The 115,343-nt window shown below is 46.4% G+C and carries 88 protein-coding genes (2 of these 88 only partly in view); 37 read left to right on the forward strand and 51 right to left on the reverse strand.

Going from position 1 to position 115,343, the window contains the following annotated elements; genetic code table 11:
* From nuoL to UNH61_RS01015, 6 genes are all read left to right on the forward strand, one after another.
* Nucleotides 1-1,369: the 3' portion of an NADH-quinone oxidoreductase subunit L gene (gene nuoL / locus UNH61_RS00990; protein ID WP_326990238.1), read on the forward strand. It extends 530 nt beyond the left edge of the window; 1,369 of the gene's 1,899 nt are visible here — the last part of the coding sequence; its start codon lies beyond the left edge, outside the window; the stop codon is at nucleotides 1,367-1,369.
* Between the two features lie 33 nt (nucleotides 1,370-1,402).
* A complete protein-coding gene (locus UNH61_RS00995) occupies nucleotides 1,403-2,839 on the forward strand; it encodes an NADH-quinone oxidoreductase subunit M (RefSeq protein WP_326990239.1) in 1,437 nt (478 codons plus the stop codon).
* A gap of 68 nt (nucleotides 2,840-2,907) precedes the next feature.
* A complete protein-coding gene (locus UNH61_RS01000) occupies nucleotides 2,908-4,281 on the forward strand; it encodes an NADH-quinone oxidoreductase subunit N (protein WP_326990240.1) in 1,374 nt (457 codons plus the stop codon).
* Nucleotides 4,282-4,465: 184 nt separating this feature from the next.
* Nucleotides 4,466-5,743 carry an ABC transporter permease gene (locus tag UNH61_RS01005; protein ID WP_326990241.1) on the forward strand — a complete coding sequence of 426 codons (1,278 nt, stop codon included), beginning with the start codon at nucleotides 4,466-4,468 and terminating at the stop codon, nucleotides 5,741-5,743.
* A gap of 48 nt (nucleotides 5,744-5,791) precedes the next feature.
* On the forward strand, nucleotides 5,792-7,105 hold the full coding sequence (locus tag UNH61_RS01010; RefSeq protein ID WP_326990242.1) for a gluconate:H+ symporter: 1,314 nt from the start codon (nucleotides 5,792-5,794) through the stop codon (nucleotides 7,103-7,105).
* Nucleotides 7,106-7,149: 44 nt separating this feature from the next.
* Nucleotides 7,150-8,253, forward strand: a complete 1,104-nt coding sequence (locus UNH61_RS01015; RefSeq protein WP_326990243.1) for a D-TA family PLP-dependent enzyme — start codon at nucleotides 7,150-7,152, stop codon at nucleotides 8,251-8,253.
* Between the two features lie 18 nt (nucleotides 8,254-8,271).
* On the opposite strand, the gene UNH61_RS01020 is transcribed toward UNH61_RS01015, so the two are convergent.
* The 8 genes from UNH61_RS01020 to UNH61_RS01055 all read right to left on the reverse strand — a co-directional run bounded on the left by UNH61_RS01020 (nucleotide 8,272) and on the right by UNH61_RS01055 (nucleotide 15,711).
* Entirely contained in the window at nucleotides 8,272-8,670 is a 399-nt protein-coding gene (locus tag UNH61_RS01020; RefSeq protein WP_326990244.1) for a hypothetical protein, read from the reverse strand.
* 59 nt (nucleotides 8,671-8,729) lie between these two features.
* Nucleotides 8,730-9,455 carry a hypothetical protein gene (locus UNH61_RS01025; protein WP_326990245.1) on the reverse strand — a complete coding sequence of 242 codons (726 nt, stop codon included), beginning with the start codon at nucleotides 9,453-9,455 and terminating at the stop codon, nucleotides 8,730-8,732.
* A gap of 55 nt (nucleotides 9,456-9,510) precedes the next feature.
* Entirely contained in the window at nucleotides 9,511-10,134 is a 624-nt protein-coding gene (locus tag UNH61_RS01030) for a rhomboid family intramembrane serine protease (protein ID WP_326990246.1), read from the reverse strand.
* Nucleotides 10,135-10,170: 36 nt separating this feature from the next.
* Nucleotides 10,171-11,046, reverse strand: coding sequence for a hypothetical protein (locus UNH61_RS01035; protein ID WP_326990247.1), 876 nt, complete (start codon nucleotides 11,044-11,046; stop codon nucleotides 10,171-10,173).
* Between the two features lie 95 nt (nucleotides 11,047-11,141).
* Complete coding sequence (gene rplI, locus UNH61_RS01040) at nucleotides 11,142-11,588, reverse strand: 50S ribosomal protein L9 (protein WP_291922726.1); 447 nt, start codon at nucleotides 11,586-11,588, stop codon at nucleotides 11,142-11,144.
* Nucleotides 11,589-11,594: 6 nt separating this feature from the next.
* A complete protein-coding gene (rpsR, locus tag UNH61_RS01045) occupies nucleotides 11,595-11,867 on the reverse strand; it encodes a 30S ribosomal protein S18 (RefSeq protein ID WP_106527276.1) in 273 nt (90 codons plus the stop codon).
* Between the two features lie 4 nt (nucleotides 11,868-11,871).
* Entirely contained in the window at nucleotides 11,872-12,222 is a 351-nt protein-coding gene (gene rpsF, locus UNH61_RS01050; protein WP_326990248.1) for a 30S ribosomal protein S6, read from the reverse strand.
* A gap of 204 nt (nucleotides 12,223-12,426) precedes the next feature.
* A complete protein-coding gene (locus UNH61_RS01055) occupies nucleotides 12,427-15,711 on the reverse strand; it encodes an Ig-like domain-containing protein (protein WP_326990249.1) in 3,285 nt (1,094 codons plus the stop codon).
* 270 nt (nucleotides 15,712-15,981) lie between these two features.
* Here UNH61_RS01055 and htpG point away from each other — a divergent pair, with 270 nt between their 5' ends.
* Nucleotides 15,982-17,811: a molecular chaperone HtpG gene (gene htpG, locus UNH61_RS01060; RefSeq protein WP_326990250.1), complete on the forward strand. Its 1,830-nt coding sequence runs from the start codon at nucleotides 15,982-15,984 to the stop codon at nucleotides 17,809-17,811.
* A gap of 57 nt (nucleotides 17,812-17,868) precedes the next feature.
* On the opposite strand, the gene recJ is transcribed toward htpG, so the two are convergent.
* Together recJ and UNH61_RS01070 are read right to left on the reverse strand one after the other, a co-directional pair.
* The gene (gene recJ, locus UNH61_RS01065) at nucleotides 17,869-19,578 is read right to left on the reverse strand and encodes a single-stranded-DNA-specific exonuclease RecJ (protein ID WP_326990251.1); all 1,710 of its coding nucleotides are present in this window, start codon (nucleotides 19,576-19,578) and stop codon (nucleotides 17,869-17,871) included.
* A gap of 54 nt (nucleotides 19,579-19,632) precedes the next feature.
* A complete protein-coding gene (locus tag UNH61_RS01070; RefSeq protein WP_326990252.1) occupies nucleotides 19,633-20,598 on the reverse strand; it encodes a polyprenyl synthetase family protein in 966 nt (321 codons plus the stop codon).
* A gap of 312 nt (nucleotides 20,599-20,910) precedes the next feature.
* Here UNH61_RS01070 and UNH61_RS01075 point away from each other — a divergent pair, with 312 nt between their 5' ends.
* The 3 genes from UNH61_RS01075 to UNH61_RS01085 all read left to right on the forward strand — a co-directional run bounded on the left by UNH61_RS01075 (nucleotide 20,911) and on the right by UNH61_RS01085 (nucleotide 26,585).
* Nucleotides 20,911-22,461, forward strand: a complete 1,551-nt coding sequence (locus tag UNH61_RS01075) for an OmpA family protein (RefSeq protein ID WP_339070621.1) — start codon at nucleotides 20,911-20,913, stop codon at nucleotides 22,459-22,461.
* Nucleotides 22,462-22,615: 154 nt separating this feature from the next.
* Complete coding sequence (locus tag UNH61_RS01080; protein WP_326990254.1) at nucleotides 22,616-24,568, forward strand: KUP/HAK/KT family potassium transporter; 1,953 nt, start codon at nucleotides 22,616-22,618, stop codon at nucleotides 24,566-24,568.
* A gap of 259 nt (nucleotides 24,569-24,827) precedes the next feature.
* Nucleotides 24,828-26,585, forward strand: a complete 1,758-nt coding sequence (locus UNH61_RS01085; protein WP_326990255.1) for a glycoside hydrolase domain-containing protein — start codon at nucleotides 24,828-24,830, stop codon at nucleotides 26,583-26,585.
* Nucleotides 26,586-26,671: 86 nt separating this feature from the next.
* Here UNH61_RS01085 and ftsZ read toward each other — a convergent pair whose 3' ends face one another.
* The 13 genes from ftsZ to mraZ all read right to left on the reverse strand — a co-directional run bounded on the left by ftsZ (nucleotide 26,672) and on the right by mraZ (nucleotide 43,325).
* Nucleotides 26,672-28,495 (reverse strand): cell division protein FtsZ, encoded by a 1,824-nt coding sequence (ftsZ, locus tag UNH61_RS01090; RefSeq protein ID WP_326990256.1) that lies wholly within the window; start codon nucleotides 28,493-28,495, stop codon nucleotides 26,672-26,674.
* 173 nt (nucleotides 28,496-28,668) lie between these two features.
* Nucleotides 28,669-30,078, reverse strand: a complete 1,410-nt coding sequence (gene ftsA, locus UNH61_RS01095) for a cell division protein FtsA (protein ID WP_326990257.1) — start codon at nucleotides 30,076-30,078, stop codon at nucleotides 28,669-28,671.
* Nucleotides 30,075-31,148: a hypothetical protein gene (locus tag UNH61_RS01100; protein WP_326990258.1), complete on the reverse strand. Its 1,074-nt coding sequence runs from the start codon at nucleotides 31,146-31,148 to the stop codon at nucleotides 30,075-30,077. Before UNH61_RS01100 ends, ftsA begins: the two co-directional genes overlap by 4 nt.
* 9 nt (nucleotides 31,149-31,157) lie before the next feature.
* On the reverse strand, nucleotides 31,158-32,510 hold the full coding sequence (gene murC, locus UNH61_RS01105) for a UDP-N-acetylmuramate--L-alanine ligase (protein ID WP_326990259.1): 1,353 nt from the start codon (nucleotides 32,508-32,510) through the stop codon (nucleotides 31,158-31,160).
* A gap of 15 nt (nucleotides 32,511-32,525) precedes the next feature.
* A complete protein-coding gene (gene murG / locus UNH61_RS01110; RefSeq protein WP_326990260.1) occupies nucleotides 32,526-33,617 on the reverse strand; it encodes an undecaprenyldiphospho-muramoylpentapeptide beta-N-acetylglucosaminyltransferase in 1,092 nt (363 codons plus the stop codon).
* Between the two features lie 38 nt (nucleotides 33,618-33,655).
* Nucleotides 33,656-34,843, reverse strand: a complete 1,188-nt coding sequence (locus UNH61_RS01115) for an FtsW/RodA/SpoVE family cell cycle protein (RefSeq protein ID WP_326990261.1) — start codon at nucleotides 34,841-34,843, stop codon at nucleotides 33,656-33,658.
* A 102-nt stretch (nucleotides 34,844-34,945) separates the two neighbouring features.
* Nucleotides 34,946-36,286, reverse strand: coding sequence for a UDP-N-acetylmuramoyl-L-alanine--D-glutamate ligase (gene murD, locus UNH61_RS01120; RefSeq protein ID WP_326990262.1), 1,341 nt, complete (start codon nucleotides 36,284-36,286; stop codon nucleotides 34,946-34,948).
* A gap of 29 nt (nucleotides 36,287-36,315) precedes the next feature.
* On the reverse strand, nucleotides 36,316-37,575 hold the full coding sequence (gene mraY / locus UNH61_RS01125) for a phospho-N-acetylmuramoyl-pentapeptide-transferase (protein WP_326990263.1): 1,260 nt from the start codon (nucleotides 37,573-37,575) through the stop codon (nucleotides 36,316-36,318).
* Between the two features lie 83 nt (nucleotides 37,576-37,658).
* Nucleotides 37,659-39,125 carry a UDP-N-acetylmuramoyl-L-alanyl-D-glutamate--2,6-diaminopimelate ligase gene (locus tag UNH61_RS01130; protein WP_326990264.1) on the reverse strand — a complete coding sequence of 489 codons (1,467 nt, stop codon included), beginning with the start codon at nucleotides 39,123-39,125 and terminating at the stop codon, nucleotides 37,659-37,661.
* A complete protein-coding gene (locus tag UNH61_RS01135; RefSeq protein ID WP_326990265.1) occupies nucleotides 39,126-41,231 on the reverse strand; it encodes a penicillin-binding protein in 2,106 nt (701 codons plus the stop codon).
* A gap of 232 nt (nucleotides 41,232-41,463) precedes the next feature.
* A complete protein-coding gene (locus UNH61_RS01140; RefSeq protein WP_326990266.1) occupies nucleotides 41,464-41,841 on the reverse strand; it encodes an FtsL-like putative cell division protein in 378 nt (125 codons plus the stop codon).
* An 88-nt stretch (nucleotides 41,842-41,929) separates the two neighbouring features.
* Nucleotides 41,930-42,850: a 16S rRNA (cytosine(1402)-N(4))-methyltransferase RsmH gene (rsmH, locus tag UNH61_RS01145; protein WP_326990267.1), complete on the reverse strand. Its 921-nt coding sequence runs from the start codon at nucleotides 42,848-42,850 to the stop codon at nucleotides 41,930-41,932.
* A 10-nt stretch (nucleotides 42,851-42,860) separates the two neighbouring features.
* Nucleotides 42,861-43,325 (reverse strand): division/cell wall cluster transcriptional repressor MraZ, encoded by a 465-nt coding sequence (mraZ, locus tag UNH61_RS01150; protein WP_326990268.1) that lies wholly within the window; start codon nucleotides 43,323-43,325, stop codon nucleotides 42,861-42,863.
* Nucleotides 43,326-43,834: 509 nt separating this feature from the next.
* Between mraZ and bamD the strand changes: the two genes are divergently transcribed.
* The 8 genes from bamD (at nucleotide 43,835) to UNH61_RS01190 (ending at nucleotide 50,276) form a co-directional block, all read left to right on the forward strand.
* Entirely contained in the window at nucleotides 43,835-44,668 is an 834-nt protein-coding gene (gene bamD / locus UNH61_RS01155) for an outer membrane protein assembly factor BamD (protein WP_326990269.1), read from the forward strand.
* The gene (locus UNH61_RS01160) at nucleotides 44,637-44,978 is read left to right on the forward strand and encodes a DNA-directed RNA polymerase subunit omega (RefSeq protein ID WP_089762923.1); all 342 of its coding nucleotides are present in this window, start codon (nucleotides 44,637-44,639) and stop codon (nucleotides 44,976-44,978) included. The genes bamD and UNH61_RS01160 overlap by 32 nt, the downstream gene beginning before the upstream one ends.
* Before the next feature lie 101 nt (nucleotides 44,979-45,079).
* On the forward strand, nucleotides 45,080-46,306 hold the full coding sequence (gene coaBC, locus UNH61_RS01165) for a bifunctional phosphopantothenoylcysteine decarboxylase/phosphopantothenate--cysteine ligase CoaBC (protein WP_326990270.1): 1,227 nt from the start codon (nucleotides 45,080-45,082) through the stop codon (nucleotides 46,304-46,306).
* Nucleotides 46,299-47,234, forward strand: a complete 936-nt coding sequence (locus UNH61_RS01170; protein WP_326990271.1) for a DUF4835 family protein — start codon at nucleotides 46,299-46,301, stop codon at nucleotides 47,232-47,234. Before coaBC ends, UNH61_RS01170 begins: the two co-directional genes overlap by 8 nt.
* 42 nt (nucleotides 47,235-47,276) lie before the next feature.
* Complete coding sequence (locus UNH61_RS01175; RefSeq protein WP_326990272.1) at nucleotides 47,277-47,765, forward strand: DUF4296 domain-containing protein; 489 nt, start codon at nucleotides 47,277-47,279, stop codon at nucleotides 47,763-47,765.
* Nucleotides 47,766-47,786: 21 nt separating this feature from the next.
* A complete protein-coding gene (locus tag UNH61_RS01180) occupies nucleotides 47,787-48,479 on the forward strand; it encodes a CoA transferase subunit A (protein WP_326990273.1) in 693 nt (230 codons plus the stop codon).
* Nucleotides 48,480-48,505: 26 nt separating this feature from the next.
* Nucleotides 48,506-49,162, forward strand: a complete 657-nt coding sequence (locus UNH61_RS01185; RefSeq protein ID WP_326990274.1) for a CoA transferase subunit B — start codon at nucleotides 48,506-48,508, stop codon at nucleotides 49,160-49,162.
* Between the two features lie 274 nt (nucleotides 49,163-49,436).
* Nucleotides 49,437-50,276 carry an aminotransferase class IV gene (locus tag UNH61_RS01190; protein WP_326990275.1) on the forward strand — a complete coding sequence of 280 codons (840 nt, stop codon included), beginning with the start codon at nucleotides 49,437-49,439 and terminating at the stop codon, nucleotides 50,274-50,276.
* Between the two features lie 123 nt (nucleotides 50,277-50,399).
* Here the strand turns inward: UNH61_RS01190 and UNH61_RS01195 are convergent, their stop codons facing one another.
* The 7 genes from UNH61_RS01195 to mqnB form a co-directional block, all read right to left on the reverse strand.
* On the reverse strand, nucleotides 50,400-51,560 hold the full coding sequence (locus UNH61_RS01195) for a TlpA disulfide reductase family protein (RefSeq protein WP_326990276.1): 1,161 nt from the start codon (nucleotides 51,558-51,560) through the stop codon (nucleotides 50,400-50,402).
* Between the two features lie 3 nt (nucleotides 51,561-51,563).
* Complete coding sequence (locus UNH61_RS01200) at nucleotides 51,564-53,024, reverse strand: RagB/SusD family nutrient uptake outer membrane protein (RefSeq protein WP_326990277.1); 1,461 nt, start codon at nucleotides 53,022-53,024, stop codon at nucleotides 51,564-51,566.
* Nucleotides 53,025-53,036: 12 nt separating this feature from the next.
* Entirely contained in the window at nucleotides 53,037-56,483 is a 3,447-nt protein-coding gene (locus UNH61_RS01205) for a SusC/RagA family TonB-linked outer membrane protein (RefSeq protein ID WP_326990278.1), read from the reverse strand.
* Nucleotides 56,484-56,578: 95 nt separating this feature from the next.
* Nucleotides 56,579-57,592 (reverse strand): FecR domain-containing protein, encoded by a 1,014-nt coding sequence (locus UNH61_RS01210; protein ID WP_326990279.1) that lies wholly within the window; start codon nucleotides 57,590-57,592, stop codon nucleotides 56,579-56,581.
* A gap of 127 nt (nucleotides 57,593-57,719) precedes the next feature.
* Entirely contained in the window at nucleotides 57,720-58,328 is a 609-nt protein-coding gene (locus UNH61_RS01215) for a sigma-70 family RNA polymerase sigma factor (RefSeq protein WP_326990280.1), read from the reverse strand.
* A gap of 33 nt (nucleotides 58,329-58,361) precedes the next feature.
* Nucleotides 58,362-59,159, reverse strand: coding sequence for a 1,4-dihydroxy-6-naphthoate synthase (locus UNH61_RS01220; RefSeq protein WP_326990281.1), 798 nt, complete (start codon nucleotides 59,157-59,159; stop codon nucleotides 58,362-58,364).
* Nucleotides 59,160-59,165: 6 nt separating this feature from the next.
* Nucleotides 59,166-59,855, reverse strand: a complete 690-nt coding sequence (gene mqnB / locus UNH61_RS01225) for a futalosine hydrolase (RefSeq protein ID WP_326990282.1) — start codon at nucleotides 59,853-59,855, stop codon at nucleotides 59,166-59,168.
* Nucleotides 59,856-59,969: 114 nt separating this feature from the next.
* Between mqnB and UNH61_RS01230 the strand changes: the two genes are divergently transcribed.
* The 3 genes from UNH61_RS01230 (at nucleotide 59,970) to fabD (ending at nucleotide 62,039) form a co-directional block, all read left to right on the forward strand.
* A complete protein-coding gene (locus UNH61_RS01230; protein WP_326990283.1) occupies nucleotides 59,970-60,383 on the forward strand; it encodes a 6-carboxytetrahydropterin synthase in 414 nt (137 codons plus the stop codon).
* A 53-nt stretch (nucleotides 60,384-60,436) separates the two neighbouring features.
* Nucleotides 60,437-61,024, forward strand: coding sequence for a GTP cyclohydrolase I FolE (gene folE, locus UNH61_RS01235; protein ID WP_326990284.1), 588 nt, complete (start codon nucleotides 60,437-60,439; stop codon nucleotides 61,022-61,024).
* A gap of 124 nt (nucleotides 61,025-61,148) precedes the next feature.
* Complete coding sequence (fabD, locus tag UNH61_RS01240; protein WP_326990285.1) at nucleotides 61,149-62,039, forward strand: ACP S-malonyltransferase; 891 nt, start codon at nucleotides 61,149-61,151, stop codon at nucleotides 62,037-62,039.
* 118 nt (nucleotides 62,040-62,157) lie between these two features.
* Here the strand turns inward: fabD and UNH61_RS01245 are convergent, their stop codons facing one another.
* Both UNH61_RS01245 and UNH61_RS01250 read right to left on the reverse strand, forming a co-directional pair.
* Entirely contained in the window at nucleotides 62,158-63,015 is an 858-nt protein-coding gene (locus UNH61_RS01245; protein ID WP_326990286.1) for a GNAT family N-acetyltransferase, read from the reverse strand.
* Between the two features lie 71 nt (nucleotides 63,016-63,086).
* Complete coding sequence (locus UNH61_RS01250; RefSeq protein WP_326990287.1) at nucleotides 63,087-63,554, reverse strand: GNAT family N-acetyltransferase; 468 nt, start codon at nucleotides 63,552-63,554, stop codon at nucleotides 63,087-63,089.
* Nucleotides 63,555-63,763: 209 nt separating this feature from the next.
* Between UNH61_RS01250 and UNH61_RS01255 the strand changes: the two genes are divergently transcribed.
* The 4 genes from UNH61_RS01255 to UNH61_RS01270 all read left to right on the forward strand — a co-directional run bounded on the left by UNH61_RS01255 (nucleotide 63,764) and on the right by UNH61_RS01270 (nucleotide 68,942).
* The gene (locus tag UNH61_RS01255) at nucleotides 63,764-64,255 is read left to right on the forward strand and encodes a DinB family protein (RefSeq protein WP_326990288.1); all 492 of its coding nucleotides are present in this window, start codon (nucleotides 63,764-63,766) and stop codon (nucleotides 64,253-64,255) included.
* A 46-nt stretch (nucleotides 64,256-64,301) separates the two neighbouring features.
* Entirely contained in the window at nucleotides 64,302-64,997 is a 696-nt protein-coding gene (locus UNH61_RS01260) for an NUDIX domain-containing protein (RefSeq protein ID WP_326990289.1), read from the forward strand.
* Nucleotides 64,998-65,110: 113 nt separating this feature from the next.
* Entirely contained in the window at nucleotides 65,111-66,997 is a 1,887-nt protein-coding gene (locus tag UNH61_RS01265) for a HAMP domain-containing sensor histidine kinase (RefSeq protein ID WP_326990290.1), read from the forward strand.
* Nucleotide 66,998: 1 nt separating this feature from the next.
* Nucleotides 66,999-68,942, forward strand: a complete 1,944-nt coding sequence (locus UNH61_RS01270; RefSeq protein WP_326990291.1) for a HAMP domain-containing sensor histidine kinase — start codon at nucleotides 66,999-67,001, stop codon at nucleotides 68,940-68,942.
* A 72-nt stretch (nucleotides 68,943-69,014) separates the two neighbouring features.
* Here the strand turns inward: UNH61_RS01270 and UNH61_RS01275 are convergent, their stop codons facing one another.
* Complete coding sequence (locus UNH61_RS01275; protein ID WP_326990292.1) at nucleotides 69,015-70,025, reverse strand: beta-ketoacyl-ACP synthase III; 1,011 nt, start codon at nucleotides 70,023-70,025, stop codon at nucleotides 69,015-69,017.
* 189 nt (nucleotides 70,026-70,214) lie between these two features.
* Between UNH61_RS01275 and ruvA the strand changes: the two genes are divergently transcribed.
* Nucleotides 70,215-70,805, forward strand: coding sequence for a Holliday junction branch migration protein RuvA (gene ruvA, locus UNH61_RS01280; RefSeq protein WP_326990293.1), 591 nt, complete (start codon nucleotides 70,215-70,217; stop codon nucleotides 70,803-70,805).
* 37 nt (nucleotides 70,806-70,842) lie between these two features.
* A complete protein-coding gene (gene sprA / locus UNH61_RS01285; RefSeq protein ID WP_326990294.1) occupies nucleotides 70,843-78,108 on the forward strand; it encodes a cell surface protein SprA in 7,266 nt (2,421 codons plus the stop codon).
* Between the two features lie 84 nt (nucleotides 78,109-78,192).
* Here sprA and UNH61_RS01290 read toward each other — a convergent pair whose 3' ends face one another.
* The 4 genes from UNH61_RS01290 to UNH61_RS01305 all read right to left on the reverse strand — a co-directional run bounded on the left by UNH61_RS01290 (nucleotide 78,193) and on the right by UNH61_RS01305 (nucleotide 84,938).
* Nucleotides 78,193-79,827 (reverse strand): RagB/SusD family nutrient uptake outer membrane protein, encoded by a 1,635-nt coding sequence (locus UNH61_RS01290; RefSeq protein WP_326990295.1) that lies wholly within the window; start codon nucleotides 79,825-79,827, stop codon nucleotides 78,193-78,195.
* An 18-nt stretch (nucleotides 79,828-79,845) separates the two neighbouring features.
* Complete coding sequence (locus UNH61_RS01295; RefSeq protein ID WP_326990296.1) at nucleotides 79,846-83,151, reverse strand: SusC/RagA family TonB-linked outer membrane protein; 3,306 nt, start codon at nucleotides 83,149-83,151, stop codon at nucleotides 79,846-79,848.
* Nucleotides 83,152-83,333: 182 nt separating this feature from the next.
* Entirely contained in the window at nucleotides 83,334-84,263 is a 930-nt protein-coding gene (locus UNH61_RS01300) for a FecR domain-containing protein (protein WP_326990297.1), read from the reverse strand.
* Between the two features lie 120 nt (nucleotides 84,264-84,383).
* The gene (locus UNH61_RS01305) at nucleotides 84,384-84,938 is read right to left on the reverse strand and encodes an RNA polymerase sigma-70 factor (RefSeq protein ID WP_326990298.1); all 555 of its coding nucleotides are present in this window, start codon (nucleotides 84,936-84,938) and stop codon (nucleotides 84,384-84,386) included.
* A 268-nt stretch (nucleotides 84,939-85,206) separates the two neighbouring features.
* On the opposite strand from UNH61_RS01305, the gene UNH61_RS01310 reads away from it, so the two are divergent.
* The 3 genes from UNH61_RS01310 to UNH61_RS01320 all read left to right on the forward strand — a co-directional run bounded on the left by UNH61_RS01310 (nucleotide 85,207) and on the right by UNH61_RS01320 (nucleotide 89,143).
* Nucleotides 85,207-85,578 (forward strand): hypothetical protein, encoded by a 372-nt coding sequence (locus UNH61_RS01310; protein WP_326990299.1) that lies wholly within the window; start codon nucleotides 85,207-85,209, stop codon nucleotides 85,576-85,578.
* Between the two features lie 66 nt (nucleotides 85,579-85,644).
* Nucleotides 85,645-87,927, forward strand: coding sequence for a TonB-dependent receptor (locus UNH61_RS01315; RefSeq protein ID WP_326990300.1), 2,283 nt, complete (start codon nucleotides 85,645-85,647; stop codon nucleotides 87,925-87,927).
* Between the two features lie 4 nt (nucleotides 87,928-87,931).
* Nucleotides 87,932-89,143: a sialidase family protein gene (locus UNH61_RS01320; protein ID WP_326990301.1), complete on the forward strand. Its 1,212-nt coding sequence runs from the start codon at nucleotides 87,932-87,934 to the stop codon at nucleotides 89,141-89,143.
* Between the two features lie 113 nt (nucleotides 89,144-89,256).
* Here UNH61_RS01320 and UNH61_RS01325 read toward each other — a convergent pair whose 3' ends face one another.
* From UNH61_RS01325 to dprA, 8 genes are all read right to left on the reverse strand, one after another.
* A complete protein-coding gene (locus UNH61_RS01325) occupies nucleotides 89,257-89,400 on the reverse strand; it encodes a hypothetical protein (RefSeq protein ID WP_326990302.1) in 144 nt (47 codons plus the stop codon).
* Between the two features lie 138 nt (nucleotides 89,401-89,538).
* On the reverse strand, nucleotides 89,539-90,294 hold the full coding sequence (locus UNH61_RS01330) for an SDR family NAD(P)-dependent oxidoreductase (RefSeq protein WP_326990303.1): 756 nt from the start codon (nucleotides 90,292-90,294) through the stop codon (nucleotides 89,539-89,541).
* 34 nt (nucleotides 90,295-90,328) lie between these two features.
* Nucleotides 90,329-92,257: a gliding motility-associated C-terminal domain-containing protein gene (locus UNH61_RS01335; RefSeq protein ID WP_326990304.1), complete on the reverse strand. Its 1,929-nt coding sequence runs from the start codon at nucleotides 92,255-92,257 to the stop codon at nucleotides 90,329-90,331.
* A gap of 64 nt (nucleotides 92,258-92,321) precedes the next feature.
* Entirely contained in the window at nucleotides 92,322-94,934 is a 2,613-nt protein-coding gene (locus UNH61_RS01340; RefSeq protein WP_326990305.1) for a PKD domain-containing protein, read from the reverse strand.
* A gap of 18 nt (nucleotides 94,935-94,952) precedes the next feature.
* The gene (locus UNH61_RS01345; protein WP_326990306.1) at nucleotides 94,953-95,744 is read right to left on the reverse strand and encodes an alpha/beta hydrolase; all 792 of its coding nucleotides are present in this window, start codon (nucleotides 95,742-95,744) and stop codon (nucleotides 94,953-94,955) included.
* Nucleotides 95,725-97,335 carry an apolipoprotein N-acyltransferase gene (lnt, locus tag UNH61_RS01350; protein ID WP_326990307.1) on the reverse strand — a complete coding sequence of 537 codons (1,611 nt, stop codon included), beginning with the start codon at nucleotides 97,333-97,335 and terminating at the stop codon, nucleotides 95,725-95,727. Before lnt ends, UNH61_RS01345 begins: the two co-directional genes overlap by 20 nt.
* A 211-nt stretch (nucleotides 97,336-97,546) precedes the next feature.
* A complete protein-coding gene (gene guaB / locus UNH61_RS01355) occupies nucleotides 97,547-99,019 on the reverse strand; it encodes an IMP dehydrogenase (protein ID WP_326990308.1) in 1,473 nt (490 codons plus the stop codon).
* Nucleotides 99,020-99,238: 219 nt separating this feature from the next.
* Nucleotides 99,239-100,357, reverse strand: coding sequence for a DNA-processing protein DprA (gene dprA, locus UNH61_RS01360; protein WP_326990309.1), 1,119 nt, complete (start codon nucleotides 100,355-100,357; stop codon nucleotides 99,239-99,241).
* Nucleotides 100,358-100,447: 90 nt separating this feature from the next.
* On the opposite strand from dprA, the gene UNH61_RS01365 reads away from it, so the two are divergent.
* Nucleotides 100,448-101,263: a 5'-nucleotidase, lipoprotein e(P4) family gene (locus UNH61_RS01365; protein ID WP_326990310.1), complete on the forward strand. Its 816-nt coding sequence runs from the start codon at nucleotides 100,448-100,450 to the stop codon at nucleotides 101,261-101,263.
* 88 nt (nucleotides 101,264-101,351) lie between these two features.
* Here UNH61_RS01365 and UNH61_RS01370 read toward each other — a convergent pair whose 3' ends face one another.
* The 4 genes from UNH61_RS01370 to pckA all read right to left on the reverse strand — a co-directional run bounded on the left by UNH61_RS01370 (nucleotide 101,352) and on the right by pckA (nucleotide 106,757).
* Nucleotides 101,352-103,244, reverse strand: a complete 1,893-nt coding sequence (locus UNH61_RS01370; RefSeq protein WP_326990311.1) for an OmpA family protein — start codon at nucleotides 103,242-103,244, stop codon at nucleotides 101,352-101,354.
* Nucleotides 103,245-103,388: 144 nt separating this feature from the next.
* Nucleotides 103,389-104,015 (reverse strand): 7-carboxy-7-deazaguanine synthase QueE, encoded by a 627-nt coding sequence (locus UNH61_RS01375; protein ID WP_326990312.1) that lies wholly within the window; start codon nucleotides 104,013-104,015, stop codon nucleotides 103,389-103,391.
* A gap of 43 nt (nucleotides 104,016-104,058) precedes the next feature.
* Nucleotides 104,059-104,946, reverse strand: a complete 888-nt coding sequence (gene folD, locus UNH61_RS01380; protein ID WP_326990313.1) for a bifunctional methylenetetrahydrofolate dehydrogenase/methenyltetrahydrofolate cyclohydrolase FolD — start codon at nucleotides 104,944-104,946, stop codon at nucleotides 104,059-104,061.
* 209 nt (nucleotides 104,947-105,155) lie between these two features.
* Complete coding sequence (gene pckA / locus UNH61_RS01385) at nucleotides 105,156-106,757, reverse strand: phosphoenolpyruvate carboxykinase (ATP) (RefSeq protein ID WP_326990314.1); 1,602 nt, start codon at nucleotides 106,755-106,757, stop codon at nucleotides 105,156-105,158.
* A gap of 323 nt (nucleotides 106,758-107,080) precedes the next feature.
* Between pckA and UNH61_RS01390 the strand changes: the two genes are divergently transcribed.
* The 5 genes from UNH61_RS01390 (at nucleotide 107,081) to UNH61_RS01410 (ending at nucleotide 111,590) form a co-directional block, all read left to right on the forward strand.
* Entirely contained in the window at nucleotides 107,081-108,373 is a 1,293-nt protein-coding gene (locus tag UNH61_RS01390) for an aminopeptidase P N-terminal domain-containing protein (RefSeq protein ID WP_326990315.1), read from the forward strand.
* A 130-nt stretch (nucleotides 108,374-108,503) separates the two neighbouring features.
* A complete protein-coding gene (locus tag UNH61_RS01395; protein ID WP_326990316.1) occupies nucleotides 108,504-109,271 on the forward strand; it encodes a CDP-alcohol phosphatidyltransferase family protein in 768 nt (255 codons plus the stop codon).
* A 135-nt stretch (nucleotides 109,272-109,406) separates the two neighbouring features.
* Entirely contained in the window at nucleotides 109,407-109,652 is a 246-nt protein-coding gene (purS, locus tag UNH61_RS01400; protein ID WP_326990317.1) for a phosphoribosylformylglycinamidine synthase subunit PurS, read from the forward strand.
* Nucleotides 109,653-109,784: 132 nt separating this feature from the next.
* Nucleotides 109,785-110,453 (forward strand): 16S rRNA (cytidine(1402)-2'-O)-methyltransferase, encoded by a 669-nt coding sequence (gene rsmI / locus UNH61_RS01405; RefSeq protein ID WP_326990318.1) that lies wholly within the window; start codon nucleotides 109,785-109,787, stop codon nucleotides 110,451-110,453.
* A 66-nt stretch (nucleotides 110,454-110,519) separates the two neighbouring features.
* A complete protein-coding gene (locus UNH61_RS01410) occupies nucleotides 110,520-111,590 on the forward strand; it encodes a winged helix DNA-binding domain-containing protein (RefSeq protein ID WP_326990319.1) in 1,071 nt (356 codons plus the stop codon).
* Nucleotides 111,591-111,597: 7 nt separating this feature from the next.
* Here the strand turns inward: UNH61_RS01410 and UNH61_RS01415 are convergent, their stop codons facing one another.
* The gene (locus UNH61_RS01415) at nucleotides 111,598-112,287 is read right to left on the reverse strand and encodes a Crp/Fnr family transcriptional regulator (RefSeq protein WP_326990320.1); all 690 of its coding nucleotides are present in this window, start codon (nucleotides 112,285-112,287) and stop codon (nucleotides 111,598-111,600) included.
* Nucleotides 112,274-113,050 carry a uroporphyrinogen-III C-methyltransferase gene (cobA, locus tag UNH61_RS01420; protein ID WP_326990321.1) on the reverse strand — a complete coding sequence of 259 codons (777 nt, stop codon included), beginning with the start codon at nucleotides 113,048-113,050 and terminating at the stop codon, nucleotides 112,274-112,276. The genes UNH61_RS01415 and cobA overlap by 14 nt, the downstream gene beginning before the upstream one ends.
* Nucleotides 113,051-113,232: 182 nt before the next feature.
* On the opposite strand from cobA, the gene nirB reads away from it, so the two are divergent.
* Nucleotides 113,233-115,343: the 5' portion of a nitrite reductase large subunit NirB gene (gene nirB / locus UNH61_RS01425; protein WP_326990322.1), read on the forward strand. It continues 388 nt past the right edge of the window; only the first 2,111 of its 2,499 coding nucleotides appear in the window; it begins with the start codon at nucleotides 113,233-113,235; its stop codon lies off the right edge, out of view.

A 115,343-nucleotide genomic window follows, 5' to 3' on the forward strand; every position in this document is an offset into this window, starting at 1 on the left:
CCGTATTGGTGATCTGGGTTTCCTGATTGCCATCTTCTTCATGATCACGCAGTTTGGCACAGTTACTTTCCCTGAAGTATTTGCAAAGGCAGCGCCGATGGGGATGAACAACGGCATCATCACTGCGATAGCGATGTTGTTGTTTGTAGGTGCCATGGGTAAATCGGCTCAGATCCCGTTGTATACCTGGTTGCCTGATGCGATGGCGGGTCCAACACCGGTGTCGGCCCTGATCCACGCTGCTACGATGGTAACAGCCGGTATTTATATGATTGCACGCAGCAACGTACTTTATACGCTGGCGCCTCATATCCAGACTGTAGTAGCTATTGTGGGCCTGGCTACAGCGCTGTTTGCTGCTTCTATCGCACTCAAACAAAATGATATCAAAAAAGTACTGGCTTATTCTACAGTGAGCCAGCTGGGTTATATGTTCCTGGCCCTGGGCGTAGGTGCTTATGGAGCGGCGGTCTTCCACGTAATGACACATGCCTTCTTCAAAGCCTTGCTGTTCCTCGGTTCCGGTTCTGTTATTCATGCCATGGGAGGCGAACAGGATATCCGCAAAATGGGTGGTTTGAAGAAATTCATGCCTACTACCAGCTGGACATTCCTCGTGGGCTGCCTGGCTATTGCCGGTATCCCAGGTTTCTCCGGATTCTTCTCCAAAGATGAGATTCTCGCACAGGCATATGCCAACAACCCCGTATTGTATGTACTGGGCCTGGCAGGCGCACTGATGACGGCTTTCTATATGTTCCGCCTGTACTACATTACATTCAGCGGATCCTTCAGGGGTACGCATGAACAGGAACACCATCTGCATGAAAGTCCTTCAGCTATTACTATTCCTTTGATCATACTGGCTGTTCTTTCCATTTTCGGCGGTTATGTTGGCCTGCCGGAAGTATTTGGAACAAAGAACCTGCTGGAAGAGTACCTGGCTCCGGTATTTGCACCTTCTGCACCATTTGCAGTAGAACATCACCTGTCGCACGGTACCGAATGGCTGCTGATGGGACTGAGCAGTGTGCTGGTCATCATATTTATTCTGCTGGCGCGTAAGAAGTTTGCGAATTATGAAGATGCAGGTACAGAAAACACCGGTCTTGCGAAAATGCTGGAAAACAAATGGTATGTGGATGAATTATATGATACAATCATTGTAAAACCGCTTTACGAATTAGCCCGTTTCTTCCGTGATACAGTGGAAAAATCCGGAATTGACCGGTTAGTGAATGGAGTAGGCCGTGGTGTTCAATGGGGAAGCCAGCAGATCCGCCTCGTTCAGAGTGGTCAGGTTGGTTTCTACATCTTTGCCATGGTGATCGGTATGATTGTATTATTTGTGATCGGATTCTTATTATAAACCAATAGCAGAAGTTACAAGCGCAGATAAATTATGTTGACAGTTTTATTAATATTGATTCCTCTCATAGCCGGCCTTATTGCATTTGGCCTGAAGGGATCCGGACCGAAGGTGCTGAGTATGATCTCATCACTGGCAACAGTGGTGCTGGCAATCGGAACATGGTGCCGTTTTCGTACTGCTCCGGATAGTCTGAACTTTGTTGCAGAATGGATCCCGCAACTTGGAAGCGAGTTCCGGGTGGGCCTGGATGGAATGGGAGTAATGCTTTGCTTACTTACAGCAGTAGCTTTTCTGTTGGTTTTCATTACCATTTACAGTCGTAACTATGAAAAGCCTGGTTCCTTTTATGGCCTGATGTTATTGGCACAGGCGGGCCTGATGGGAGTGTTTACCGCTTATGATGCCTTGCTGTTCTACGTATTCTGGGAGCTGGCATTGATACCAGTATATTTTCTGTGCTCACTGTGGGGAGGAGAGAAACGTATCGCTGTTACCTTCAAATTCTTTGTATATACCTTCGTGGGTTCTCTGTTGATGATGGTAGGTATTATCTACCTTTATTTCCAGACACCAGACCATTCCTTCAGCTGGACAGCCTTCAGCAGCCTGGCGCTGGCTCCGGAAAAGCAGAAATGGTTGTTCTGGCTGTTTTTTGTAGCATTTGCCATCAAGATGCCGGTATTTCCTTTTCATACATGGCAGCCGGATACTTATGAACAATCTCCTACCCCGGTAACCATGATCCTGTCTGGTTTGATGGTGAAAATGGGATTGTTCGGCCTGCTCCGCTGGTGCCTCCTGCTGGTTCCTCAGGGAGTTGGCATGTGGGCGGATGTTGTGATCGTGTTATGTATTATTGGTATCATTTACGCATCTGCTATTGCGATGGTGCAGAATGATCTCAAACGTTTGATTGCTTATTCTTCTATTGCGCATATTGGTTTAATGTGCGCAGCTATATTCGCAAATAATGAGCAGAGCCTGCAGGGTATGCTTATACAGATGTTCAACCACGGCATCAATATCATCGGCCTGTGGATAATCGTAGATGTGATTCAGCAGCGTCTTGGGGTAAAGAATATGGATCAGCTGGGCGGCATGGCCCGGAAAGCACCACGTATGGCTATCTTCCTCGTCATTATCAGTCTTGCTAACATCGGTTTGCCACTTACCAACGGTTTCATCGGTGAGTTCCTGATGTTCAGCGGATTGTTCCAGTATAATCATTGGTTCATGGCATTTGCCGGATTGGGAATCATTCTTTCTGCAGTATATACCCTGGGTATGATCCAGAAAGTGATATTCGGCCAGAGTAATACCTTAACTGAAACTACTACAGACCTGCAACCAGGAGAAGCGCTGGCGCTGAGCCTGATCGTGATAATAATCCTTGTGATGGGTGTATATCCCAAGCCAATGCTGGACCTGGTGAGCAGCACCACTGAAGTAGTCAATAAAGTATTTTGAAATTCGGTGGTATGAAAACGGAATTTCAGAATGGAAAAATTTGTAACGGGGTTTTGTAACGCAAAAATATGAATGCACTAATTTCTACTGCTTTATCGGGCGTTGTACTGATGTTTGTTGGTTTATTTGTACGCAATAAGCAGCATATTAAATTCTTTGCCATCGCGGCTATCATTGTAGCATTTATTGCTAACCTGGCGCAGTATCCCTCCGTTGAACTGGGCGGATACACGATGTTTGGCATGATTGAAGTAACCAAATTCGGGGTGTTATTCAATGCTGTAGCATTGGGGGCCACGTTGTTATACTTCCTGTTGTCGGGCAGTGAGTTCGAGAAAGTAGGCGAACATGTGGCTGATTATTTTGCGCTGATATTCTTTATTCTGGCTGGTATCTCCCTGGCAGCCACTTTCAGCAACCTGCTGATGTTGTTCCTGTCAATAGAAATTATGTCTATTCCTCAGTATATCCTGGCAGGGGCAGATAAGAAAAGCCTGAAAAGTAATGAAGCATCCCTGAAGTATTTCCTGATGGGATCTTTTTCCACAGGTATACTGCTGATGGGTATCACCCTGATCTACGGATCTGCTGGTACGTTTGATATTGCAGGACTGAACCTGGGCGCTGAAACAATGCACCCGCTGGCACTTTGTGGTATCATCCTGATGGTATTTGCATTGGCTTTCAAAGTATCGGCAGTACCATTCCACTTCTGGACACCGGACGTATATGATGGTTCTCCTACCGTATTCACTTCTTTTATGTCTACTGTAGTGAAAGCCGGTGCTTTCGTAGCATTTGTCAGGATGTTTCATTCCGGTTTTGCCGGAGGTACTATTAGTGGCCACTGGACGCTCATTCTGTCTATCATCACAGCAGTAACGCTTATACTCGGTAACTTCAGCGCAGTATTCCAACAGAGCGTGAAACGTATGCTGGCATACTCCAGTATTGCGCAGGCAGGGTTCATGCTCTTTGCAGTAGTAGCACTAAACAAGATGGGAGCACAGGGTATCATCCTGTATGCTGCAGCCTATAGCATTGCTACCATTGGCGTGTTTGCCGTGCTCATGAAGCTGAAAGACTATACTTTCGAAGGGTTTAACGGATTGGCCCGTAAGCAGCCTTTATTGGCGCTTGCCACCGCCATCTTCCTGTTTTCACTGGCGGGAATACCTATAACAGCAGGATTTTTCGCTAAATACTTTGTGCTTTCTGCCGCCATTCTGAATGGTCATCTGTTGTGGCTGGTGGTGCTGGCGGTTTTGTGTGCTGCTATCAGTGTTTACTATTACTTCCGGGTGATCATTGCTATGTACTTCAAACAGGGCGATCCGGAAGTAGAAAATGTGACTGGAGGCTTTAAAGCAGCTCTGGCGCTGGCGATTGTGCTGGTACTTGTATTGGGCGTGTTTCCCAATCTGCTGCTTAACTGGTTCTAAGAAAGAATTAGGAATATAGCATTAAGAAATAAAGCGAAGACCTTAGCAAATCTGCTAAGGTCTTCGCTTTATTTCTTCCGTTCATCCCAAAATGAATAGTTTTAATACCTATATTCCACTAACTTTATAAGCAAGCTGGTTCACCTGCTATTAAAAAGTGAAATGCTAAAAGCCAGCCTCTATTATGCAATCATCCGATATTTTTTCCCTGGCTTATCGTTCTGTAACCGGCAATAAACTCCGTACGGGTCTTACTGTGGCTATCATCGCACTGGGGATTACTGTACTGGTAGGGATTCTTACTGCTATCGACAGTATGAGAAACAGTATATACAGCAGTTTTGCCAGTATGGGTACCAATAGTTTTTCTATCAGGAACAGGGGAATGCAGATACATATTGGAGAAGATAATGACAAGGCCTCCAAGGGAAACAAGAATATTAAAAAAGTAAAGAAATCCAATAGTAATAAAGTAATCCGTTACCAGGAAGCAATGGCCTTTAAAGAGCGCTATCAGTTTCCGGCTATTGTGGGTATTTCTTTTCAGGCATCGGGTATTGCAACCGTGTATAAAGATGATAAGAAAACAAATCCCAATGTGCAGGTGATAGGGGGAGATGAAAATTACCTGGAGATTTCCAACTATGAGGTCGCACAAGGCAGGAATTTCAATCAGCTGGATGTGGAATCGGGGCGGAATGTGGCTATACTTGGACAAGATGTGGCGCACAAAGTATTCGGGAAACAGCTGAAGAATGTCGTTAATAATACTATCAGGGTTGGGGATATCCGTTACCGGGTAATTGGCGTGCTGGCGTCCAAGGGCAGTAGCAAGATGATGAGCGCAGATAACGTAGTGATCACTACCGTAAATAATACGAGAAGAATATTTAACAGGCCCAGTGCCAGTTATCAGATCTCGGTGGCAGTAAAGGATATCAAACAAATGGATGCCGCTAAAGGGGAGGCAACGGGGCTTTTCCGGGTCATTCGCGGACTGGCACTGAATGAGGAAGACAACTTCCAGATAACCGGCAGCGATAGCATTGCAGAAATGTTGTTCGCCAGTTTAAGTAAAGTGAATTTATTTGCTATTGCCATTGCAGCCATTACGCTGGTAGGATCGGCGATAGGCCTTATGAATATCATGCTGGTGGCGGTGGCCGAACGTACCCGCGAAATTGGTGTTACCAAGGCGCTTGGTGCCACACGGAAAGTAATACGCACACAGTTCCTGTATGAAGCCATTATTATCAGCCTGATGGGTGGATTTATCGGCGTAGTGGCAGGAATGCTGCTGGGGAATATTGTTTCCATATTACTGAAAACCCCTTTCATTGTACCCTGGCTCTGGATAACTATAGGCGTAAGCCTCTGTGCGATGGTGGGGCTTATTTCAGGGCTTTATCCTGCGTACAAGGCGTCGAAATTAGATCCTATTATTGCCTTGAGATACGAATAATATTTTATTATCTTGTTGTTTTCCATGTTCATGTAAAACAACTCCTGCATGCCCTTATTAATTGTTATTGCCGCTATTATCCTATTGGTGGTACTGGTAACCTGGTGGCGGCTGAATACGTTCCTGTCTTTCCTGATTGTATCGTTACTGATGGGATTGGCCTTGCACATGAAGGTCACCGATATTACCCAATCTATCCAGACAGGGATTGGCAAAACCCTGGGATCACTGATTGTGATTATCGTATTTGGAAGTATGCTGGGAAAGCTGGTAGCGGAAAGCGGCGCCGGTCAGAAGATAGCTGGCGGACTGATGAACCTGTTCGGACCAAAATATGTGCAATGGTCGCTGATGCTCACCGGTTTTATTGTCGGAATTCCCCTCTTTTATAATATCGGGTTTGTATTGATGGTGCCGTTGATATTCACCGTAGCAGCAAGAACGAAGTTACCGGTGGTATACCTGGGAATTCCAATGCTGGCTTCTTTATCAGTCACACATGGATATTTGCCGCCGCATCCGTCACCCACCGCGTTGATACAGCAGTTTCATGCAAATATGGGCATGACCCTCCTATACGGCATTATGGTGGCTGTTCCGGCCATTATCCTTGCAGGACCTGTGTTCTCCCGCTTCCTGAAACATTACACCAGTTCTCCGGGAAAAATGTTTGTAGCCGCTCCTTTACCGGAAGAAGAACTGCCCGGAATGTTTGTCAGTTTGTTTGCGGCATTGTTACCGGTTTTCCTGCTGGCAGTTACAGCAGTGGTAAGGATGTGCACAAAACCGGGCGACCTTTTATATGAAGTGGCCACCTGGCTGGGAGAGCCATTGATAGTGATGTTGCTCGCTGTATTGAACGGCATGATATTGCTCGGACTCAGGAGAGGAATGCCAGCGAAGAAAGTAATGGGCATCATGGATGATGCAGTAAGAGATGTAGCGGTGATTATCCTGATCATAGGCGGCTCCGGTGCATTAACGCAATTGCTGCACGACAGCAAGGTAAGTGATTACATTGCCGTAACCCTGCAGAATATGCATTTGCATCCGCTGCTACTGGCATGGGGCATAGCTGCCATTATCCGCGTATGCATAGGGTCAGCAACGGTAGCAGGCCTCACCACCGCAGGCATCGTGGCGCCCATGATAGCTTCTTCCGGAGTAGATCCCAACCTCATGGTACTGGCTACCGGTGCCGGCAGCCTGATGTTCTCTCATGTGAATGATGGAGGTTTCTGGATGTTCAAGGAATATTTTAACTTGTCGGTAAAAGACACCATCAAAACCTGGTCGGTAATGGAAACCATTGTTTCAATAACAGGTCTGGTGGGATGTCTGATCCTGAATTTGTTGTTATAACGTTAACGGATATACGTATTTTATAGAAAGAAAAATTATTTGCAATGGAATGGTATCAGCTCATAAATACCGATCAGGTAGATTCTCCGGCAATTGTTGTTTACAAAGAGCGGATCAGGGAGAACATTGATCTGCTGAAAACAATGATTGATGATATACAACGGTTACGCCCACACGTTAAAACAAACAAAATTGCCGAAGTGGTGCAATTAATGCAGGAGAGCGGCATACAGCGATTTAAATTTGCTACTATTGCGGAAGGAGAGATGCTGGGAATGGTGAATGCAGCAGATGCGATGATGGCATACCAACCAGTAGGGCCAAAGATCAAAAGATTGCTGGAATTGGTTCGTAAATATCCTCAAACGCATTATTCCTGCATTACTGATAACAAAGCTGCGGCACAGGCTATCAGCGATGTATTTGCGGACGCCGGCCTTCGTGTTCCCGTATACCTCGATCTGAACATCGGGATGAATCGTACAGGTATCAAACCCGGCAAAGAAGCACTGGAGCTATATCATTTTCTGCATTCTTTACCCGGGCTCACACCCGTTGGACTGCACGCTTACGACGGGCATCTTCACGACACGGACATGGATATACGAAAAAAAAGCTGCGATGCTGCTTATGCACCAGTAGAGACACTCGCTGCTGAAATCGTAAAAGACGGGTTAGCTGCACCAGTGATCGTTGCAGGAGGCTCACCCACCTTCCCTATCCATGCATCCCGCAAAAACATTCAATGCAGCCCTGGTACTTTTGTTTTCTGGGACTGGGGATACGCAGGCAACTTGCCCGAGCAAAAATTTCTCTGGGCAGCACTCGTAGTCAGCAGGGTAATATCTGTTATCGATGAGCACCATATATGCCTCGATCTTGGACATAAATCCGTGGCGGCTGAAAACCCTCAACCCAGGGTTTTCTTCCTGAACGCACCCGATGCCACACCTGTATCGCAAAGCGAAGAACACCTGGTATTAAGAGTGTCCGGCAGTGCTGATTTTCCGGTGGGCACTGTGTTTTATGGTGTTCCCCGTCATATCTGCCCCACTGTTGCCCTTTACGAAAGCGCCTATGTGGCAGAGAACAATACGGTTACCGGAACCTGGAAGATTGTGGCAAGAAACAGAAGGATTAATGCGTAATGCCGTAGCGTCGCCGTTTTAATAGAACAAGTGTGTCATCACATTCGTATCATCAATCGATTTGGGTTTTAGCTCTTGAAATGCTTTGTATTGATCTGCAGTGAGCAATGCTTTTAAACGTGTATGCAAACCATTCTGCATACTGTTTAATTTGGAGTTGTAGGCCTTTTCGTTGTTTTGCTTCACCGGTTGCAAGTCTGCTTTTTGCCTGAGAAAGGTGGTAACGATATTCAACAGCTTTGGCTTCTGAACATCAGTTAGCTGTAATGCTTTGTCTACTTTACTTACAATGGAATTAGCCGTGCCTTCAATATTCATGGCAGGTGCCTGAAACGTTATATGATCAGGCAAATGAGTGGCTGCTACACGAAAACAAATGAATAGCAGCCATAGTCCCAGTGCGAATATTTTTTTCATAGACAAAGATTAAGAATTAAAGATTTACCTCCCTTGTAAATTACTTCAGGGCCAGTGCTTTATTGCATCACCATCTTTACGTACTGGATCTGTGTATTACCTTCTTCGCTAATAGTGATATATTCAGACAATACAGTTTTGTTGTTTATCCAATGTATCATTCCCGGGCCCCAATCATCGAGGTTGGCTTCTCCAACAGGTTTTATTTCATTGTTGTTGCCAATGGCAAACAGTTGAAATCCGTTGGGATCAAATGCTGCCACCATATCCATAGAGGCAGTGAGTATATATTTTTTATCGGGAGATACAAACGGCGCGGACCATGTCATCATTGAATCTCCATTCAGGGTATTTACCAGTTCATATCCGGTACCTTCATAATAGGTAACAAAGAAGCCTTTCCTGTTGATGGCAGGATAATTTGCAGCGTAGGTATAGTCGATGTAATTATCTCCATCACCACTATTATTTGCCATGATTCTTTGTTTTCCATTCTTGAGCTGTATCACCAGTTTAGTACCTGTTCGTTTTACGCTGGTATCTTTTGCAAGTACCTGCGCTTCGCTGGAATCAGTTGGAGGAAGCGGAAATTTATCGAAGTCTTTTTTCTCAATAAAGTAAACGAAAAAGGTTTTGTCTCCAAGTTGTACCGTATCATCAGGGGTATTGTGGATGGCAGGAGGAGTGGAATCATTGCCTGCGGCAGTATTTCCTGATGGCTTGTTCTTGCAACTCAATATCAACATTACGCAGGCGCCAAGCAGGAACCATAATTTATTCATCATCTTTTGTCGCATTTAAGTGTACAAATGTAAGTATTTCGTGGTTTGGGAGTTAGTATTAACGGTATAGTCTCTCTCCATCGGTTTTGGTCAGTGTAAAGAAGTATATGTAACCCATTGTAGCGCCGCTCAAAAAACCGGCCAGGTGTGCGGCGTTATCAACTCCTTCGCCGGCCAGTGCAGCGATCACATTTAAAGCGATAAATAAGCCTATATACGCCAGAAATGCTTTGCGGACATTAGCAGGGAAAAGATTGGTGGTAAGCAGTGCCAGAAATACCCCATAAATCCCGAAGATGGCGCCGGAGGCTCCCACACCTACTGTGCTCCGGTGCAGCCATATGCTCGCCATGTCTGAAATCAGTCCTGTTACGATATAAGCCAATCCATATCTGATACTTCGTAAAACCGGTTCCAGGAAAATACCGCCTATGAATAATCCCAGCATATTGGTGAAGAGGTGCCAGAGCCCGGCATGAAGGAACATGCTGCTGAGCAGGCGCCAGTACTGATGTTGTTCTACCGTGGCTGGCCAGTAGTTGGCGCCGCAGTGTATCAGTATATCTCCATCTCCCCACCAGGGATTCATTCCCTTCGTTAATGTATACAGGAATGCCAGTGCATTGAGCCCGATGATTACCAGAGTAACCGGTATAGCCTTAAGACGCTCTGTGATTTTCATCCTACCATAAGGTAATGAAAATTCACGAATTACACATTATTCATAGCGGTACTCCAGTGCAAATTGTGTATCTGCGCCCAGTCCCGTATACCCTTCGCAGTGCAGATGTACCCAGGCTCCGGTGGGGTATTTCCGGTTCGATGGATCGTAGGAATAGTCGTACTGCAGGGTGGTATACCGTTCGTAATCCTGCAGCCGTCTGCGGCACATGAGCCGTTCTTTTTCCGTGATTTTGATCAGGTAAGGATTGTTATTGCTGACATGCAAAAATGCACCTGCCAGATCACCAAGGGGAGAGAGTTGTGTTGTTCCTGAAACAGCATGACTCAGCAACAGCTGATTCAATAGCGGCCGCAGCGGATTGATAGAATCATCCCATTCGTAGCGGGCCGTTCTTAGTGTAACAAGCGTATCGCCCGGAGCGGCAGGATCGATGCAGATATCTTTACGATTGGGATATCCTGTTTCATAGTTCCAGCTAATGGCTTGCGTGGAATCTGAAAACTTCATGGTAGCCGGCAATCCATTTTTCCAGTGGATGCGGGCAGAGCGTAAGGGGCGCCGGGCAGCATCAAAATATTGTACGGTGGTAATATTGCCGTTTTCATCCCAACCTGTCACGCGGGCCGACTCTTTTATATGGTTGGTATCCTCATTGCGGGCAGTCACTACCATGCCGGTAATCCGCTGTGAACTGTCATAGGTAAACGAACTGACATTGGTATCATTGGCCTTATCATGACGGACCAGCTCTACCAGGTTCCCTTTAAGATCATACTGAAAGCTGTATTGAGGGATATCCTCACCACGTATAGTGATGGTTGTTAAACGGAGAGTATCCGCGTGTGACCTGTTGGATCTGCAGGAAGCAATGGCAGTTACAATCAGCAGAAAATAAAGAATATGTTTCATTACCATGGAATATACTAATAAGATTTGACCAGCAGGCATAAAAAATCCCGGGTTGTTCAACCCGGGACTTTCTCTTTATCCTGTAAAACAGAATACTACTCAGCTACTACTTCAAACTCCAGTTCGGTTTCGTTGCCTTTACCGAAATCGAGGCGTGCTTTATAAGTACCCAGTTCTTTAACATCATCGAGGATGTGGATGCGGCGACGGTCGATTTCGTAGCCTTTCTGTTCTTTAATTGCACGTGCAATCTGAACACCGGTTACGCTACCGAAGATCTTACCGGAAGTACCGGTTTTAGCGCCAATTTTAATCGGAGAAGCTTTCAATACTTCCACCACTTTCGCGATCTCAGCCAGCAGTTTCTCTTCTTTCACTTTCTGCACTTTCAGACGCTCCTGCAGTTGCTTCATGTTAGAAGGGCTAGCTTCTACCGCAAATTTCTGGGGAATCAGGAAGTTTCTGGCGTAACCATTTTTTACGTTAACCAGTTCATTCTTCTGACCCAGGTTATCTACGTCTTGTATTAAGATAATTTGCATAACTTCTTACTTTAAAAGGTCAGTAACATAAGGCAATAAAGCCATTTGACGAGCTTTCTTAATAGCCTGGGCTACTTTACGCTGAAATTTCAGGGAGTTACCCGTAATACGGCGAGGCAACATCTTGCCCTGGTCGTTCAAAAATTTCTTCAAAAATTCCGCGTCTTTGTAATCTACGTACCTGATGCCCATTTTCTTGAAACGGCAGTATTTCTTCTGGCGTTTCTCGGTTTTTACGGCTGTTAAGTACTTGATTTCTTGTTTAGGTTTAACTGCCATAATTTTAAGCTTCAGTGGTTTTAGACTCTGCATTCACACCATGTCTTTTGCGACCGTTGTAAGCAACTGCGTGCTTGTCCAGTGCAGTAATCATGTGGCGTAATACATTTTCATCGCGATTCAGCTGGATTTTCAGCTTCTCATTGAGGTCGGATGGCGCATTGTATTCCAGAACCACATACATTCCTGTAGTCTTTTTCCGGATAGGATACGCCAGTGATCTTAATCCCCAGGGATTTTCGTGCTCGATTTCTCCGCCGTTTTCTTTAATCAGATCAGCGAATTTTTTCTGGGCTGCTTTGTATTCATCCTCAGAAAGCACAGGGGTAAAGATCACCATCAATTCGTAGTTCATGTTTCCCTGTTTTAAACGTTTAATTAAAAAAATTAGGACCGCAAAGATACAGAACTATTCGGTATTTCCACGTATCCGAAGGCTATTTCCTGAAATATCTTGCCTTTTATACATAATAATGTATAGAGATTTGATAATCAGTGGATATGAAAGGCCGCCCCGGGGAGGGACGGCCTTGGGAAAATGTAGCTTTTTCAAAAAAGATTAGTGGCTTACAGCAATTTTACTAACCTGTACCTGGTTACCCATTTGTATCCGCAGGAAATAAATGCCCGAAGGCAATTCACTGATATCCAGTGTTCTGTAATTCTTTCCTTTGATAAGCATAGTCTGACCATAGTAGCGGGCACGACCATTTATATCTATCAGCTGCACATTTGCCTGCCCCGCGTAAGGCCAATCCAGCCAGTACTGTAGCTGATGACCAAATATACACCATAATAACTTCTTCCAGAAGTCTTTATCTACCATAAATACCAGCCTGGGTTGTGTATAACGGACAGTGCCATCCAGACTGTTTATTTTCAACCGGTACTCTGAAAATCCCTGCCAGGGTTTTTCGTCATAGCTGATGTAAGAGTAGGGCAGACTGGAAGTGCCCAGCGCCACTACGGTATCCACCGGTTCGAAGGTCCGTAAATTCCTGGACCGCTCAATAACAAAGGACTGGCTGTTTATTTCGTAAGGTGTCCGCCAGCTCACCAGTATTTTGGCTCCATCCGGTTTGGCGTCGAAACCTTCTGCCGGAACCGGGTTTGCCAGTACATGCAGGTTGTACCTGCTCACTACCGGGTAGTGATCTGTGGTGGTGGTGCCATAATTGGACACCAGTTTTGCTACCTGGGTTTGTATCCGGGCGGAGGCAGGCACATAGGCGACCCCTGTTTCATTGGAAGCCATCACGTTATCGATCACTGACGGGTAACTCACCGTTGACCGCTGACCGGCAACGCTTAGCGCCCGCGTAAGCGGAACATAATTTATACTGTCGCTCAGGAAGTCGACATACGAACTGGTGGTATCTGGCAGCAGTTCCGTAGTAATAGTTCTGTACAGATCATCATTAAAATCTCCCAACATAACAATATTATTGTAAGGATACTGCAGGTCCAGCGTATCTTTCAGCTCTTTCAACCCATCTTTACGCCGGTGCCACGACGTGATCTTTTCTGCTTTGGTACCGGTGTTGGCTTTTGCATGGATCAGGATAAAATGCATCCGCGCGGAGTCGTTATTGATCTTTGCAGTTGCTTCCATGAGGTAAGGGAAACGGCCCGATGACCAGTTGTAGTACGCCGTACTGCTGCCGCCCCGCCTTAATACGCCATAGGTGCGAATCTGACGGATTACAGACGTTTTGTAAAGGAATGCCAGTTTCTGCGCTCCCACGTAATCAGGGTCGGCAATGCTATCGGCATAGGAACCGAAATCAGACAATACGTAATCATATCCCGGCATCTGGCTTACCACCGCCCTGAAACGTGCGGTATCCACTACTTCTGCCAAAGCAAAAACATCGGCATCCAGCTTTTTCAGGATCGTGGTAACATTGGCCTGCTGCAGGCTGTCGTTGTCCGGTTTCTGCACCGGACTGCCAAACCATTCTATATTCCAGTTCACTACTTTCAGAGAACGTAACGAGGTACCACTCAGCAAAGTGTGCTGGTCAGTGAAACCGGTAGCATTGAAACGTACATTCCCGGTATATGCCTGGTCTGCAATGCCCGGCGCAAATGTCACCCACACATCCAGCGGGCCCTCGTTGGTTTCTGCGGCCGTAAAGGTGGTTTCATTGCTGTAAGTGATACTGTCGCGCGATACCCTGAAACCCGTAGGAACACTGATGACCAGCTTATCTCTTACATCATTCGCCCAGAAATGCAGCTGCTGGGGCGTGGATGTTTGTCCGGCTTTTACGTAATCGAAATCCATCGCAGCGGGGTTGCTGTCAAGACTCGTAGCCGGTGCGGCACTGGTGTCGGCGATGATGAAATCGTCGATCGTCCATCGTGCCGCCTGAACAGCAGGGCCGGATGTATATACGAATGCCACGTAAACTTTAGCCTGTTTGAACCTGGCGAGATTGATACCGGAAGATGTTTTCCAGGTATCGCTGCCTGCATCAGGGAAGCGGCCGTTGATGGTAGTCCAGCCGGCAAGGCGGGGATCTCCGCTGCCGCTGTAGTTGGTGGATACGCGCAGGCTGAGCGAAGGACCGTTGAAGGCAGTGCGACTTGCAAACTGCAGCAACGGAAAGTGCATATCTGTCAGGTCGAATGATGGTGAAATCAGCCAGTCTTCGTTCTCCACCGGACCTCCGCTGTAGCCGTTGATCTGTATGCCATTGCTGTTTTGCTGGCCATAGGTAGTGCATTCCCATACCTGCGGACCACTTACGCTATACTGTGTGAAGCCACTGCTCAGACGGCCACCGGAACCAGGAATGCAATCATCAAAGTGGAAGCTGAGTTCCTGGCTCCCGGTAGTGAAGCTCCATTGTGTGCTGTCGGCTATACCACTGAACGCATTGCCGGAAAGGTCTGTAACCACGCCACTGTCGGCAGTGATGTAATATTCACTATGCGGCGCCAGCATTTTATAAATAGTCAGCGTTTGCGCGTTGATGACAATATCAGCACCATGGATGGAAAGACTGTCCGTATGATGGTTGCGGAGATTGTGCAATAAAATGAATCCGTTACCGGCCTGTATCTGTTCACTGAAAGTAATCTTAGGCGATATTACGGGAGACGCATCTGTAGCGGCATTGACAGGTGTCAGGGTGCTGATAACAGGAGGTACGGTATCTCTGCCAGTGCCGTTGACAGCGATGTTGTCGATCGCAAAGCCAGGTCTGGAGCCGCCTCCGGAAATCTGCCTGTTCACCCATCTTAATTGCACCAGTGGCTGATTATTGCAGGTGGGTGGCAGCAGTACCATTCTGTTTTGCAGATGTTGTGGCAAGGTGATGCCGGCCCCGGTTTGTTGCAGGGTATCGTTCTGGTAAGCAGTTTCGGTAATACTGGTGAAGCTACCGGTATCGCCTATACGATATTGAACAGCCATTTCATTGATCCGGGTGTTGGTTGTTACATCGTAAGGATTCCTGATTGTCATGGCGTCGTAGCTGAGTGTAATATTCTGCTGACCTCTTGTGTCAATCGCCAACGTGAGGCTGTTATCAGCGCTCCCGCTGTTGAGAAATCCAAGTTTTCCGGCATAATTGTAAACGCCGTTTGCGGTAGACGAGGCAGTACCATTGGCCAATAATGCTTTATCGGATGCCGGTGTGCCAGTGTTGTAATTGCCGGAGGGAGCACCGCTGAGCAGCCATCCCTGCCATCCGGGCGGGTAAACCGTGGATGCCATCGGCATATCATCGAAATCCTGCATATAAGGCAGCAGCCGGGGTGCCGGTTGGGTCTGCGATCTGGAAATGCAGGGAAAAATGAGAATAGTAAACAGTAACGAGAATAGAGGTTTTACCATAGACAGATTTTAAGGTTTTGGGGAATCAGATGATGGTTATTTAAATCTACTGAAATACCGGCTATCTGCATATGATTTTTTTGTTAATTGGCAGGAAAAAATCATAATACATATTTTTATATGAATGGATGTCAGCATAGTTACATCTTGCTATATCATCTACAATTTCAATGTATATTATTTTAATAAATAATATGATTTTTGACATCTTGTCAGCTGACTAGCTGATGGCATACACTTTGAAAATCGATCTTCAAAACAAATAAACCAATGCAAAAAGGAGCAATACGTGTCCAAACAGAGAATATTTTCCCCATTATCAAGAAATTCCTGTATTCGGATCATGAAATTTTCATCCGTGAGCTGGTGAGTAATGCGGTGGATGCTACCCAAAAATTGAAGACACTGGCCAGTGTAGGCGAATTTAAAGGAGAGCTGGGAGACCTGGCTATCAATGTAAAAGTAGATAAGGAAAATAAAACCATTACGATTGCGGATCATGGTATAGGTATGACTGCAGAAGAAGTGGATAAATATATCAACCAGGTAGCTTTTTCGGGAGCAGAAGAGTTCCTGAAAAAATACAAAGGGCAGGAGAATGGTACCAATATCATCGGGCATTTTGGTCTCGGGTTCTACTCTTCTTTTATGGTGAGCAGCAAGGTGGAAATTTTCACTAAATCCTGGAAGCAGGATGCAGCAGCCGTACGTTGGGAGTGCGATGGCAGCCCTGAATTTGAGCTGGAAGAAATTACAAAAGAAGACCGTGGTACTGAAATAGTGATGCACATTAACGAGGAAAGCGAAGAATTTCTGGAAGATGGCCGGATCCGTTCCATCCTCGAGAAATTTTGTAAGTTCCTGCCGGTGCCTGTTACATTTGAAGGCACACAGATCAATAATACCACACCCGCATGGACGAAGAAGCCGAGTGAGCTGACAGATGAGGACTATCAGAATTTCTATAAAGAGCTGTATCCGTTTGCTGAGCCGCCTTTATTCTGGATTCATCTCAATGTGGATTACCCTTTCAACCTCACTGGTATCCTCTATTTCCCGAAGATCAACAAGAGCTACGAGTTACAGAAAGACAAGATCAACCTGTACTCCAATCAGGTATATGTTACAGATGAAGTAAAGGATATTGTACCTGAGTTCCTGATGCTGTTGCATGGGGTGATCGATAGCCCGGATATTCCGCTGAACGTAAGCCGCAGCTATCTGCAGGGAGATCCGAATGTAAAGAAGATCAATGCGCATATCACCAAAAAGGTAGCAGATAAGCTGGATGAAATTTTCCGTCACGACCGTAAATCTTTTGAAGAGAAATGGGATTCCATCGGTTTGTTTGCGAAGTATGGTATGATGACCGACGACAAATTCCTGGAAAAGGCGAATAAATTTCTGATCCTGGAAGATGTTGAGGGTGGTAAATTCTACACACAGGAAGAGTACCGCAACGAGGCAGCAGCGTTGCAGACCAATAAGGATAACAAGCTGGTGGTGCTTTATGCTACCAATCCCGTGCAGCAGGATAGTTATGTACAGGCTGCCAGAAGCAAGGGATACAAGGTAGTAAAGATGGAAACACTGGTGGATGCAGCATTCATCAATAACATGGAGATGAAATGGGAGAATATTTCCTTCACCCGTGTGGATGCCGATATCGCCGAAAACCTGATTAATAAGGAAGAAAATACCACTACCGTTTTATCCCAGGAACAGGAAGGTAAACTGAAGGATTTGTTTGGAGCACAGGTGACGCAATCTAATATCAAAGTAGAACTGAAAGGGTTGAGTGCGGAAGCACAGCCTGTAATAGTTACCCGGCCTGAGTTTATGCGTCGTATGAAAGATATGGCGGCTATGGGCGGAGGCGGAATGAGCTGGTATGCAAATATGCCTGATGAGATCAATATGACTGTAAATGCCAATCACCCGGTATATTCACAGATCCTGAAAGAATCCAATAATACTTTACAGGAGAAGCAGATCAGGAATCTGGCAGATCTGGCGTTGTTATCACAGAATCTATTGACAGGGGCGGATCTTACAGCATTTGTAAACAGAAGTGTGGAACTGATGGGAGAGAAGAAATAGGTAGATGTGATGAAGATATAGCGCCCTGGCTTCCGTCGGAAGCCAGGGCTTTTTTATTTAAGATACTTTGCTTCTGATATCAATAACTTTCAGTTGGATGGAAGTTTGCCCATTCCATTCATTTTCATCGAGCGTAAACACCATATCAAATGGTTTTTTGTCGGCCATCAGTGGAAATTTATCTGCCATATAAAAACCGATGCCCTGTATGGTAGTGCCATGCCTGCCTTGTTTCACGGAAAACCGGATATGCTCGTCTTTTACAATCTTTGAGTAACCGTTGTCGGTAACGTTCCTGGCGAGGAACACCGGGCGCAGGTTATCGGGGCCGAGTGGTTCAAACTGTTTAAGAATATTGTAGAAAGCAGGTGTAATATCCTGGAAACTGATTTCAGTATCAATGATAGTCTCCGGGATAAGCTGATCCGGTTGTATCGTACTGGCCACCACTTCTTCGAACCGTTCCTGGAATGCTTTTACATTTTCCGCTTTCAACGTCATACCGGCAGCATAAAAGTGCCCTCCGTAGTTTTCCAGCAGATCCTTGCATTGGTGAATAGCCTCATAAACGTTGAAACCATTTACAGAGCGGGCGGACCCGGCTACCTTGTCATTCGACTGGGTCAGTATAACAGTAGGGCGGTAATAGTATTTATCGATCAGCCTGGATGCCACAATACCCACTACTCCCTTGTGCCAGTGAGCCTGGTAAAGGACGGTGGATTTGCGATGGGCGATGTTGGCATCGTTCTGCAATAATACAATGGCCTCCTGGGTGATGGTATTGTCAATTTCTTTTCTGTCGAAATTATCGGCATGCAGTGCAGTGGCAATAGCAGCGGCCTTTTCTTCATCATTCTCAATAAAAAGATTCACTGCTTTCCGGGCATCGTCCATTCTGCCTGCGGCGTTCACACGTGGCGCAATGACGAATACGAGGTTGGCGATGGTGAGTTTTTCTTTCAGTGCGCTGAGATTGATGAGCGCTTTAATGCCAGGCAGCGGATGTTCGTTCACTTTAATAAGACCGTGGAAGGCGAGAATCCTGTTTTCGCCGGTCATCGGTACAATATCAGCGGCAATGCTGGTCGCCACCAGGTCGAGGTACCTGTTGGCTGCCTCCGTGGGGAGTCCGCGTTTTTGAGCAAAAGCACTGATTAGCTTATAGCCTATGCCACAACCGCTCAGTTCTTTGTAAGGGTAGGGGCAGTCGGCCTGTTTAGGATTCAGAATGGCTACAGCCGGTGGCAGTATTGCATCAGGAAGATGGTGGTCACAGATAATAAAATCGATGCCCCATTCTTTGGCGGTAGTAATGTGTTCAATGGATTTAATACCGCAGTCGAGTGCTATAATAAGACTGAAATCGTTATCTCTGGCGTATTCAATACCCTGCAGGGAAATGCCGTATCCTTCGCGGTACCGGTGTGGGATATAGAATTCGATGTTATTGTAGAGTTTCTGTAGAAAAGCGTACACGGTTGCGACCGCAGTGGTGCCATCTACATCATAATCCCCGTAAATCAGTATTTTCTCGTGTTGGAAGAAAGCCAGTTCAATTCTTGAGATGGCTTTATCCATATCTTTCATGGTCCAGGGATCATGGAGATCGTCCAGGGAAGGACGGAAAAACTGCCGGGCAGCCTCAAAGTTCGTTACCTGGCGTTGTACCAGCAGCCGGCATAACAGCGGGTGTATGCGTAACGACGACTGAAGTAATTGTTCCTGATTTGGTTGATATGCTTTTACTGTCCAGCGTTTTTGCATTATTATATTTTGTGAAGCAGCGCTATCTGCATATTACATTAATTTTTGTTCATCCTAAAATGTTCTGTCTGTAGTAAATCTAACGAGGGATTCGAGTCCCTTTCTTACCTCATTTTCAGGAAATTGGTTAAGGATGGTCAGTGCTTCATCGCGGTATTCGAACATTTTTTGCCGGGTATAGTCGATACCTCCTGACGATTTCACGATTCGGATGACTTCATCCACCCTTTCTTTCTCGGTATTATGGTTTTTTACAATATTGATAATTTTTCTCCGGGTATCCTTGTCGGCATGTTCCAGTGTATAAATCAGCGGGAGTGTCATTTTCTTTTCACGGATATCGATGCCGGTAGGTTTGCCTATTTTAGCAGAGCCATAGTCGAACAGATCATCCTTAATCTGGAATGCGATCCCTACTTTTTCGCCGAAGAGCCGCATTTGTTCAGTGGTGTGTTCGTTGCCGGTAACGCTCCATGCGCCGGCAGCGCAGGCGGAGGCCAGCAATGAAGCAGTTTTGCGGCGGATTATTTCAAAGTAGATATCTTCCTTAATATTTAGCTTACGGGTTTTTTCGATTTGCAGTAATTCGCCTTCACTCATTTCCCTCACTGCGTCGGAGAGGATCTGCAGGGTCCGGAAGTCGTTGTTATTAAGAGACAGCAGTAAACCCTTTGACAGGAGGTAGTCGCCCACCAGTACAGCAATTTTGTTTTTCCAGAGGGCGTTGATGGAAAACAGCCCGCGGCGTTCGTTGGCATCGTCTACCACATCATCGTGCACCAGAGTGGCAGTATGCAGTAATTCTACCAATGCTGCCGCGCGATAGGTGCTTTCCCCGATATTGGCTTCAAAGAGTTTGGCAGATAGTAAAACGAACATGGGTCTGATCTGCTTCCCTTTACGCTTTACAATATAATGCATGATCCTGTCCAGCAGCGGTACATGGCTTTTTACCGAGTCGGCAAACTTGCTTTCAAAATCCTGTAATTCTTTACCTATCAGGTGTTTAATCTCGTCCATCTATTAATAAAAAGGATTGCTAAGCTAGGTTTTATAAGTCACATTTTAACATTTTGGCCTTTTATTTGTATAAGGAGTATAACATTCTTTTAACAAGAACTAAGGTTTCCTTTAACAAGAGCTAAGCATATCCTTAACTTAACTAGATTTAAGGTATATAAATACTTTCATTTAACCTCTAGTATTGAAGGACTTATCAATGAAAATAATATTGCAAGAAAAATTTGTATATTCATTTATGATATTTACCTTTGCTAGGTAAAAAACGGGTTATTAGTAAATTTTTAACAGTTTTTAATAAAAAAAACAATTATGGCAAGCAAAAAGTACTTATTACTGGCAGGCGCTGTGGGTCTACTTTCAGCATCTACTAGTTTTGCACAGGTTCAACCAACCGGCTATGATGCTTTGGACTCTACCAAGGTGTCTAGCAAGAGGATGGTACAGCAAAATAACTTCACGAACCACCAATCGAATTTCCCTGCTAAACCAAGAGACATGTGGGAACTTGGTCTGAGCGGTGGTCTGCACCTGATTGACGGAACAGTTCCTCCTCAACCCGGTTTCGGTGGCGGTATCTCCCTGAGAAAAGCACTGGGTCATACTTTCTCTTTAAGAGCTGAGTATATTGGATCTATCGATAAAGGCCAGGACTACAAATTACGTCCTAACATGCCTGCTGGTGGAATCGATCCTTGGGCTAAAACTGCTGCCAAAAATGGTGGTATGATCGTTCCGAACTACAAGTCTCAAAACCATCAGCTGTCCCTGGACGTTCTGGCTTCTCTGAGCAACATCCTGTTCTACAGAGCAGAACCTAAAGTTAACTGGTACTTACTGGCTGGTTACTCTCTCGTAGTTGCTGACGTTGACGTAGATGCGCTGGATGCTAATGGTAATGGTTACGACTATTCCGGTATCAATTTCGGTGCTAAACGCAGCGATATCAGAAAACAACTGAATAACCTGAGAGATAAGAAATACGAGCAGAACGCTCCTTCTCAGGGTAACAGAATCGCAATTGGTCGTCACGATGGCAACCAACTGTTACGTCATGCTCTGGACCTCGGTACTGGCGTTGCATTCAAAATCACCAAACGTTTCAACCTGGGTGTTGAAGAAAAACTCACCATGCCATTTGATGCATACCTGGATGGTTATCCTGGTCCCGGTGGTTCTACCAAAGATTTCTATTCTTACACCAGTGTACGTCTGAACTTCAACCTGGGTAACTCTTCCAAAAGAGTTCAGCCTCTGTGGTGGATCAACCCGCTGGAATACGCTTACAGCGAGCTGAGCAATCCTCGTCACATGAAGATCCCAGCACCGATTCTGCCTGATGCTGACGGTGATGGCGTAACTGATCAGTTCGATCGCGAACCTAACACTCCAGCTGGCGCACCTGTTGATTCTCACGGTGTTGCTAAAGATACTGATGGTGATGGTGTTCCTGACTACAAAGACAAACAGCTGATCACTCCAACTTACTGCCAGCCAGTTGATGCTGATGGTGTTGGTAAATGCCCAGATCCTGAGTGCTGCAAAAACAGACCAGCTAACACTTGCTCTTCTCTGGTTCTGCCTAGCGTTTCCTTCAAAGGTAGCTCTACCAAAGTTGGTAAAGATCAGGAAGCTATCCTGGCATCTGTTGCCTCTTCTCTGAAAGCTAATCCTTCCTGCAACGTACTGGTTACCGGTCACGCAGGTGCTAAAGGTAAAAAAGGTGGTGTTGATCTGAGCAGCCGTCGTGTTGATTCAGTTATCGACTACCTGGCTGACAAACAAGGCATCGATCGCGGTCGCTTCATCAAACAAAACACTCCTGGTGAATCTGGTACTGTTGACTTAGCTCCTGCTAACTAATCAGCATCACTCACTAAGATGAGATAACTTAAAGGGTCCTCTTCCGTTCAGTCGGAAGAGGATCTTTTTTATGCCCCGCTTCTCTGGAAATTATTATATAGTGTCAATATTTACCCCTAATTTTGAGGGCTTTTTTAATTAATTTATTATTGACGTGGGAATAAACATTAACAGGGTTACCCTGGCTGGTCTGGTAGTAGCACTTGGTATTATCTACGGCGACATTGGAACCTCTCCACTTTATGTTTTTAAAGCCATAGTAGGAGATAACCCCATCAGCGATTTGCTGGTGATTGGTGGGATCTCCTGTATAATATGGACGTTAACCCTTCAAACCACTGTTAAATACGTTATTCTGACCCTCCGGGCCGATAATAAAGGGGAAGGCGGTATCTTCTCGCTCTACGCCCTGGTACGGCGGCACGCCAGGTGGACGGTTATCTTCGGTATGATCGGAGGTGCTGCCCTGCTTGCCGATGGTATTATTACCCCACCTATCACTGTTACGTCTGCCATTGAAGGTTTAAGAACCCTGGAAGTATTTAAAGACCTGGGCCAGATAACTATCGTAAAAATAGTACTGACCATTATTACAGGTCTGTTTGTAATGCAGCAGTTTGGTACTGTGTCTATCGGGCGGATGTTTGGGCCCATCATGGTGCTTTGGTTTTCCATGCTGGGTATCCTGGGAATCTCGCATGTTGCGGACGATCTGAGCATCCTGAAGGCTTTCAGCCCTCACTATGCTATCGAATTACTCACCACCTACCCAAAAGGATTTCTGATATTGGGTGCAGTATTCCTGTGTACCACAGGGGCCGAAGCCCTGTATTCCGACCTCGGGCACTGTGGCAGGGGGAATATCCGTGTATCCTGGATCTTTGTTAAATCGTGCCTGATCCTCAACTACCTTGGGCAGGGCGCCTGGTTGCTGACACAAAAAGGTCTGATCCTGCCAAAGGATCAGAACCCATTCTTTACCATTATGCCAGAATGGTTTGTGATTTTCGGTGTACTGATAGCCACAATGGCCTCTGTAATTGCCAGTCAGGCCTTGATATCAGGGTCATTTACGCTGATCGCGGAGGCAATGAGATTGAACCTCTGGCCTAAGATGAAAGTGAATTACCCCACTGAAATGAGGGGGCAGTTATATATTCCGGGGATCAATACCATGTTGTTCGTAGGCTGTACAGCCATTGTACTGTTTTTCCGGGAATCCTCCAATATGGAAGCAGCTTACGGGTTGTCTATCACCATATGTATGCTCATGACCTCCTGTCTTTTTGCATTTTACCTGTATACAAGGCGGGTATGGGTCGGGTGGATATTGTTATACCTGGTGGTATATTTCACCATTGAATTCTCTTTCCTGTTCGCCAATATCGTGAAGTTCGCACATGGTGGTTATGTCACTGTAATTGTTGCGGGTGCCCTCTTCCTTGTAATGATTGTCTGGTTTAAATCCCGCAAGATCAAGAACCGTTATGTGGAATTTGTTCGATTGGAAGATTACCTGCCAATTATTCAGGAACTGAGTAATGATACCTCCATTCCCAAATATGCGACTCACCTGGTATATATGAGCAGCGCCGATAACCCTAAGGAAATAGAACATAAGATTATCTATTCTATCCTTAATAAAAAACCGAAACGGGCTGATATATACTGGTTTGTGCATGTGGATGTGGTGGATGAACCTTACCTGAGTGAATATTCCGTGCAAACAATCATTCCGAATGAAGTCATCCGCGTGGAATTCCGTCTTGGATTTAAGGTAGAGCAGCGTATCAACCTGATGTTCAGAATGGTAGTAGAAGATATGGTGAGAAATAAGGAAGTGAACATCACCAGTCGCTATGAGTCGCTGAGTAAGAACAATGTAGTAGGCGATTTCCAGTTCATTGTGATGGAGAAATTCCTGTCGCATGATAATGATTTGCCGTTGTATGAAAGGATGGTTATGAAGATGTACTTCTTCCTGAAGAAGATCAGCTTGTCGGAAGAACGAGGATTTGGCCTGGATTCCAGCTATGTGACCATCGAGAAATACCCGTTGGTGGTAGCGCCGGTGACCAACCTGCAGCTGAAGCGGGTTTCCCATTAAGAAAGAATTATTACATAAAAATGCCTGCTTTTTCCGGAAAAGCAGGCATTTTGTTTTTTGCTATAGTATTATCAGGGAGATATAGTCTGGGAAAAGCTGTCGCGGGGAGCAATCCCGGAGGATATTTTCCCGGTGATCATCTTTCCTTTCCTTCTCTCCGGCAGGTAAAGAAAATCCCGTTTTTTTTCCGGATATTTATCATTTCAGGGATGACGGAGACCAGTTTCGTACATCCATATACGAAAATCTAAAACATAGTATGGTGAACAAATTTTTTGGCGTGCTGGTGATCCTGGCGCTGCAACAAAACGTATGGGCACAATCGTCTCCCTCAGGCGATTACCGGGAAATGCCCGATCCTAAGCCGGTTAACAGCGCTTCCTGGGATGTGGTGAATGATACCAGATTACATGCAGCATTTGGCAACGCAGATACCCGTTATGATAAAAGAAATGCGCCTGCAATAAATGGCCTGACACCCGATTGGAGTGCGAAGGCGTGGAAAGGAGAGCGGGTTCACACCCAGCTTGTTATTTGGAGCACTGCTGCGCAACCGGCAATGACCATTGAAGCGTCTTCCCTGGAAGGTGGCAATGGCCGTAAAATTTCTGCCTCGGCGATTACTACCGGTTTTGTAAGATATGTGATGACAGATGAGCTGAATAAAGATGGTACAGGTTGTGGTTACCGCAAATCAGTAGATTTCGATTCCTCTCTGGTGGCAGACGGGATTGATATAATCAATAAAAGAGACCTGGTAGCGCGTACTACCCAGCCTGTTTGGCTGAGTGTACAGGTGCCTGCCGGAACGGCAGCCGGCACCTATAAAGGCAGTGTTAGCGTGAAATCCGGTAGTACCACGGTGAGCCTGCCATATGAGATAACAGTGCTTAACCATACGTTGCCGGCTCCGAAAGACTGGCAGTTTCACCTGGATCTCTGGCAGAGCCCCAATGCAGTTGCCCGTGTATATGGTGTGAAACCCTGGAGTAGTGCACATTTCAAGGCAATGAAACCTTATATGCAGATGTTGGCAGATGCAGGTCAGAAAGTGATCACCACATCTATTATCTATGATCCCTGGAGTGGGCAAACGGAAGACATTTATGGCAGCATGGTGAAATGGACCAAAAAGAAAAATGGCGGCTGGGAATATGATTATTCCGTTTTCGATAAGTGGGTGCAGTTTATGATGGATCTGGGTATCAGGAAGGAAATAAACTGCTATAGCATGATTCCCTGGAACCTGAAGTTCTATTATTATGATGAAGCAGCGGGTAAGGATACTTTTATTGTTGCCAAACCAGGATCTCCCGAATATACTGCGCACTGGCAGCCTATGTTGAACGATTTTGTAAAGCATCTGAAAGCTAAAGGCTGGTTCAATATTACTGCTATTGCCATGGATGAGCGTACAATGGAAGATATGCAACAGGCGCTTGCTATTATCCGCAAGGCCGACAAGGATTTCAAAGTATCGTTGGCGGGTAGCTATCATGCGCCGTTGAAAGACGAGATCTATGATTATTGTGTCGCATCCAAAGAGGTGTTTCCTGCAGAAGTGATGAAAGAACGTATCCGCAGGGGATTGCCGACTACTTTTTATACTTATTGTGCAGAAGGATATCCTAATACATTTACTTTTTCACCACCGGCTGAAGCTACTTTTATGGGATGGTATGCCGCTAATAAAGGCTACAGTGGCTATTTACGCTGGGCTTACAACAGTTGGGTAGCAGCCCCGTTGCTCGATTCACGTTTCCGGTCCTGGGCGGCAGGAGACACTTATTTCGTATATCCGGGACCGAGATCCTCTATTCGTTTCGAGCGGCTGCTGGAAGGTGTACAGGATTTTGAGAAGATAAGGATATTGAAAGAAGAATTTACGCGAACCAATAACACAGTGGCCTTACAGCAGCTGGAAGCGCTGCTTCGCCCTTTTGAAGTGAGCCAGCTGAAAATAACTCCGGCCGCTACTATTCTGCAGGCCGCCAAGCAGGGATTGAACGAACTTTGATCAGTGATGTAGACAGATCAAAAAAAATCCTCCGGGGAACCGGAGGATTTTTTTTAACACAACTAAAAAACAATCAAATGTGTTCATCAATCGGGCTTTTTCCCATCTAAAAAGGTATTGATCGTATTGATTTCAGTATGATTATTCTGTCCCTGATCATTACTTACTGTGTAGTTGGAGTAAAAGTGTTCAGCGGAGCCGGCTCCATTGTCCAGGTTTACATTTCTGCGCAGATAAGCAGGTACATTTTCCAGCTCAGCGTTGTTATCCATGTTCTTCACATTAAAGCTGATGCTGCGTAATTTAGCCACTCTTTCAGCCTGTTTGCGCTTTTGCTCTTCAAGGTCTTCGTAAGACTGTTGCATGGGCACTTCAGGTGGAGCAGGTGGTGTATTGAGAGGCGCTTCGTCTTCTTCCTTGTACACCATTTTCATTTCCGGTGCAGGTGCGTTTCCAGGCTCAACATATATATGAGCGGGTCTGTTCAGATATCCGCCGGCTGCATTGCCCTGCTGTGGCTGAATGACATTTACATTCGGCTGCTGGGAAGGAACAGATGGAGCTTGTTGCTGCACTGGTTGATGCTGCACATATTGCTGTGGTTGCGGCTGATGATACTGTTGTTGTACCGGCTGCTGATAGTCGGGCTGCTGTGGCTGTGGCGCAGGAGATACCTGTTGAACATTCAGCACATAGTTCTGACGTGCAGGAGCAATAGGCGCCTGCTGTTGCGGTGGTGTATAGGCGGTTACCGGTTCAGGATGTGTAACCACCGGTTCCATCAGGCGTGGCGCCATCAGGTCTTGCGGTTCCTGGAACAGCGTACCCTGTGATTGTGCCTGATTCATTTTTTTCTCATCGCCATCTTTGCCCAGCTGCATCACAATTTTAGGCTCTGCCCGTTGTTCCTCTACAGGAGCTGCCATTTTTTGCTGTGTAATAGGTTTCTGTTCAAAACCAGTAGCGATAATGGTTACGCCCAGTTGCCTGTCGAGCGACTGATCGTAGCCCACACCGAGGATCACATCGCAATCCTCACCAGCCTGGCTTTGTACATAAGCCTGGATAATATCCATTTCATCGAGGGTGTGTTCGAATTCACCTTCAGAAGAAGAGATATTGATAAGGATCCATTTAGCGCCGTGGATGTCGTTGTCGTTCAGCAGCGGAGAAGTCAGTGCTTCTTCGATAGCTCTCTGGGCACGGTTTTCACCTTCTGCTAACGCAGCACCGAGTATGGCTACACCACCGTTACGCATAACGGTGCAAACATCGGCAAAGTCGACGTTGATCTGACCGGTAGAATTGATCACGTCAGTGATACATTTTGCAGCGGTAGCCAGTACGTTATCAGCTTTTTCGAAAGCGGCCTTGAATTTCAGGTCACCGAATTTCTGACGCAATTTATCGTTAGAGATGATCAGCAGGGTATCTACATAGTCTTTCAGCCTTTGTATACCTTCATCTGCCTGCAGCATTCTCTTTTTACCTTCATATGAGAACGGAGTGGTAACAATACCAACGGTCAGAATGCCGAGTTCCTTACATATGCGTGCAATGATAGGAGCGCCACCGGTACCGGTACCACCACCCATGCCTGCAGTAATGAAGGCCATTTTGGTATTTACCTCCAGTATTTTTTTGATTTCCTCAAAGGATTCTTCTGTCGCCTGTTTCCCGATTTCAGGATTTGCACCGGCTCCGAGCCCTTGAGTAAGGTGAGGTCCCAACTGGATTTTATTTGGAACTGGGCTATTAGCAATAGCTTGAGCATCGGTATTGCAAATAATGAAATTTACCCCGTCAATGCGCTGGCTATACATATGATTCACCGCATTACTTCCACCGCCACCAATACCGATGACTTTGATGATAGAAGATTTTTCCTTAGGAAGATCAAAATGTATCATGACTCTATACTTTTATTGGGTTAGTACGAATAATTAATAATGAACTATTAAGAATTAAGTGCGTGTATTCATTAGTGTTACTATGGTTCATTTGTCCTGTTATTATTAATTATCGTGCTTAATTCTTATCTATTTAAAACGTTTCTTTTTCGCAACAATTGCGCCATTAACTGTTAAAGTTTTGCATCCTCTTCTTCAGTGAACATATCGATGATCTTTGTCTTCATTTTATCGAGGAAGTTCTTCAGCGATGCGTTCCTTTCTTTTGCCTTACGGTCCTGTATTTCCTGGCTGCTGGGAGTATCCTCCATCCAATCTTCATCGGGTGTTGCGGCCGCAGCAGCTTGTGCAGCCTGTTCCTTCGCCAGATAGCTGGTATTTATTTTTACATAGTTTTCCTCCAGTGATTTACGATCATTCTCATAATCGTTATATCCTTTCAGGATAAGGCCCACGCAGGTAGCATACATAGGTTTGGTCAATTCATCTATGTGGCCGCTTGCGAGGTGTTCGTTGGGGAAGCCGATGCGGGCGCTTGCGCCTGTTGTGTATTCAGTCAGCTGAATCAGGTGTTTCAGCTGTGAACCACCACCAGTAAGGATGATACCACCATTTAGCATTTTATTATCCATGCCGATCTGTTTGAGATGATATACTACAAAATCGAGTATCTCACTCATGCGCGCCTGGATGATATGTGCCAGATTTTTTACGGATATTTCTTTCGGGCTCTGACCTCTCAGACCAGGTATAGTAATGTAGGCGTTGCTCTTGGCTTCATCGGCCAGTGCATAACCAAACTGTACCTTCATCTGTTCGGCCTGTGTTTTCAATACACCGAGTCCGTTTTTGATATCGTTGGTGATATTTTCACCACCGTAAGGAATTACTGCAGTATGTTTCAGAATACCTTCGTAAAATACGGCCAGGTCAGTGGTACCACCACCGATATCCACGATGGCAACACCAGCTTCAAAGTCCATGTCGCACATGACAGCAGCAGCAGAAGCCAGTGGCTGCAGTACGAGGTCGCGGATCTTCAGGCCGGATTTTTCCACACTACGGTTAATATTCCGGATTGCGTTTTTATCGCCGGTGATGATATGGAAATTGGCACCCACCTTCACACCTGACATCCCGATAGGATAGGTGATGTTCTGGAGGCTGTCAACAATATATTGCTGGGGAATCACATCAATGATCTGGTCGCTCGCGGGAATAACTGTTTTGTACTGATCGTTGATCAGCTGATCAATGTCTTTCTGGGATATTTCCGCATCAGTGTCGTTGCGTACAATATCGCCGCGGGTTTGCAAACTTTTAATATGATGACCTGCTATGCCAACATATACCTCGTTAATTTCCAGGTTAGGGTTGGATGCGTAACAGTTTTCGAGTGCTTGCCTGATAGCTTTGATAGTCTGATCTATGTTCAGCACCATTCCGTGCTGTACACCAAACGATGTAGCTTTTCCGAATCCCAGGATTTCCAGTTTCCCGTATTCATTCTTCCGTCCTGCTATGGCAGCAATCTTCGTAGTACCGATGTCAAGTCCTACAATGATGGGAGCTTCCTGATTCATGGCGTTTTGTGTTTTTTTGATGTGTTAACAGATTTATTCCCTGGCTTATACACTGCTTTGGGTTGTCGTGCCGGCGCAGCTGCATGTTCTTTCTTCACTGGTTTCGGTTTCTGCGCTTTAGGCTTTTCTCTTGTGACCGGTTTACTGGCTGCTGGTTTAGCAGGTGCTACTGGTTTGACTGGTTTTACTGTTTCCGCTGTGGCAACATCTTCTTCTGATATTGGTTGTTCATCTGGTCCGCCCAATTTCAGACTATCTGATTTGATCACCGGTTGCAAAGGTAATACACCGTCTTTACGTGTACACACCACTTCGTTGTCAAATGCAATGTTGATGCGTGTATAGTTGTTCCAGCCAACTTTATTCAATCCTTCTTTGTAAAAAGCCAGCAGTTTGTTGAATTTTTTCTCTATGTCAGTTCCATCTCCGAAGGCGATCACCTGATCTCCCAGTTTGGGGATGAATTCAAATTTGTGATCGCTGGTAATCATCAGCTGTTCTACCTGGGCCATCCAGAAAGAGTTGTCACCAATGTAAGTACCCATATCCACGATCTGCATGGTTAGCAGGCTGTCCGCTTTCTGCAGCTTTTCTGCATCTGTAGGAAAGCCTGTGAATACCGGCACTCTGGCTGCATAACGGTTCGATACCGGGATATGTTCACCTGCAGAATCGAGGTAAAAACTATTACCTGAAAATGTGAACACCCTTGCTACCGGCTCGCGCTGTGCTACTTTGATGTTCAGCTGGTGGCGGTTATCGATGTAGATCTCCGCATTTTTTACCCAGGGGTCCTGGTTTACCAGCGCTTCCAGTGCTGCTATGTCGATGTCACTGATCTTTTTACCTACAGGATTCAGGTTTTTATCTTTTGTAAGCAGGGACTTGATATCTTTTGATTCAATAAAAAAGTTATCATCCTTTCCTTCAAACTTTACCTGAATTCCTTTGCATTTAACAGCATCCTTATCCTGAATGGCAGCTACCAGCAATACCACAAAGCCTGTCAGTGCCAGTCCCCAGAGAACTACGGCACCCAGTCGTTTTAATATGGTAGTAGATTTAGCCAATGCTGTTTTTTATTTTTTTAGAAGCTGAGCAATCGGTTCTTTTAACTGATCTATATCTCCTGCTCCGGCGGTAATCAGCAATGGTGTTGTTGTTTTGCTGAGGTAAGCCGTTACTTCATCTTTCGGAATTATTTTTACTGGTACTGTTATTTTTTTTGCGATCATTTCGCTGCTGACTCCTTCTATAGGCAATTCTCTTGCCGGGTATATGGGGAGCAGCAGTACTTCATCTGCGAGCGACAGGCTTTCGGCGAATCCATCTGCGAGGTCCCTGGTGCGGGAAAACAAATGGGGCTGAAAGATCACGGTACATTTTTTACCCGGGAACAATGCTTTGGCACTGCTGATCAATGCACGCAATTCTTCCGGATGATGTGCGTAATCATCGATATATACCTGATCATCTGTCTTTACCACATATTCAAACCTCCGGCGGATTCCTTTAAAACCTGCCATGGCACTGCGGATCTTCCCTGCATCTATTCCCAGCTGATGTGCCACGCTAATGGCCGCCACAGCGTTTTCCACATTATGCATACCACCTATGTTCAGTGATATGTTATCGATCATCCAGTTCTGTTGCATCACATCAAACTCATATCCACCGTTCACCATGCGGATGTTGGCGGCATGTGCATAAGCTGCGTTGTTCTGCAGGCTATACAACAATTTATTGGTGGCATTCAGTTCTGCATTCCGGTGCAGCCCGAACTTAGCAATCAGCGTGCCACCGGGCTTGATGTTATGCGTATATTGAATAAAAGCATCTTCCATTACTTCCGGTGTGCCGTAAATATCCAGGTGATCTGCATCCATGGCAGTGAGCACGGCTATATCCGGACTTAATTTCAGAAAAGAGCGGTCGTACTCATCTGCTTCGATCACGGCTACCTGCCTGTTGCTGCTCCAGAAATTTTTATCATAGTTCACGCTGATACCGCCGAGGAAGGCATTGCAGCCATAGCCACTGTCGGTAAGCAGGTGGGCGATCATGGTAGAAACCGTGGTTTTTCCATGCGTGCCAGCCACTGTAATAGCAAACAGTGAACGGGTAATTTCCTGTAATACATCGCTGCGTTTCACCACTTCAAATCCGTGTTCACGGAACCATTGCAGTTCTGTATGTGTTGCCGGTATTGCCGGCGTATATACGACGAGGTTAGCCTGCTGATCGGCGAGGTTGACATCGTCGGTATAATGGATCTGCATACCTTCGGCCTCCAGCTGCCTGGTGAGCGCTGTTGCGGTACGGTCATAACCGCTTACCTGCACGTTTTTTTCATTGAAGAAACGTGCGATAGCACTCATGCCGATGCCACCGATACCGATGAAATAAACCCGTTGTATATTATTCAGATCCATATAATTTTTTCGTCGCTATATTAATTCCAATACTTGTTTTGCTATGACCATATCTGCATTCGGATTGCCGAGCTTTCCGATATTGCCTTCCAGCTGTTCCATCAGCGCTTTGTTTTGTAACAGGCTGAACATCGTATTACCTAATTGTGCCTGCACTTCATCATCTTTAATGATCAGCCCCGCTTTCTTATTTACGAGGTTCATGGCATTGGAAGTTTGGTGATCTTCCGCTGCAAAAGGATAAGGCACAAATATTACCGGTTTTTTCACCACACACAATTCTGCGATAGCCAATGCGCCGGCTCTTGATAATACTACGTCGGCAGCTTTATAGGCAAAGTCCATCACGTTGATGAAATCGAATACTTTGATATGCGATTCATATGGTGCGGCGGCTGCCCTGGCTGTTTCGTAGTAAGGCTTACCCGTTTGCCATATCAGCTGTATGTCTTTGTCTGCTATAGATTTCAACAGAGGCTGTAATCCTTCATTGATGGATTTGGCGCCCAGGCTGCCACCTACGGCAAAAATGGTTTGTTTAAGTTTACTCAGACCGAAATACTGCAGGGCATCTTCCCTGGTTACGGCTGATTGTGAAATATTACTCCTCACCGGGTTGCCCGTCATTACCAGTTTATCGGCGGGAAAAAACTTCTCCATACCATCGTAGGCCACACATATTTTCCGGGCTTTTTTGCCCAGCATCTTATTCGCTTTCCCTGCAAAGGAGTTCTGTTCCTGGATCAGGGTAGGCGTGCCATTTTTCTGGGCTCTGTTCAGAATGGGGTAGCTGGCAAAACCGCCCACACCCACTACCGCATCCGGCTGGAATTCCTGCAGGATGGCTTTGGCCCTGCGCAGGCTTTTCCACATTTTGAACGGCAGCAGGATATTTTTGAAAATATTGCTCCGGTTAAAACCTGCTATTTCCAGTCCTTCTATCGGATAGCCTGCCTGAGGAACCTTTTCCATTTCCATCTTACCAACAGCCCCTACAAACAGGATGTTGGTATCAGGTTCCAGTTTCTTCAACGCATTTGCAATCGCGATCGCGGGGAATATATGTCCCCCGGTACCACCACCTGCTATGATCACTTTGCGTTGCATATATCTTTCAATTACATTTAATGTTCAATAAATACGTATTAAGCGACTGCAGCGTTTTCTGAATTCGCCATTACTCTTTCTAACCGTTCTTTTTCCGCCTGCTTACCTTCCAAATCTTCCACATTCCGGGAAACACTGAGGATAATTCCGATGGCCATACTGGTGAACAATACAGATGATCCTCCCATGCTGACCATTGGCAGCGTAACACCGGTAACCGGGAACAGCTGCACGTTTACGGCCATATTAGTCAATGCCTGTATGACCAGCGTGACACTGAGGCCTACGGCAAGGAAAGCTCCAAAGGCATACGGACAGCGTTTATAGATCCTGATGCTTCTCAGCAGTAATATCATATAAGCCGCCAGTATCAGGAATGCGCCCATCATACCATATTCCTCAATGATCGTTGCGTAGATATAATCGGAATACGCATGTGGTAAAAAGTTCCGCTGGGTGCTGTTACCAGGGCCTTTTCCCAGGATGCCGCCACCTGCAATGGCAATATTGGCCTGCTGTACCTGGTAGGGTGTTTCCGTATGATCGCCATGCATGAAGTTATCAATACGTTTTTCCCATGTTTTGGTACGCATCTCCATAGGTGTCAGCTTGGCCACCATAAATAACATCACTACCAGGAATGCGCCGGCTGCCACCATCGATGCAAGGTATCTTACCGGTACCCTGCCGATAAAACAGAGCAGCATACAACTGGCGCCCAGCAATAGAGCAGTACTCATATTGGCGGGCATAATCAGTATACAGATAATGCCTACCGGAATAATGATAGGCAGAAATCCTTTTTTGAAATCGCCGATCATATTCTGCCGCCTCGATAACTGCCGGCTCACATACATGAAGATGGCCAGTTTCGCAACATCGGATGTCTGAAAGGTCAGGTTGATGATCGGTAAACTGATCCACCGGCTGGCATCGTTCAAATGCCGGCCAAATGCCAGTGTATATATTAACAACGGGATGGAGATCAGAAAACCTATCTGTGCCACACGCGAATAAATAGTATAATTCACACGATGGGCAAAATAGATGATGGCCAATCCCATTCCCAACACAATCAGCTGTTTCAGCAGGTAATACTCCGTATGGCCACCTCTTTCCCTGTAAGCCAGGGAACCGGTGGCGCTATATACCGCCATCAGACTCACCAGCGACAGAAAAAGCACTATCGCCCAGATCACTTTATCACCTTTCGTTCTGTACAGCATCTTTTAGGTTTTAGCTATTAGCCTGCTTATGTTTTGTTAGTAAATAGTTTTATCCTTTTTCCCATTTATTCCTGAAAGCATCATTACCAGTTACCCGGTGCTTTACAGATTCTTTACCTCTTCCTTGAATTTCTTTCCCCTGTCTTCGTAATTCTTAAACAGATCAAAGCTGGCGCAGGCTGGCGAAAGCAGCACAATATCCCCTTTGACAGCCTGTTTGAATGCTTCCTGTACGGCGTCGTGCATACTGGTGGTATTGATCATCACCGGAGTATCGTTCGACAAAGCCGCGAAGATGGGGGTATTATCCACACCCAGGCAGATGATTGCTTTTACCTTTTCCTTTACCAGATCGCGGATGGCATCGTAGTCGTTGCCTTTATCCACACCACCCATGATCAGTACGATAGGCTTATCAAAGCTTTCCAGGGCAAACCATACGGAGTTGACGTTGGTAGCCTTGCTATCGTTAATAAAATCTATGCCTCTCACAGAGGTAACGTATTCCATTCTGTGCTCGAGGCTTTCAAATGACGTGAGGCTTTCACGGATTTTTTCGTTACGTATATCCATGGTTCTGCCTGCAATTGCCGCTGCCATTGAATTATATAGATTGTGTTTTCCCTTTAATGACAGGTCATACATTGACATGATAACCGGCTCTCCGTTGACATCAACGTTCAACTGGTCGTTGGCAATAAAGCCTCCTTCTTTCAGTGGTTTCATGATGGTAAAAGGTATTAATGCTGAATAAATGGGTTGCTGCGCTAAATGCCGCATGATCTCCGGATCGTCCATACAGTAGATGAAGTAGTCTTCTGCTGTCTGATTCATGGCGATCCTGAACTTCGACGCTACATAATTTTCCATTTTGTAGTCGTAACGGTCCAGGTGATCAGGCGTAATGTTCAGCAGGATAGCTACATCAGGCTTGAATTCCCTGATGTCATCCAACTGGAAGCTGCTGACTTCAATCACATAATACTCCGCTGGTGCGGTTGCCACCTGCCTGGCATAGCTGATACCAATATTGCCTACCATGGCTACATCCAAACCTGCGGTTTTGAAGATGTGGTAGGTGAGGGCAGTAGTGGTACTTTTGCCGTTGCTGCCGGTGATGGCAATAATCTTTTTACCTTTTGAGAAACGGTAGGCCAGTTCAATCTCTGAAATAACGGGTACGCCTCTTTCGCGCACCTTTTTCATCAGTTCTGATTTTTCCGGGATACCAGGACTTTTGACGATTTCGTTAGCTCCCAGTATGATGTCCCAGGAATGATGACCTTCTTCGAATGGAATCTGGTTTACCGCGAGTTCCTGTTTATAATTGTCTTTGATTGTGCTGCCATCGGATACAAATACATCATACCCCTGCCGCTTACCCAGCAAGGCTGCACCTATTCCGCTTTCTCCGGCTCCTAATATGACGAGTTTGTGCTCCATTTCGTATATTCTTCTTAGTTACTTTTTAATTATCTCATCTTCAGGGTGGCTATGGCTACTACCACACACATGATGGTAACAATCCAGAAGCGCACTGATATTTTACTTTCGTGATAACCGATTTTCTGATAATGGTGATGCAGGGGCGCCATTTTCAGCAGACGCCGGCCTTCTCCATATTTCTTTTTGGTGTATTTGAAGTAGGATACCTGTATCATTACAGACAGGGATTCTACCAGGAATACACCGCAGAAGATGGGTATCAGTAGTTCTTTTCTCACAATAATTGCCAGGGATGCTATAATACCGCCCAGGGCAAGGCTTCCCGTATCTCCCATGAATACCTGCGCCGGGTAAGCATTATACCAGAGGAAACCAACACAGGCTCCTACAAAGGCAGCAATAAATATGGACAGTTCTCCCAGGTTGGGGATGTACATAATATTGAGGTATTCCGCGAATTGTATGTTACCGGATACATAGGCAAAGATCCCGAGACCCACGCCAATGATACCTGAAACGCCGGTAGCCAGCCCATCCAGCCCATCGGTCAGGTTGGCACCATTAGATACTGCTGTGATAATAAAGATCACAATCAGTATATAGATGACGAATGTATATTTCTCTGCGCCGGGGATCCAGGAGATCAGTCGCGCATAGTTGAATTCGTGATTTTTCACAAAAGGAATAGTAGTGATGGGCGTTTTCACATCCACAAAACGCTGGCCTTCGCGGGTAACCCTTTCCGGATGGGAAGTGATCTGCCTTTCATAAGGCGCCAGTTTCCTGGAGCCTATCAATTCCCTGGATACCACTACATCTGTATTGAAGTAAAGAGTGCATCCCACTATCAGTCCGAGGCCCACCTGGCCCATTACCTTGAAACGGCCTGCCAGTCCTTCTTTATTCTTTTTAAATACTTTGATATAGTCGTCCAGGAAGCCAATTAATCCGAGCCATACAGTGGATAATAATATCAGCCAGATGTATACATTCGCTACCTGTGCAAATAATAAAGTAGGAATGACGATGGCAGACAGGATAATGAGGCCGCCCATGGTAGGAGTACCCTTTTTGGAGTTTTCGCCCTGGAGGCCCAGCTCACGGATGGTTTCGCCGATCTGCTGACGTTGCAGGAATTTAATAATCCTTTTCCCGAAAAGCAAAGATATCACCAGCGATAGCAACAAAGCCATCGTAACACGGAAAGTGATGTACTGGAACATACCACCGCCGATGACGCTGATTTTAAATTCTGTTTTCAGGTAATTTAAAAAATAATATAACATATGTTTTAGTCATCACCTGTCCCGGCCATCGGCCGCGACAAGCGTAAGTCATTGGATTATTAAATATTCTCTACTCAGTTCAGTTATTTCTCCAGTACTTTCATCAGTTCCAGCAGCACTTCTTTATCATCGAAGTGATGTTTCACTCCCTGGATCTCCTGGTATTTTTCATGTCCTTTACCTGCTACCAGTACAATGTCTTCCCGGTTTGCGAGAGAAAGAGCTGTTTTAATAGCTTCTTTCCTGTCGGTAATGGAGATGGTTTTTTTCTTCAGATGTACGGGGATACCCGCTTCCATTTCCCGGATGATCGCAGCAGGATCTTCCGAGCGGGGATTATCTGAAGTAAGGATTACCCGATCGCTGTTTTCTACTGCCACATCCCCCATGATAGGGCGTTTGGTAGTGTCTCTGTCGCCGCCGCAACCCACTACGGTGATCACCTGTTCGTGACCTTTGCGGAGGTTTTTGATGGTAGCGAGTACATTTTTCAGTGCATCGGGCGTATGCGCATAGTCAACGATAGCAATGATCTGTTCCTTTTCGGAAACGATATAATCGAAGCGACCTTCCGCACCCTGTACATCGCTGAGCGCCTGTAAAGCTTTGGCTTTATCCTCACCCAGTAGTACGGCAGCACCAAAAACAGCCAGCAGGTTATAGGCATTGAATTCACCGATCAGGCGAAAATGTACTTCCGTTTCACCTACCAGCATGATCAGGCCGGTGAGGTTGTTTTCGAGTATTTTTCCTTTGAAGTCCGCCATCGTACGCAGGCTATAGGTGGCCTTGCGGGCTTTGGTGTTTTGCAGCATCACAGCCCCTCTTTTATCATCGAGGTTGGTCAGTGCGAATGCAGTAGCAGGCAGATTGTCAAAGAATGATTTTTTTACACGGATGTATTCATCAAAGGTTTTATGATAGTCGAGGTGATCGTGGGTGATATTGCTGAATATCCCGCCCGCGAATTTCAATCCGGCTATACGTTGCTGATGAATAGCATGTGAGCTCACTTCCATGAACACATACAGGCAGCCTTCATCTACCATCCGGGCCAGCAGTGCATTCAGACTGATAGGGTCCGGGGTAGTATGAGTAGCAGGAACAACGGTATCGCCTATTTGATTTTGAACAGTAGACAAAAGGCCACAGTGATATCCCAGTTTGGTGAACAGGCGAAACAGGAGGGTAGCGATGGTTGTTTTACCATTGGTACCGGTAACGCCCACCAATTGTAACTTATGGGATGGATTATCATAGAAGTTACCCGCCATGATACCACTGGCAGTGGCGCTGTTGCTTACCTGTATGTAACAAACCTGGCTGTTGAGTTCAGCAGGCAGTGTTTCACAGATAATGGCGGCAGCTCCCTGTGAAATAGCTTTATCGATATATCCGTGTCCATCGGTATGTACTCCCTTTACTGCAATGAAAGCATCTCCGGATCCTATGGACCGGGAGTCAGTATCCAGTTTACGGACAGTAATATCGGTATTACCGTGTACCGCCTGGATGCTTACATTATACAGTATGTCGCGCAGCGTCTTCATCTAGCTCAGTTCTATTACTATAGTTTGTTCGTTTCCGATTTTAGTACCGCCGGGGAGTGATTGTGTTTTCACTTTACCAGCGCCTTTCACCACTACTCTCAATCCTGCGTTTTCGAGCAGGTATAGTGCATCTTTCAGGCCCATGCCGGTAACGTCCGGCACAGCGCCTTTAGGCTGTTCCATTTGCTCAAAGGCGATCTTATGATCCGTTACCCTGGCACTTACCCAGCTGTTACTGGCCGGGGTAGTGTTAAAGGGTAGTTGCAGCGTACCGAGGATCTGTTTCCATTCGCTGCTTTTCCCATTTTTAAGAGCGAGCAGTGTATCGAGTTGCATGGTGGCCTGCATGGGCTGCTGTTTTTCAACAGCGATGGCATACAGCTTATCAGCCACCTCTCTAAACACTGGCCCCGCAACGTTTGCGCCATAGAAGTGCAAAGCATGCGGTTTGTTTTTTATTACTACCACGCAGGTATACTGTGGATCTTTTGCAGGAAAGTATCCGGCAAAAGACGACTGGTAAATCTTATCGGCGTATCCGCGGCTGCCATTGGCAACAAGGGCAGTACCTGTTTTACCGGCGAAGGTGTAATAAGGGGTACGTAGTTTCTTAGCAGTACCATCAATAGGAACACCTTCCAGCATGGCCTGAACCTGTTTTAAAGTGCTGTGGGAACAAATGCTATCCAACAGTACAGTCGGTTCAAACTGTTTAGCTACCTGGCCATACTCCTGTATAGAGTTGACGAGGTAGGGCTTCATCATTTTACCATTATTAGCCACTGCATTGTACAGCATGCACGTTTGCAGGGGGCTTATCAGTACTTCGTACCCGAATGCCATCCAGGGTAGTGTGGTGGCGCTCCAGGTTTTGGAAGCAGTGGTTTTGATCACCGGTCTTCCTTCACCCATAAGATCTATACCGGTAGACTGATCGAGCCGCAGTTTTTTCAGATGGGCTACGAAGTTGTTCGGTTGCCGGTTATAGTATTGATAAGCCAGCTTGGCCATACCTACATTGGAGCTCAGCTCAAATGCGTGTTTGACAGTTACCAGTTGCGGACCTGGGTGGGGTTCGGAGTCGAAAACCGTTCTGCGCCCAACCTGCCAGCGACCGCCGTCCATGTTGACCATGGAGTTCATGGTAACGTATTTATCTTCCAGCACAGAGATAACAGTTGCCAGTTTAAAAGTGGAACCTGGTTCAGCTACCTGCAGTGCATAGTTCATATCTTCCCAGTAATTGCCATCGGGCTGCCTGCCAAGGTTTGCGATGGCTTTTATTTTGCCGGTTTTTACTTCCATCAGTATACAGGTACCGTGTTCCGCTTCGTTGCCTGTCATCATATTCATGAGAGCAGTTTCCACGATATCCTGCATATTCACATCGATGGTAGTAACCACATCGTGGCCGTTTTCAGGTTCAATATCGTAACCATCCACGGGAACGTAGGTACCACCGGCAATACGGCGCATCAGTCTTTTACCAGTGACGCCTTTGAGGTAATCGTCGTAGGTTCTTTCGAGGCCCACGCTTTGAGAGTTTTCGCGGGCGAGGCCGATAGTCCGGTTAGCCAGCAGTTTAAAGGGGTTGATACGCTTGCTTTTGGATTCAGCAATCATACCGCCCTTGTTTTTGCCGAGGCGGAACATCGGGAACGTACGCAGCTCCTGATATTGATTGAAAGGAACGTCTCTTTTCAGCAAAAAGTAACGGTCCTTTGATTTATAGCCTTCCCGCAGCATCTGTTTCCAGGAAACTTTGGTACGGTCGTTAAACATAACAGAAAGGCGATAAGAAAGGGAGTCGAGGTTCTCTTCGAATATTTTCCCGTTTTTATCGCGTATGCCGTCGGCGGCGAAGTCGATCCTGATATCGAAATAAGGGATCGAAGTAGAGAGCATGCGACCTTCTTCAGAGTAGATGGTGCCTCTTTCGGCATCCAGTGCCACATAGCTTGTGTGAAGGCTATCGGCCATGCTTCTCCAGTACTCACCTTTTACATTCTGGATATAGAACACTTTTGCCAGTATGGCTATGCCAAACAGCGCCATGCCTATCAGGCACAGATACACTCTCCACAATATGTCCCTTTTTACATCCACGAAGCAAAGTATTAAAACAGCTTTTAGCTTTTAGCAGTTAGCTTTTAGTGAGCTTAGCGAGATGAAATATTCGCTTTGGTCGCTAAAAGCTAAAGACTAATGGCCAGTACCTAAAATGACGCCTGACACTGGCTGCATTTATAATTGAGATGCTTGCCATTTGAATTGATTTACCAGCATCCCCGACCTGATTTCTGGGTCAGGCGGGCAGCGTCAGGCATCAGTATTAAAATCATTTTTGTGTATCCTTAGCCAGCTCAATCTTTTGCGGAGGTGAGCTGAGTTGTTTAAGTCCCAGCGGCTCTACAGATTTGCTGACTTCACTCATTTTGCTTCGGAACATGAGCTCACTCTTCACATTGATATACTCCCATTTAAGCTCTTTAATTTCTTTACCGAGTTTGTTTATGCGTCTGATTTTTTTTTCGGCGAGATGGCTGTTGGCGATGTAGATGAGGCCCAGGAGGGAAAGGAAACCAATGAAGGGCATGTTTTGCACCAATGCTTTGTAGTTGATGCGTAAACGCCATTCTTTTTTAGGTTCCGGGGGAGTATTGACAGCTGCCGCCGGATTTTCCTGGATTGTTTCTATGTTCTCTTCCTGCAACACGCTCTATGCCTTTTTAAAAATGGACAATATAAACCTGATCGCAAATAAAACGGATGTGTATAGGATAGGGTAGGAAAGGACTGGCGGATTAGGCTTCGTCCTGTTTTTTTTCAGCTACCCGCAGTTTTGCACTTCTGGATCTTCCATTGCGCTTCAGCTCTGCATCACTGGCGGTAACCGGTTTTTTTGTGATTAATCTGAACAATTTAGGGGGTGTTTCCTTCGCAAACGGATCATCCGGTGCTTCTTCAAAACTTCCTGTCTTCATAAAATTTTTCACCATCCTGTCTTCCAGCGAGTGGAATGTAATGACGGCGAGCCTTCCTCCCGGTTTAAGCATCTTTGCGGCCTGCTCCAGCAGATCTTTAAGCGCCCCCAGTTCATCGTTGACGGCTATACGCAATGCCTGAAAGACCTGTGCAAAGTATTTCTGCGGATTACCTTTTACGATGGGTTGAATCACGGATTTAAATTCAGTGATGGTATGCAGGGGGTGGGTTTTGCGCAGCTTTACAATCGTCTGTGCAAGGGTTTTTGCATTGGTCACTTCTCCGTATTCCTGGAAGATTAGTTGTAACCGGGCTTCACCCCAAGTGTTGAGCAATTGTGCGGCGGTAAAATCAGTTCTTGTATCCATCCGCATATCCAGATCTCCCTCAAACCGGGTACTGAATCCCCGTTCGGCTGTATCAAACTGGTGCGATGAAACGCCCAGATCTGCCAGAATCCCGTCTACCTGTTCCGCCTTATGTAGCTTCAGAAAGCGTTGCAGGTGCCGGAAATTTTGTTGTACAAAAGTTACGCGTTCGTCTATGATCCTGTTACGATAAGCATCTTCATCCTGATCAAATACTATCAACCGTCCTTTTTCACCCAGTTTCTCCAGAATGGCCCGTGAATGTCCACCACCACCAAACGTAGCATCTACGTATATCCCATCGGGATTAATATCCAAGAGCTCCGTTGTTTCCTGCAGGAGAACGGGTAAATGGTATTGTTGTTCGCCCATATGCTCTCCTTTAAATTGAAATATTGTTATCACCTCCCATTACCTGCTGTGCCAGATCACTGAACGCTGCTGGTGAGAAATTTTCAAAGAACTCCTGGTATTTAGCTTTATCCCAGATCTCGATTTTATTTGTAGCTGCTGCCAGCACAATATCTTTTTCCAGATTGGCGTAAGACATCAGGTTTTTGGGTACAAGTAACCGACCTGCACTGTCTAACTCCAGAATAGTAGCCCCGTTCAGAAAGTACCGCCTGAATTCCCTTACTTTTGGATCAAAGTCATTCAACTTGCTGATACGTTCGAAAATGGGCTGCCATTCGTTCATGGGATACAGGGACAAGCATTTTTCAAACCCTCGGTTAATCACAAACTGGGCTCCGGCCCCGTCCGTTAACTGCTTTTTAAATCCGGCAGGTAACAGAAAGCGTCCTTTTGCGTCCAGCGTCGATTCATATTCACCGAGAAATCCTGTCATACCATGGGGCAAAGTCCTTGAAAATCCATTTTCTAACACAAAATAACACTTTTTCCCACTTTTTAACGAAAAAATACTTTATAAATTTTTTCCACAGGTGGGAGAGCTATGACAGCAGGCACTTAGCGGGTTATTTTCAGGGTATATCCATGAAAAAATAATAATGCATGTGGAAAATGTGTTCATAACATGTTAATTCATGTGAATTGTATGTGAATTGCTTGTCTGTATTGCAATTCCTGACACCGGTATATACCAGGAAAAACTGTCTGAAAATCACCTGTCGAAATTTTTACACCTGTCCTTTTTTCCTAATCTGATTATCACTGTTTATTTTTTTCGCAGGAAAATATTATTTTCCCCATCCGGCAAAAAGGAATCAGCAATCTCAACCAAGGTCAAATAAGCACTGTTTCAGCGATTTAATTCCCCCTTTTGCAAAATTTTAACAGCAATGAAAATCTGTCTGCCTTACATTTACATTTAATTCTTAATTTTGCCACTCTTTTATGCGGAAATTTTTATTGTACATCAGTGTTCTTGCCATTGCTATCGTGTCTGTTTCCTGTAACAACCAGTTACGGAGAATAGAAAAGAGCAACAACTTTGAGAAGAAGTTGGATTACGCGAACATGTTGTTTAAGAAGAAGAAATACAACACGGCAATTACGCTTTATACCGATCTGGTACAGGTGTATAAGGGTACGGACAAGTTCGAGCCCATGTATTATAATTTCGCATACTGCTCTTATTACGTTAAGGACTATGTACAGGCTGCGTTCCAGTTCAAAAACTATCTGGACCTGTTCCCCAATAGCCCGAGAGCTGTAGAGATAGATTATATGCAGGCATATTGCTATTATAAGCAGTCGCCCAAGGTATCCCTGGATCAGACCAATACCATGAAGGCCATTGCTGCTATGCAAACTTTCATTAATAACTACCCTACTGCTGAAAAAGTGGCAGAAGCCAACCTTGTTATTGAGCTTTGCCGCCGTAAGCTGGAGAAGAAAGAATTTAACAGCGCAGAGCTGTATTACAACCTGGGCTTTTACAGGGCTGCAGGGATCGCATTCAAAAACCTGATGCGTTCCTACCCGGATTCCGATAAAAGTGATGGTTACAAAGTAATGGCAATCAGATCTTATTATAATTATGCTAAGAACAGTGTTCCCGAGAAACAAAAGGAGCGGTATGCTACTGTACTCGACGAATACCTGGACTTTGCGGATCACTATCCGAACAGCAAATTGAAGGCTGATGCCGAAAAATTGTATACCTTAGCGCAAAACAATATAAAATCTCTGGAAAATGAGCAAATTAAAGCGAAGTCTGACCAGTAGTCTTAATCCCTGGGTAGAAACCAAAAATACTACCGACATTAAGAACAGGACTGGCAATTTATATGAGTCTATTGCCGTGATAGCCAAACGCGCCAATCAGATCAATATTTCCGTGAAAGAGGAGCTCCATTCCAAACTGGAAGAGTTTGCCAGCCATACTGACAATCTCGAAGAAGTGCATGAAAACAAGGAGCAGATTGAGATTTCACGGTTTTATGAAAGAATGGCTAACCCGGCTATTCAGGCTACCCAGGAATTCCTGGACAACAAGATTTATTTCCGTAAGAACGACGATGATCTGTTTAGCTGATCTGGCGCACAATATTTTGTGAGGGGCGTGATTGCGAAAAATAAAAATATTAATTTCATGGCGGCAGAAGGATTTCTGCCGCTTTTGTTTTTTATATGTCCATGGACAACACTAACAAGATGCTTCAGGGAAAAAAGATCCTGCTGGGTGTTTCCGGCAGTATCGCTGCATACAAAGCTGCCACGCTGACCCGCCTGCTGGTAAAAGCCGGTGCGGAGGTAAAAGTGATCATGACCCAGGCAGCTGCCGGCTTCATTACTCCCCTGACCCTGGCTACCCTTTCCAAAAATGAGGTGCCCCTGGAGATCAGTGATCATAGCAGCTGGAATAACCATGTGATGCTGGGCCGATGGGCCGACGTGATGCTGATTGCCCCGGCTTCGGCCAACACTCTCGCTAAAATGGCCCTGGGTCTTTGCGATAATCTCCTGCTGGCAGTGTACCTTTCTGCCACCTGTCCGGTTGTATTTGCCGCTGCGATGGATGAAGACATGTGGCATCATCCTGCCACCCGCAGTAATGTGGAAAAGCTTCTTTCCTATGGTCACCGGCAGATACCCGTTGCTTCCGGGGAACTGGCCAGCGGCCTGTTCGGAGAAGGCCGGATGGCAGAACCTGAACAGATCGTGGAATGGCTGGAACACTTCCTCCTGGAAAAAGCGCCGCAATCCCGCCCGCTTCAGGGACAGCGCGCTATCGTTACCGCCGGGCCAACCATCGAGCATATTGATCCTGTTCGTTATATCAGCAATCATTCCAGCGGAAAAATGGGAATCGCTATTGCTGAAGCCCTCGCCAATGCCGGCGCCGCCGTGGAGCTGATGCTGGGCCCTACTTCGCAGCAGACCACTCACCCGGGAATTACGACTACCCGTATACAAACCGCCCAGGAAATGTTTGAGCAGGTAACTGCCCGCTATCCACATGCGGATATTGTGGTGGCCGCCGCTGCTGTGGCGGATTACCGCCCGGCGAATATTGCCGACAGGAAAATAAAGAAGGGCGAAGCCCAGCTGCATATCGATCTGGAGAAGACGCCGGATATCCTGCGCTCACTGGGTGAGAACAAAGCAGAGGGGCAGTTTCTTGTTGGATTCTCCCTGGAGACTAATAACGAAAGGGAATATGCGCTGAAAAAACTGCACGATAAGCACCTGGACCTGATTGTAATGAACTCCCTGGCGGATGCCGGCGCGGGATTCAACTATGATACCAATAAAGTAACCCTGTTTGATAAAAGCGGGAATGAACGCAGCCTGCCGCTGAAATCCAAACAGGCGGTCGCTCAGGATATTGTTTCCGCCATAATTGAATTGAAACATGCATAATCGCTTCCCGTTTATCCTGCTGCTGTGTGCAGCCCTTCTGTTAAGTTGCAGTGGCATTGTCCGCGCCCAGGAAATCAGAGCCAATGTGTCGGTAGTTGCTGCACAGGTACAGGGTGTTGACAAGAAAATATTCACCACACTGCAGAACTCTGTCCGCGAATTCCTGAACAACCGCCACTGGTCGGCCGACGCCTTTACCCCTGCTGAAAGGATCGAATGTAATTTCCTGCTGAATGTAACAGGTTTGGCCGGAGCCGATGCTTACAGGGCTACGCTCACCATACAGGCCACCAGACCGGTATATAACAGTAGTTATGTTACCAGCCTGCTCAATCTCCAGGATAACAATATCATATTCCGTTATGTGGAATTTCAGCAATTGGAGTTCGCCGACAGCCGGGTGGTGGGAAACGATCCCATGGTCTCCAATCTGACAGCTATCCTGGCGTATTATGTGAACATCATACTTGGCCTGGATTATGATTCATTTTCTCCCCGCGGAGGTGATCTGTATTTCAAAAAGGCGATGAACATCGTGAATAATGCGCCCGACGGAAAGGATATCACCGGCTGGAAAGCGTTTGAAGGAAACCGTAACCGCTACTGGCTGCAGGATAACCTGCTGAATGCCAAATTCCTGCAGTTCCATGATGTCATGTATCAATACCACCGCCAGGGGCTAGATGCAATGTATGATGATGCGAACAAAGGCCGGGCTGCCATATTGAACTGCCTGAACATGCTGTATTCCATACACCAGGATATTCCCAACTCCATGCTTCTGCAGGCTTTTTTCAGCGCAAAGCATGAAGAGTTATTGAAATTGTTCTCCCGGGCTACACCTCCCGAGAAAAGCAGGGCCGCGGAGCTGTTGTCGCAGATGGATGTTCCGAATGCCCAGAAATACCAACAGATGAAGAGTCTTTAGCTGACGGAAGCTGAAGTCCAATGATTTTAAAGCAAAAAAAGAATGTTATTTATCAGAAAATATATCCCCGTGGTTTTGTTATCGATGATGTTGTTTGCCTGTGGCGACGGGGACAAGATACCGGGTCAGTATTTATCGCGGGAGGAAATGAAGGACCTTCTGAGAGATATGGCTATTGCCGATTCCTATGGCAATGAGCAGCAGATGCAGACCGGTTTTCTGCCTAATTCAGATTCGCTGAGGCAGCAGCGGATAAAAGTTTATTATAAGCAGATATTGGACCTCCATAAGGTCGGCGTGAAACAGTTTATGGACAGCTACCGGTATTACGAAGGGCATCCTTCCCGCCTGAAAGAAGTGCTGCAGATGGTGCAGAGCGACCTGGCTGTCAGGAAGCAAAAACTGGGAGAGCCTGTTGATGTAAGTTTGCCGGTACGTTATCGTGTCAAAACAATTTTTCCGTATGCAGACAGTGTATTACTGCTGCCCAAGGTCGATACAACCCGGCCTTTCGTGAAGCGCAGCCACTAATCAATAATAAAACACCAAAACATGAAGAAAGTAGTAGCTAATGCCGATGAAGCCATACAGGATATCCGCGATGGCTCGGTGCTGATGCTGGGAGGCTTTGGATTGTGTGGTATTCCGGAGAATTGTATCAGTGCCCTTGTGAAGAAAGGCGTGAAAGAACTAACCTGTATTTCCAACAATGCCGGGGTAGACGACTTCGGACTGGGCCTGCTGCTGAAAACCAGGCAAATCAGGAAGATGATGTCGTCGTATGTAGGAGAAAACGCGGAGTTTGAAAGGCAGTTGCTGGCAGGAGAACTGGAAGTAGACCTGATTCCGCAAGGCACCCTGGCCACCCGCATCCAGATGGCCGGTATGGGGATCCCCGCTTTTTTTACCCCGGCAGGTTATGGTACGGAGATCGCTGAAGGCAAGGAAGTACGTGAATTCAACGGGAAGCCCCACCTGATGGAATTGGCCCTGCATGCCGATTTTGCCATTGTGAAAGCCTGGAAGGGAGATACGATGGGGAACCTCGTATTCAGAAAAACCACGCGTAATTTCAGCACTTCCATGGCCCGTGCAGGTAACATTACCATCGCAGAGGTAGAACACCTTGTGCAGCCCGGAGAACTGGACCCCGACCAGATACATGTGCCCGGTATCTATGTACACCGCATTTTCCAGGGCAGTCAATATGAAAAAAGGATCGAACGCAGAACCGTTAAGATCTGATCTCTCCACCATTCAATCTGACATTTATGCCTCTCGATAAATATGGCATTGCCAAAAGAATTGCACAGGAACTGCGCGACGGAATGTATGTCAATCTTGGAATTGGCATCCCTACGCTTGTTTCCAACTATATCCCGGAAGGGGTTTCCATTATGTTACAATCAGAGAACGGCATATTGGGTATGGGCCCTTATCCCGTAGCGGAAGAGATTGATGCAGATCTGATCAATGCAGGGAAAGAAACAGTAACACTGCTGCCAGGTGGTAGCTTTTTTGATTCAGCTGAAAGCTTTGGGATGATCCGGGCGGGCAAAGTAGATCTTACGGTGTTGGGCGCTATGGAAGTATCCGACAGCGGTGATATTGCCAACTGGAAGATACCGGGGAAGATGGTGAAAGGAATGGGTGGCGCGATGGACCTGGTGGCTTCTGCAAGGAATATCATAGTGGCCATGATGCATACGAATCCGAAAGGAGAAAGTAAGCTGCTGCCTCAGTGTACGCTGCCGCTGACGGGTGTTAACTGTGTGAAGAAAATTGTGACGGAGCTTGCAGTGCTGGATGTAACGCCGGAAGGATTTAAATTGCTGGAGCGTGCGCCGGGAGTGAGTGTAGAAGAGATCCGCGCCAAAACTGCCGGTAAACTTATTATAGAGGGGGAAATTCCCGAGATGAAATTGTAATCACAGATTTTCGTATAACCGATACCGTGCCCTGCTGACTACATCAGTCAACAGGGCATTTTGTTTGAATGATCTTTTTAATATGAAGAATTTTTGTATGATCGGCGGTGACATGGTAACACCTGATTTTGTTCAGGGAGCGGTGATTCTTTTGTAAGAATTTTATCAGATATTTCATTAAAGTATACATACCTGACTGAAACAAAATCCGGATATGCAAAAATTCAGAAATACCTAAATAAGTGGTACCTTTCACAATGAAAAATAGCTCGAGGTGCAAGTTGGTTTTCTTTGTTATAATGGTAAATATATTCCTGCGGCGGACCCGATTCTTACTGCTGACAATCGATCTTTCAGATATGGCGATGGATTCTTTGAAACCCTGAAAGTATACCAGGGAAAAGTATTACTCGCTGACCTGCATTATGAACGTTTGCTGGCTAGTTTACATTTGCTTCATTTCGATATTCCTACTCATTATTCCAAGGCGTTTTTTGTTAAACAGGTGCTGGAGCTCTGCCATAGAAACAATGTATCGCAGATGGCCAGGGTAAGGATCGCTATATTTCGTTCAGATGGAGGATTATATGATCCTGTTAATAATCTTCCCAATTATATTATCCAATGCTGGGAACTGAATAGGACAGTACTGGAACTGAATCAGACAGGATTGGTGATAGATATTTTCCCGGATGTCAGAAAGAGTTGTGACAAGCTTTCTTCTGTCAAATCCAATAACTGTCTGCCATACGTGATGGCAGCGCTTTACGCCAAACAACACCACCTCAACGAGGTAGTATTACTCAATCCATATGGCCGGGTGGCTGATAGTACTATCGCCAATGTTTTCGCTGTACATAACAAAACGCTTTATACCCCTCCGTTGTCGGAGGGTGGCGTGTGCGGCGTGATGCGAAAACACCTGCTGAAAGCAGAACTTCCTTTCAAGGTAATAGAGAAGCCATTGGAGATAGAGGATCTGGAGAATGCAGATGAAATATTTCTGACGAATGCCATCTATGGGATCCGCTGGGTAGGCCGGTTCCGCGATAGTAGTTATGGCAACGCCACCGCCGCAATACTGCATGAGCTGCTACATGAAAATATGCTGTAATCGAAAGAGTCAGTAGCGCAGCCATGTATTTTCCCGCTCGAATCCATTTTCGTATATGCGTTAGCGATATAAAGTAACAAAGGTGCTGCGGCCGGTGTGAATACCGGGCCGCAGCATTGGGGCTTAGTTGTGTTGGTTGGTTTTGCTGAATATCTGTGTCAGTTTGCTGTCGAGCGCTTCATGTTCTTCTCCACCGCCACCATAACGGGCAACGATTATCCCTTTAGGATCTATCAATATCTGAGTAGGCAGTGAATGAATGCCAAAATGTTCACTGATGTCTTCCGGGTTGGAAATATTCTTCATCCGTTTATCCATATCCAGTCCACGTAACACGTGTTTCCAAACGCCGATGCCATCTTTTTCTACTGCTTTTTTCCATGCATCGTGGTTGCGGTCATCGTCTGAAACGCTGATGATTTCGAAGCCTTTTTCCCTGTATTGTTTGTACAGTTCCAGCAGATGCGGATTGCCCTGGCGGCAAGGCACACACCAGCTTGCCCAGAAATCAACCAGCACATACTTTCCTCTGAAATCAGCTAAGCTAAGTGGCTGGCCGTTGATATCGGGTTTACTGAAATTATAGGCTGTGCCGCCAGGAGATCCTGCTTCCAATTGTTTTATTTCCGCCGCCATTTCTTTTCCATCACTGCTTTCCTGCAACTTTTTGTTCAGGCTGTTGAAATAGTATTTCGCAGAATCGAGCGTCATGCTGCCTACTTCGAAACGCATCAGGAAGAGGCTGAGGTAGGAGTTGTGATGTGAGAGGATAAATTTTCGCGACAGCTGACTATTGGTGTTGAAATAAGGGGTCAGCTGCTCGCGGATCGCAGCGGCTTTATCGTGATCTTTTTCTTTGCGCAACGCTTCCAGTAGTGGCTGATATTGCACAGTGGCAGCTGCTTTTTGTTTTTCGAGTTGTTGGTTTTCGTCGTTGGTAACAGAGCCTTTCAGGATTCCTTTACTAAGATTTCCATCCGGGATATAAAGTGTCATTTGAGCAGGCTCCAGGAAAACACTCAGCTGGTCATTTTCAGCCGGTCTGCCGGTGACTGTAGCAGTCATATAGCCCCGTGTGGTTTCAGGAAGTGCGCCGGCAAATTTGAATTTTCCGTTCACTACTTCAGCACTGTCTGTAACACGCTTATTGCCGTTGTTATACAACAGATAATATTTTTGTGCGCCCTTTCCACTCACGGCGCCAGCTATGCTGAATTGCCGCTGAGCGTGAAGAACACTGGCACATAATAACGTAAACGGTAGTACGCAGATAATTTTTTTCATGTGTTATTGATCGTTTTGGGTGAGATGAGGATTGAGTATGATTTCTTCCATTGGTACGCGCAATAATATCTTTGGACTGGTGGCCGCGACGTTCATTGCCCCGCTTTGAGCCGATGTATAATTCCTGATCATTGGCAGCCCGTTACGGAAGTAATCGAAGCTGTTATGGCCTTCGAAAGCTAACTCAATGCGCCGTTGGAGCAGTATTTCGTTAAATAATGCCTGGCCGCTGAGGCTCACGGACGCCAGCCCGGCCCGGTTACGGATAGCATTGAGATCATTCAGTGCAGCAACATCATTACCCAGCTTTACGTTGGCTTCTGCACGGTTCAGATATACTTCTGCCAACCGTATATAGCGGAATGGAGATTTACTGTAAATAGCCTTGTACAGGTACATGTACTTGGTAGTAGCGATACTGTCGTTCGGATATCCGGGAGTTACATTCAGGATGTAATGAGCACGCCGTAAATCGCCTGGTTGCAGCAACGACAGCAGATCCGGAGAGGGCCGGTAGCTTCCTCCTGTATAATTGATCTGCGGCGGAAACGCGTATTGCTGGCTGATGGACGCATTACCGAAATCCATATTGGCGGCAAAAATATCTTCCTTATTATTTTTATTACTACTGTTATAATAGGCCTGATAGTCGGCGTTTTTTAAGAGGCTGTATTTATTGCTGCCGATCACCTGATCGGCATAGGCCGCTGCTTTCTGGTTGAAGGTAGCGTTAGGTTGTTGCATAGTGCCACCCATATACAGGTACACGCGCGATAACAGGGCCGCCGCCGCTTGTTTACCGGCAAAACTGTTTCCCTTTTCCTGGTTGAATAACGGCATCGCTGTTTCAAGATCAGCGATGATCTGGTCGTATATGGCTTTAGCAGTAGCCCTGGGAGGGTTGTTGCCGGCACTGTTGCTGGCAGTGGTAATCAGCATTACCCCCGGTGAGCCGGCAGCATCCTGGTAGTAGGGTTTGCCGTAAAAACGAACCAGGTTGAAGTACACAAATGCCCTGATAAAAAGGGCCTCTGCTTTTGCCTGTAATTTAGCTGTATTCTGCTCTGTAGATGTAACATGATCCAACAGCTTGTTGCAGTGGAGAATGGTAAAATAACTGCCTCTCCAAAGATAGTAGCTCCATGTATGATCTTTGTCAGGGGAGTTCAGGAAGTCGAAGGAATCCGTGTACTTGCCGGGAAGCAGATCATTGGATTTGATATTGTTGCCGTGTACTTCACCCAGGAACATGGTAATATCGCCGTATCCGAAGAAACTGCTTTCCATACTTACGCCCGTAGTGACCATTGGATACAATCCCAATGCTGCCTGAGAAAAGCCATCAGGTGTGCTGAACTGTGCATCTTCTGTGGTAACGTTGTGTGGCCGCAGCTCATCCAATTGTTTATTGCATGCACTCAGTATGAGTATGCCCAAAGCTGCAGATAATATTTTATGCTTCATGATAGTAGTAGTTTAGAAGGTTACATTAAAGCCGGCGGTGATACGGCGGGGATTGGCGTTACCAATGCCAACGCCGGAATAAGCGGTGGAGTTGCCGATAGAAGCGCCTTCCGGATCGGCTCCTATATAATCTTTCCGCTTGATGACAAAAACATTGTCAGCACTAACGAAAACGCCTGCACGTTGCAGATGTAGTTTCGCCAGCGTCTTAGGTGAAAGATCGTAACCCAGGCGGATATTCCGCATACGCAGATGGCTGGCGTTGCCGAACATAAGGGAAGAGCGGCTGCTGAAAACCTGCCATTTATTCATATTACTGCTGTATGCATCAGGGTAATTGGCGTTCTTATCGCCGGGTTGTTGCCATATTTTCTGGGCGGGTTGCCAGTTCACATTATTCCGTCCGAGGAACGGAGCGGTAGGATCCTGGAAGTTATTGATCACGTTCATGGCGGTGTAGTTGCCTACCTGGAACCATATCTCGGCACTTAAAGAGAACTGTTTGTAGGTAAAGGTATTGGTGAATCCGCCGAAGAATTTTGGCGTGGCAGATCCAACGGTCTGGTAATTGCGGATGTCGGATATATTGCCGGCACCTTCCACCACCTGTAATTTGCCGGAAGCATCATAGTTCTGGAATAGTGGCGCACCATTGTCGGGATTTACGCCAACGTATTTAATAGCTTTGATCACATTTATATCTTCACCCACGTACCGGTAAAAAGCACGGCTGTAATTGTCGAGCAGTGAATCGCCGTATAGTTTACGGATTTGGTTTTTGTTGAAACTGATGTTGAGGTTAGTTGTCCAGCTGAAGTTGCGGGCGTCTATATTCCTTGTATTCAGCATTATTTCCAGCCCTTTGTTTTCTACCTCACCCACATTCTGATATTGCTGGAAAGAACCCTGACCAGAACTGACATACACCTGTTGCAATAGTTTTTTACTGAGTTTGGAATAAACATCCACGGAGAGTTCAATACGTTTCCATAAACCCAGGTCTATACCGGCTGTATTGTTTACAGTTGTTTCCCAGCTGATATTGGGGTTTTCAAGCTGTGAAATGGCAGCACCGATGGTATTCACATCATTGTAGGTATATTGGTTTCCGTTGATGGCGTAAAGGGTTTGATTCAGGTATGAATCGCCCACATCACGACCAGAGGTACCATGTACTACCCGCAGCTTTAGTTGGTCGATACTCTTTACATCAGCAAGGAATGCTTCCTTGTTGATGGCCCATCCGGCACTGACGGAATAGAAAGTACCATATCTTTTGTTGCGACCAAAATTTGTAAACGCATCTGTGCGCACTGATGTTGCGGCATAATATTTTGCCTGATAGTTATAGTTCAGCTCACCGAATGCCGAAAAACTGGCTCTTTCAGCATAACTTCCGCCGGGGCGGTAAGGGAGGTTGTACGCTACCTCAATAGGACCACCAAAGTTCCGGGCAGCTCCGGCGTTTCTTTCCCCAGGCAGCAGGTTGTACATATTAATACTGTTCGATTCAGCGGTGCGTTTAGCCCATTCTGTTCCGGCGAGGAAATTGAACCTGTGGTCGCCAAATTGCCTGTCGATGTTTAAGGTGTTGGTAGACGTGAAGTTGAAAGATCTTGTGTCTCCGATGGTCAGCGTACCATTTGGAAGCAGAGGAGATGAAGAGGAAAAGAGGTAAGGAAATCCACCATATTTACCTGAATAACTCCGCGGATCGAGATAGGAGTTTGTGTGTGCATTGATGTAGTCGATAGTGTTGACTGTTTTTACGGTCAGCCAGGGGAGCATACGGTAACTCAGCCATCCTGTTCCTGTATAATGCTGGTTATTGGTGACGGAAGTGTTATCATATTTTTTTTCGGCCAGAAAATTCTGCTTCCAGGTAGTATATGGAACGCCGAAGTTGCCGGATTGTTTAACCGGGATGCTGTCGACCAGTGTGCCGTTGTTGTATGGTGTACCAAACGGTTGCGTCATGTAGAGCTCCGGAACCCCGTTCCGGGTAATGCCTCTGTCGATAATTGCACTCAGATTCACTCCACCGGAGATATTCCTGCTGAAGTTCTGAACAATATTCACACGTAGGTTGCGGCGATCGAATGTATTACCGTAATTGATCCCCTGTTCTTTGTACCAGTCGAGCCCGGCATAGACCATGGTGCGCTCGCTGCCGCTGTTAATACCGAGGGAGATATCGGAGAAGTGCCCATCATTGAACATTGCTTTTTCCCAATCGAAGTTCTTAGTTCTATCGTCATCGCTGTAGATCTTACGTTGACGGATAAACTCTTCCGGCGTGGCAAATTGCTGCTGTAATGTGGGCGTTTCCTGCCATTTGCGCAGCATCACTTTGTCCATGGTGGCAATGGCTTCGCTGGTATTCATCATGCGTATAGCACGATTGGGTTTAATAATGCCGTACCGGGTATCTACTGTCACGTTCACACCACTACCGGCTGCGGCTTTCTTTGTGCTTACCACGATAACTCCCTGTGCCGCCCGTGAGCCGTAGATAGCTGTGGAGGCGGCATCTTTCAAAATAGTGATACTTTCTACATCAGTCGGGTTCACCACATCCTGTAAGTTTTGAGCAGTGGATATGACACCATCCACCACGAGGAGTGGCCCGAAGTAACTGCTTCCGGAGGGTAATGATGATTCACCCCTTAGCAGCACCTGCCCTTTAGCTCCGGCTGTGGCCAGTGGCTCAACGATGTACATGCCGGTGGTTTTAGCCTTTAACATAGAAAGGATGTTGGAAGAGGAAACCGAGCTGCGCAGCTGCTCGCCAGTGATCTTTTGTACTGCGCCTGTCAGTTCTTTGACTTGTTTAGTGGTGTATCCCATGACTACCACACCACCAAGACTGGTAGCATCCTCCTCCATATTTATCTGCATATTAGCGCCTGATGCCGGCACTGTTTGCTGGCGATAGCCGATGCTGCTGATGAGGAGTGGTTCTCTTTCAAAACTTTCAATGCTGAAGTAACCATTTGCATCTGTTACGCCTCCCTTGCCGGAAATGATATTACGTATAGTCGTTCCAGGTAGAGGTTGCCCCTTACGATCGGTCACTCTGCCTTTTATTATCGGAGTTGGTTTGGTGACATGAGCAGGATCGAAAGCCTTCCGCACCCCGATCATGTTACCGCTCTGTTTGAATCTAAGACCGGTGGCCTGTTCCAGGTCGTTCAGTATTTCACGGATATTCCGTTGTTGTGCGGGCAATGTTACATAGATAGCAGGAAGTACGTCCTGGGTATAGAAGAATTTTACCTGGTAGGCATTCTCTATTTTCCGGAAGGCTGTTTGTACTGCAACATTATCCAGTGTAATTGTCTTTCGCTGTTGACCATAGACACTTATTCCGGTTATCAGCATCAGGAACATCAGAAAAGGGACTTGCCATTTGCAGGCAATGCGTAACGGCGCGTGCGTGCGCGCATAACTAAAATTCATGCGTCAGTTTTTAATGTAATGGTTGATTAGATATGCACAGGTGTTGACTACCAGTGCAAATACCCGATTTAGCGATTTTGGTGGAAACGCCGTATTTAAAATTGAATCAATACTTTATTTGGTTGCATCTCGAACTTACATCCTGCTGTAAAGCAGAATACATTTAATACTTTTTCCAGTTTATCGTTGTCGAAAGAGCCAGAGAAGCGAATATTGTTTTTTACATGGCCGTTGATTTCGAATGGTATGCCGTACCAGTCTTCCAGCCGGTGGATCACATCGGTGGCGCTTGCCTGTCCGAATACCAGTTTCCCGGTTTTCCAGGTGCGGAGGGCCACTGTATCGAAGCACTGTTTATGTAACTGTTGCGTATGGCGATCCCATCCTGCCTGTTCTCCCGGAGAAAGAATTACCGGTGTTGTTTGTGGAGATTGCCCGTTCACCCTGACTTTACCACTAAGTAAAGAAACGGTCGACAGTGCGGTGGGAGAGGATTTAACCATGAATGATGTTCCCAGTACGGTTGTCTGCAGGTCGTTGCTGCGCACGATGAATGGATTATCGGTTCCGCCTTTTACATCAAACAATGCGGCTCCTTTTATCAGTTCCACGAGTCGTTCTTTATTTCCGTATCCGGTAGGAATCCGAACTGTTGTGTTGGCATTCAGTAGTACTTCAGATCCGTCCGGCAGCGTCAGTATTTTACGTTGACCCCATTCGCTGGAATATACGAGATAGCTATCAGTGGGCCTGGTTGCCGGTGACTGCCGTTGCCTGGACCATAGCCATGTGATGCCTGCCAGCAGCAATATGGAAGCGGCAACGCGCCACCATGAACTGAAGCGCCTGACAGGGCGTATGTTTACAGGATTGCCGGCTTCTATGCTTGCCCGCAACCTGGCCAGTTGCGTGGCTTTGTCGCTTTCGGCTTCACTGATATTAATGTTATAATAGAGAGATACTGCCGCCGCTGCGGTTTCTTTTATTTCCGGATGCAGCGCGATATAGTTTTCCCATTTTGCAATGGCAGCGTCGTTATTCCGCCGGATATATTGCAGAAAGGAATCATCCAGTAACAGATCTAATTCAGTCAATTCATCAGGCCGCATTATCAATCATTTTTAAAGTAGAGCGACGGCATGCTTTCTTTTACCAGGTATTGCTCTCAAAAAGATCCAGATTTTGAAATAATCTATTTTAAAGACGTCTTGTTAAAAACTATCTAATTATTGCAGGTTAAAATGGTAGTAACAGCAACAGTGTTCTCAAATGCAGTTTGCCGGATCTAAGATCCTGTTCCAATGATCCTTTGAGGGTTTTAAGTGCTTCGTACAGGTGGTTGTAAACAGTACGGTGAGTAAGTCCGGTTATTGTGGTGATCTCTTCATAGCTGCGGTTCTCGTAAAAACGCAGATTGATCAGTTCTTTTTGCCGGGGGCTCAGTAGGCCGATGGCTTCCTGAATGCGGGCGATGGTGGCGGCATGTTGTTGATGCTGTACCATCAGTTGCTCTGAAGAAGGAGTAGTGTCGCTGGTGTTGGTCTCCATCCATACTGACAATAACCCATGATCTTTTTTTTCCTGCTGGAGCTGGCCCAGCAGTCTTCGTTTGAAGGAGGTGATAATATAGCTGCGCACATTACTGGCAGCCTCCAGTCCTTCCCTTTTTTCCCAGAAATAAAGAAATACCTGCTGGATACAGTCTTTTACCGGTTCGCTTCTGGCGCATATTTTAAGGCCAAGGAAGAGGAGCAGGTGATAGTATTTATCATACAATGCATACAGCGCCTGTTCCTCTCCCTGCCGGAATCTGTTCCAAAGGTCAGTATCCTTGTTATCTATCATACTGCAACAAAAGAACGAAAAAAAAAGCGCTCTTTAGCGCCGGATTTTCTCTGCAGCATCCATCAAAGCATCCACAGCAGCTTTGCCTTCGTTGCCGAGGTCAAGACTAAAATCGTTGACATAAAGATCGATATGCTGCCGCATTACCTGTTCATCCATTTCCTGGGCGTGTGATTTCACATAATCCGACAGTTGTGGATAAGTAGTATAGCTATTCTGCAGGCTTTGATTTATCAGCGCATCCAGTTGTTCGCGGGTCTCTGCCGGCACGTCTTTGCGGATGAATATACCGCCCAAAGGGATTGGATTACCGGTAGTTTGTTCCCAGTACTCTCCCATATCCATTAATTTAACGAGGCCTTTGAGCTGGTAGGTAAATCTGTTTTCGTGAATGATTACTCCGGCGTCTACATCTCCGTTCAGCACTGCATTTTCGATCTCGGAGAATACCATTATTTTTTTCTTTTTAGCTTCCGGGAAAGCAATGGAGAACAGCAGATTGGCGGTGGTGTTTTCTCCGGGGATGGCGATGGTAAGATCTTTGACCTTTTCCAGCGGAATATTTTCCCGGGCAATCAGCAAGGGGCCGCAGCCGCGCCCCAGGGCGCTGCCGGAGTTGAGCAGGGAATATTGGTCTTTTACCTTGAGGTACACGGCAAAACTCAGCTTTGTTATGGCCAGTTTTCCCTGCAATGCCCAGTTGTTCAGCGTTTCCACATCTTCCAGATGGGTGTCGAATGTAAAGTCTTTCGTGTCGATCTTCTTATTAACCAGTGCGTCAAAAATGAAGGTATCATTCGGGCAAGGTGAGAATCCTAAAGATAAATGCATATACTATCAGAATTTTATTGTTGCTGCTGACAGGCCGGCCACAGCGTGTACGGTCTTTATTAATTCTTCATTTAGTGCTTTTACGGCCAATGGTATATTCCATTTGCTTTTATCTCTGATTTCCACGTAGTTAGAAATACTGCGTAGCTGCAGAAAGGGCACTTCTTCCAGCAGGCAGGCGTAGTGAAATGCAGCGCCTTCCATGCTTTCCACGTCGGGGTGGTATTTTTCTGTTAGTTTCCGGATGGTAGGAGCGCTGCCACTGACAAGGTTGACGGTAACCCCGGTAGCAGTAGGGAGGAAGGGGAGCTCCGGAACACCGGTAAAGGTATTCACAAGGCAATTACCGGTAAAAGGAGGCTGAGAAGGCTGCCAGAGCTGGATATCAAATAAATCTTTAAATTGATCATTATCTTCCGCTCCAAGGTCGGCCAGGTATTCCTGTTTCACGAGCACTACCTGTCCCAGTTCCCAGTCGCGGCGGAAACTTCCGCCAATACCGGCCTGTATAGCCAGATCCGGCTTATGGATCAGCAGATGCCGGCCCAGGTGAAAGGCAGTATGCATCATTCCTATCCCGGCAATCAGGACATCTACATCGCAGTTGGCTGCTTTCAGGGACCGGTTATGCTGGTCCACGTACTGTAAAAAAGGCTTTATTTCCAGTGTGGTAGCCGCTGTTACCAAAATTTTCATGGGATAAAAGTAAGTCAAAAAAGGCGCTTTCCTGTGTAAAACAATTGACAGGAATTAGGATAAATTGGCAGTACTCAGTTAATAGTGGTATTTTTGCGAAAATTTTTTGCAAAAATGATTTACTTAACGCGAGTAGAGAACTTCAATGCGGCGCATAAGTTGTCTAACCCGGCCTGGAGCAAAGAGAAGAACGAAGAAGTTTTTGGAAAATGCGCCAACGAGAACTGGCATGGTCATAACTATGAGTTACATGTTACGATAAAGGGCAATCCTGACCCCGAAACTGGTTTTGTATTCAATGCCAAAACATTGGGAGTAATTATCAGAGATGCTGTTATAGAGAAGATAGATCACCGGAATCTCAATATGGATGTTGATTTCATGAAAGGCAAATTCACTTCTGCCGAAAACCTGGCCATTGCCATCTGGGATCAGCTGGCAAAACACCTGCCTGCCGAAGTTCAGCTGCATTGTATTAAATTATTTGAGACCCCACGCATATACGTAGAGTATTACGGAGGAAAATAGTGCAGGAAGATAGTATATGCCTGACCTTTGGAATTTGTTTAAATCATATAAGAATGGCGTATAATAAGAATGAAAGTTATGATGAAAAGATCACGTCCGGTCTTGTAGAGAACTATAAAGAATGCCTGCACTTACTGGGGGAAGACCCCGAACGGGAGGGTTTGTTAAAAACTCCTGAGCGCGTGGCTAAAGCAATGCAGTTCCTCACACAGGGGTATCAGCAGGATGCCCGTGAAATTCTGAACGGAGCGAAATTTACAGAAGCCTATAGCGAGATGGTGATTGTAAAAGATATAGAATTATATTCTATGTGTGAACACCATATGCTGCCCTTCTTTGGGAAAGCCCATGTAGCCTATATTCCGAATGGATATATTACAGGTCTGAGTAAAATCGCAAGGGTAGTAGATGTATATGCCCGCCGTTTGCAGGTACAGGAGCGGCTGACCCATGAGATTCTGGGTGCTATCCAGGAAACGCTGCAACCTCAGGGAGTAGCAGTGGTGATTGAAGCGCAGCACCTGTGTATGATGATGCGCGGAGTGCAGAAACAAAACTCTGTTACTACAACTTCCGCTTTCAGCGGACAATTCGCCCATGGTACTACCAGGTCGGAGTTCATGAAGTTGATCAACAAATAAGTGTTAGCTTTTAGCTTTTAGCAAAATGCAGCGAATGTTATCTTCGCTGCATTTTGCTAAAAGCTAAAAGCCAACGCTCTTTCGTATATTTGAAAAAATTAATCTGAAAACAACCATCACCACTATGAAGCATGCTTACGTATTTCCGGGTCAGGGTTCCCAGTTCCCGGGTATGGGTAAAAATCTGTATGAGACAAATGAAAAAGCTAAAGCCCTGTTCGAGCAGGCAAATGATATTTTAGGCTTTCGTATTTCTGATATTATGTTCAATGGTACTGAGGAAGATCTGAAGCAGACAAAGGTAACACAGCCTGCAGTATTTCTGCATGCAGTCATTGCTTTCCTGTGCACAGAGCATTCCCGGCCGGATATGGTAGCAGGGCATTCACTGGGCGAATTTTCGGGCCTGGTAGCAAACGGTGTATTATCATTCGAAGATGCTTTAAAGCTGGTGGCTATCCGTGCCAATGCTATGCAGAAAGCGTGCGAAGTACAGCCATCCACCATGGCAGCTGTATTGGCGCTGGATGATGCAAAAGTGGAAGAAATTTGTGCCGCTGTTACTGCGGAAATCGGTGAGATTGTAGTGCCTGCAAATTATAATTGTCCCGGACAGCTGGTGATTTCCGGTTCTGTCAAAGGTGTGGAGATCGCTTGTGAAAGAATGAAAGCTGCTGGTGCCAAGAGGGCATTGATACTCCCTGTTGGCGGTGCTTTCCACTCTCCGTTGATGGCCCCTGCCAGAGAAGAACTGCAGGCCGCGATTAATGCAACCACTTTCAACACGCCATCCTGCCCGGTATACCAGAACGTAGTAGCAGCTGCTGTTACGGAACCTGCACAGATCCGGGAAAACCTGATCAATCAGCTTACGGGTGCCGTAAAATGGACGCAGTCCGTTCAGGCAATGATTGCCGACGGCGCCGGTGAATTCACCGAAGTAGGCCCGGGAAAAGTATTACAGGGACTGGTGCAGAAGATAGATAAGACTGCGGCGGTGAATGGAATAAACTAAAGCAATTAAGGATTAGGAATATAGAAAGAAGAATGCCAGCAGAGATAGCACCGATATGATTTTCGCGTTTACTATCTCTGCTGGCATTCTTCTTTCTATATTCCTAATCCTTAATTATTCAAAGCTTCAGCTCCATTTCATACTGCGAAAGATATTGTTCCAGTCCTGCGGACTGAAGGAACTGGCTAATTTCAGGGAAATTTTCATCGATATTGATGATCGTCATCGGGCCGTTGACCTTGTCGGCAGCATATTGCAGCAGCGCAGTACCTATACCTTTTCTGCGGAAACCGGGGTGTACAGCAATATTCCTGATTCGCCGGGTGTCTTTATGAACACTGATGAAACCCACCGTTTGTCCCTCAATAGCGGCCTCCCAGGTAGCTGTGTAAGGCGCTTCCCTCCTGATACTGCTTATGGTGTTCGACCAGGTAGGTGTCATATCCATAAATGCGGCCAGGGTGCCCCAGTCGGGTGCGTTGTTGGGTTGGATGCTGATACCCGCGTCTTTATTGGATGGCAGTTTTCCTACAGTACCTTTAAATGAGTGGATTGTGCGTATCTTTTCAAAGCCGGTATTGGTATATGCCTTGATGGCGGGCAGGTTGGTGCTGATCACCTCCAGTATGATCCTGCGTATGCCATTTTGCTGGTATACCGGTATGAAACGATCGTACATTTTTTGCACGAGGTGCTGGCCGCGGTAGTCCGATATTACACCGGTTCCCCCGTTATATAGTACTGCAGGCCTTTCTTTATTATCGACTGCATGCAGTATAAAGCCCCCCAGTTTATCTCCGGCATAGGCTCCGATGGAATAATTGCGTTGCAGGTTTTCTCCCTGTATCTTTTGTTCCAGTATGGAAGGAGTCAGGTGCAGCGGCACTATATAGTCACTGAAGGCAGCGTTGAATGTATTACAAAGCTCCAGGGTAGTCACATGTTCGAGCGTGCGGAAGTCCTGTATGAAAATCATAATCTAATGGTATGTTACCAATATTAATGATGATTAGTGACATGCCCTCCGGGAATGTTATGAACGGAAAGTTATTTTAAATCTATGCTGACATTGATCCATTCCGGATCGAATTTATCAGTATATTTTTTATAGAAGTTAATGGCAGGAGTATTCCATTCCAGCACCTGAAAAACAATGCCGCTGAATGCTTTTTCCCTGGCTTCTTCCAGCAATGCCTCAAACAATAACTTACCGATCCCTTTTCCCCTCCATTGTTCAGTAACAATGATATCTTCGAGGTACATACGGCAGCCTTTCCAGGTGGAATAGCGTACATAATACAGTGCAGCTCCCTGTATCTTTTCCTGCCCGTTCTCCTGCGTGGTAGCTACAAATCCTTTCCATACAGGGGATGGGCCGAAGCCCGCATTTTCGAAGTGGTCCGGTGTTACTGTTACTTCTTCAACGGCATTTTCATATTCAGCCAGTTCCCTGATGAGCTCCATTAATCGCGGGCAATCTTCTTTTCGTGCAACCCTTACTGTTATATCTGCCATAGTAATGAATATTTGTTTGCAGGGACAAGTGTAATGAATTGCCCGTCTGTATCCGGTGCAAAATAATCAAAATTGTCCTAATCTGTTTGCCGGCTCAGCCCCGGGGCACTATCGGCGTGGGAAGTCATGATAAATATCGTATGCCAAAATGAAAAACAATATTGTAATTTGTAGGATGTTTAGGGTAAAACAGTTTTAACTTTCGGTACATGAAAAATTTGTTGCTGCATTATGCTGCTTATAACCACTGGGCAAACCAGCAGCTGGTGAAAGTATTGCTGAAACTGAAGGAAGAGCAGCTCGACAGGGACCTCGGCGGGGGCTTGTCTACACTGAGGGCAGGGGTATATTATCTCTGGTCGGCGGAGTACTGCTGGTATGAGCGGTTGCAGCTGACGGAGAAAGCAGCAGATCCGTCGGAAGGCTTTGAAGGTACTTTGGCCGACGCCTGCGCCGAATGGCTGAAACAATCGTTGCTGTTGGAGAAATGGGTGGAAAAAGCTACCCTCGTGAAACTGGATCACACCATCGCTTTTACTCAGAAAAAGAGTGAGCATTATAAAATGCCGGTACAGGATGTTATTATGGAGATGTGTAATAATAGTACTTTCTACCGGGGGCAACTTGTATATATGTTGGAACAATTAGGAGTCAGCAGGATCCCTGTGATATCGTTCGGCCGGTTTAAGCCCAAAAAATAGGTGGATTTTATTATTTTTATCTGATTTTCTGCGTTAAAGTTCCTATATGAATGCTGCATCTTTTTATGCAAAAGCCCCGAAACACCTGGTGGCAGTAGATTGTATCATCTTTGGTTTTGATGAAGGACGCCTGAAGTTACTGATCATGCAAAGGAAAGTAGCTCCAATGGAGGGGGAATGGTCGTTAGTGGGAGGATTTGTTCAGGAGGAGGAAAGTACCGATGAAGCGGCCGCGCGGGTGTTGGAGCTCACTACCGGGCTGAATGATATTTATATGAACCAGCTGCGCTGTTATGGCGAAGTAAAACGTGATTCCGGCGCCAGGGTTATTTCAGTGGCTTATTATGCGCTTATACGTATTCCGAATCACGATAAGCCGCTGGCCAGGGAACATGGCGCACACTGGCTGGAACTGCATGAAATTCCCGAACTAATCTTCGATCACCGGAAAATGATCGAAGACGCACTGGAAGCGCTGCGTAACAACGCACAATTCCACCCCATCGGCTTCGAGCTCTTGCCGGAGAAATTTACCCTCTCCCAACTCCGTAGCCTCTATGAAGAAATTTACCGAAAAACACTTGATAAACGCAATTTCCGCAAGAAGATTCTATCATTGGATGTAATGGAAAAACTGGAGGAAAAAGATAAGACTTCCTCCAAGAAAGGAGCCCACTTATACAGATTTGACCCGGAAAAGTATGATGCCCTGAAACGTAAAGGGCTGGTATTCGAGATCTGAGTTCTAAAATGAATAAAATGGATGAAAGCGGGAACTGTAAATAAAATTATTTTACAGGTTGTTTAATCCCCTTTATGTTGTGTTTGCGTTACGCAGGCCTCTATAGCCTTTTTTTGATTTCACATTCTTTATGTGCCCAGTATAATAGCAATATTACTGCAACGAAGAATGCGTTATCACATATAACGGACAGTACAGCTTATGTGGACGCCCTGAACCGGCTTTCGCTATGGTATCTTCCCTGTCAGCTCGACAGCAGCGGGCAATATGCCCGGATGGCGAAGAATATCGCGGAACGCATCGGGTACGACAAGGGGCAGCGTGAATCCTTACGATCTGTAGGACGCTATTATGCGCTAAGGCCACATCGTTATTTATCCTACCTTTTTTACGACAATGCCCTGAATGCCTGCCGGGCCGCCGGAGACTCAGCAGGTGTTGCTTCCGTGCTGATGAACATCGGCCTTTACTTTCAGTATGAAGGAAAATTGCGGGAAGCAAAGGATTTCCTGACCCGTTCCCTGAATATCGTTACAGACCTCCATCTGGATTCCCTGCGGGCCTGGGTACTGGTGAATTATTACACAGTCAATGAATCAGATTCGGCCACACTGCCGTCTGCACAACAGGCGTTACAGCAGGCAGAAGTACTTACGCAAAAGTACGCCGACCAACTTGGACTGATATATACGCGCCTGTTCCGGGATCATGAAGAACAGCGGGCAGGACGCATGGATAAAGCTATCAGCGATTTGAAAGCAATAACACTGCAGGCCGACAGCATCGGGTTGAACTATGTTGCGATGTATGCCAGTACCCTGGTGGCGTATTACCAGGTAGCATTGCGGCAGGCAGATTCGCTGGTATATCAACGGAAGGCTGTAGACTATGCAGCAGCCGGTGGATATACCGGGTTGGTATTACCAGTGATCAATGCCTTGTATCACCACTATCAGCATATCGGAGATACAAAGGAAGCTGCAAAATACAGCCGTCTTGCACTGAGAGTAATGGTACAGCAACAGGACGACATGGTGGCCGGAGAAGCGGATTACCTGTCGTACGCCTTTGGGGATGAATGGATGGATTCGATGCGAATTCAGCAACAGACCCAACACCAGCAACTAACGAAAAGCAAGAGTATTAACCGGTTCTGGTTTTTCCAGATACTCATTATTACCGCTATCGCGGTGTTGTTAACGGTAATGCTGGCTTATTTTATCCGTGCCTACCGGCTTTCTCATAAGAATGCCGCACGGATGGCCGATCTGCAGGCAGAAATCGCTAAAGGTAACCAGGCATTGCAAGACAATGATGATTTCAAGAACAAGCTTATTTCCATGATCGCGCATGATTTCCGGACGCCGTTGTATAATATCGTCAATATCACCGGATTCATTGACGAACAGGCGCTTTCCGTTACCGATGCGGCTAATATGATACTGGAGGTGGAGCGTACGGCGGCATCAAGTCTTAATGTATTTGAGGAAATATTAAGATGGATAAGGACACAGCTGTCTGGTTTTATCTATTACCCGCAGCGGTTCCTGCTGATGGATATGATGAAAACCACTATTTATAATCTGCAACACCTGGTTGCTGCAAAAGATATCAGCATTGTTACCGACATTCCGGAAGATACCATCATTTGGGGGGACTATGAGATGCTGCAATTCATTCATCGGAATTTTTTGCATAATGCAATCAAGTTCTCACCAGACAGCGGACTGATCACCATCAAAGCCACACGTGAAGCAGGCTGGCTTACAGTGTCAGTTACCGACGAGGGTGCCGGCATTGATGCCGGTGTATTACCTTCTCTCTTTAATTGGAGCAGCAGTGCGTATGAGCAGGAGCGTACCGGCAAAGGGGCTGGCGTGGCCCTCATTATCTGTAAAGATTTTATAGATAAGATGAATGGGAGGATAAATGCAGAAAACAACCGGGAAGAAGGCAGCACCTTTTATTATCAGCTGCCTGAAGTACCAAAAAAGGGATAGCATGAGTGGTTTGGCACCCTATAAGCGTGCGGGTTACAGAATACTGGTGATCATTGTGCTGATTGCCGGTGGATGCTGCTGTGGTTGCCAGAAGGCTCGCTGCCAGCAATCTCAGTTACCTGTATTATTAAAGGAGCTGGCATCCACGCAGGATAGCGGGAAGTATGTGCTAATGCTGGGGAAGGTGGGTACGTTTTACATGACGACGAATATCGACAGCAGCTTCTTTTATGCGGTGAAGGAATATGAAATGGCCAGCCGCTTACAGGATAAAAGAGGTTTGGCGGATGCTTACGACCTCATGAGCTGTTGTTATATATTGCGAACGGATTTCAACATTGGGGGTTTCTATTGTTATAAAGCATTGCAATTACATAAGAGTCTGGCCGACAGTGCCCGCATTGTTCTTACGTTAAACGACATCTATATATCTTACCTTAACCAGGGCCGGCCTGAAGAAGCAAATAATTACTTTTATGAAGCGTTTCATATGGCGTCGCGCCTGCCGCCGGAGAATGATTCTGTATACTCCATATTGTTGATAAACTATGCCATACGCTTTCATGCAGATACAACCCGTAAGGATTCCGTACAATGGGCGCTGCGGCAGGCTGGTGTTATAAGCCGGAAATATCCTTACAATAGGGTATCGTTGTATGTAGATACCTACCAGGCCGATACCCTGGTGAAACAGGGCCGTGGTAACGAGGCGGAAGCCAGAATCAATGAACTGGGCGATGAGGCGCTGCAGAGAGGAATGCCGTTTGTGGCCATGGAGATTTACAGCCATGTAGAGGAGTACCGTCAAATGGGATACGAGGCTGATTCCACTTATTACAGGGAACTTACTTTCGGGCTTGCAAGAAAGGCCGGTTGTCCGGAACTGGTATTGCCGGCACTTGTAGGTTTAGTAGATTATTACCATCAACAGGGAAACCGGGAAAAGGAAAATTATTATAGCGGAGAGATTATGAAAATGGCCGTGAAGCCCCGGTTTCAGCAGAAACGTGATAATGTGAATTACATTAATTTCTTCCTCAAACAGCAATCACTCCATAAGCTTGCGACAAGAATACAACAACAGCAGAAAGAGCTGGAGCGGGCAAGATCAGAGAAGATATATAAGCTGCAAATAGCAGCGGGGTTGATTGTGATAGTGATCCTCCTGTTAATACTGCTTTTCGTCAGGCATCGCCAATACCGGGTTTCACAGGCCCATGAAAAAATGATGGCGGCCGGATATGCTGCCATCTCCCTCAGGAATGTAACATTAAAGGCGAACGACGAATTTAAGAATAAGCTGATAGCAGTTATCGCCAATGAGTTCAGAGCACCTTTGCATTATATTTCCGATGCTGCCCTGCAGCTTGGCTCGAAGGATATAGATCAGCCATCCATGGCGGCCCTGATCAGGAAAATTGCTATTGTTTCAGGAAATACGCTGTCGGTATTCGATAATATCCTGAAATGGATTGCTCTGCAGCTCTCGGGTTTTAAATATCAGCCGGTCAGCTGTAAGCTAAACGACATTCTCCGGGAAGTGACAAAAGCACTAACCCCGGTGGCAGCAGAGAAAATGCTGACGATAGTGAATCAGGCGCCGGAAAATATTGTTGTTTGTAGCGACCGGGAGATGTTGAAAATGGTGGTGTTGCACCTGGTACGTCTTTCAATAGGGTTTACGCAGCCGGCAACGTTGTTGGTCATTACCTCGTGGGTGACAGGGGAAAGAACTTTCATACGGATCACGGCAGATACAGGAGATAACTTAACAACAATCCTGAAATCATTATCGAGATGGCAGGACGATATGCATGCCCTGACACTGGCTATTGTCAGGGATTTTGTGGAAAAGATGAATGGCACCACCACGGTGACCGAATCAGCCGGGAAATACCTGGTTTTTACCATCGATTTTCCCGGTATGCCCACGTCTGTTGCATAAAAAAAGCTATCAGATATATCCCCCATAAGAGGGAATATCAGATAGCCTTGCTATATATTTTAAGCCAGGGGCTTATTTTCCTACTTTATCACCGTCGTAAGCCCAGCGGATATAGCTTGCGCCCCAGGTGAAACCACCACCAAAGGCAGCCATCAGCAGGTTATCGCCTTTTTTGAGTTGCTTTTCATAATCCCAGAGGCATAATGGAATAGTACCGGCAGTGGTATTACCATACCGTTGAATATTCATCATTACTTTTTCGTCCGGCAGGTTGATATATTGGGAAGTGGCAGCAATGATACGTTTGTTGGCCTGGTGAGGTACCAGCCAGGCAATATCATTAGCAACAAGATTATTGCGTGTCAACACATCCTTCGCGGCTTGTGCCATGTTGGAAACAGCGTATTTGAATACCATCTTGCCTTCCTGGTAAACGTAATGTTCACGGGCATTCACGGTTTCAATGCTGGCTGGTTTTACAGAGCCACCGGCTTTCATGTGCAGGTACTCACGGCCATGTCCGTCACTTTTCAGGATGCTGTCCAGCAGCCCGTATCCTTCTGTATTAGGTTCCAGCAGTACGCCGGCGCCACCATCTCCGAAGATAATACAGGTGGTTCTGTCGGTATAATCAATAATAGAGCTCATTTTATCCGCGCCTATTACCATTACTTTCTTGTAACGGCCACTTTCAATAAAGCGGGCGCCCGTGTCAAGTGCATATAAGAAACCAGAGCAGGCAGCGCTGATATCGAATCCAAAGGCATTTTTGGCGCCGATTTTATCGGTTACCACATTGGCAGTAGCCGGAAATGTCATGTCCGGAGTTACAGTGGCCACGATGAGCAGATCAATTTCTTCAGGAGAGATACCTCTCTTCCTGCAGATCTCTAACGCAACCGGTACACATAGGTCGGACGTTCCTCTCCCTTCTCCCTTCAGTATTCTTCTCTCCGAAATCCCCGTCCGGGTGAGTATCCATTCGTCGGTCGTATCTACTAATTTTTCTAACTCCTGGTTGGTTAGCACGTAGTCGGGAACATACCCACCCACCGCTGTAATGGCGGCCGTTATTTTATTCATATAAACTAAATATGTGTTTAAAACGAGGCGTAAAAATACGATATAAACGAATATTTCCTAAAAAACTAGCATATGATCAATATAAAGGATTGACAATCCGCCAAAAGTTAGCATCTTTGCCCCGGTTTCCAGGAGTACATTATTGATTAATTTCCAAAAGTTTAACTAAATTACTGAACCTTTACCTGTATGATCGCTTATCTGAACGGAAAATTGTCTTATAAGTCACCTGCTCTTGTGCATGTGGATGTGAATGGAGTTGGGTACGAAGTACAGATCAGCCTCAATACATATTCCCGGATACAGGATATGGAGAGTTGTAAGCTGTTAACCTTTCTGCAGGTTAAGGAAGATGCACATACCCTGTATGGCTTTTTTGAAGAAGCAGAAAGAAGCCTTTTTCTGCTGCTGATCAGTGTTTCGGGCGTTGGAGCAAGTACCGCCCGCATGATGCTTTCTTCCCTTCAGCCGGAAGATGTCCAACGGGCTATCATGATGGAAAATGAAAAAATGCTCGAAAGTGTAAAAGGCATCGGGGCAAAAACAGCCAAAAGGATTATCCTGGAATTGAAAGATAAAGTGACGAAACAGAAAGATACTGGTGCAGTACATTTATCTTCTGTTGCGAACAATACAATGCACGAAGATGCGTTAAATGCTCTGGTAACTCTGGGGATAGCCCGGAACATGGCAGAATCGGCAATTCAGAGAGTTATGAAAAATGAACCGTTGTTGCAAAATCTCGAAGAGCTGATTAAGAAAGCGCTGAGAAGCCTATAATCAATTAAAAAAACATCCTCTATAAAACCTATTTTTCTTGGCAAGAAAAACATACTATGGTGCTTTTGTTGTCGTGACAATTGTATCCTTTATCATTGTTGATACTGCCGCTAGGGATCGTTCTGGGAATCTGAAGTCATTGAAGAATTGGAGCTGGAAGTCGGATACCGCCATTAATGGTCAAACCAAAATCGATACTACCGGAAAAAAAGATACCTTGAAATACCCCCTTCAGGACAGACGCGGCCCCAGAATAACAGATCAGGGGCAGGGAAACGCTATTGATCTGAAGGACCCGGCAAACATCAACAAAACAGTAGAATACGACCCTGTTACCAAACAATATACCGTCACCGAAAAAATAGGGAATCAATATTACCGTAATCCCACCTATATGAGCTTTGACGAGTTTTATAAACTCCAGGCAAAGCAAAGTGAACAGGATTACTGGCAGAAAAGAGCCAGCATGCTGGGAAATCTTAACCAGCGCGCCAATGGCCCCGCCTTATACAATGGCAATAACCTCTTTGACCGCATTTTCGGAGGCAGCAAGGTAGATATCCGCCCTCAGGGGAGTCTCGACCTCACTTTCGGATACCAGGGCCAGAACATCAAAAACCCCGTGCTTGTAGAACAGGCCCGGAAAAATGGGGGCTTCAACTTCGACATGGGGATCAATATGAACGTGGTAGGCAAGATCGGCGATAAACTCAAACTGATTACCAACTATAACACCCAGGCCCAGTTCGATTTTGAAAACCAGGTGAAACTGGAATATACCGGCTACGCAGATGAGATTATCAAGAAAATCGAAGCTGGTAACGTCAGCTTCCCCCTGCGCAGTACCCTGATATCAGGTATACAGTCGCTCTTTGGGGTTAAAACCCAACTGCAGTTCGGCCGGTTGACCGTTACCAGCGTGCTTTCCAATCAGAAATCACAAAAGCAGAACCTGATGTTGAAAGGAGGTACCCAGGTACAGGACTATAACCTGCGGGCCGACGAATATGAGGATAACCGTCACTTCCTGCTGGCCCAATACTACCGGGATACTTTCAACTACGCCATGGCTAACCTTCCTGTGATAAGGTCCATGACCAATATCACAAGACTGGAAGTATGGGTGACCAATAAAACCGGTGCCACTACACAAACGCGCGATATCGTGGGTTTAATGGATCTCGGGGAGTATAAACCCTACAACCCTAATATCCACGTCCTGACTTCTTCCAAGCTACCAGACAGGGGAACTAACGATCTGTATGCAAACCTGATCAGGGATCCTGCCAGCCGTAATACGAGTACGGTAGTCAGCCGACTGTTGGGCCTTGGTCTGCAGCCGGTTTCGGAGTTTGAAAAAACCTTCGCCCGTAAACTTGATTCTACAGAATATACCTATAACAAGCAACTGGGCTTCATTTCCCTGAATCAGCAGCTGCAGCCGGATGAAGTACTGGCGGTAGCCTACCAGTATACCTACAACGGCCGCGTATACCAGGTGGGTGAATTTTCCCAGGATGTACCACCGGATCAGAACAACAGCGCTAATTCGCCTATGTTGTTCCTGAAACTCCTGAAAGCTACATCTGCCCGTCCTACTTTACCTATCTGGCACCTGATGATGAAAAACATCTATGCTACCGGTGCATTCCAGGTAAATAAAGAGGATTTCCGGATGGATGTTTATTATAAAGATCCGGGTGCTGAAGGACGCCCACCCAGCGATAAACGCTACATACCCGACGCTAAAGGAGAATTTGCCGGCGCGCCGATCATCACCATCCTGAACCTCGATCGACTGAATAACCAGCTGGATCCTCAGCCCGATGGGGTGTTCGACTATGTGGAAGGCTACACCATCAACTCACTGACAGGAAAAATCATGTTCCCCGTACTGGAACCCTTTGCCGGCGGCCTGAAAAAGGCATTCGGCGGGGATGCTGCGTTGGAAAAACAATATCTCTATAATGTCCTGTACGACTCCATCAAGGTGGTGGCACAGCAATTTCCGCAACTGAACCGCTATGTGATCAGAGGGTCCTATAAATCGGCCAGTTCGTCGGAAATCAGTCTTGGCGCAGGTACTATTCCCCCTGGATCTGTAACTGTGACAGCCGGTGGCCAGATGCTCAGGGAAAACGTGGACTATATCATCGACTATAACCTGGGCCGGTTGAAAATCATCAATGGCGGTATCCTCAGCTCTGGTCTGCCCATCAACGTTCAGTTCGAGAACAACGCACTATTTGGGCAACAGGTAAGAAACTACTTTGGAACCCGGCTCGATTATATCGTCAATGATAAATTAAGTCTGGGAGGTACCATCGTACGTATGAGTGAGCGCCCGTATTACCAGAAGGTGAACTACGGCGAAGATCCTATCAAAAATACCATGGTAGGACTTGATGTAAACTACGCTTCCGAATGGAAAGGCCTCAACCGCCTGCTCGATAAATTGCCCAACTATACAAGCACTACTCCTTCACACATCCTGTTTACCGGTGAGGTAGCCCGGTTGTTCCCGGGGCATAGTAAGCTGGTGAACGAACCAGGCAGCCGCTCAGGTACTGCGTATATAGATGATTTTGAAGGTACGAAAAGCGGGTACGATCTTAAATTTCCGGCTACCAGCTGGGCCCTGGCTTCCACCCCCAAAGGCGCCACCGATGCCAATGGACGGGAAATGTTCCCGGAAGCCGCACTGAATAATGTGCTGGATTACGGAAAAAACAGGGCAAAACTGGCCTGGTATATCATCGAACCTACCCTGCAATTACCGAGGTCGCCCAACCTGCCGCAGGGTATCACTACCGATGATCAATCGGATCCCCGCGTACGATTGGTTTATCAGAAAGAAGTATTTAAAAACAGGTCTACCGACTTTGGTCAAAGTCAGTTAAGCACCCTCGATCTGGCCTATTATCCTACCGAAAGAGGCCCGTATAACTTTACCAGTGACCTGATGGGGATGGATCGCAATGGCCGTCTTACCCGCCCGCAAACCAGATGGGGTGGGGTTATGAGGGCGATCGACAACAGCGACTTTGAAACAGCGAATATCGAATACATCGAATTCTGGATACAGGATCCGTTTATAAAACAGCCTAACAGCAAGGGCGGCGCCCTGTATTTCAACCTGGGTAACGTATCTGAAGACATCCTCAAGGACTCAAAGAAATTCTTTGAGAATGGTATGCCTAACCCCAGTCAGGATCCTAACAAGATAGATTCTTCCAAATGGGGCCGTCAGCCTAAATTCCAGCAACAGATCACGCAGGCGTTCGATAACGACCCTGCTATCCGTGCTTATCAGGACGTAGGTTACGATGGTTTGAGATCTCAGGACGAAGCAGCTTTTTATAAAACATACATGGATACGCTGGCGATGAACTTTGCCGGCTCCCCGGTATATAACCAGGCCCTCAAAGATGCATCTAACGATGACTATAAGCATTATCGTGATCCATCGTACAACGGGATGCCTATATTGCAACGTTACAAGGCATATAGCAATCCGGAAGGCAACTCACCGGTATCCAGCCCGAACGCGCAGTTCTCCTCTGCAGCTACCAATATCCCTGAATCGGAAGATCTGAACAAGGATAATACCATGAATGAAACGGAAGAATACTTCCAGTACCGGGTTGATCTCAAACCTAACATGCAGGTGGGTACGAATTTCATTGTAGACAGAATCGATGCAGATGTAACATTACCGAATGGACAGAAAACAACAGAAGCCTGGTACCAGTTTAAGGTACCGTTGAACCAGTATAATGCCAAAGTGGGCAGCATACCAGACTTCAAATCCATCCGGTTCATGCGTATGTTCCTTACCAACTTCAGCGACTCAGTAGTGGTGCGCTTTGGTAAACTGGAACTGGTGCGCAACCAATGGCGCCGTTATATGTACGAACTGCGGCCCGGAGATCCGATCCCGGTCGACAATTCAACCACCTTCAATTCTTCTGCGGTTAATATTGAAGAAAACTCTTCCCGTACACCGATTCCCTATGTACTGCCTCCGGGAGTGGTACGTCAGAATACCATCAGCGCCAACAATACAACTTTGCAGTTGAACGAACAGTCGTTGTCGCTGCAGGTATGTAACCTGAAAGACGGTGAAATCCGTTCAGTATATAAGAACCTGAACATGGATATGCGTCAGTATAAACGGATGCAGATGTATATTCACGCGGAAGCTACCGGTAGCGCAGGTGCACTGAAAGATGGACAGATACAGGCAGTTATCCGTATAGGAAGCGATTTTGTCAGCAACTATTACGAATACCGTATTCCGTTGAAAGTAACAGACTGGAACGGACCTAAAACAGCGCTGGACATCTGGCCTGAAAGAAATAACCTCGACCTGGTATTATCGCAACTGAGTGCCCTGAAGCAGAAACGTAATATGTGTGATTCCTGCTCTCCGCTGCTGCCTTATCCTGCTAATCCGGTAGCGGACCAGTATGGTAACTTTATGCAGGTAGTAGGTAACCCCAGCCTGGGCGATGCCCGCACCATGATGATTGGTATCCTGAATCCGAAAGACGACGGTATACCCCGATGCGGAGAAGTGTGGCTGGATGAACTTCGCCTGACCGACTTCGATGAAAAAGGTGGTTACGCTGCACTGGCCCGGGTGGATGTACAACTCTCTGATCTGGGTACTGTTTCCGTGTCGGGTAATATGCACACAGCCGGGTTCGGTAATATTGATCAGCGCGTGAATGAAAGGTTCAGAGATAATTTCCTGCAATACGATGCGGCTGCCAACCTGGATTTGGGTAAGTTGCTGCCCAAGAAAGCCGGTATCTCCATCCCTGTGTATGCCGGTTATTCTCAGGCAACCAGCAACCCGGAATATGATCCGTACGACCTCGACATTAAGCTGAAAGATAAGATGGCCCTGGCGAGAAACCGAAGGGAAAGGGATTCGATCAGACGGGATGCGCAGGACTTTACCTCTATTAAGAGCCTCAACTTTACCAACGTCCGTAAACTTAGTTTGAATGGAAAACGGCGACGATTATGGGATCTGGAGAACTTTGATATCAGTTATTCCTTCTCGCAGATATATCGCCATAATCCGCTTATTCAAACCGATTTGCTGACAAAGCACAGGGCCGGTTTGGGCTACAATTTCGCGGGGCAGCCACATTACCTGGAACCGTTTAAAAAGCTTTTCAAGACAAAAACTCACTGGCTGGATCTGATAAAAGACTTTAATGTGAACTATGTGCCGTCGATCCTCAGTTTCCGGGCCGATGTATCCAGGCAATTCGGGGCTACCCGTGTGCGTAACGTGGGGGGAGATGTCAAGTATCAACTGCCCGAAACGTATAACAAGTACTTTACGTTCGATCGTTACTACACCGTTAAATGGGATCTGACACGGAGCATTAACTTCGAGTTCAACGCTGTGAATAACGCACGTATCGACGAACCATACGGCCGGTTGAATTCCTCATCCAAAAAAGATACGGTGTGGAGGAATTTCTTCCGCGGAGGACGTAACGTGAACTACATGCACAACGCTAATTTCACGTATAACCTGCCTACAAGCAAGTTCCCTGCACTGAACTGGACGAACATATCGTTTGGTTACAGCACGGAATACCGCTGGACAGGCGCGTCGCAGCTGGCACTTTACCTCGGTAACGCCATCGAAAACTCCATGCAGAAAACACTGACGGCAGAATTTAAATTCGTGGAACTCTATAACAAATCAAAGTTCCTGCGTAAGGTCAATGCCCGTAAACAAATAATGCCGTCGAATAATCAAAATAGCAAGTCAAACAATAATCAACAAAACCAACAAAATCAGCAAAATCAACAAGTCGCTTCCGACGAAATATCGCCCTGGGTGAAAGCGATGCTGAAGCCATTGATGATGCTGAAGCGTGTTGGCTTCAACTATAACGAAAATGCAGGTACGCGTTTGCCAGGCTATATTGATAGTACCAAGATCCTGGGTATGAATTGGGCATCAATGGCCCCTGGATTGAAGTTTGTATTCGGTTATCAGCCCGACAGGAAATGGCTGGATCAGTTTGCACAGAAAGGGCTCATTACGCCCGATACGTTGTTCAACATACAGGCGCAGCAGCAGTATACCCAACGATGGGATCTACAGGCACAACTGGAGCCGTTCAATGATCTGCGGATTGATTTGAACATGACCAAATCGTTCACAAAAACGCATACAGAATTATTCAAGAACCTCACAGATCCACCCAACTATCAACATTTGAGCCCATATGACGCCGGTGGTTTCGAGATCACTTATATCGCCATCAAAACGATGTTCGGTAAGATCAATACTGCTGATGGTGTGTCGCAAACGTTCCGGAATTTCGAGGGTTATCGTAATGCCATCTCGCGCCGATTGGGAGCAGCCAATCCTTATAACAAAGATCCCGGCGTGCCAGTGAACGATCCGAAAGATCCGTCATATGCGTATGGTTATACCCGTTATGCACAGGATGTGCTGATCCCGGCTTTCCTCGCAGCCTATACAGGTACTACACCTGATAAGGTGTCGCTGCTGAAACAGGGAAATGATAATGTGAAGAGTAATCCATTCTCGAATTATATTCCGAAACTTAACTGGAGCGTGACATACAACGGTCTTACCAAGCTGGAACCATTCCGCAGCTTCCTGACCAATTTTACACTCCGGCATGCATATACCGGCAAGCTGGCCATGAATTCTTATAATACTTCCATGTATTTTGAAGATCCAAGGCTCTCCGGTTTCCCTGCCTTCAGAGACACGGTGTCCGGTAATTATTACCCGTATTTCCTCGTGCCTAACCTGACAATCACAGAAGCGTTTTCTCCATTGCTGGGAGTAGATATGACCTTTATCAACAGCCTCAGTGCACGGTTGGAATTCAGAAAGAGCCGGTCGCTCAGTCTGAGCCTGATCGATTATCAGCTGACGGAAGTTCGTTCCAGTGAAATCATCATTGGCGCCGGTTATCGCGTACGTGGTATGCAGCTGCCATTTTCCTTCAACAAAAACGGTGGCAAGCGGCTGCAGAATGATATCAACTTTAAACTGGATCTGAGCTTCCGCGATGATAAAACGGCTAATAATCGTTTGGATGCCGATCTGTCGATTCCAACGAGCGGACAGAAAGTAATTGGTATCTCACCATCGATCGACTATATCGTCAATAACAGGTTGAACCTGCGTTTCTTCTATGATCGCAGACAAACCATTCCTGTTATATCTACGTCGTATCCGATCACGAGCACGAGTGGAGGGTTAACGTTCAGGTTTATCCTTTCTCAATAGGGAAGAATATATAGATATGTTTGATCCGCATAAAAAAACCGTTCCAGGTACCTGGAACGGTTTTTATTTTTATACTACTTATGCCTAATATCCTGGATTCTGGGCCAGGTTGCCATTCTTTTGTATTTCGGTCCTGGGAATGGGGAATAGGGTCCTGTTGATATTGTTGGTAGCTGCATGCGATAACCACGACTTTTTAGTAAATACTCCAAACCGGATCATATCTGTACGCCGATGTCCTTCCTGGTCGAATTCCCAGCCCAGTTCATCAAGAAAACGGCCATATTCAATATCCGCGCCGCCTTCGTTCGTAAACTGGTTATTTACCTGGTCTTTCATGCCATAAGCATACACACTGCCGGCTTTCAGCTGCGCGCCGGTCACCAAAGCTTTGGCCGGGTCGTTGAGAAAATTGCGCTGCCTTACCTGCGTCACTATCGCGGCCGCTTCATCAGCTTTCCCGGTGCGTAACAAACTTTCTGCTTTCATCATCAGCACCTCTGCATAACGAAATACCGGGAAGTCGTTACTAAGGCGGTTAGAGGCCCCCATTTTTATCTCAAATTTACCTAACCTGAACCCATGTACAGATTCGCCTTTCTCCAGCCCTGGTAGTTCATTTACGAATATCAGGGGCTTACCGGCAAAGTCACCCTGCGCTACATATAGCATTTGTCCTGATGAGGTGTACTGCTGTCCCTTGATCCAGTTGCGTTGGTAGCGGGCATCAGTCTGGTCAAAGGTGTTGATAAACTGTGGAATGGCGCAAATGCCGCCCCAGGGCGTATTTTTTAGGTTGTAGGTAGCCTGGTTTTCCTGTTGCAGTGTTTGCATGTGCAGGTCAAAGGCGTTCCAGTTATTGGTATAGTCTTCATCCATAGGAATCGCCAACACTATTTCTTTGGAGTTCTGGTTTTCTGTCACAAAAACATTCTTCTGCGCTGCCTCCAGGATATAGGCATTGGAGTTAATAACACTGTCGCAGGCACTGATGCATTTAGTCCACTCAGGGGTACCGGTATACACACCGGCATTCAGGTACATTTTAGCCAGCAGGGTAAAAGCTGCCCACTTATTATACTTGCCATAAGTACTCACATCATTGGCACTGCGGAGCAACCCAATATTGTCTGTGATTTCCTTTACTATGAAATCATATACTTCTTTCCGGGTGTTCTGTTTGGGTAAATATCCCATCGGCAGATCGAACCTGGTCACCAGGGGAACATTCCCATAAAAATCACATAACACGGCATAGTAGGACGCTCTCAGTACTTTGAGTTCGGCCAGTGTAGCGGGTTTTGCATCGCCTACGGGTATCAGGCCGGATTCTATCTGGTAAATAATACGGTTGCAGTTGGTAATCCCTGCATAAGTTCTTGACCAGGTTTGATTCACTACGTCGTCGTCTGTAGTCCAGGTGTGGCGGTGTAAACGCTGGTACACCCCATCATCGAACCAGCCCCATGGACGTTTGGGTATCACCAGCTGATCAGCTGTCACTTCCTGCGCACGCCACAAACCATTCCAGTCGAGCAATATAAACCGCCACTGGGAATAACCGGCGCCTACCAGTGCGGCTATATCATCCTTAGTAGGATTAAATTCCGTGGAGATAATAGTAGTATACGGTTTATCTTTTAATTTGGTACAGGCCACGCCCGTTACAATCATCAGCATAACTAACGGTAACGCATATATGTTAAAGCGCATTTTCATGTGCGGTAATTTTAGTGGTTAAAAATTCAGATTCACACCAATTGTAAAAGAACGGGTAGTAGGATATTTATCACGGTCGTCCATACCGGGGTTCAGTCCCATCCTGTTTACTTCAGGGTCTAACCCTTTGTAACCGGTAATAATGAATGTATTCAGGGAAGAAACATATACCCTGGCTCCCTTCAGGTACTTGTTTTTCAGACCGGCAAATGTATAGCCCAACGTAATGTTATCTATCTTCCAGAAATCTCCGTTTTCTACATAGTAGCTGTTAAATTCCAGCGCATTTACTTTTAGTTCGGTTTTCCCAAATACCTTGTCATAGGCAGATCTCAGGATATTATAATTCTGTATGGTGGGATTCTCCATGTACATACGCTGGGAGTTGATGATCTGGTAACCGAAAGCCCCGCGCATGGTAATACCCAGGTCGAAACGCTTATAAGAGAAATTGTTATTCCAGCCGGCATAATATTTAGGCAGCCCATTTCCAATAACTTTCTTATCCTCAAAAGCGTGAGGGAAATCGTCGTACTTAACCGGTTTACCATCTCTTCCTTCGTATATCCATTTCCCCTTATCATCAATATCAATTACTTTATAACCATAAAAATCGCCTATGCCTTTCCCAACAGTTACAATATTGGTAAAGGTTTGGATAGGTATGCCCGCTGCACCGGTGGTGAAGTAAGGTGTGGTAGTCTGGTATAATTCGTTGGATAAGCTGATTAATTTGTTGGTATTGGTAGAGTAATTAACGCTGGTGTTCCATACAAAGTCATTCGTCTTAACCGGCACAAAGTTCAGCATGATTTCTATTCCCTTGTTTTCCATCTTACCTACGTTGGCGGTAGTAAGCGGGTATAGATTCGGTGGACTGGGCACCGCATAGTTATACAGCAATCCTTTGATGCGACGGTTGTATACATCGATATTACCACTGATACGGCCCTTGAGCAGGCTAAAATCCAACCCGATATTGGCTTCGGATTTTTCTTCCCAGCGGATAAATGGATTGGGATTGGTAGCAGGCACCAGGATCTTGGACCATTTACCGTTAGTATACACATAGTCGCCATAACCGATCAATGGTTTGCTGAGAAAGCCTGCATTAGGCGGATTTCCGGTGATACCATAACCGGCGCGCAGTTTCAAATCATCGAACAGGTGTTGCTGCCTCATAAACCCTTCATTGGAAATTCTCCATCCACCGGATACCGCCCAGAAATTTCCCCAGGGATTATTGGCTCCATACAGCTGGCTGGCGCCCTCTCTTCTCAAACTTGCCAGTAACAGGTATTTGTCGGCATAGTTATAATTGAGCCTGCCGAAAAAACTAATGAGGTTTGTTTCTGTTTTATAGCTGCTGATATTAGCCAGCTTGTTTTTTATGCCTTCTCCCAGCCCCAGGTTATTATAGCCAAACAGGTCGGTAGGAAAATCCTGGTTATCTGTATAGTTGCCGGATGATTCGTTTTCCTGGTAACCGTATCCACCCAATAGGGTAAAGTGATGTTCTCCAAAGTGCCGGTTATACTCCGCAGTCCACTCCGTCAGGCGGTCGATCGATAAGTCGGAAGCCACGGAGGCAAAGCCATTCACGCCACTTTTGATGTTGGAGATATGCTTCTTGGACTCTGCGTATCCTTTGTTGGAATTAAACCGGGCATAGGAAAACAATGCCGACAGCTTTAAATTATCTATAGGGGTATACGTTACCGTTGCATTCATACGGGAGTTTACATTCTTCGCCTGGCCGTCGCTTTCATACAGCAGCGCCAGTGGATTTTCGTAGTCGAAGTTGCCTGTTTGCTCATAGAAGTCGCCGTTGGCTTTACGTACCGGTTCAGTAGGATTGCGGATCACCGTTTGCCGGTATATCCATCCATTGAAACTATTGATGCCATTATTGTTACGGTTATAGTTGTTGGTTTGATTGAGGATGCCCACATTTAGTTTTACTTTATCGTTAAACATACTGTGGTTGACATCAATTCTTCCGGAAAAGGTATTATTGTCGCTCTTTTTAAAAATGCCTTGTAATGCGCGGTAGTTACCGGATACAAGGTAGTTGGTGGTGGCGTTGCCCCCGCGGATGGTAAGGTTATGTACATGTGAAAGTGGAGTGCGGGTAGCTTCCATCAGCCAGTTAGTGGAACTGCCGGCATCCCAGGATGCGAGCCTGGTGCCCGCTTTGATTTGGTCGCGGTAATCCTGGGCGGTGAGCATATCCAGTTTCCGGGAAATCACTTGCGTGGTAGCATAGCCGCTATAGTCGACCGTGTTGGAGAAACTGCCGCGGGCTCTTTTTGTGGTGATGATGATCACGCCATTAGAACCTCTTACTCCGTAGATAGCAGCAGAAGAGCCATCTTTGAGCACATCCACAGATTCAATATCCTCCGGCGCTACTGTTTTAAGATCGCCCGGTACGCCGTCGATAATCACGAGAGGATTGGCATTGGCGCCATACAGGGTGGTGTTGCCGCGCAGTAATATCTGAGAACCAGCGGTAGGATTACCGCTGGGCGTACCAATCGTCATACCGGCTACTTTTCCCTGTATGAGTTGTCCTGCGTCCTGCACAGGGCCTTTCACGAAGTTGGCCGATTTAACGGTAGCCACGGCGCTGGTCACATCTCCGCGGCGCTGGGTACCATAGCCAATCACTACGGCTTCCTGCAGATTGGCCACGGTGGATTTCAGCACCACATCAATAGTGGTACGACCGGATACTGGTATTTCCTGGTCCTGGAAGCCGAGATAGGAAAATACAAGTATAGCGTCGGTACTGTTTGTATGTAGCGTATAGTAGCCGCCAACGTCTGTGGTGGTACCGGTAGCACTATTCTTTATTTTCACGTTTACACCGGGTAGTGCTTCGCCTTTATCGTCTGTTACCTTACCTTTTACAGGTTCCTGCGTATTGAGATGATCACCGGTATTAACGGGTGCTGGGTTTTGTTTGCTTTCCTTTTCTACGATGATCACCAGGTTATCTTTCTGCAGGTAGTTGAGCCGTGTATCTTTCAGGATCTTATCCAGTACAACTGTTACGGGCTGTTGGTTAGCTGCAATGGATATATGGTTATAACCGGCTACCAGCTGATCGTTATATACTACACCAAGCCCACTTTTCTTTTCTATCAGGGTTAGTATTTCCGGTAGTGGTTTATCGGACAGCTGCAGATCAATCTTGACCGAACTTGCACTGGGCCTGATTTGCGGCCCTGCCCACAAACTGGTGGCAGTGACGCTGAGGAGGAATAGTATGCACCCTATTCTCAGCAGGGCATGAAGATGGCACCAAATGAATTTTTTCATACATTTGAACGTTTTGGTTAAATAAATGGTCGTTTATTTTTCTAAACAGGGCGGCCATAGGCTGCCTGATAGCCAGCTATGATTTCACAGATCATACTGGTTATTTTTTGATGTTTGTCAGTACATGTACAAAGCGATTTAATCTAATCTGTAATTGCTCTTTTACGAAAGAACCAGATGATTTACAGTGATATAACTTTATCTTTCATGGAATAATTAAGTTTGTTGGCTTTGGTAATGGCGAAAAGAATTTTATCCAGCGGGTCGTTGGTACTGAAGGTGGCGGTAAAACGAATATGCCGTGTTGCATCCTTGCTGAAGGTAAAGGTTACATTATAGTTGTTTTCCAGTATCAGGGCTACCTTTTCCAACGTTTCATTTCTGAATTGCAGTTTTCCATTTAACCACCCGGTGTTGTCGGCAGCGCTGACCTTTTTTTTCTGTATCCCTGCAGGCGAGAAGGCCGCTTGCTCATCAGGCAGCAATATCATAGCGTTGGGTCCATAGCGGTCCTTTACTGCTACTTTTCCTGTCACTACGGTTATCTTCACTTCTCTGGCCACAGTATAAGCCTGTACATTGAAAGAGGTGCCCAATACCGTTGTTTGTGTACCGGCGGTGGCTACTGTAAAAGGGCATCGTTCCTGCGATTGTATCTCAAAAAAGGCTTCTCCTTCCAATAATGTTACACTTCTGCTGTTGCCCTTGAAAACCCTGGGATAGCGAAGACTGGATCCGGCATTGAGCGTAACAACAGAGCCATCGCTCAGCGTGAATCGCAGGCGCTGCCCTTTACCCGCCCTGGTGGTAGCATACGCCGCGTTGCCTGTTTCCGTACTTTTAAAAAAAATAAAACTACCTATCAGTATAACTATAACTGCTGCGGCTATACGAAATGAATGAGACATGCGTACCAGAGGATGTACTGCCAGTTGCCGGTCTATTTTCGCTTTGAGGCGCCGCCTCACTTCGTTCTGGTCAAAGTTCACCATATCATGCTCTCCTGCAGCTGAACGATTGTCCAGCCACTGTTCCAGGCGTCTTTGTTCTTCCGGTGTACATTCCCCTTTTAAATAACGGTCCAGCAAACGTTCTGTCGCTTTTTCTTTCATCAGAAAAAATTTGGGAATCATCATAACACGTGGTCAATAAAGTAGTGTCTGAAAAGAAACTTTGGTAGTAGGAGAAGGGAAGTTTTTTTTTGGATATTTTTTTATTCGTCGCAACAGTGATTACACATTGAGTTTCAGGTGCAGGTATTTCAGGGCATTGTTAATTTGTTTCTTCACTGTTTTATCGGAGATGTTGAGTTTGTGGGCAATTTCTTTGTTGGAAAGATCTTCTTTCCTGCTCAGGATAAATACTTCCCGCATCTTCAGGGGGAGTTTGTCAATTTCCTGGTTCACCATGTGCGATAATTCATTGGCATCCAGCTGCCGTTCAAACACATCGTCTGCTTCTGAAAACAGGAGTCCCCACGACTTCCGGAAGGAGTCCTTTTTCATTTGCTGCCGGATATAACGGAAACCTCCATATCGCACACAGGAAAAGAGATAAGTATACAACGATGTGATGTTACCCAGGTTATGGCGCCGTTTCCATAACGACACAAATACTTCCTGTAGAATATCTTCCGCCTCTTTGGTGTCTTTGATGGCTTTTACCAGGTAAAAGTAAAGTTGTTCCCAATAGCGCAGGTATATCACATCAAAAGCTTCCCTGTTGCCTTCTATAAGCAAGTTTAATAGAACATCGTCTGCATATTGTTGAAAATGCACACCATTCATAAGTGGAAAATTAACATAAACGTGAAACCTGCCCTATCCCCGGAAAAAAATCACCTGCTGCAGATTGATTTTTACACCTGTGCTATACGCTGTTATTATTAATTGTCTAATATACAATTAATAATTATTAGCCGCCTAATTTTTTTAAGAGGATACAAAAACAACGTTGTAACCAGGAACAACAACCGTGATCCTGGCGCCCTCCCTTTTTATTTTTTATTCTTAAATCTTGATTCCCAATTCCTAATTCTTTCCTAACTTCGCACCCGTGAAGCACCTTTCTCTCATATGCATTCTCTTCGGCCTGCTGTTGCAAAACTTCAGCAAGAGCCTGATTGTCATGCAGTTTAAGGTGAATCAAACATATATTGCCAAAGAATTATGTGTGAACAGAGACAAGCCGCAGATGCATTGTAACGGGCATTGTCATCTGAAGAAAGAATTGGACAAGGACACACAGCCGGAAAAAAATAACAATAACGGGAAAGATAAATATGAAGTAATGTTTGTAGATCCGATACAATCATTCAGTATTTCATCTCCCGATAATCAACTCTCCTTTATCTCTTATTACAAGGCTCCCCGCCTGAGCAAGCGCTCCTCATCAATATTTCACCCGCCGCAGCTGGTAGTAGCCTGATAATGGACCTTATACTACCTGATTAATCCTGTTCGCTTTTACGCGAATAGCTAATGATTTATTTACATGAAACAATGTTGTTTACTCATCATTGCGTGTATGGCTGTTTGTAATAGTTATGCACAGCAATTGCATGGGCGTGTGGCTGATGCCCTGACTAAAGAGGCATTGCCCGGCGTGAATATACACCTGCTGCATACTGCCACAGGATGTAATACCAATGCGCAGGGAAAATTCGTGCTGCCAGCCGCCGCCGCTGATTCAATAGAAATATCATATGTAGGCTATCTCACCAGGCGGCTGACCGCAGCAGAGGCAGCAGCTTTGCCGGTAATCTATCTGCCGGCAAGTACTACCAGCCTGAATGAATTGGTGGTATCCACCTCCCGGGATAAGCAGCGACGTTCAGACGCTCCGGTGGCTATCAGTACCATTTCTGCCCAAACGCTGAATGAAACCAAAGCCACTACCCTCGACAGAGTACTGAATAAAGTAAGTGGCGTATATATGGTAGACCTGGGAAATGAACAGCACACCATGGCTATCCGTCAGCCTATTGGTTATAAAAGTCTGTTCCTCTATCTGGAAGATGGCATTCCGATCCGCACCATCGGCGATTTTAATCATAATGCACTCATTGAAATCAATATGGCTGCGCTGAAAAACATTGAAGTGATCCGCGGACCTGCTTCTTCTTTGTATGGCTCCGAGGCAGTAGGCGGGGCTGTGAATTTCATTACTGCTTCGCCCACGCTGGTGCCTACTGCCAGAATTCAGCTCGAAGCAAGTAACTGGGGATATAAAAGAACAGATTTTAGTATATCCAATACCGTTAGTAAGGTTGGCTTTAATGTAAGTGGTTATTACGCTGATCAACAGAATGGATATATGGATCACAGCAACTTTCATAAACTGGCGCTGACAGGTAAACTGGAATACCAGGTCGATACAAAAGATAAATGGACGAACGCAGTTACACTGATCAATTACAAAACTGATCAGACCGGAGGGCTTGATAGTACGCACTTCTTTGCCAGGGATTATAAGAACTTCCAGACATTTACCTACCGCGAGGTAAAAGCGTTGCGGGTGCGTAGTACGCTGGAACATGAATGGAACAGCAACAGCCACACCAGCGTTACTTTATTTTTCCGTAACAATACTATTGGTCAGAATCCTTTTTACTCAATAAAAGATATCCGTGGAACCCTGAAAGCCAATGGCCAGATCAACAGCGACGGTTTCAATAGTTACGGCGTAATTGCTCAGCACAGACAACAGTTTGCATGGAAAGACGCAGCCCTGATAACAGGTGTCAGCGCCGATTTTAGTCCGGCTACCTATGTCGCTAACTATATAGATATTACGAAAGATCCCGCCGGTTACTATGTTAGCTACCGCAATACCGATTCGCTGCTGACAGATTACAAGGTAGGACTACTGAATAGTGCCGTGTATACACAGTTCGAGTTTTCACCCCTGCAGCATATGAAAGTGGTGGCCGCATTGCGTTACGACCGGATGGACTATAACTTTGTCAATCATCTTACTCCATCAGCTTATACAGGCGCTCCCAGCGAACGCAATAACTTTAATGCACTAACACCTAAGCTGGGATTGACATACGACCTCGGCAATGGCAGAGGATTATATGCTAACTATAGTGTAGGATTTGCGCCGCCTAATATCTCGGAATTATATACCGGTGTAAAAGTTCCGGTGCTGAAATCAGCCACTTATCAGAACTACGAAGCTGGTGGATGGTTTGCGTTTGCAGGAAAGAAAGGGTATGCAGATCTCAGCATATACCGGATGAATGGCAGCAATGAGATAATAAGTGTGAGAAATGCAGATGGCATGTATGAAAACCGGAACACAGGAGCTACTACCCATAGCGGTGTGGAATGGAATATAAAGTATACGCCTATACGTAGTTTATTTATCCGCACCAGCGGTACATACGCAGAACATCTGTTCAAGGCATATGCAGATGGTAGTAAAGTATATAATAATAACCAGATGAATGGTGCGCCACGCTGGATCACCAATACAGAAGTTACCTGGAAACCTTTGTTGCTGAAAGGGTTCAGGATAGGTGCCGAATGGCAGCATATCGGGAAGTACTATATGGACCCCGCAAACACTGCTGTTTACAACGGTTACGATCTCTTCAATGCCCGGGCAGGATATGCCTGGAAAGGATTTGAATGCTGGCTGAATTGTATGAATATCGGTGATCAGTTATATGCCACTACTGCAGAGAAATCTGCTTATGGAAAAACCTATAGAATAGGCCCGCGACAGACATTCAACTTCGGAGTAGCTTATACGTTCACCGGAAAAAAGTAGCAACATGAAATGGATACCGTTTATATTATTAGTGTTGATAAGTGCCTGTGGTAAAGGACGTGTGGAGATGGGCAATGAATTGGTACTATCTCACGCTGAGATGGAAGCCTCCTGTCCTTATCTTACTAAAGATACTTCAGGAAAACCTGTGGTCTGCTGGGTGGAAAAAGCAAAGAATGGGAACACAGGGTATGTATACTATTCAGTATCTAACGATAATGGATATACGTTTTCTGATCCCGTTCAGATTGCCGCTTCAGCGGGAGTATATCCGCATGATGAAAATCTGCCGAAGATGCTGTTTATGCCGGGAGGCCGTGTGGTGGCTATGTTTGGTATAGAAGCAAATGATCCGCGGAATAAGTACGCCGGTAAAGTGATGTATACCCTGTCTGGCGACAATGGGAAAACCTGGCAGCCCGCCGTATCACTTGTTACCGATACAGCCGGTTACGATCAGCGTTATTTCGATCTGGCGTTGCTGCCGGGAGGAGAGGCCGCCGCTATATGGCTCGATAACCGAAAAGATACTAACGCAGAAGGCTCTACGCTTTATTTCAGTACTACCCGGAGTGGAAGCGGCTTCCGGGAGGCACGCCCGGTGGCTGCTACCACTTGCCAGTGTTGCCGCACCAAACTGTACGTGTCGGCCGATGGGAACGTTCATCTGGCATACCGGGATATCATCAACGACTCCATTCGTGATATGGTACATCAGGTGTCAACGGATGAGGGCAAAACATTTTCTGCGCCTGTGCGCATCAGCGCCGATAACTGGGTGGTGAACGGATGTCCTCACACGGGTCCTGCCATGACCGCCAACAGCAAAGGACTGCATTTCGCCTGGTTCACGATGGGAGGCGGACAGGGAGCTTTCTATTGCCGCTCAACAGATAACGGTAAAACCTATACGCAGAAAGAATCACTCGGAAAATCGCCTATGGCCAGGCATCCGCAAATGACTACCACAGGCGACGAAGTAATGATAACGTGGGATGAACCAGTAAAATGGAAAAATGATTTCAACAGCCGTATTGGCTTTCAGTATAAATCAGCCGAAGGCAAAACAATCAACACCGGTTACCTGACAGCTGACAGCACTTACGCCAATTTCCCTGTAGTAAATGCCCTAAACCCTGAAGCTGTGCTGGTGGCGTATAAGAAAAGAACACCCAAGGGCAGTGAAGTGGTAGTAAGGATGTTGAGACTGAATTAAGAATTGAAAAAGAAGAATTAAGAATAAAGGCAGAGATAGTAAACACGAATGCAAACGTTGCTACTATCTCTGCCTTTATTCTTAATTCTTCTTTTTCAATTCTTAATTCAGTCTTAGGCTCTCTCCAGGTACAATCCCTGCGCCGCAGCCCATCGTCCATAATGGCCTTTGCGGGAATTGCCAAAGTAGAAACGCCATTCGTCCTTCCATCTGGGATAGTACAGACGCAGCAAGTACATAGTGATAAATGTAAGCATAGGGATATGGTTTCAAGTTCAGGATAGTCTTAGTTCAGTTGGCACCAATCTTTTACATACAATTGCTCAGATGTAAAAAATATGTTGATTTTTTCAAATATAAAAACTATCACTTACCTTTGAAATCACATCAATGTGCTATTTTTTATCGAAGTAGTAAGCGTTCGCCTGCTGTAAAGGCGTCACTACCAGGTCGTTAATACAAACATGCGGAGGAAGACTGCTACAGTAGTATACCACATCCGCTACATCCTGGGCCGTTAACGGAATAAATCCTTTGTATACATCTTTAGCTTTGTCTTCATCACCCTTGAACCTTACGAGAGAGAATTCAGTTTCTGCAGCGCCCGGATGTACCGCCGTTACCTTGATCCGGTAAGGCAACAGGTCTATCCGCATTCCCTGGGTAATAGCATCCACGGCAGCTTTGGTAGCGCAGTAAACGTTTCCTTTGGCATATACCACTTTGGCAGCGGTAGAACCGATATTGATGATATGACCTTTAGTACGGGAACGCATCCATGGAATTACCACGCGGGATACATATAAAAGCCCTTTCACATTGGTGTCGATCATGGCATCCCAATCTGCTGTATCGCCTTCATCAATGGTGCCAAGCCCTGCTGCAAGCCCGGCATTGTTCACAAGCACATCGATTTTCCTCCATTCTTCCGGAATGTTCCCCAATACGCTATTGACTTCTTCTTCTTTTCTTACATCGAAATTTAATGCCAGCACATTGATACCAAATTCCTGGATAAGCTGGGTCTGCAATGCTTCCAGTCTTTCTTTGCGTCTGCCGGTTATTATCACGTCGTAACCTTTACCAGCAAACGTAGTTGCGCAAGCCTGACCAAATCCGGCAGTAGCACCGGTGATAAGAACAATTCCCATGATATGCAGTTTTTTGGTGCAAATTTACTAAGGTTCAGCGGATAAGGGTAACGGTTCCCTGTTTTGTGATGTCTTTCCCGTTGAAGTCCGTACCTTTTAAGATCCAGATGTAGGTGTCTACAGGTGCAGGCCTGCCTTTGTAAGTGCCATCCCAGCCTGTGCGGAAATCTGTGGATGAATATACTTCAACGCCCCAGCGGTTGTAAATGCGGAAGTATTTGTATTGGGTAATACCTACCGGTATAAACCGGAAGCGATCATTCAGTCCGTCGCCATTTGGAGTAAACGCATTGGGAATATACAACTCCGGGCCAGTATAGTATTTTACATTCACAGTGGCATAGCCGAAGCATCCCTGCTGATTGGATACACGCAATGTATACGATATATCCTGGTTGTAGTTCAGGACAGGATTGGCGATCATCGGATTGCTCAGGCCGGCAGATGGCGTCCAGCTATAAAATTCGCCTCCGCTGCCCTGCATGACCAGCTGCTGCCCTCGGGCCAGAATGGTGTCGTGTCCGGCAAAAGGATTCACTTCATAGATCCTTACATTTTCAACGATCGTTTTTTCGCATTGTTTATCAGTCAGCAGTTTCATGGAAATCGTATATACGTCTCCTTTAGTAAATACATGCTCCAGCGTTTTTTGCGTGCCGGCAGTAATCAGGCTGTCGGCCAGATCAAAGCTCCATACATGACTGGTAATATGTCCGTACAGATAAGAAGAGGTATCCGTAAACTGTATCGGATCGCCTTTACAGAGGCCGCTGATAGTGAATCCTGCTTTCAATCCCGGATAATTGCGGACAATGCCGGTAGCACTGTCGCTACAGCTCAGTCCGGGATTTACTACCATCTTAACGTGATATACACCGGTATCAGGATATTGATGATAGAACAGTGTTTTGTCTTTGGTCAGCGTATCTGTACCATCTCCGAAGGTCCAGTAGTAGGTAGATGTAAAACCCGCCATGCTGGAATTGCTGACAGGGATCTGCAGCGAAGGATCCTGTGTGCAATTATTCAGCACCGGTGGGAAAATGGCGGTAATGTTTGTCTGGCAGTTGAATACAGTCAGCAGTATGTCTTTACTATGTGTGCCCAGGAAAGTTTTGCTGACAGGATCATATTCATCCACACAAACAGTAATCACGTATTTACCTGCTGCTGTTGGAGTACATGTGATGATGCCGCTGGCAGAAATGGAAAGCCCGGGATTGCCCGCCATTGGATTACTGCCATTATAAGGCGGAATATAGCGTACGGTGGTATTATAGGGCGGGGGAGTGGCAGAATTATTTTCATTGGCCCGGCCACTACCGTCTGTTAATGCGTTGCACAGATGATAGACAAGGCTATCGCCATCTTCATCATAGGCGGCATAATTGAGCCGGAATGGTACGCTGTTGCATATAACAATGGCGGTGTCTTTATTGAAGTACGCACTGTTGTTATTAGGCCTGCTTTCCGTGCCTGGTATGGTGGTGTAGTAGGTGGAACCTTCATGTTCTGAATCGTAGATGTTACTCAGCTTTTCGCCACGACAGCAACGTTGCGAGGAAATATAGTATCCGCCGGGAATAGGCGGAAGTTCAATAGAAGCATTGTAGAATGCTACCTCCAGGTGTTGCGCCTGCGGGGCGAGACATGGATTTTTCAGCGTATCAATCAGCGGAAGGGTATGGTCAATGTAGAGGTAGGCAGATAAAACTTTGCCACCGGAAGCGGTATATACATTTGCTGTAACGGGATTCTCAAATCTGTCGATACAACCTTGACGGTCGCCACAGGTAAAGTCTGCGTCGCGATATAGCTTGAGGGTGATGAGATAACGGTAGCGGGTATTATCTCCATTTCTTCCTAACGTCTTATAATAAATCTCGCCACCTATGATATGATATCCAGCTGCAAGAACAGGAAAGAAGCAGCAGCTCAATATCAGAAAAACTGCTTTCTTCATGATGGGGATTACTGCTATCTTAATTTAACAAAAAAACAGCAGATCCGGTTCAATTCCTGCAACTTTATCTTACGAGGGTTACGGTGCCTTTGCGCTGAATAGTGTTATTGCTAACATCCTTCCCCTGCACTATCCATACGTATGTCCCTATTGCGGCCGGTTGCCCGTTTACAGTGCCATCCCAACCTTTCATGTACTCAGTGGTGGAGTACATCAATTTTCCCCAGCGATCGTACACCCTGAAATATTCCAGTTTCACAATCCCCACCGGAAGTGGCCGGAAAATATCATTTACGCCGTCGCCATTGGGAGAGAATGCATTAGGTATATAGAGTTCCGGCCCTTTGATAAAACGAACAAAAATATCAGCTGTACCCGAACAACCTTCCTGCGTATAGGCGGTAACGGTATATGTAATGTCGCGGTTATACGTAGTTACCGGATTATAAATATTGCTGTTGTTCAATCCATCCGGGGGCGACCAGGTATATCTTACACCTCCGCTGGCGTTGAGCTGGAAAGGCGTATTGAGCATGATGATGGTGTCGTTGCCGGCAAAAGCGCGCACTTTCGGCACCACATTTACTTTGACAGTAGCAGTAACAGGTTTGGGGCATCCCAGTGTATCCGTTACCGTTACTGTGTACAGGGTAGTATCAACCGGCCGGCCAATGGTTACAGCGGAGGTGGATTTATCCACGTAGAAGGGGGGCGACCACCGGTAGTAGGCGCCTCCACTGGCTCGGAGTGTTACCGGAACGCCGAAACAAACCGTGGTATCGGGAGCTGCGGTAGCTTTGGGGGGATCTACTACTTTAAGCGCCATCGTATCAGCACTATGGCATTTGCCGAGGGATACTTCTATTTCATAACTCTGCCGGGGTGGCGCAGGCGTCACCACGGCATCTGCGGTTTGCGATACTACCCTGTTCTGCGGAAGTTCCTTCCACCGGAAAGCATATTTGCCATCTGCAACAGCATGTAAATGGATTTCATCGTTGGTACAAACAGTGCTGTCGGGAGTACTGGTTACATAGATGGTATCTCTCACATCTACCTTTATATCCCTGGTATTAACACATTGCTGCATGTCGGTAAAAGTCACGCGGTAGGTGACTGTCTTGCGTGGAAAAACGATCGGGTTAGCAGTATTCGGATACAGGATAAAATAGTTGTCGGGCGTCCAGGCGAACGATCCCTGCATGGGACTATTGGCCCACATCTGCAGGCTGTCTTTGGCACAAAGCAGTGTATCAGAAATAGCGTTAAACGGTGGTTTATCGTATACAATCAGCGTATCTGTTACCGTTTGTTCGCAGCCCTTCACATTGCGGGCATACAGGGATACTACATAGGTACCCGGCGTTTTATACAGATAGTTGGGATTGGCCAGGTTGGAGGTATCTCCGGTGCCAAAATCCCATTTGTAATAGGCAATAGCACCGGCATCCGAACGGGTAGGGGAAGAGTTAAACTGGGTGCCTTTATTGGCACAGAGCCCTGCGGCAGTGAAGTCTGTTTTGAATACGGGGAACGCATACACTGTTGCGGTAGCACTGTCGCCACAATTACTGTTTTTATCTACATAGAGCTTTACAGGATAAATACCCTCCTGCGCATAAGTATGTTGCAGTGGCGCCGCACTGGTGGTCTCCTGCGTAGTGCCATCTCCAAAATCCCAAAAATAGGGCTTACCTAATGTGCTGTTATTGAGGAACGTGACGGTTAAGCTGCTGCAATCCGAATATTTATCCGGCATCGCAGCGGTTACCTGTTTAACGCAGGTGGTCACGGTAATATGAAAATCCTTTCGCACCGTGCCAATCTGTTTTCCGTTGCGGTATTCATTCACACAAACAGTCACCACATATTTACCGGGTGGAGGGGCAATTCCGGAAATAATCCCCGTTTTAGGATCTATCACCACATCTTTTCCCAGGGGCTGTGATCCGGAAAACGGGCTGATATAAGAAACGAAACTATAGGGTGGCGCTACCGCTGGTGGAGGCGGTTTGTTTGGCTCGGTGGTTTTGCCTCCTTTATAGGCATCGCAGAATTCATATTGCAGTTGATCTCCATCCGGGTCTGAAGCTGAAAAATCGTAGGTGAATTTCTTTCCTGAGCAAACGAGGGTAGCCTCTTCTTTGTTAAACTGCGGGCTGGAATTCCCGGTAACGCCACTGGCGGCGCCAGGAATATCCACAAAATAGGTGGCGCCTGTGCCGAGGTTACCCAACCGGTCGCCGGGAATGGGTTCATTAACGATATTGACAAGGTCAGTACTGCGGCAGCAACTCTGGAAGGCAACGGTGTAGCCCTGATTGTTGGAAGGTAAAGTGAATGTAGTGGTGAAAGTACCTATCTGGTAACAGATCTGGGGAGGGTTGACGATACAGGGATCTACCTGCCCCAGTTGTTTCTCTATAAAATCACTGCGGTCTACAGTGCTCTGTCCTACCTGGCTGTTATCGTCTTTATTAAATGCAGTCAATATAACCTGGGTAGGCATTGCCGCAGTATTTTCACTTCCGATACCACAGATGCGGTATAGCTTCAGTGTAACACTATACTGATTACCTCCGATATATCTGTAATATACCTGACCTCCAATGATATGACTGGCATGTGCGCTGAGGGCGCACACCATGCATAGCAGGATGACAGTCAGTTTTCTCACAACAAGCTGAGTTTAAGATTATAGTTGACAAAAGGCTATAAACTGTTCCAGGATCACATTGCTTTCTGTAGTGATCTCCCACATACCCATGTGGCCCACGTTATTAAAAATATGTACACTACTGGTAGAAGGTAGTGTGATCTGCGGTAAAATATTGTCGAGCGGCACAGCATTATCATCACTTCCTATGATAAACAAAACCGGTTTCCGCAAACTGCTGAGCACACTGGTTCTGTCTGGTCGGGCTGCCATTGCTTCATACCAGGCAATTAGCGCCGGTAACTGGCATTCGAGGCACATCTTTACATAATCGTCTACCAGCCCGGGATGCTCATTTTTGCTGTATGGACTGAACATATTAGGCAGTATTTGCCGTAAAAAAGTTTCAGCACCATATTCTTCCATCATCTTAATGGATTTGCGCCGGCCTTCTTTTTTCTCTTCACTGTCGGGTTTAGCGGTGGAATGAAAAAGTCCCAGGCCTTTTACCAGTGAGGGATATTTTTCAGCCAGCGCCAATGCAACATAGCCACCCATAGAATGGCCAATGAGGATAGCTTCTTTAATATTTTCTGCCAGCAGGATGGAATAAACATACTCCGCCATAGATTCGATAGACAGGGGAGTTGTGAGAGGCGCAGCGGCCGTTCCAGGTAAATCAGGAATAATAAGGTGGCAATGGTTTTTTAACGTAGTTATTTGTTTGTTCCATAGAGCCGAATTCTCCGAAAAACCGTGTATGAGTACTACTGCAACGCCTTCACCTTCATCCAGCCAGGTGATGTTTCCGTCATTGATTGATTTCCGCATTTTTTAACCCGGGAATAAATCGTGAAATAAAAGCATGTATCAGTAACAAGATACAAAATATTAAAGCTGCTTTCGACACCAAATCGCCATTCCGGACATAGAACGTATTTCCCCCGTTCAGGGTTACAGTTGCTTTGAAAACTCTTTGTTGCCAGTAAGGCTGCGGCTGAAAGATTTCTCCTGCCGGGCTTATGACTGCTGATATACCGGTGTTGGCACTGCGAACCACCCATTTCCGTGTTTCTATGGCACGGATACGTGCATACTGCAAATGCTGACGATGGCCTTCTGTATTTCCCCACCATCCGTCGTTGGTGATAATAACCAACAGATTAGCTCCCTGTTTGATGCGGGAGGCAACATAATTACTGAAAACAGATTCATAGCAGATAACCGGGAAAACATTCGCACTGTCGGCCGGGTTGGTGAACATTTCTACGCCCGGTACCCGGCCATAACTGCCGGTGATGCCGCCAAAATCAAGTGCCACGCTTTTCAGAAAAGAAAAATAGCGCACATAGGGAACCAGTTCTGCTCCGGGCACAAGTTCATATTTATGATAAATCTGTATGCCGGGAGTAGTATCTATTTGAAGTGCACTGTTATAGGCATCCCAGCGGGAGCCGTCGTTCATTTGCCGCGCGGTAGCGGGAATATCGTCGGTGTTGTTGTAGTGCTTGAGGGTGGCTGCACCGGTGATCAGTTTGGCTTTGGGATAGTGGCGGAGCAGTTCTCTGATCGCAGTTATTTCCGGCTGATAATTCAGTTCATGCTCCCAGGCTCCGGTCGGAAACAAGGCTGTTTCGGGCCAGATGATATACCGGGTATTGCTGTCGGCTTTTTCGGCTGTCAGCCTCAGAAATATTTGCAGCTGATCCATCACGGTGCCGGTAGCAAATTTCTCGTCGTAAGGATCTATGTTGGGTTGTACCACCACTACCTCTGTTTTCCTGCCTTTGCTGACCGTAGGGACCATCATAGCAGAAAAGAGCAGTGGTAGTCCGATCAGTAACGCCGGTTTCCAGAGCTCCCGGGTTAATACCTGTTTCCATGAAAATTCGTGTATACGGGCCCGTTTCCAGATGCTGTAAATAAGGATGTTAGTCAGTAAAACCCACAACGAGCCACCGCTGGTACCCGTTATCTCGTACCACTGTATCCATCCCGGCCGGATGGCAAATGCGTGGCCCAGCACCAGCCACGGCCAGCTGAGTTCCCAGGTTTGATGGATGTATTCAAAGGTAAGCCAGTATACAATTAATGCAAACCAGGCGGCTGCTTCAGACAATCTTTTCCGTGTATTCCGGTAAGCCAGCCAGGGAATGCTCATCAGCAGGGCATTGAAGGTATTGGCAAATACTCCGCTGGCAGGAACCGTTGTATTTCCTACCCACCAGGTAGAGGCCACATTCCATATCAGAAACGCCAGATAAATAAGCCCGAAATACTTCCACCTGTTATGTACTTTCTCACTGATATACAACAACGGAGTAAATGCTACAAATATCAGCGGTGTCAAAGGCATGGTAGGCCAGGCCAGCCAGAAGAGCAAACCAGAGAGAATACTAAGTAGTATAAAAGGCTTTTTCAAGAATTAGAAATTAGGAATGAAGAATTAAAGCGAAGATAAGTGCGGAAAATAAGAATTACGAATTGAGATGATAAGGACAATGAAGAAATAATGAAAAGCAAAACGTCCGGCAGTTATACCGGACGTTTTTATTTATACTCTTGGGAAAAGTACGTTTATTACTGATCTATACCATTCTTAATTCTTCACTCGTCATTCTCTATTCTCCATATTATCTGCTGTAATTCGGCGCTTCCTTAGTGATCACCACATCATGCGGGTGGTTTTCTTTTACAGTAGCAGCGGTGATCTTAACGAATTGCGCTCCCTGTAATGCCTTGATATCTTTTGAACCAGTGAGGCCCATACCTGCTCTCAGGCCGCCAACAAACTGTTGTACGATTTCAGACAGCATGCCTTTGTAAGGGACACGGCCTACGATACCTTCCGGAACCAGTTTCTTGATATCATCTTCGTCCTGGAAGTAACGGTCTTTACTACCTTCCTGCATCGCTTCGATAGAGCCCATACCACGGTAGGATTTGAATTTACGTCCTTCGTAGATGATGGTTTCTCCGGGACTTTCTTCCACTCCGGCGAAAATAGATCCGGCCATGATGGTAGAAGCTCCTGCTGCCAGTGCTTTCACCATATCGCCGGTATAACGGATACCTCCATCTGCAATTACCGGGATACCCAGTTTTTTCAATGCGTCTGAGGCTTCCATCACTGCGGAAAGCTGAGGGAAACCGGCACCGGTTACAATACGGGTGGTACAGATAGAACCAGGGCCCACACCTACTTTCACCGCATCTGCTCCTGCCTGTGCAAGCGCCAGGGCGCCATCAGCAGTGGCAATGTTACCAGCAATTACCTGCAGTTTCGGGAAGGTTTTCTTTAATTTCTTCAGGCTGTTGAGTACAGCGATGGAATGTCCGTGAGAACTATCCAGGCAAACTACATCCACGCCTACGTTGATCAGTGCCTGTGCACGATCCAGCAAATCGGGGGTAATACCCAGTGCAGCTCCTACGAGTAAACGGCCGAATTCGTCCTTTACAGCATTAGGATAGCTGGTCAGCTGCAGTATATCACGGTAAGTGATCAATCCTGCCAGTTTGCCCTGTTTGGTAACTACAGGCAGCTTTTCAATTTTATATTGTTGCAGGATCTTTTCCGCCTTTCTCAGGTCAGTGCCTTCCGGAGCAGTGATCAGGTTTTCGCTGGTCATTACATCCTTTACGAGGCGCTTTTTATTTTTTTCGAATCTCAGATCTCTATTAGTAAGGATTCCTACCAGTTTGGTGTTGTCGTCGATTATAGGAATACCGCCAATGCCGTTTTCCTTCATCAGCCGCAATGCTTCACCGATAGTAGCGTCGCCTTTCAGTGTAACCGGATCCATGATCATCCCGCTTTCGCTACGTTTTACACGCCTTACCATTTCAGCCTGGCGTTCAATGCTCATGTTTTTGTGCAGAATACCTATACCGCCTTCTCTCGCCAGCGCAATGGCCAGTGTAGCCTCAGTAACAGTATCCATTGCGGCAGATACCATTGGTATATTAAGGCGTATGTTTTTTGTTAATTGCGTAGAGAGATTGACTTCTTTAGGCAGAACTTCTGAGTAGGCCGGTACAAGGAGCACATCATCAAATGTAAGTCCGTCAGCTACGAATTTGGGTTTAGATTTTCCCGCAGGCATGATGCAATTATTAATCAGTTATAAAAATAATTGCACGCAAATGTACATCTTTTTAGACAATAAATAAAATATTCACCTCGCTGCATAGCGAAGCCGGCAGGGGGATTTGTTAATTAAATATTAACAGAACGAAGGTTGGCGCCTGCTTTACAGCCACCAGCGAGAATCCGCGGATAAGTCATCCGCAGGTCATTAATCATAAACCCGCTTTGGCAGCATTCACCAACCGGCTGTTAGTTCGTACTGTTGCCCCGGAAGACTCTTCACCACCTGGTGCATTTCCAGGTTAAAGACTGCTACTGCTACCTGGCTCCCCGATAAACGGGACCGCAAATAAAGCTCCTCCAGGTGCATAGGCGATTTTTCACGGAATAAGGCTAGGATCAGTTGCTCATCTGCCGAAAACTCAGGGAAGAGTGGTGGTTGAGCCAATGCATCCTTTTTCAGATCCACTGGCTTCTCCTGCCAGCCCATCAAATCCAGTATGTCGTTTGCACTGGTAGTAAGCACTGCTTTATTTTGCCGGATCAGTTCATTGCAACCGGCCGACTGTGTATCCTGTATACGGCCGGGAATACAGCATACTTCCCGGTTATAGCCGTTGGCCAGGTCGGCAGTGATGAGTGAGCCGCCCCGAATCCCGCTTTCAATAACGATCGTTACATCGCTGATACCAGCCACAATGCGGTTCCGGCGGGGAAAATTCTGCCTGTCGGGCTGGGTTTGGCTGGGATAATCTGTCAATAGCCCGCCCTGTTCCAGCATGTCGGCTGCTATCTGACGGTGCCCGGGCGGATAGATTCTGTCTAACCCGTGCGCCAATACACCTATAGTGGGCGTATTCGCCTTCAGCGCAGCTTTATGGGCAAGTATATCGATGCCGTAAGCCAGGCCGCTGACAATCGTTACTCCGGCCTCCGCCAGGGCATTAACCAATGCTTCGCAAACAGACCTGCCGTAAGCCGTGGGAAATCTGGTCCCCACAATATTCACTATTCTCGCAGGATTCAGATCCGTATTGCCCTTAAAGTAAAGCATCGCCGGATTGTCGGGGCAATGGAGCAGGCGCCTTGGATAAGCCGGATCCGTACAAAAAACAGGCTGTATGCCGTATTTTTCCATGAAGGCTATTTCACGCCCAATGGTATCGAAATCGCGGAAGCTAAGCAGGGCACTGGCCCTTATGGCGCCTACTGTCTCAATTCTTGTTAATTCATATTTACCGGCTTTAAATACATCGGTGGCGCAACCAAAATGTTCAATTAGTTTTTTGATAATTACATCGCCAACCATGGGAACGCGGGTTAATGCAATCTGGTACATTAATTCCTCGGGCATAACAAACAATTATTTTGTGGAATTTACAATTTTCTGCGGCTCTTTATGTTTGCAACATGAATTATTTTTGTGCGTACTAATTTTTTTTCTATGAAGATGAAATGGTTGTTAACCGGTTTGCTGATCACCAGTGCCTTCGCTTGTAAAACCACGGCTCCGGTAGCGGAAAAGAAAACAGTTCATACACAACTGATTCCGGAAGGCCCGGCATGGGCTGCATTGTGGCAACAACAATCCGGCGAATATAAAGCCCTATGCCTGCAGGCCTATCAGCTGGCTGCTTTGCGGCTCGATCAATACCTTACTGCCAAAGGCAATAAGCCGCTGGCAGTAGTAACAGATATCGATGAAACCGTACTGGATAACAGTCCTTATTCCGTTCAGCAAGCCCTGGCCGGAAAAGGATACGATGATAAAAGCTGGATGGAATGGACCGCCAAAGCCGTTGCAGACACGGTTCCTGGCGCACCTGCCTTTTTTAAATATGCCGCATCTAAAGGAGTAAAAGTATTTTATATCACCAACCGTGCTGAAAGCGAACGTGCTGCCACCCTGAAAAATCTGCAACAGTATAACTTCCCGGATGCAGATAATCAGCACCTCCTGCTGAAAACAACGACTTCAGGCAAAGAGCCCCGCCGCCTGCAGGTATTACAGCAATACGATATCGTGATGCTCTTCGGCGACAACCTGAGCGATTTCTCCGCTATCTTCGATGGGAAACCTTTTGAAGAAAGGAATGCTGCCGCTCTCGGAGCTGCGCCGAACTTCGGCAGTAAATTCATCGTTCTCCCCAATCCTATGTATGGCGACTGGGAAGGCGCTTTGTACAATTTTCAGTATAAGCTTTCTACGCAGGAGAAGGATTCAATTATGAAAAGCAAACTCAGAACAATTAAGAATTGAGAAAGAAGAATTAAGAAGAAGAGCGGAGATAGTCGCGATATTTGTATTCGCGTTTACTATCTCCGCTCTTCTTCTTAATTCTTCTTTCTCAATTCTTAATTGTCATCACCGTGCGTCGGTTCTGCGCCCTTCCCTCCTCTGTATCATTATCCGCTACCGGCTGTGTTTTTCCATAGCCTTTTGAGGTGAGCCGTGCGGCCGAAATACCTTTTTCGGTCAGGTATTGTACTACCGCTTTTGCACGGTTTTCAGAAAGGATCTGATTGTCTTTATCAGTGCCCACATTGTCAGTATAGCCGGAAATTTCAATTTTGATAGCAGGATTCTCCTTTAACAACTGTACGAGTTTATCGAGTTCTGTAATGGATGCAGGTTTAAGACTGTATTGTTTGGTATCAAAGAAGATATTGTGCAGTACAATGCTCGCATTAGCCGTCAGCGGTTGCAGCGGGATATTCTTTTCAAAAGGAGTACCCGGATTATGATCTTTCAGTGAGAAATGATCTGAATAAAACAGGTATCCCTGTTTGTTCACGTGCATAGCGTAGTCCTTGCCCACCGGCAGTGGTGCAAGGTAGTCGCCGTTGTCATTTGCTTTTACCTTTGCGATGTGGTAGCCTCCCTGCAGATCAGTTATTTCGATATCCGCTGCAAGCCGGGCATGGGTGGCGGTATCATACACGAATCCTTTTACGTATAATGTTTGCAAGGGCCGTGCTTCCGGGTATAGTTCGAAGCTGTAGATATCCAGACTGCCAAACCCTTCAGCCCTGTCTGATGCAAAATAGGCAGTGGTGCCGTTGGCATCTACTACCAGCGAGGCATCTTCATCTATGGTGTTGATAGGATAACCCAGATTGATGGCAGGGCCCCAGCTGCCATCAGGCTGACGGCGGGAGTAAAAGATATCCATTCCGCCATAACCGGGATGACCGTTAGAGGCAAAATAAAGTGTCTGGCCATCGGCATGTATAAAAGGAGTGCTTTCATTGCCTTTGGTGTTAATATTGGGCCCGAGGCGTTCCGGTGTGCTCCAGTGCCCATTAGGCTGCAGATTGCTTACAAATATATCTGAACCGTTATCTGGTGTTTGACGTGCAAAATAAAGCGTTTGTTTGTCTGCGCTGAGGCAGGGTTGCGACTCCCAGTCGCGGGTGTTGATGGGAGCACCGAAATTTTTGGGAGCAGTCCAGCCCTTTTCTGTCTTTTCTGAGTAGTACAGATCGCAGCTGCCTTTACCTTCCGGAAAGTCGCAGCCCGTAAATACCAGCATGGTACCATCTTGTGAAATGTTTTGTGCGCCTTCATTGAAATTAGAGTTTACCGGTTCACCCATGTTTTCAGCAGGTGACCACTTATTATTGTTATCGCGATGGGTTATATAAAAATCTTCATTGCGGTTATTGACGCGCCGCGTATAGATCAGTGTTTTGCTGTCGATGGTCAGCGATGGGAAATACTCCGGATCCTTGCTGTTTACATTGGCTCCCAGGTTCTCCGGATGAAAAGGCACTGTTTTTCCGTTATGTACCGCAAATTCATAATTTGCTTTCAGGTTTTCCGCGATTGGGCTTTTAGCTTTGGCTACTGCCAGGTACTGGTTAATCAATTGGAGAGCGCCTGTAAAGTTTCCGGTGCCTGCCATCGCTTTGGAATAAGCTATCATCACAGGTTTCAGGCCGCTGCTGTCGAGCTGTTTCAGTTTTTCAAAAGCTGTATTGGACGCTTTATAGTTTTTCATTTCCAGATAACAAAGCCCCATCTGACCATATGCATCCGTGAAATTTGGGGCTGATTTTAAGGCCTCTTCCAGGTAACCAATCGCGGCAGCGCTCTGATAATTCCTGAAAGCTTCTATTGCTTTATCAAAACTGGCTTTGGCTTTTTTAGGTGCGTTTTCATAGGAAACTATCTGGGACTGTGCCAGCAGGGAGATGCTGCACAGGCAGCCCAATAGTATCAACAGGCAGGTTTTTTTCATAGTATATAATAGTAGCTGTGTAATTAACGAAAATACTACGAAAAATAGTGCCGGGAAATTAGAGATATCATAAACAACCGGGCGGAAACAAGTGGATAATTGCACCTGTTTCCGCCCGGTTTAAGTATGTTGCTGAATTCCCGCTCAGGGAACATTGATGTATTTGTGGATTTGCAACGACATCGTCCATTGCGGATTATCCTTGATATATGCTGTGATCAGCGGTGTCATCTCTGTACTGCGATCCCACTCCGGCTGTAAATACAGCTTACAATGTTTGCCGGCCAGTGCGGCATATTTTTCCGCCCACGCAAAATCTGTCTTGTTAAAGATCACCACTTTCAGTTCATGTGCCAGCCGGCAGATCTCCGGTAACGGCGCCTTGAATTTTTTAGGAGAAAGTGTGATCCAGTCCCAGCTACCGCTCAGTGGAGAAGAGCCGGAAGTTTCTATATGCGTGCGGAAACCTTCCTTGTGTAACGCTCTGGTAAGCCCATCCAGCTGATGCATCAATGGTTCTCCGCCAGTGATCACTGCAATACGCCCCGGATAACGGGCGGCTTCTCCTACGATGTCGGATATTTCCAGTTGCGGATGTTTGTCGGCATCCCAGCTTTCTTTTACATCACACCATACGCATCCTACATCACAGCCACCAAGCCGGATGAAATAAGCTGCTTTTCCCTGGTAATAGCCTTCTCCCTGAATGGTGTAGAAGCGCTCCATTACCGGTAGTGTGCTTGTTTTGATATTAGTACTTACTACAGACATATTCTTACTTCACAAAGGTCGGATTTTTTCCAACCATCCGTTATTAGTTCATACTTCCTTTTAACCCAACTGCGGCATGATAAGTGTTCTTCAGCAAAGCGGCAATGGTCATGGGACCTACGCCTCCGGGAACCGGAGTGATATAGCTGCATTTGGGCGCCACTTCATCAAATTTAACATCTCCTTTCAGGCGGAAACCACTTTTCTTGCTGGCATCTTCCACACGGTTGATACCCACATCCACTATGATAGCTCCTTCTTTTACCATGTCGGCAGTAACAAAATCAGGCCTGCCGATAGCAGCAACAATGATGTCGGCCTGGCGGCATATTTCAGCCAGATTGTGTGTGTGCGAATGGGTAAGGGTTACCGTGCAGTTACCTGGATTGGTATTGCGGCTGAGCAGTATACTGATGGGAGTACCCACGATGTGGCTGCGACCTATTACTACGGCATGTTTACCTTTAGTAGGAATATTGTAATGTTCCAGCATCAGCATAATCCCATAAGGAGTAGCAGGAATGAAAGCGGGCAAGCCACTCACCATTTTACCCACATTCATCGGGTGAAATCCATCCACATCCTTGCTGGGATCAATGGTGTTGATTACCAGTTCTTCGTTGATGTGTTTGGGTAATGGCAGCTGTACCAGTATACCATCTACGTCCGGATTTTCATTCAGCAGAATAATCTGATCAAGCAAATGCTTTTCAGAGATCTGCGCATCAAAACGGAGAAGCGTTGAATTATAACCGCATTCTGCACATGATTTAACTTTGGATGCAACGTAGGTTTCACTTGCTGGGTTGTTACCTACCAGGATGGCTGCCAGATGAGGGACTTTTTTGCCTGCAGCTTTTAATTCAGCCACCTTAGCGGCCAATTGAGTTTTTATGGTCTCGGAAACGAGTTTACCGTCTAAAATTTGCATGTGCAAAGGTAAGGAAAAAGCTGAAAGCAAAAAGCTACCACAACATTTGAATGCAAACGCCCGCAGGATGCCGGCTTGCGTCCGTCAATGGCTGTAGTAGCTTTTACACTTAGGGGTCTGGGTTGTCTTTAGTGGAAATTATAAGGCAAAACAACATGTAACCTTCCGTCGGACATATATCCGACGGAAGGATCAGATCACAGTAGGTATTAAATTTTAGGTGCTGCAGCCAGCATCTCTGGTGTGGCCCCGGCTGCATATTTTTCGAAGTTGCGGATAAATTGCGCCGCCAGGTCTCTCACTTGCACATCGTAAGCGGCTTTATCGGCCCAGGTATTGCGCGGATCCAGTATGTCGGCCGGTACACCCGGGCAACTGTCTGGGATCGCAACACCGAATACCGGATGCGGGTGGAAGTTGGCCTTGTCCAGTTCGCCATTCAGCACTGATGAAATCATCGCACGGGTATAAGCCAGCCTGATGCGGTTGCCGGTACCGTATGCACCGCCGGTCCAGCCGGTATTGATCAGCCAGACTTTAACGTTGTGGTTACGCATCTTTTCTCCCAGCATCTGCGCATACTGCGCCGGATGCAAAGGCATGAAAGGTGCTCCGAAACACGCACTGAAGGTGGATTTCGGCTCTGTTATTCCTGCTTCTGTACCTGCTACCTTGGCGGTATAACCGGAGATAAACTGGTACATCGCCTGTTCGGGCGACAACCGTGATATGGGCGGTAATACACCGTAGGCATCGCAGGTAAGGAAGAATATATTTTTAGGAATTCCGCCTTCTGCGGGCTCCTGCGCGTTATCGATGTAATGCAGCGGGTAGGATACGCGGGTATTTTCGGTAATGGATTTATCCGCGTAGTTTACCGTGTGGGTGCCAGGGAAGAACTTAATATTCTCCAGCAGTGCGCCCTCACGTACGGCATGAAATATCTGTGGTTCCTTTTCTTCCGAAAGATCAATACATTTTGCATAACAACCACCTTCGAAGTTGAACACACCATTTGGCGTCCAGCCGTGCTCGTCGTCGCCGATCAGCTTGCGCTGCGGATCAGCACTCAGCGTGGTTTTACCCGTTCCGCTCAAGCCGAAAAAGATGGCCGTATCCCCGTCTTTGCCCAGGTTGGCAGAACAGTGCATACTCAGCACTTTATGGTGATGCGGCAGTTCGAAATTGAGAATGGTGAAAATACCTTTCTTAATTTCTCCGGTATAGGCACTGCCCCCGATAAGGATCATCTTCTTCCTGAAATTCACTACCGAGAAGTTTCCCTGGCGGGTACCATCCGTAGCAGGATCTGCGAGGCATCCCGGCGCCTGTATCACTGTCCAGTCGGTTTGCATGTAATCCAATTCCTCTTCTGAAGGCCGCAGGAACATATTGTACGCAAACAAACTCGACCAGGGCAGCTCTGTAATCATACGTATATTCACGCGGTAGTCCTGGTTAGCGCATGCATAGCCATCGCGCATCCATACTTCTTTTCCGCTGAAATAACGGGTGATCCTGTTATATAAACGATCAAAGTGTTCTTCGGAGATAGGAATATTGAAATCGTTCCAGTTAACAGTGTTGGCAGTGATGTTGTCTCTTACAATGAATTTGTCCTTAGGCGAGCGGCCGGTATATTCGCCGGTATTAACGGCCAGGGCTCCGGTGTCTGCATATTCCCCTTGCTTGCGGGCGACGGTTTGTTCCGCCAGCTCTTCAGGAGATAGTTGGTAATAAACGTTAGCTACGTTCTCTATGCCAAGTCCCCGTAAGTCAGCAATAGGATTCCTTACGCTACTCATTTGCATAAAAGCAAGATTGTTTTGGTGTAATAGCAAAACTAGGGTTTTTTTGATATTGTCAAATTTTATAGGTGTTATACCATTAAAATTTAGAAAATACTTACGAGTATCGGGGGATCATTGCGATATCTTCAGTATGTCTGTGTTTCCTTGCAGGATTGTCAAACTAAAAAAGGGTTAATATAACATTAAATACCAGTAAGGAAATATTAGTACGATTTTGTCATTTAATGATGCAGATATTGACCGATTTGGTAATTCAGCGGCAATCGCCGTTCGCAGGTCCGAAATTTTAGCTAGGTTTGGAGCCTCATTTGAAAATAAGAGATATGAAGAATCTGCCCTTAGATCCGCAGCTGTTCGTGAAGAACCGTCAGCGTTTTGTGGCAAAAATGCAGCCACAGTCCATAGCTATAATTAATTCCAATGATGAATTGCCTACTAACGGCGATGCCTTGTATAAGTTCAAACAGAATTCCGACCTGTACTGGCTGACCGGAATCGATCAGGAAGATACCATGATAGTGTTGTTCCCGGATAATCCTGATCCCAAATACCGCGAAGTGCTGGTATTGGTGCGGCCTAACGAGCTGAAGGAAAAATGGGATGGTCACCGGCTGCGTAAAGACGAAGCACTCGCCATTTCCGGCATCGCTACCGTAGTGTGGCTGGATAGCCTGGACGCGTTTTTACAGCAATGGATTAATGATGCGGCTAACATCTACCTGAATTCCAACGAAAATAACCGTAAGTCTAATCTGGTGCCGGTAAGAGATTACCGCTATGCCCAGGAAATGAAAGTGCGTTATCCGTTACATCACTACCTGCGTGCAGCCGTTATATTCAAGGAACTGCGTGCCGTAAAAACACCGGAAGAGATCAGGGTAATACAGCAGGCGATCGATATCACTGAAAAGGCTTTCCGCCGGCTGTTGACATTCATTAAACCAGATGTATGGGAACATGAGATCCATGCAGAGATCCTGCATGAGTTCCTGCGAAACCGTTCCGGCGGAGAAGCGTATGGCTCTATTATCGCATCAGGCGACCGCGCCCGTACGCTGCATTATGTATCTAATAACGATGAGTGTAAAGACGGAGAGCTGATCCTGATGGATTTTGGCGCAGAATACGGTGGCTATAACGCCGACCTTACCCGTACCGTACCGGTAAATGGTAAATTCACCGCCCGCCAGCGTGAGGTATACAATGCCTGTTTACATCTTCATAACTATGCTAAATCTATCCTGCGCCCGGGTATCACCATCGCGAAGTACCACGAAATGGTAGGAGAGGAAGCCACCAGAGAATTTATAAAACTGAAATTACTTACGGAAGAACAGGTGAAGAACCAGGATCCGGAAAATCCGGCCTATCGCAAGTACCTGTATCATGGCATATCTCACCATCTTGGCGTGGATGTACACGATCTCGGACCTTCTTTCCATAAACCGATTCCTGAAGGAGCGGTAATGACAATTGAGCCGGGAATTTATATTGAAGAAGAAAAAATGGGTGTCCGCATTGAAAACAATATCTGGCTGACAGCCGAAGGTAATGTGGACCTGATGAAAAATATGCCGATTACAGCGGATGAAATTGAAGCACTGATGGCCCGCTGATCAGTTTGATTTTTTTGACGCTCCTGATGAATTGAAAAGGTAAAACAAAAGATAATCATCAAAATTATATCTTCGCTGCTGCCTCTGTTCATCAGGAGTGTCAAAAACGTCATAATTAATCAGTGGTTTCATGAAACAACTACCCAACATACTTACCCTATGTAACCTTTTTTGCGGCGCCCTGGCGATTATATGTATACTATATGCGCCGGAGTATCGTGCTGAAATTAACGGTGCCGACTATACGATTATCAGCCCCGAACCTGTTTATTGGGCGTCCGCCCTGGTAGTAATAGCCGGAATTTTTGATTTTTTTGATGGAATGGTAGCCCGGCTGCTTCGTGTGAGCGGTCCTATGGGAAAGGAACTCGATTCACTGGCAGATGTGGTGACTTTCGGTGTAGTGCCCGGTATGATGCTGTTCCGTTTGCTGCGCAGTGCTTATTTTCAGCAACCCGATGTATTTGACGTATCTATCATCAATCTGGCTCCGGCCTTGCTGGTACCTTGTTTTGCGGCTTACCGCCTTGCCAAATTCAATATAGATGTAAGGCAATCCGAAAGTTTCATCGGAGTACCTACTCCTGCAGTAGCCCTGCTGGTGGCATCTTTTCCCCTGATCGTGCTTTTCAATCCGTTCAACCTGGCGCATTGGTTCCAGAACATCTGGGTATTATACGTCGTTATCGGCTTGCTCTGTTACCTGATGGTAGCCGAAATTCCCATGATCAGCCTGAAGTTCAAGAATAAGAGCATTGCTGCCAACTGGCCACGCTTCCTGCTGATTATCCTCACTATACTGAGCATTCCGGTGCTGAAATTTGCTGCAGTACCGTTTGTTTTCGTGTGTTATGTGGTGCTGTCGGTGGTGGTGCCTCCGAAGATAATTACGAATTAAGAATTACGAATTACGAAATGCATAGCAGATATAAGCGAGTGATATGTTATCCGCTTATATCTGCTATGCATTTCGTAATTCGTAATTCTTAATTCGTAATTTTTATCGTACGTTTGCGGCAAAATTTCTAGCACAATGACTTTTACTGCACATATCAATGTGATGCCACTGAAGGAATTATTGGATCCGCAAGGAAAAGCGGTAATGGGTGGTCTCAAGAACCTGGGTTTAGGCCAGGTACAGGATGTACGTATTGGTAAGCACATTACCCTGCAGATCGAAGCTGCCAGCCAGGAAGAGGCAAAACAGATCGCGGAGAATGCCTGCCAGAAGCTGTTGGCAAACCAGGTAATGGAATCTTTCGAAGTACATATACAATAACTGATTGCGTGCTGTAACGGCACAGTACAGGAAGTTCGCAAAGGAGTGGAGATAGCGCAGGAACCTAACCGGGCGGATCTCCCACCTCTGCGAACTTCCCTGTTTTACGTACTTATATAAGGGAATTGAATTATGAAACTATATCTCGTTCCATCTCCCATTGGTAATCTTGCAGATATTACCTACAGGGCTGTGAAAGTGCTGGAAGAGGCTGATCTGATACTGGCGGAAGATACACGCACTTCCGGTGTACTGCTGCGGCATTACCAGATCAATAAGCCCGTAACCCCCTATCATCAGCATAACGAGCATAAAATAGTGCAGCATCTGTTGCAACAGCTGCAGGAAGGCAAAACAATGGCGCTGCTGACCGATGCCGGTACGCCAGGCATATCGGACCCTGGTTTCCTGCTGGTGAGGGAATGTACCCGCGCCGGCATCCCGGTAGAATGCCTTCCGGGCGCCACAGCGTTTGTTCCGGCGCTTGTTAACAGCGGTATTCCTATGAACCGGTTTGCATTTGAAGGTTTCCTGCCACTCAAGAAAGGACGCCACACACTGTTTACCCGGCTGGCCACAGAAGAACGTACCATCGTTTTCTATGAATCCCCCATGCGGCTGGTAAGAACCCTCGCGGATCTGATCCAGTATTTTGGCCCCGACCGCCCCTGCTCTGTGAGCCGGGAACTGACCAAGATGTTTGAGGAAAATAAACGCGGTACCCTGCAGGAAGTACATGATTACTATGCGGAGAAAGGGGTGAAGGGAGAAATTGTAGTGGTGGTACAGGGCTGCGAATAATTTTTTTCCCAACTGACATAGGGTTGTCATACCGGGGTTGTTGTTTTGTAACCAGAAACTTTTACCATGTCTATCACTGATATTGCATCCCGGCGACTACAACACCAACAATTACAGAAAACTGCTCTGAAAACACCCGACAGCATGGTGTCTTTTTTCGGAGCAATGCAGGCACAGGACTACGCCAGCAGCAAATGGGGCATAGGCGCCCGCCTCCCGGGGTGTACCCATGCGGATGTAGAAAACGCCATCCGGCAAAAGAAGATTATCCGTACTACCGTATTCCGTGGCACCCTGCACCTGGTGGCAGCTGCCGATGTACGTTGGATGCTGCAGCTGGCCGCACCGTCCGTAAGAACCCGCGGAAGAAGCATGCAACGTAAACTCGGCTTGGATGAACCCTTGTTCGATCGGATTAAACAACTGCTGATAAAATTGCTGGAAGGCGGTAAACAGCTTACCCGTAAAGAAATCACCGCTTATTTACAGGCAAACGGAATCAATACCGACGAAAACAGGATGAATCATATCCTGTACGAAGCCGCTATCTCAGGGATTACCTGTAACGGCGCCCTGCGGGAAAAACAGTTTACCTACACGCTGCTCGACGAATGGCTGCCTGCCTCGGATATGCTTGATAAAGAGACAGCACTGCAAACCCTGGCCCGGCGATTTTTTACCAGTCACGGGCCAGCTACTGTGGCTGATTTTGCACAATGGTCAGGTTTCCCGATGAAGGAAGCACGGGAAGGATTGGAAAGCGCCCGCTCTGCCCTGGTGGCAAAGCAGGCCGGGGATGTTACCTGGTGGATGGCGCCCGGCAGAACCAGGCCCGTTACTACATCTGCGTTGCTGTTGCCCGCTTTCGATGAATATTTCGTTGGCTACAAAGACCGTAGCACCGTGATTGATATGCGGCATGCCAGTAAAGTGATGACCCTGAACGGTATTTTCAATCCCCTGATGGTACGTGACGGGCAGGTAATAGGCGCCTGGAAGCGTACGATTAAGAAAGATACCGTTAGCATTGTAACTGCACCTTTCCGGTCAATGAAGAAGGCTGAATTAAAAGACTTTGAGCCGGCTGCATTGAGGTATGCGGCCTTTCTGGGCTTCACCCTGCAGGAATTCAAATAATGAGTATTCATGCCTCCGTGTAGCTGAGAAGACCTTTCTCATTTACTATCCGGATACTTTTTCCCGAGATAATGATCAGGTTTTCCGATATAAATTCATTCAGTATGCGGAAGATGGTTTCATAGGTAGTGCCGATATAGGAAGCCAGATCCTGCTTGCTGAGAGAAAGATGAATGAAGCCGTCATCCGAACGCCCAAACAACTTTTCCAGTAGCAGCAGGGCCGTGGCGCACCTTCCTTTTACCGGCATATGGGCCAGGTTACGTATCTGCTTTTCTGAAGTTTGCAGTTCCTGCGCATAAAAGAGCATCAGGGCATAAAGCAGTTCCTGGTTTACGCGTAATGACGACTGGAAAAAATCCATTTCAAAGAAGCATACCCTGACGGAACTCAACGTGGTAGCCGATACCGGAAAGATTGGTTCAGTGCCCCCAATTCCCCGGTGCCCGACAATGTCGCCCGGACCCGCAAAACGAACAATCAGCTCTTTGTCGCTTCCCCAGTGTTTATGGACCTTTACAACACCTTCGTAGATAAAATAAATGCCCGTTACCCGCTCGCCTTCACGGAACAATACCTCGTTCTTGCGTAACACAAAATTCTTCCGATGGAGCGCAATAGCAGTGCCCCATTCACTCATTGATAACCTGCAAAGCAGGCAGGTTTTTCCGTCGCAACCCTGTTTATCTTTCTTCATGTGTAAAATGCCGGGAGGATATAAAAGGAAATGGATCCGATAACAATGATTGCAGGGATACTACTTCCCCGACAATAATAATGGCGGGGTTACCGATGTTTTCAGCCCGGGCCCGTAGTGCAATATCCTTTACAGTACCAGTTACCATTTTGGCGCTGGTAGTAGTGCCTTCCTGGATAACAGCGGCAGGCGTTTCTTTCTTCCCGCTATTCATAAAAATATCCATGATCTGTTCCAGTTTGTTCATGGCCATCAATATGACTACAGTAGCAGTGGAACGTGCCGCCAGTTCTACATCTCCGGAGATGTCGCCCGACCGGGTAGTGCCTGTTGTAACCCAGAAGCTCTCCGCCATTCCGCGGTTGGTGAGCGGCACCATTTGAGAAGCCGGTACCGCTATGGCACTGCTGATGCCGGGAATAACAGCTACGGCTACCCCGTGTTCCCTGGCATAAGTGATTTCTTCCACCGCTCTGCCGAAAACAAACGGATCGCCGCCTTTTAACCGGACTACATGACCATGTGCGAGTGCCATTTCTACGATCAGCTGGTTGATCTCCTGCTGCGACAGGGTATGGCAGCCATAGCGTTTGCCGGTGAACCGTATGATCGCTCCTGGAGATGCATATTCCAGTAAAGAAATGTCTACCAGGGCATCATATAATATAACATTGGCCTGACGTATCGTACGAATCGCTTTCAGGGTGATCAGCTCCGGATCACCGGGGCCTGCACCTACTAATGATAAAAAAGGCCGGTTCATAATTTTATATTATAAAATAAATAATGTGATATAATTTCAATTTTTCAAGATGAAATTAATATAAAACTATTAATTTTATAACTAACATCATGCACCTAGATTTAAAATCTTCACCAAAACAATAAATAATATTATATAGAATTAATTATAATATAATTTATTCAGGTCTTAAATCTACTCCAATGAAAATAGTTGTTATTGGAAATGGCATGGTGGGATACAAATTCTGTGAGAAGCTATGTGCCAGGATCACCCCCGGAGCGGTGGACCTGGTGGTTTTCGGAGAAGAACCCCGACCTGCATACGACCGGGTACATCTCACGTCCTGGTTTGATGGTAAAACAGCTGAAGAGCTCCTGCTGGCCACACCGGAATGGTATACGCAAAAAGGCATACGCCTGCATCTGGGCGACCCGGTTATCCGCATCGACCGGGAACACAAAATGATTTATGCTGCTAAAGGTGCCGCCGAGGCCTACGACTATCTTATTATGGCCACCGGTTCGGCTGCCTTTGTGCCGCCGGTGCCGGGAATTGATAAGAAAGGCGTATTCATTTACCGCACAATCGAAGATCTGGAAATGATGAAAGCCCATGCACAGCGGGCCAAAACCGGGGCGGTGATTGGTGGGGGACTGCTCGGGCTGGAAGCTGCCAAAGCTTTACTGGATCTTGGGATCAGAGATGCCCATGTGATAGAATTCTCCTCCAGGCTGATGCCTCGCCAGATCGATGAAAAGGGATCGGTATTGTTACAGGGAAAGCTGGAGGAACTGGGGCTTAAAGTACTGACCAACAGAAATACGAAAGTGATCACCGGCGATGAATATATCACCGGATTGCAGTTTACAGACGATACTTTCCTGCAGGCGGATATGCTCGTGATTTCAGCGGGCATCAGGCCCAGGGATGAACTGGCAATAGCAGCGGGCCTGGAAACTGGGGCCCGTGGCGGCATTGTGGTAAATGAACAACTACAGACCTCCGATCCATCTATCTATGCCATCGGGGAATGCGCACTTTATAATAATATGATATACGGACTGGTGGCGCCGGGATACGAAATGGCAGAAGTGGTGGCCGCACATATTTCCGGTGAGCTGAAAGCATTCACCGGCTTTGATATGAGCACCAAACTGAAACTCATCGGGGTGGATGTTGCCAGCTTCGGAGATCCTTTTACCGCTCCTGAAAACTGCCGTAGTATTGTTTTTGAAGACAAATACAAAGGCGTTTATAAACGCATCGATATTACGCCGGATGGCCGCCAATTGCTGGGAGGTATTCTCATTGGTGAAGCTGAAGCCTATAATCTGTTGTTACAAACAGCAAAGAATAAACTGGTACTGCCTGCGGATCCCGAATCCCTGTTGCTGGGCCCGGCCCGGGAAAGCACTACCGGTAGCACCGGACTGGATGCCTTACCCGATGAGGCCCTGATCTGCAGCTGCGAAAGCGTCAGCAAAGGCGCGATATGTCAGGCGGTGACAGACGGGCATGAAACCCTCGATGAGGTGAAGAAATGTACAAAGGCCGGTACCTGCTGCGGCGGATGTACTCCCATGGTAAAAGATATCATCACCGCTACGATGAAAGCCCAGGGCAGGTACATCCGCAACGTTATCTGCGAACACTTTGCCTACTCCCGGCAGGAAATGATAGATCTCGTAAAAATCAAATCACTACGCTCATTCGACGAGGTACTGGATCATTACGGTGATGGCGAAGGCTGTGAAATATGCAAACCCGTCATTGCTTCTATCCTCGCCAGTTTGTGGAATGATATGATCCTGGGTAAAGGAAATGACACGGCGCAGGACTCGAACGACAGATACCTGGCTAATATTCAGAAAGGAGGCACTTACTCTGTAGTACCGCGTATTCCGGGCGGAGAGATAACACCTGAGAAATTGATTACTATCGGAGAGATCGCCAGGAAATATCATCTCTATACAAAAATCACCGGCGGACAACGTATCGATCTTTTTGGTGCGCACCTCGTAGACCTGCCGAAGATATGGGAAGAACTGATTGCTGCCGGCTTCGAAAGTGGCCACGCATACGGGAAAGCACTGCGTACCGTGAAAAGCTGCGTAGGCTCTACCTGGTGCCGTTTCGGACTGCACGACAGCGTCAGCTATGCTATCCGCATCGAAGAGCGTTATCGGGGCCTTCGTGCCCCACATAAAATCAAATCTGCTGTATCAGGCTGCATCAGGGAATGCGCAGAAGCGCAGTCGAAAGATTTTGGCATCATCGCTACCGAAAAAGGCTGGAACCTGTATGTATGCGG

The sequence above is a fragment of the Chitinophaga sp. 180180018-3 genome (genome assembly GCF_037893185.1).
In the GTDB taxonomy this organism is placed as follows: Bacteria; Bacteroidota; Bacteroidia; order Chitinophagales; family Chitinophagaceae; genus Chitinophaga.

Excerpts from the sequence above, each read along its gene's own strand:
- UNH61_RS00995 (WP_326990239.1), top strand. The coding sequence starts at position 1,403 with ATGTTGACAGTTTTATTAATATTGATTCCTCTCATAGCCGGCCTTATT.
- UNH61_RS01000 (WP_326990240.1), top strand. The coding sequence starts at position 2,908 with ATGAATGCACTAATTTCTACTGCTTTATCGGGCGTTGTACTGATGTTT.
- UNH61_RS01005 (WP_326990241.1), top strand. The coding sequence starts at position 4,466 with ATGCAATCATCCGATATTTTTTCCCTGGCTTATCGTTCTGTAACCGGC.
- UNH61_RS01010 (WP_326990242.1), top strand. The coding sequence starts at position 5,792 with ATGCCCTTATTAATTGTTATTGCCGCTATTATCCTATTGGTGGTACTG.
- UNH61_RS01015 (WP_326990243.1), top strand. The coding sequence starts at position 7,150 with ATGGAATGGTATCAGCTCATAAATACCGATCAGGTAGATTCTCCGGCA.
- UNH61_RS01020 (WP_326990244.1), bottom strand. The coding sequence starts at position 8,670 with ATGAAAAAAATATTCGCACTGGGACTATGGCTGCTATTCATTTGTTTT.
- UNH61_RS01025 (WP_326990245.1), bottom strand. The coding sequence starts at position 9,455 with ATGATGAATAAATTATGGTTCCTGCTTGGCGCCTGCGTAATGTTGATA.
- UNH61_RS01030 (WP_326990246.1), bottom strand. The coding sequence starts at position 10,134 with ATGAAAATCACAGAGCGTCTTAAGGCTATACCGGTTACTCTGGTAATC.
- UNH61_RS01035 (WP_326990247.1), bottom strand. The coding sequence starts at position 11,046 with ATGAAACATATTCTTTATTTTCTGCTGATTGTAACTGCCATTGCTTCC.
- rplI (WP_291922726.1), bottom strand. The coding sequence starts at position 11,588 with ATGCAAATTATCTTAATACAAGACGTAGATAACCTGGGTCAGAAGAAT.
- rpsR (WP_106527276.1), bottom strand. The coding sequence starts at position 11,867 with ATGGCAGTTAAACCTAAACAAGAAATCAAGTACTTAACAGCCGTAAAA.
- rpsF (WP_326990248.1), bottom strand. The coding sequence starts at position 12,222 with ATGAACTACGAATTGATGGTGATCTTTACCCCTGTGCTTTCTGAGGAT.
- UNH61_RS01055 (WP_326990249.1), bottom strand. The coding sequence starts at position 15,711 with ATGGTAAAACCTCTATTCTCGTTACTGTTTACTATTCTCATTTTTCCC.
- htpG (WP_326990250.1), top strand. The coding sequence starts at position 15,982 with ATGCAAAAAGGAGCAATACGTGTCCAAACAGAGAATATTTTCCCCATT.
- recJ (WP_326990251.1), bottom strand. The coding sequence starts at position 19,578 with ATGCAAAAACGCTGGACAGTAAAAGCATATCAACCAAATCAGGAACAA.
- UNH61_RS01070 (WP_326990252.1), bottom strand. The coding sequence starts at position 20,598 with ATGGACGAGATTAAACACCTGATAGGTAAAGAATTACAGGATTTTGAA.
- UNH61_RS01075 (WP_339070621.1), top strand. The coding sequence starts at position 20,911 with ATGGCAAGCAAAAAGTACTTATTACTGGCAGGCGCTGTGGGTCTACTT.
- UNH61_RS01085 (WP_326990255.1), top strand. The coding sequence starts at position 24,828 with ATGGTGAACAAATTTTTTGGCGTGCTGGTGATCCTGGCGCTGCAACAA.
- ftsZ (WP_326990256.1), bottom strand. The coding sequence starts at position 28,495 with ATGATACATTTTGATCTTCCTAAGGAAAAATCTTCTATCATCAAAGTC.
- ftsA (WP_326990257.1), bottom strand. The coding sequence starts at position 30,078 with ATGAATCAGGAAGCTCCCATCATTGTAGGACTTGACATCGGTACTACG.
- murC (WP_326990259.1), bottom strand. The coding sequence starts at position 32,510 with ATGGATCTGAATAATATACAACGGGTTTATTTCATCGGTATCGGTGGC.
- murG (WP_326990260.1), bottom strand. The coding sequence starts at position 33,617 with ATGCAACGCAAAGTGATCATAGCAGGTGGTGGTACCGGGGGACATATA.
- UNH61_RS01115 (WP_326990261.1), bottom strand. The coding sequence starts at position 34,843 with ATGCTGTACAGAACGAAAGGTGATAAAGTGATCTGGGCGATAGTGCTT.
- murD (WP_326990262.1), bottom strand. The coding sequence starts at position 36,286 with ATGGAGCACAAACTCGTCATATTAGGAGCCGGAGAAAGCGGAATAGGT.
- mraY (WP_326990263.1), bottom strand. The coding sequence starts at position 37,575 with ATGTTATATTATTTTTTAAATTACCTGAAAACAGAATTTAAAATCAGC.
- UNH61_RS01130 (WP_326990264.1), bottom strand. The coding sequence starts at position 39,125 with ATGAAGACGCTGCGCGACATACTGTATAATGTAAGCATCCAGGCGGTA.
- rsmH (WP_326990267.1), bottom strand. The coding sequence starts at position 42,850 with ATGGGCGAACAACAATACCATTTACCCGTTCTCCTGCAGGAAACAACG.
- mraZ (WP_326990268.1), bottom strand. The coding sequence starts at position 43,325 with ATGACAGGATTTCTCGGTGAATATGAATCGACGCTGGACGCAAAAGGA.
- bamD (WP_326990269.1), top strand. The coding sequence starts at position 43,835 with ATGCGGAAATTTTTATTGTACATCAGTGTTCTTGCCATTGCTATCGTG.
- UNH61_RS01160 (WP_089762923.1), top strand. The coding sequence starts at position 44,637 with ATGAGCAAATTAAAGCGAAGTCTGACCAGTAGTCTTAATCCCTGGGTA.
- coaBC (WP_326990270.1), top strand. The coding sequence starts at position 45,080 with ATGGACAACACTAACAAGATGCTTCAGGGAAAAAAGATCCTGCTGGGT.
- UNH61_RS01170 (WP_326990271.1), top strand. The coding sequence starts at position 46,299 with ATGCATAATCGCTTCCCGTTTATCCTGCTGCTGTGTGCAGCCCTTCTG.
- UNH61_RS01175 (WP_326990272.1), top strand. The coding sequence starts at position 47,277 with ATGTTATTTATCAGAAAATATATCCCCGTGGTTTTGTTATCGATGATG.
- UNH61_RS01180 (WP_326990273.1), top strand. The coding sequence starts at position 47,787 with ATGAAGAAAGTAGTAGCTAATGCCGATGAAGCCATACAGGATATCCGC.
- UNH61_RS01185 (WP_326990274.1), top strand. The coding sequence starts at position 48,506 with ATGCCTCTCGATAAATATGGCATTGCCAAAAGAATTGCACAGGAACTG.
- UNH61_RS01195 (WP_326990276.1), bottom strand. The coding sequence starts at position 51,560 with ATGAAAAAAATTATCTGCGTACTACCGTTTACGTTATTATGTGCCAGT.
- UNH61_RS01200 (WP_326990277.1), bottom strand. The coding sequence starts at position 53,024 with ATGAAGCATAAAATATTATCTGCAGCTTTGGGCATACTCATACTGAGT.
- UNH61_RS01205 (WP_326990278.1), bottom strand. The coding sequence starts at position 56,483 with ATGAATTTTAGTTATGCGCGCACGCACGCGCCGTTACGCATTGCCTGC.
- UNH61_RS01210 (WP_326990279.1), bottom strand. The coding sequence starts at position 57,592 with ATGCGGCCTGATGAATTGACTGAATTAGATCTGTTACTGGATGATTCC.
- UNH61_RS01215 (WP_326990280.1), bottom strand. The coding sequence starts at position 58,328 with ATGATAGATAACAAGGATACTGACCTTTGGAACAGATTCCGGCAGGGA.
- UNH61_RS01220 (WP_326990281.1), bottom strand. The coding sequence starts at position 59,159 with ATGCATTTATCTTTAGGATTCTCACCTTGCCCGAATGATACCTTCATT.
- mqnB (WP_326990282.1), bottom strand. The coding sequence starts at position 59,855 with ATGAAAATTTTGGTAACAGCGGCTACCACACTGGAAATAAAGCCTTTT.
- UNH61_RS01230 (WP_326990283.1), top strand. The coding sequence starts at position 59,970 with ATGATTTACTTAACGCGAGTAGAGAACTTCAATGCGGCGCATAAGTTG.
- folE (WP_326990284.1), top strand. The coding sequence starts at position 60,437 with ATGGCGTATAATAAGAATGAAAGTTATGATGAAAAGATCACGTCCGGT.
- fabD (WP_326990285.1), top strand. The coding sequence starts at position 61,149 with ATGAAGCATGCTTACGTATTTCCGGGTCAGGGTTCCCAGTTCCCGGGT.
- UNH61_RS01245 (WP_326990286.1), bottom strand. The coding sequence starts at position 63,015 with ATGATTTTCATACAGGACTTCCGCACGCTCGAACATGTGACTACCCTG.
- UNH61_RS01250 (WP_326990287.1), bottom strand. The coding sequence starts at position 63,554 with ATGGCAGATATAACAGTAAGGGTTGCACGAAAAGAAGATTGCCCGCGA.
- UNH61_RS01255 (WP_326990288.1), top strand. The coding sequence starts at position 63,764 with ATGAAAAATTTGTTGCTGCATTATGCTGCTTATAACCACTGGGCAAAC.
- UNH61_RS01260 (WP_326990289.1), top strand. The coding sequence starts at position 64,302 with ATGAATGCTGCATCTTTTTATGCAAAAGCCCCGAAACACCTGGTGGCA.
- UNH61_RS01270 (WP_326990291.1), top strand. The coding sequence starts at position 66,999 with ATGAGTGGTTTGGCACCCTATAAGCGTGCGGGTTACAGAATACTGGTG.
- UNH61_RS01275 (WP_326990292.1), bottom strand. The coding sequence starts at position 70,025 with ATGAATAAAATAACGGCCGCCATTACAGCGGTGGGTGGGTATGTTCCC.
- ruvA (WP_326990293.1), top strand. The coding sequence starts at position 70,215 with ATGATCGCTTATCTGAACGGAAAATTGTCTTATAAGTCACCTGCTCTT.
- UNH61_RS01290 (WP_326990295.1), bottom strand. The coding sequence starts at position 79,827 with ATGAAAATGCGCTTTAACATATATGCGTTACCGTTAGTTATGCTGATG.
- UNH61_RS01295 (WP_326990296.1), bottom strand. The coding sequence starts at position 83,151 with ATGAAAAAATTCATTTGGTGCCATCTTCATGCCCTGCTGAGAATAGGG.
- UNH61_RS01300 (WP_326990297.1), bottom strand. The coding sequence starts at position 84,263 with ATGAAAGAAAAAGCGACAGAACGTTTGCTGGACCGTTATTTAAAAGGG.
- UNH61_RS01305 (WP_326990298.1), bottom strand. The coding sequence starts at position 84,938 with ATGAATGGTGTGCATTTTCAACAATATGCAGACGATGTTCTATTAAAC.
- UNH61_RS01315 (WP_326990300.1), top strand. The coding sequence starts at position 85,645 with ATGAAACAATGTTGTTTACTCATCATTGCGTGTATGGCTGTTTGTAAT.
- UNH61_RS01320 (WP_326990301.1), top strand. The coding sequence starts at position 87,932 with ATGAAATGGATACCGTTTATATTATTAGTGTTGATAAGTGCCTGTGGT.
- UNH61_RS01325 (WP_326990302.1), bottom strand. The coding sequence starts at position 89,400 with ATGCTTACATTTATCACTATGTACTTGCTGCGTCTGTACTATCCCAGA.
- UNH61_RS01330 (WP_326990303.1), bottom strand. The coding sequence starts at position 90,294 with ATGGGAATTGTTCTTATCACCGGTGCTACTGCCGGATTTGGTCAGGCT.
- UNH61_RS01335 (WP_326990304.1), bottom strand. The coding sequence starts at position 92,257 with ATGAAGAAAGCAGTTTTTCTGATATTGAGCTGCTGCTTCTTTCCTGTT.
- UNH61_RS01345 (WP_326990306.1), bottom strand. The coding sequence starts at position 95,744 with ATGCGGAAATCAATCAATGACGGAAACATCACCTGGCTGGATGAAGGT.
- guaB (WP_326990308.1), bottom strand. The coding sequence starts at position 99,019 with ATGCCTGCGGGAAAATCTAAACCCAAATTCGTAGCTGACGGACTTACA.
- dprA (WP_326990309.1), bottom strand. The coding sequence starts at position 100,357 with ATGCCCGAGGAATTAATGTACCAGATTGCATTAACCCGCGTTCCCATG.
- UNH61_RS01365 (WP_326990310.1), top strand. The coding sequence starts at position 100,448 with ATGAAGATGAAATGGTTGTTAACCGGTTTGCTGATCACCAGTGCCTTC.
- UNH61_RS01370 (WP_326990311.1), bottom strand. The coding sequence starts at position 103,244 with ATGAAAAAAACCTGCCTGTTGATACTATTGGGCTGCCTGTGCAGCATC.
- UNH61_RS01375 (WP_326990312.1), bottom strand. The coding sequence starts at position 104,015 with ATGTCTGTAGTAAGTACTAATATCAAAACAAGCACACTACCGGTAATG.
- folD (WP_326990313.1), bottom strand. The coding sequence starts at position 104,946 with ATGCAAATTTTAGACGGTAAACTCGTTTCCGAGACCATAAAAACTCAA.
- pckA (WP_326990314.1), bottom strand. The coding sequence starts at position 106,757 with ATGCAAATGAGTAGCGTAAGGAATCCTATTGCTGACTTACGGGGACTT.
- UNH61_RS01390 (WP_326990315.1), top strand. The coding sequence starts at position 107,081 with ATGAAGAATCTGCCCTTAGATCCGCAGCTGTTCGTGAAGAACCGTCAG.
- UNH61_RS01395 (WP_326990316.1), top strand. The coding sequence starts at position 108,504 with ATGAAACAACTACCCAACATACTTACCCTATGTAACCTTTTTTGCGGC.
- purS (WP_326990317.1), top strand. The coding sequence starts at position 109,407 with ATGACTTTTACTGCACATATCAATGTGATGCCACTGAAGGAATTATTG.
- rsmI (WP_326990318.1), top strand. The coding sequence starts at position 109,785 with ATGAAACTATATCTCGTTCCATCTCCCATTGGTAATCTTGCAGATATT.
- UNH61_RS01410 (WP_326990319.1), top strand. The coding sequence starts at position 110,520 with ATGTCTATCACTGATATTGCATCCCGGCGACTACAACACCAACAATTA.
- UNH61_RS01415 (WP_326990320.1), bottom strand. The coding sequence starts at position 112,287 with ATGAAGAAAGATAAACAGGGTTGCGACGGAAAAACCTGCCTGCTTTGC.
- cobA (WP_326990321.1), bottom strand. The coding sequence starts at position 113,050 with ATGAACCGGCCTTTTTTATCATTAGTAGGTGCAGGCCCCGGTGATCCG.